99 protein-coding genes, 6 tRNA genes, 2 pseudogenes and 1 riboswitch (1 of these 108 only partly in view) are annotated in these 111,088 nt (G+C 65.7%); of the genes and pseudogenes, 48 read left to right on the forward strand and 59 right to left on the reverse strand.

All coding sequences use genetic code 11. The features are described from left to right. Positions 1 to 825: the 3' portion of a siroheme decarboxylase subunit beta gene (gene ahbB, locus C8E02_RS03115; RefSeq protein ID WP_170152085.1), read on the forward strand. 216 nt of this gene lie to the left of the window's left edge; the window shows 825 of its 1,041 coding nt (coding positions 217-1,041); its start codon lies off the left edge, out of view; the stop codon is at positions 823 to 825. A gap of 163 nt (positions 826 to 988) precedes the next feature. Next, entirely contained in the window at positions 989 to 2,389 is a 1,401-nt protein-coding gene (locus C8E02_RS03120) for a diguanylate cyclase domain-containing protein (RefSeq protein WP_120810073.1), read from the forward strand. 208 nt (positions 2,390 to 2,597) lie between these two features. Here C8E02_RS03120 and C8E02_RS03125 read toward each other — a convergent pair whose 3' ends face one another. Beyond that, positions 2,598 to 3,470, reverse strand: coding sequence for an EamA family transporter (locus C8E02_RS03125; RefSeq protein ID WP_120809609.1), 873 nt, complete (start codon positions 3,468 to 3,470; stop codon positions 2,598 to 2,600). A 179-nt stretch (positions 3,471 to 3,649) separates the two neighbouring features. On the opposite strand from C8E02_RS03125, the gene C8E02_RS03130 reads away from it, so the two are divergent. The 4 genes from C8E02_RS03130 (at position 3,650) to C8E02_RS03145 (ending at position 7,592) form a co-directional block, all read left to right on the forward strand. Continuing rightward, positions 3,650 to 3,856 (forward strand): hypothetical protein, encoded by a 207-nt coding sequence (locus C8E02_RS03130; protein WP_120810074.1) that lies wholly within the window; start codon positions 3,650 to 3,652, stop codon positions 3,854 to 3,856. A 98-nt stretch (positions 3,857 to 3,954) separates the two neighbouring features. Next, positions 3,955 to 5,166, forward strand: coding sequence for a heme d1 biosynthesis radical SAM protein NirJ (gene nirJ, locus C8E02_RS03135; protein ID WP_120809610.1), 1,212 nt, complete (start codon positions 3,955 to 3,957; stop codon positions 5,164 to 5,166). Continuing rightward, a complete protein-coding gene (locus tag C8E02_RS03140) occupies positions 5,163 to 6,710 on the forward strand; it encodes a nitrite reductase (protein ID WP_120809611.1) in 1,548 nt (515 codons plus the stop codon). The genes nirJ and C8E02_RS03140 overlap by 4 nt, the downstream gene beginning before the upstream one ends. Positions 6,711 to 6,911: 201 nt before the next feature. After that, complete coding sequence (locus tag C8E02_RS03145; RefSeq protein ID WP_047967256.1) at positions 6,912 to 7,592, forward strand: Crp/Fnr family transcriptional regulator; 681 nt, start codon at positions 6,912 to 6,914, stop codon at positions 7,590 to 7,592. A 105-nt stretch (positions 7,593 to 7,697) separates the two neighbouring features. Here C8E02_RS03145 and C8E02_RS03150 read toward each other — a convergent pair whose 3' ends face one another. Then, positions 7,698 to 8,900, reverse strand: coding sequence for an MFS transporter (locus C8E02_RS03150; protein WP_120810075.1), 1,203 nt, complete (start codon positions 8,898 to 8,900; stop codon positions 7,698 to 7,700). Between the two features lie 97 nt (positions 8,901 to 8,997). Between C8E02_RS03150 and C8E02_RS03155 the strand changes: the two genes are divergently transcribed. Further along, positions 8,998 to 9,891 carry a LysR family transcriptional regulator gene (locus C8E02_RS03155; RefSeq protein WP_211329148.1) on the forward strand — a complete coding sequence of 298 codons (894 nt, stop codon included), beginning with the start codon at positions 8,998 to 9,000 and terminating at the stop codon, positions 9,889 to 9,891. Positions 9,892 to 10,126: 235 nt separating this feature from the next. Here C8E02_RS03155 and C8E02_RS03160 read toward each other — a convergent pair whose 3' ends face one another. The 5 genes from C8E02_RS03160 to tauA all read right to left on the reverse strand — a co-directional run bounded on the left by C8E02_RS03160 (position 10,127) and on the right by tauA (position 14,802). Further along, complete coding sequence (locus C8E02_RS03160; RefSeq protein WP_120809613.1) at positions 10,127 to 11,125, reverse strand: sulfate ABC transporter substrate-binding protein; 999 nt, start codon at positions 11,123 to 11,125, stop codon at positions 10,127 to 10,129. Positions 11,126 to 11,316: 191 nt separating this feature from the next. Then, on the reverse strand, positions 11,317 to 12,150 hold the full coding sequence (gene tauD, locus C8E02_RS03165) for a taurine dioxygenase (RefSeq protein WP_047967260.1): 834 nt from the start codon (positions 12,148 to 12,150) through the stop codon (positions 11,317 to 11,319). A 13-nt stretch (positions 12,151 to 12,163) separates the two neighbouring features. After that, complete coding sequence (tauC, locus tag C8E02_RS03170) at positions 12,164 to 13,024, reverse strand: taurine ABC transporter permease TauC (RefSeq protein WP_120809614.1); 861 nt, start codon at positions 13,022 to 13,024, stop codon at positions 12,164 to 12,166. Beyond that, on the reverse strand, positions 13,024 to 13,806 hold the full coding sequence (gene tauB, locus C8E02_RS03175) for a taurine ABC transporter ATP-binding subunit (protein ID WP_120809615.1): 783 nt from the start codon (positions 13,804 to 13,806) through the stop codon (positions 13,024 to 13,026). Before tauB ends, tauC begins: the two co-directional genes overlap by 1 nt. A gap of 12 nt (positions 13,807 to 13,818) precedes the next feature. After that, complete coding sequence (gene tauA / locus C8E02_RS03180; RefSeq protein WP_120809616.1) at positions 13,819 to 14,802, reverse strand: taurine ABC transporter substrate-binding protein; 984 nt, start codon at positions 14,800 to 14,802, stop codon at positions 13,819 to 13,821. Between the two features lie 362 nt (positions 14,803 to 15,164). On the opposite strand from tauA, the gene C8E02_RS03185 reads away from it, so the two are divergent. Together C8E02_RS03185 and C8E02_RS03190 are read left to right on the forward strand one after the other, a co-directional pair. After that, entirely contained in the window at positions 15,165 to 16,001 is an 837-nt protein-coding gene (locus tag C8E02_RS03185; RefSeq protein WP_120809617.1) for an EAL domain-containing protein, read from the forward strand. Positions 16,002 to 16,123: 122 nt separating this feature from the next. Further along, entirely contained in the window at positions 16,124 to 16,759 is a 636-nt protein-coding gene (locus C8E02_RS03190; protein ID WP_120809618.1) for a peroxiredoxin, read from the forward strand. A gap of 131 nt (positions 16,760 to 16,890) precedes the next feature. On the opposite strand, the gene C8E02_RS03195 is transcribed toward C8E02_RS03190, so the two are convergent. Continuing rightward, on the reverse strand, positions 16,891 to 18,030 hold the full coding sequence (locus tag C8E02_RS03195) for an HD domain-containing phosphohydrolase (protein WP_211329149.1): 1,140 nt from the start codon (positions 18,028 to 18,030) through the stop codon (positions 16,891 to 16,893). A gap of 324 nt (positions 18,031 to 18,354) precedes the next feature. On the opposite strand from C8E02_RS03195, the gene ycaC reads away from it, so the two are divergent. Continuing rightward, entirely contained in the window at positions 18,355 to 18,981 is a 627-nt protein-coding gene (ycaC, locus tag C8E02_RS03200) for an isochorismate family cysteine hydrolase YcaC (protein WP_120809619.1), read from the forward strand. A gap of 74 nt (positions 18,982 to 19,055) precedes the next feature. Here the strand turns inward: ycaC and C8E02_RS03205 are convergent, their stop codons facing one another. The 6 genes and pseudogenes from C8E02_RS03205 to C8E02_RS03235 form a co-directional block, all read right to left on the reverse strand. Then, a complete protein-coding gene (locus C8E02_RS03205; protein ID WP_120809620.1) occupies positions 19,056 to 20,108 on the reverse strand; it encodes an NADP(H)-dependent aldo-keto reductase in 1,053 nt (350 codons plus the stop codon). Positions 20,109 to 20,281: 173 nt separating this feature from the next. Beyond that, positions 20,282 to 20,539, reverse strand: a pseudogene (locus tag C8E02_RS03215) (transposase); the annotation flags it as partial. A 247-nt stretch (positions 20,540 to 20,786) separates the two neighbouring features. Then, on the reverse strand, positions 20,787 to 22,589 hold the full coding sequence (locus C8E02_RS03220) for a family 2A encapsulin nanocompartment cargo protein cysteine desulfurase (protein ID WP_120809621.1): 1,803 nt from the start codon (positions 22,587 to 22,589) through the stop codon (positions 20,787 to 20,789). Next, entirely contained in the window at positions 22,564 to 23,496 is a 933-nt protein-coding gene (locus C8E02_RS03225; protein WP_120809622.1) for a family 2A encapsulin nanocompartment shell protein, read from the reverse strand. Before C8E02_RS03225 ends, C8E02_RS03220 begins: the two co-directional genes overlap by 26 nt. A gap of 46 nt (positions 23,497 to 23,542) precedes the next feature. Beyond that, positions 23,543 to 24,505 (reverse strand): serine O-acetyltransferase EpsC, encoded by a 963-nt coding sequence (gene epsC / locus C8E02_RS03230; RefSeq protein WP_120809623.1) that lies wholly within the window; start codon positions 24,503 to 24,505, stop codon positions 23,543 to 23,545. 27 nt (positions 24,506 to 24,532) lie between these two features. Then, on the reverse strand, positions 24,533 to 25,027 hold the full coding sequence (locus C8E02_RS03235) for a rhodanese-like domain-containing protein (protein ID WP_120809624.1): 495 nt from the start codon (positions 25,025 to 25,027) through the stop codon (positions 24,533 to 24,535). Between the two features lie 261 nt (positions 25,028 to 25,288). Between C8E02_RS03235 and C8E02_RS03240 the strand changes: the two genes are divergently transcribed. The 10 genes and pseudogenes from C8E02_RS03240 (at position 25,289) to C8E02_RS17345 (ending at position 33,632) form a co-directional block, all read left to right on the forward strand. Further along, positions 25,289 to 25,405 carry a homocysteine S-methyltransferase family protein gene (locus C8E02_RS03240; protein WP_211329150.1) on the forward strand — a complete coding sequence of 39 codons (117 nt, stop codon included), beginning with the start codon at positions 25,289 to 25,291 and terminating at the stop codon, positions 25,403 to 25,405. 188 nt (positions 25,406 to 25,593) lie between these two features. Next, positions 25,594 to 26,616: an isopenicillin N synthase family dioxygenase gene (locus C8E02_RS03245; protein WP_120809625.1), complete on the forward strand. Its 1,023-nt coding sequence runs from the start codon at positions 25,594 to 25,596 to the stop codon at positions 26,614 to 26,616. A gap of 32 nt (positions 26,617 to 26,648) precedes the next feature. Further along, positions 26,649 to 27,431, forward strand: a complete 783-nt coding sequence (locus C8E02_RS03250; protein ID WP_047967275.1) for a MetQ/NlpA family ABC transporter substrate-binding protein — start codon at positions 26,649 to 26,651, stop codon at positions 27,429 to 27,431. A 215-nt stretch (positions 27,432 to 27,646) separates the two neighbouring features. Then, positions 27,647 to 28,378, forward strand: a pseudogene (locus tag C8E02_RS03255) (methionine ABC transporter ATP-binding protein); the annotation flags it as partial. 57 nt (positions 28,379 to 28,435) lie between these two features. Further along, positions 28,436 to 28,657 carry an NIL domain-containing protein gene (locus C8E02_RS17815; RefSeq protein WP_425451957.1) on the forward strand — a complete coding sequence of 74 codons (222 nt, stop codon included), beginning with the start codon at positions 28,436 to 28,438 and terminating at the stop codon, positions 28,655 to 28,657. Further along, positions 28,657 to 29,334 (forward strand): methionine ABC transporter permease, encoded by a 678-nt coding sequence (locus C8E02_RS03260; RefSeq protein WP_120809627.1) that lies wholly within the window; start codon positions 28,657 to 28,659, stop codon positions 29,332 to 29,334. Before C8E02_RS17815 ends, C8E02_RS03260 begins: the two co-directional genes overlap by 1 nt. A 115-nt stretch (positions 29,335 to 29,449) precedes the next feature. Continuing rightward, positions 29,450 to 30,241, forward strand: a complete 792-nt coding sequence (locus C8E02_RS03265) for a MetQ/NlpA family ABC transporter substrate-binding protein (RefSeq protein WP_245961053.1) — start codon at positions 29,450 to 29,452, stop codon at positions 30,239 to 30,241. 308 nt (positions 30,242 to 30,549) lie between these two features. Beyond that, complete coding sequence (locus C8E02_RS03270) at positions 30,550 to 31,992, forward strand: pyridoxal-phosphate dependent enzyme (protein ID WP_245961054.1); 1,443 nt, start codon at positions 30,550 to 30,552, stop codon at positions 31,990 to 31,992. 76 nt (positions 31,993 to 32,068) lie between these two features. Beyond that, positions 32,069 to 33,217: a trans-sulfuration enzyme family protein gene (locus C8E02_RS03275; RefSeq protein WP_120809628.1), complete on the forward strand. Its 1,149-nt coding sequence runs from the start codon at positions 32,069 to 32,071 to the stop codon at positions 33,215 to 33,217. Positions 33,218 to 33,389: 172 nt separating this feature from the next. Next, a complete protein-coding gene (locus tag C8E02_RS17345) occupies positions 33,390 to 33,632 on the forward strand; it encodes a DUF2325 domain-containing protein (RefSeq protein WP_170152086.1) in 243 nt (80 codons plus the stop codon). A 33-nt stretch (positions 33,633 to 33,665) separates the two neighbouring features. Here C8E02_RS17345 and C8E02_RS03285 read toward each other — a convergent pair whose 3' ends face one another. From C8E02_RS03285 to C8E02_RS03295, 3 genes are all read right to left on the reverse strand, one after another. Next, positions 33,666 to 36,425, reverse strand: coding sequence for a sensor domain-containing protein (locus tag C8E02_RS03285; protein WP_170152087.1), 2,760 nt, complete (start codon positions 36,423 to 36,425; stop codon positions 33,666 to 33,668). Positions 36,426 to 36,799: 374 nt separating this feature from the next. Then, a complete protein-coding gene (locus tag C8E02_RS03290) occupies positions 36,800 to 37,273 on the reverse strand; it encodes a single-stranded DNA-binding protein (protein WP_047967281.1) in 474 nt (157 codons plus the stop codon). Between the two features lie 74 nt (positions 37,274 to 37,347). Further along, positions 37,348 to 38,709 (reverse strand): MFS transporter, encoded by a 1,362-nt coding sequence (locus C8E02_RS03295; protein ID WP_047967282.1) that lies wholly within the window; start codon positions 38,707 to 38,709, stop codon positions 37,348 to 37,350. A gap of 140 nt (positions 38,710 to 38,849) precedes the next feature. Here C8E02_RS03295 and uvrA point away from each other — a divergent pair, with 140 nt between their 5' ends. Further along, on the forward strand, positions 38,850 to 41,672 hold the full coding sequence (gene uvrA, locus C8E02_RS03300; protein ID WP_120809631.1) for an excinuclease ABC subunit UvrA: 2,823 nt from the start codon (positions 38,850 to 38,852) through the stop codon (positions 41,670 to 41,672). 42 nt (positions 41,673 to 41,714) lie between these two features. Continuing rightward, positions 41,715 to 42,152, forward strand: a complete 438-nt coding sequence (locus C8E02_RS03305; protein ID WP_047967284.1) for a VOC family protein — start codon at positions 41,715 to 41,717, stop codon at positions 42,150 to 42,152. 223 nt (positions 42,153 to 42,375) lie between these two features. Here C8E02_RS03305 and C8E02_RS03310 read toward each other — a convergent pair whose 3' ends face one another. Then, the gene (locus tag C8E02_RS03310; RefSeq protein ID WP_120809632.1) at positions 42,376 to 43,113 is read right to left on the reverse strand and encodes an EAL domain-containing protein; all 738 of its coding nucleotides are present in this window, start codon (positions 43,111 to 43,113) and stop codon (positions 42,376 to 42,378) included. 180 nt (positions 43,114 to 43,293) lie between these two features. Between C8E02_RS03310 and C8E02_RS03315 the strand changes: the two genes are divergently transcribed. After that, complete coding sequence (locus C8E02_RS03315; RefSeq protein WP_245961055.1) at positions 43,294 to 44,892, forward strand: methyl-accepting chemotaxis protein; 1,599 nt, start codon at positions 43,294 to 43,296, stop codon at positions 44,890 to 44,892. Between the two features lie 4 nt (positions 44,893 to 44,896). On the opposite strand, the gene C8E02_RS03320 is transcribed toward C8E02_RS03315, so the two are convergent. From C8E02_RS03320 to lptF, 4 genes are read right to left on the reverse strand one after another with little or no spacing between them, the layout of a single operon-like run. Beyond that, a complete protein-coding gene (locus C8E02_RS03320; protein WP_120809634.1) occupies positions 44,897 to 45,343 on the reverse strand; it encodes a MaoC family dehydratase in 447 nt (148 codons plus the stop codon). Positions 45,344 to 45,347: 4 nt separating this feature from the next. Further along, positions 45,348 to 47,921, reverse strand: a complete 2,574-nt coding sequence (locus C8E02_RS03325) for a [protein-PII] uridylyltransferase (RefSeq protein ID WP_120809635.1) — start codon at positions 47,919 to 47,921, stop codon at positions 45,348 to 45,350. Then, positions 47,918 to 48,991, reverse strand: coding sequence for an LPS export ABC transporter permease LptG (gene lptG / locus C8E02_RS03330; RefSeq protein WP_120809636.1), 1,074 nt, complete (start codon positions 48,989 to 48,991; stop codon positions 47,918 to 47,920). The genes C8E02_RS03325 and lptG overlap by 4 nt, the downstream gene beginning before the upstream one ends. Further along, a complete protein-coding gene (gene lptF / locus C8E02_RS03335; protein WP_120809637.1) occupies positions 48,992 to 50,098 on the reverse strand; it encodes an LPS export ABC transporter permease LptF in 1,107 nt (368 codons plus the stop codon). Positions 50,099 to 50,264: 166 nt separating this feature from the next. Between lptF and C8E02_RS03340 the strand changes: the two genes are divergently transcribed. The 5 genes from C8E02_RS03340 to C8E02_RS03360 all read left to right on the forward strand — a co-directional run bounded on the left by C8E02_RS03340 (position 50,265) and on the right by C8E02_RS03360 (position 55,401). Continuing rightward, entirely contained in the window at positions 50,265 to 51,827 is a 1,563-nt protein-coding gene (locus tag C8E02_RS03340) for a leucyl aminopeptidase (protein ID WP_047967291.1), read from the forward strand. Then, positions 51,814 to 52,245 (forward strand): DNA polymerase III subunit chi, encoded by a 432-nt coding sequence (locus C8E02_RS03345; protein ID WP_120809638.1) that lies wholly within the window; start codon positions 51,814 to 51,816, stop codon positions 52,243 to 52,245. The genes C8E02_RS03340 and C8E02_RS03345 overlap by 14 nt, the downstream gene beginning before the upstream one ends. Continuing rightward, positions 52,238 to 54,208 (forward strand): hypothetical protein, encoded by a 1,971-nt coding sequence (locus C8E02_RS03350; RefSeq protein ID WP_147424420.1) that lies wholly within the window; start codon positions 52,238 to 52,240, stop codon positions 54,206 to 54,208. Before C8E02_RS03345 ends, C8E02_RS03350 begins: the two co-directional genes overlap by 8 nt. Continuing rightward, positions 54,208 to 54,753, forward strand: coding sequence for a cob(I)yrinic acid a,c-diamide adenosyltransferase (locus tag C8E02_RS03355; RefSeq protein ID WP_047967294.1), 546 nt, complete (start codon positions 54,208 to 54,210; stop codon positions 54,751 to 54,753). Before C8E02_RS03350 ends, C8E02_RS03355 begins: the two co-directional genes overlap by 1 nt. Before the next feature lie 63 nt (positions 54,754 to 54,816). Further along, entirely contained in the window at positions 54,817 to 55,401 is a 585-nt protein-coding gene (locus C8E02_RS03360; protein ID WP_053068138.1) for a thermonuclease family protein, read from the forward strand. Position 55,402: 1 nt separating this feature from the next. On the opposite strand, the gene C8E02_RS03365 is transcribed toward C8E02_RS03360, so the two are convergent. Next, complete coding sequence (locus C8E02_RS03365) at positions 55,403 to 56,533, reverse strand: YbdK family carboxylate-amine ligase (protein WP_170152088.1); 1,131 nt, start codon at positions 56,531 to 56,533, stop codon at positions 55,403 to 55,405. An 84-nt stretch (positions 56,534 to 56,617) separates the two neighbouring features. On the opposite strand from C8E02_RS03365, the gene C8E02_RS03370 reads away from it, so the two are divergent. Next, positions 56,618 to 57,076 carry a MarR family winged helix-turn-helix transcriptional regulator gene (locus C8E02_RS03370; RefSeq protein WP_202902748.1) on the forward strand — a complete coding sequence of 153 codons (459 nt, stop codon included), beginning with the start codon at positions 56,618 to 56,620 and terminating at the stop codon, positions 57,074 to 57,076. Between the two features lie 115 nt (positions 57,077 to 57,191). Here C8E02_RS03370 and C8E02_RS03375 read toward each other — a convergent pair. From C8E02_RS03375 to C8E02_RS03400, 6 genes are all read right to left on the reverse strand, one after another. Then, positions 57,192 to 57,268 (reverse strand) — tRNA-Asp (locus tag C8E02_RS03375). A gap of 5 nt (positions 57,269 to 57,273) precedes the next feature. After that, positions 57,274 to 57,349: transfer RNA gene (locus C8E02_RS03380), tRNA-Val, on the reverse strand. A 30-nt stretch (positions 57,350 to 57,379) separates the two neighbouring features. Further along, positions 57,380 to 57,456, reverse strand: a tRNA-Asp gene (locus tag C8E02_RS03385). Positions 57,457 to 57,461: 5 nt separating this feature from the next. Then, a tRNA-Val gene (locus C8E02_RS03390) sits at positions 57,462 to 57,537 on the reverse strand. A 30-nt stretch (positions 57,538 to 57,567) separates the two neighbouring features. Next, positions 57,568 to 57,644, reverse strand: a tRNA-Asp gene (locus C8E02_RS03395). A gap of 5 nt (positions 57,645 to 57,649) precedes the next feature. Beyond that, positions 57,650 to 57,725 (reverse strand) — tRNA-Val (locus C8E02_RS03400). 219 nt (positions 57,726 to 57,944) lie between these two features. Between C8E02_RS03400 and C8E02_RS03405 the strand changes: the two genes are divergently transcribed. Together C8E02_RS03405 and tilS are read left to right on the forward strand one after the other, a co-directional pair. Further along, positions 57,945 to 58,910 (forward strand): acetyl-CoA carboxylase carboxyltransferase subunit alpha, encoded by a 966-nt coding sequence (locus C8E02_RS03405; RefSeq protein WP_047966384.1) that lies wholly within the window; start codon positions 57,945 to 57,947, stop codon positions 58,908 to 58,910. After that, the gene (gene tilS / locus C8E02_RS17720) at positions 58,882 to 60,228 is read left to right on the forward strand and encodes a tRNA lysidine(34) synthetase TilS (protein ID WP_120809641.1); all 1,347 of its coding nucleotides are present in this window, start codon (positions 58,882 to 58,884) and stop codon (positions 60,226 to 60,228) included. Before C8E02_RS03405 ends, tilS begins: the two co-directional genes overlap by 29 nt. 53 nt (positions 60,229 to 60,281) lie before the next feature. On the opposite strand, the gene C8E02_RS03415 is transcribed toward tilS, so the two are convergent. After that, on the reverse strand, positions 60,282 to 60,695 hold the full coding sequence (locus tag C8E02_RS03415) for a cytidine deaminase (protein ID WP_047966382.1): 414 nt from the start codon (positions 60,693 to 60,695) through the stop codon (positions 60,282 to 60,284). Positions 60,696 to 60,765: 70 nt separating this feature from the next. After that, positions 60,766 to 61,665 (reverse strand): LysR family transcriptional regulator ArgP, encoded by a 900-nt coding sequence (locus tag C8E02_RS03420; protein ID WP_120809642.1) that lies wholly within the window; start codon positions 61,663 to 61,665, stop codon positions 60,766 to 60,768. Between the two features lie 110 nt (positions 61,666 to 61,775). On the opposite strand from C8E02_RS03420, the gene C8E02_RS03425 reads away from it, so the two are divergent. Continuing rightward, entirely contained in the window at positions 61,776 to 62,393 is a 618-nt protein-coding gene (locus C8E02_RS03425; protein ID WP_120809643.1) for a LysE/ArgO family amino acid transporter, read from the forward strand. Positions 62,394 to 62,600: 207 nt separating this feature from the next. On the opposite strand, the gene C8E02_RS03430 is transcribed toward C8E02_RS03425, so the two are convergent. Then, a complete protein-coding gene (locus C8E02_RS03430; protein WP_211329151.1) occupies positions 62,601 to 62,975 on the reverse strand; it encodes a glycine zipper domain-containing protein in 375 nt (124 codons plus the stop codon). A 595-nt stretch (positions 62,976 to 63,570) separates the two neighbouring features. Here C8E02_RS03430 and C8E02_RS03435 point away from each other — a divergent pair. Then, entirely contained in the window at positions 63,571 to 64,044 is a 474-nt protein-coding gene (locus C8E02_RS03435) for an Lrp/AsnC family transcriptional regulator (protein ID WP_120810080.1), read from the forward strand. 177 nt (positions 64,045 to 64,221) lie between these two features. Further along, a complete protein-coding gene (locus tag C8E02_RS03440; RefSeq protein ID WP_120809644.1) occupies positions 64,222 to 64,578 on the forward strand; it encodes a cupin domain-containing protein in 357 nt (118 codons plus the stop codon). Between the two features lie 173 nt (positions 64,579 to 64,751). On the opposite strand, the gene C8E02_RS03445 is transcribed toward C8E02_RS03440, so the two are convergent. The 12 genes from C8E02_RS03445 to C8E02_RS03495 all read right to left on the reverse strand — a co-directional run bounded on the left by C8E02_RS03445 (position 64,752) and on the right by C8E02_RS03495 (position 77,406). After that, positions 64,752 to 65,678 carry a GGDEF domain-containing protein gene (locus tag C8E02_RS03445; protein ID WP_120809645.1) on the reverse strand — a complete coding sequence of 309 codons (927 nt, stop codon included), beginning with the start codon at positions 65,676 to 65,678 and terminating at the stop codon, positions 64,752 to 64,754. Positions 65,679 to 65,891: 213 nt separating this feature from the next. Then, on the reverse strand, positions 65,892 to 66,500 hold the full coding sequence (locus C8E02_RS03450; RefSeq protein WP_120809646.1) for a class I SAM-dependent methyltransferase: 609 nt from the start codon (positions 66,498 to 66,500) through the stop codon (positions 65,892 to 65,894). Positions 66,501 to 66,907: 407 nt separating this feature from the next. Next, positions 66,908 to 68,302 (reverse strand): hypothetical protein, encoded by a 1,395-nt coding sequence (locus tag C8E02_RS17120; protein ID WP_147424421.1) that lies wholly within the window; start codon positions 68,300 to 68,302, stop codon positions 66,908 to 66,910. A gap of 157 nt (positions 68,303 to 68,459) precedes the next feature. Next, complete coding sequence (locus C8E02_RS03455) at positions 68,460 to 69,950, reverse strand: cobyric acid synthase (protein WP_120809647.1); 1,491 nt, start codon at positions 69,948 to 69,950, stop codon at positions 68,460 to 68,462. Beyond that, positions 69,947 to 70,780 (reverse strand): ABC transporter substrate-binding protein, encoded by an 834-nt coding sequence (locus C8E02_RS03460; protein WP_120809648.1) that lies wholly within the window; start codon positions 70,778 to 70,780, stop codon positions 69,947 to 69,949. The genes C8E02_RS03455 and C8E02_RS03460 overlap by 4 nt, the downstream gene beginning before the upstream one ends. A gap of 25 nt (positions 70,781 to 70,805) precedes the next feature. Next, positions 70,806 to 71,663, reverse strand: coding sequence for a cobalamin-binding protein (locus tag C8E02_RS03465; protein ID WP_120809649.1), 858 nt, complete (start codon positions 71,661 to 71,663; stop codon positions 70,806 to 70,808). Continuing rightward, positions 71,660 to 72,673: a threonine-phosphate decarboxylase CobD gene (gene cobD / locus C8E02_RS03470; RefSeq protein WP_120809650.1), complete on the reverse strand. Its 1,014-nt coding sequence runs from the start codon at positions 72,671 to 72,673 to the stop codon at positions 71,660 to 71,662. Before cobD ends, C8E02_RS03465 begins: the two co-directional genes overlap by 4 nt. Continuing rightward, positions 72,670 to 73,569: an adenosylcobinamide-phosphate synthase CbiB gene (gene cbiB / locus C8E02_RS03475; protein WP_120810081.1), complete on the reverse strand. Its 900-nt coding sequence runs from the start codon at positions 73,567 to 73,569 to the stop codon at positions 72,670 to 72,672. The genes cobD and cbiB overlap by 4 nt, the downstream gene beginning before the upstream one ends. Next, positions 73,563 to 74,867: a cobyrinic acid a,c-diamide synthase CobB gene (locus C8E02_RS03480; protein WP_120809651.1), complete on the reverse strand. Its 1,305-nt coding sequence runs from the start codon at positions 74,865 to 74,867 to the stop codon at positions 73,563 to 73,565. The genes cbiB and C8E02_RS03480 overlap by 7 nt, the downstream gene beginning before the upstream one ends. A gap of 147 nt (positions 74,868 to 75,014) precedes the next feature. Continuing rightward, complete coding sequence (cobO, locus tag C8E02_RS03485) at positions 75,015 to 75,632, reverse strand: cob(I)yrinic acid a,c-diamide adenosyltransferase (RefSeq protein WP_120809652.1); 618 nt, start codon at positions 75,630 to 75,632, stop codon at positions 75,015 to 75,017. After that, the gene (locus C8E02_RS03490) at positions 75,629 to 76,378 is read right to left on the reverse strand and encodes an ABC transporter ATP-binding protein (RefSeq protein WP_120809653.1); all 750 of its coding nucleotides are present in this window, start codon (positions 76,376 to 76,378) and stop codon (positions 75,629 to 75,631) included. Before C8E02_RS03490 ends, cobO begins: the two co-directional genes overlap by 4 nt. Next, the gene (locus tag C8E02_RS03495; RefSeq protein WP_120810082.1) at positions 76,378 to 77,406 is read right to left on the reverse strand and encodes a FecCD family ABC transporter permease; all 1,029 of its coding nucleotides are present in this window, start codon (positions 77,404 to 77,406) and stop codon (positions 76,378 to 76,380) included. The genes C8E02_RS03490 and C8E02_RS03495 overlap by 1 nt, the downstream gene beginning before the upstream one ends. Positions 77,407 to 77,511: 105 nt before the next feature. Further along, positions 77,512 to 77,725: riboswitch (cobalamin riboswitch) on the reverse strand. 134 nt (positions 77,726 to 77,859) lie between these two features. Between C8E02_RS03495 and C8E02_RS03500 the strand changes: the two genes are divergently transcribed. From C8E02_RS03500 to C8E02_RS03510, 3 genes are all read left to right on the forward strand, one after another. Beyond that, positions 77,860 to 78,444: an RBBP9/YdeN family alpha/beta hydrolase gene (locus C8E02_RS03500; protein WP_120809654.1), complete on the forward strand. Its 585-nt coding sequence runs from the start codon at positions 77,860 to 77,862 to the stop codon at positions 78,442 to 78,444. Positions 78,445 to 78,565: 121 nt separating this feature from the next. Continuing rightward, the gene (locus C8E02_RS03505; protein WP_120809655.1) at positions 78,566 to 79,675 is read left to right on the forward strand and encodes a Card1-like endonuclease domain-containing protein; all 1,110 of its coding nucleotides are present in this window, start codon (positions 78,566 to 78,568) and stop codon (positions 79,673 to 79,675) included. A 198-nt stretch (positions 79,676 to 79,873) separates the two neighbouring features. Then, the gene (locus C8E02_RS03510; RefSeq protein ID WP_120809656.1) at positions 79,874 to 80,608 is read left to right on the forward strand and encodes a substrate-binding periplasmic protein; all 735 of its coding nucleotides are present in this window, start codon (positions 79,874 to 79,876) and stop codon (positions 80,606 to 80,608) included. A 59-nt stretch (positions 80,609 to 80,667) separates the two neighbouring features. On the opposite strand, the gene trpE is transcribed toward C8E02_RS03510, so the two are convergent. Beyond that, positions 80,668 to 82,131 (reverse strand): anthranilate synthase component I, encoded by a 1,464-nt coding sequence (gene trpE / locus C8E02_RS03515; RefSeq protein ID WP_120809657.1) that lies wholly within the window; start codon positions 82,129 to 82,131, stop codon positions 80,668 to 80,670. A 184-nt stretch (positions 82,132 to 82,315) separates the two neighbouring features. After that, complete coding sequence (locus tag C8E02_RS03520; RefSeq protein ID WP_120809658.1) at positions 82,316 to 83,011, reverse strand: phosphoglycolate phosphatase; 696 nt, start codon at positions 83,009 to 83,011, stop codon at positions 82,316 to 82,318. 193 nt (positions 83,012 to 83,204) lie between these two features. Here C8E02_RS03520 and C8E02_RS17350 point away from each other — a divergent pair, with 193 nt between their 5' ends. Further along, positions 83,205 to 84,386 (forward strand): hypothetical protein, encoded by a 1,182-nt coding sequence (locus C8E02_RS17350; RefSeq protein WP_170152090.1) that lies wholly within the window; start codon positions 83,205 to 83,207, stop codon positions 84,384 to 84,386. A gap of 330 nt (positions 84,387 to 84,716) precedes the next feature. Here the strand turns inward: C8E02_RS17350 and C8E02_RS03530 are convergent, their stop codons facing one another. Beyond that, a complete protein-coding gene (locus C8E02_RS03530; protein ID WP_120809659.1) occupies positions 84,717 to 85,445 on the reverse strand; it encodes an SDR family NAD(P)-dependent oxidoreductase in 729 nt (242 codons plus the stop codon). Then, positions 85,442 to 86,128 (reverse strand): ribulose-phosphate 3-epimerase, encoded by a 687-nt coding sequence (gene rpe / locus C8E02_RS03535; protein ID WP_120809660.1) that lies wholly within the window; start codon positions 86,126 to 86,128, stop codon positions 85,442 to 85,444. The genes C8E02_RS03530 and rpe overlap by 4 nt, the downstream gene beginning before the upstream one ends. 141 nt (positions 86,129 to 86,269) lie before the next feature. Between rpe and apaG the strand changes: the two genes are divergently transcribed. From apaG to C8E02_RS03550, 3 genes are all read left to right on the forward strand, one after another. Further along, entirely contained in the window at positions 86,270 to 86,647 is a 378-nt protein-coding gene (apaG, locus tag C8E02_RS03540; protein ID WP_120809661.1) for a Co2+/Mg2+ efflux protein ApaG, read from the forward strand. 47 nt (positions 86,648 to 86,694) lie between these two features. Next, positions 86,695 to 88,488: an ABCB family ABC transporter ATP-binding protein/permease gene (locus tag C8E02_RS03545; protein ID WP_120809662.1), complete on the forward strand. Its 1,794-nt coding sequence runs from the start codon at positions 86,695 to 86,697 to the stop codon at positions 88,486 to 88,488. A gap of 83 nt (positions 88,489 to 88,571) precedes the next feature. Continuing rightward, positions 88,572 to 89,336 (forward strand): substrate-binding periplasmic protein, encoded by a 765-nt coding sequence (locus tag C8E02_RS03550; protein WP_120809663.1) that lies wholly within the window; start codon positions 88,572 to 88,574, stop codon positions 89,334 to 89,336. An 83-nt stretch (positions 89,337 to 89,419) separates the two neighbouring features. On the opposite strand, the gene C8E02_RS03555 is transcribed toward C8E02_RS03550, so the two are convergent. From C8E02_RS03555 to C8E02_RS03575, 5 genes are all read right to left on the reverse strand, one after another. Then, positions 89,420 to 90,133: a 3'-5' exonuclease gene (locus C8E02_RS03555; protein ID WP_120809664.1), complete on the reverse strand. Its 714-nt coding sequence runs from the start codon at positions 90,131 to 90,133 to the stop codon at positions 89,420 to 89,422. Further along, entirely contained in the window at positions 90,130 to 92,031 is a 1,902-nt protein-coding gene (locus tag C8E02_RS03560; protein ID WP_120809665.1) for a DUF294 nucleotidyltransferase-like domain-containing protein, read from the reverse strand. The genes C8E02_RS03555 and C8E02_RS03560 overlap by 4 nt, the downstream gene beginning before the upstream one ends. A gap of 72 nt (positions 92,032 to 92,103) precedes the next feature. After that, a complete protein-coding gene (gene acs, locus C8E02_RS03565) occupies positions 92,104 to 94,065 on the reverse strand; it encodes an acetate--CoA ligase (protein WP_120809666.1) in 1,962 nt (653 codons plus the stop codon). A gap of 571 nt (positions 94,066 to 94,636) precedes the next feature. Next, positions 94,637 to 95,251, reverse strand: coding sequence for a UPF0149 family protein (locus C8E02_RS03570; RefSeq protein ID WP_047966352.1), 615 nt, complete (start codon positions 95,249 to 95,251; stop codon positions 94,637 to 94,639). Positions 95,252 to 95,467: 216 nt separating this feature from the next. Next, on the reverse strand, positions 95,468 to 95,881 hold the full coding sequence (locus C8E02_RS03575; RefSeq protein ID WP_120809667.1) for a hypothetical protein: 414 nt from the start codon (positions 95,879 to 95,881) through the stop codon (positions 95,468 to 95,470). 83 nt (positions 95,882 to 95,964) lie between these two features. Here C8E02_RS03575 and C8E02_RS03580 point away from each other — a divergent pair, with 83 nt between their 5' ends. Then, positions 95,965 to 96,894 (forward strand): pseudouridine synthase, encoded by a 930-nt coding sequence (locus C8E02_RS03580; RefSeq protein ID WP_120809668.1) that lies wholly within the window; start codon positions 95,965 to 95,967, stop codon positions 96,892 to 96,894. An 81-nt stretch (positions 96,895 to 96,975) separates the two neighbouring features. Here C8E02_RS03580 and C8E02_RS03585 read toward each other — a convergent pair whose 3' ends face one another. Then, positions 96,976 to 97,824 carry a 23S rRNA (adenine(2030)-N(6))-methyltransferase RlmJ gene (locus tag C8E02_RS03585; protein ID WP_120809669.1) on the reverse strand — a complete coding sequence of 283 codons (849 nt, stop codon included), beginning with the start codon at positions 97,822 to 97,824 and terminating at the stop codon, positions 96,976 to 96,978. A gap of 219 nt (positions 97,825 to 98,043) precedes the next feature. Between C8E02_RS03585 and C8E02_RS17125 the strand changes: the two genes are divergently transcribed. After that, positions 98,044 to 99,450 carry a pentapeptide repeat-containing protein gene (locus tag C8E02_RS17125; protein WP_147424422.1) on the forward strand — a complete coding sequence of 469 codons (1,407 nt, stop codon included), beginning with the start codon at positions 98,044 to 98,046 and terminating at the stop codon, positions 99,448 to 99,450. Positions 99,451 to 99,506: 56 nt separating this feature from the next. Here the strand turns inward: C8E02_RS17125 and C8E02_RS03595 are convergent, their stop codons facing one another. Continuing rightward, complete coding sequence (locus C8E02_RS03595; RefSeq protein WP_120809671.1) at positions 99,507 to 100,253, reverse strand: pseudouridine synthase; 747 nt, start codon at positions 100,251 to 100,253, stop codon at positions 99,507 to 99,509. A gap of 148 nt (positions 100,254 to 100,401) precedes the next feature. On the opposite strand from C8E02_RS03595, the gene C8E02_RS03600 reads away from it, so the two are divergent. Beyond that, positions 100,402 to 102,222, forward strand: coding sequence for a gamma-glutamyltransferase family protein (locus C8E02_RS03600; RefSeq protein WP_120809672.1), 1,821 nt, complete (start codon positions 100,402 to 100,404; stop codon positions 102,220 to 102,222). A gap of 260 nt (positions 102,223 to 102,482) precedes the next feature. Here C8E02_RS03600 and C8E02_RS03605 read toward each other — a convergent pair whose 3' ends face one another. Continuing rightward, positions 102,483 to 102,935: an Lrp/AsnC family transcriptional regulator gene (locus C8E02_RS03605; RefSeq protein WP_047966346.1), complete on the reverse strand. Its 453-nt coding sequence runs from the start codon at positions 102,933 to 102,935 to the stop codon at positions 102,483 to 102,485. A gap of 288 nt (positions 102,936 to 103,223) precedes the next feature. Here C8E02_RS03605 and C8E02_RS03610 point away from each other — a divergent pair, with 288 nt between their 5' ends. The 3 genes from C8E02_RS03610 to panB all read left to right on the forward strand — a co-directional run bounded on the left by C8E02_RS03610 (position 103,224) and on the right by panB (position 105,460). Continuing rightward, complete coding sequence (locus C8E02_RS03610) at positions 103,224 to 103,841, forward strand: LysE family translocator (RefSeq protein WP_120809673.1); 618 nt, start codon at positions 103,224 to 103,226, stop codon at positions 103,839 to 103,841. 130 nt (positions 103,842 to 103,971) lie between these two features. Continuing rightward, a complete protein-coding gene (locus C8E02_RS03615; protein WP_120809674.1) occupies positions 103,972 to 104,400 on the forward strand; it encodes a PaaI family thioesterase in 429 nt (142 codons plus the stop codon). 145 nt (positions 104,401 to 104,545) lie between these two features. Next, on the forward strand, positions 104,546 to 105,460 hold the full coding sequence (gene panB, locus C8E02_RS03620) for a 3-methyl-2-oxobutanoate hydroxymethyltransferase (protein WP_281268903.1): 915 nt from the start codon (positions 104,546 to 104,548) through the stop codon (positions 105,458 to 105,460). A gap of 121 nt (positions 105,461 to 105,581) precedes the next feature. On the opposite strand, the gene C8E02_RS03625 is transcribed toward panB, so the two are convergent. The 3 genes from C8E02_RS03625 to C8E02_RS03635 all read right to left on the reverse strand — a co-directional run bounded on the left by C8E02_RS03625 (position 105,582) and on the right by C8E02_RS03635 (position 109,594). Further along, positions 105,582 to 107,165: an ABC transporter substrate-binding protein gene (locus C8E02_RS03625; RefSeq protein ID WP_120809676.1), complete on the reverse strand. Its 1,584-nt coding sequence runs from the start codon at positions 107,163 to 107,165 to the stop codon at positions 105,582 to 105,584. A gap of 114 nt (positions 107,166 to 107,279) precedes the next feature. Continuing rightward, positions 107,280 to 108,380, reverse strand: a complete 1,101-nt coding sequence (locus C8E02_RS03630; RefSeq protein ID WP_120809677.1) for a GNAT family N-acetyltransferase — start codon at positions 108,378 to 108,380, stop codon at positions 107,280 to 107,282. Further along, positions 108,377 to 109,594 (reverse strand): BtaA family protein, encoded by a 1,218-nt coding sequence (locus C8E02_RS03635; RefSeq protein ID WP_170152091.1) that lies wholly within the window; start codon positions 109,592 to 109,594, stop codon positions 108,377 to 108,379. Before C8E02_RS03635 ends, C8E02_RS03630 begins: the two co-directional genes overlap by 4 nt. Positions 109,595 to 109,747: 153 nt before the next feature. Between C8E02_RS03635 and zigA the strand changes: the two genes are divergently transcribed. Then, positions 109,748 to 110,974 carry a zinc metallochaperone GTPase ZigA gene (gene zigA, locus C8E02_RS03640; RefSeq protein ID WP_120809679.1) on the forward strand — a complete coding sequence of 409 codons (1,227 nt, stop codon included), beginning with the start codon at positions 109,748 to 109,750 and terminating at the stop codon, positions 110,972 to 110,974. Positions 110,975 to 111,088: the final 114 nt, after the last annotated feature.

Raw genomic sequence — 111,088 nt, forward strand, 5'->3', positions numbered from 1 at the left:
GTGCTGACCCGTTTCGGCCCGATGTACCAGATCGAGCGCATGGGCGGTGCCTTCGTGCTGGCGGCGCTGGCGGTGCCGGAAGCGCGCTTCGACGCGGTGGCGGCGCAGGTGGGCGCGCTGCCGGCGGTGGCGCACAACTACCGCCGCGAGCACCACTTCAACATGTGGTTCGTACTGGCCACCGCCACCCCCGGCGGCATCGCCGACGCCATCATCGACATCGAGACCGCCACCGACCTGCGCGTATACGACTTCCCCAAGCTGCGCGAGTACTACGTCGGCATGCGGTTTACCGTCGGCGGCCAGGCACCGGTCGGCACGCTGCCGGATAGCACGCAGGGCAATCACGAGGTAGAGCTGGACGAGCGCGACCGGCAGCTGATCCGCGCCAGCCAGGGCGGGCTGCCGCTACTGCCGCAGCCGTACCGGCAATTGGGTGAAGCGCTGGCGATGACGGAAGACGAGGTCTGCCTGCGGCTGGGGCGCATGCTGCAAAACGGCGTCATCCGCCGCATCGGCGCGGTGCCCAATCACTACGCCATCGGCTACGCCGCCAACGGCATGGCGGTGTTCGATGTCGACGATGCGCAGATCGACGCGCTGGGCGAGCGGGTCGGCGGCCTGCCGTATGTCAGTCACTGCTACCGGCGCCTGCGCCGGCTGCCGCAGTGGCCGTACAGCCTGTTCGCGATGTGCCACGGCAGCAGCCGCGACGAGGTGATGCAGCAGGTGGCCGCCATCCGCCAGCTGCTGGGTACCGCCTGTCGCGGTCACGAGGTACTGTTCTCCACCCGCATGCTGAAAAAGAGCGGGCTGCGCATCTGAGTCCGCGCCACGCCGCGTGTCGCTGCGCTGCCGGGCATTTTTTTTGCCGGCGGCACTGGAAATTGTCACGGCTATCGCCAACACTTCAGCTAGCGGCAGTACAGATGCATGAACGGTTTGCAGGCACTGCCCGCCAATATCAATTGCCGGTATGCTTGCCGATATGGAAACCAACACCTGCGCGCCGCTGGGCAATATCATCGACCTGATGCTCGACGCCATCTGCGTGGTCGACGCCGAGGGCCGTTTCGTGTTCGTCAGCGCCGCCTGCGAACGCATTTTCGGCTACGCGCCGGAAGAGATGATCGGCAAGCCGATGATCGAGCTGGTGTTGCCGGAAGACCGGCCGCGCACGCTGCAGGCGGCCAACCAGATCATGGCCGGCCAGCCCAAGCCCCACTTCGAGAACCGCTACCTGCGCAAGGACGGGCAGGTGGTGCACATCATGTGGTCGGCGCGCTGGTCGGAGCGCGAGCAGGTGCGCGTGGCGGTGGCGCGCGACGTGACCGAACTGAAGCAGGCGGCCTCGATGCAGGCGGCGCTGTACGCCATCTCCGAGGCGGCGCACGCGGCGGAGGACATGCTGGCGCTGTTCCGGCGCATACACCACATCATCGGCGAGCTGCTGCCGGCGCAGAATTTCGCGGTGGCGCTGTACGACGCGGCGCGCGACCAGCTGAGCTTTCCCTACCACGCCGATGTGCAGGAGCCGACGCCGCTGCTGCGCAAGCCGGCCGCCGGCACGCTCTGCGCCGAGGTGATCCGTAGCGGCCAGCCGCTGTTGCTGACCCCGGAGACGCTGGCCGATTTTCCGGCGCACCTGCGCCAGATCGTTGGCCGCAAGTCGCTGTGCTGGCTGGGGGTGCCGCTCAATTCCTCCAAGGGCACCATCGGCGCGCTGGTGCTGAAAAGCTACTGCGGTGGCGTGCGCTACGGCGAAAAGGACAAGGAGCTGCTGCAGTTCGTCTCCAATCAGATCGCCACCGCCATCGAGCGTCACCAGCTGCACGCGCGGCTGCAGTACATGGCGCAGTACGACGAGCTGACCGGGCTGCCCAACCGCGGCCTGCTGTTCGACCGCCTGCACACTGCACTGGCGCGGGCGCGGCGCGAGCAGGGGCGGCTGGCGCTGCTGTATCTCGATCTCGACAAGTTCAAGCAGGTCAACGACACCCACGGCCACGCGGTGGGCGACCAGCTGCTGCACGCGGTGGCCAGGCGGCTGCAGCAGTGCGTGCGCGAGGCCGACACCGTGGCGCGCATCGGCGGCGACGAATTCGTGGTGCTGCTGGAAAGCCTGCAGCAGCCGGAACACGCGCTGCCGACCGCCGACAAGCTGCGCGGGGCACTGGACCAGCCGCTGACCATCGACGGCCACAGTCTGCGCATTCTGCCCAGCATCGGCATCGCGCTGTATCCGGAGCACGGCGACACCGCACAGGCGCTGCTGCGCCACGCCGACGATGCGATGTACCAGGTGAAGAAGGGCGGCGAGCCGTACCTGCCGTTACCGCAGGATCATTCCTTGCCCGGTGACGGCGGTTGTGCGCCGCAGCCGGCGTGAGCGTTACGGCGATGCCGCGCCGCGGCTTGAAGCCTGCGCTGGCCGCGCCTGTATGAAGGGCGCGGCGCAGTCCGCCGGCGACACGCCCGTGCTGAGCGCGCGGCGTTAGCGTCCGAATCCCGAATCCGGCTAGCGTAAACCGCACCGCCAGACAAAACGTTGGCCGCAAGCACCAAGTGCTTGCGGCCAACGTTTTCATGCAGCCCGCTCAGCTGGCGGCCGGGGCCGGCAGGCGCGACCGGCCCAGGCGGTTGATCCACAGCGAGGCCAGGATCACCGTGCCGCCCAGTGCCAGGCGCGGCAGGTCGGCGTCGCGGTTCCAGATCAGCACGTTGACCAGCAGGCCGGCCGGCACGTGCAGCTCGTTCATGATCGCCAGCGTGCCGGCGCTGACGCGGGTGCTGCCCTTCACCCACCAGTACATGCCCAGCGCGGTGGCGAACAGCCCCATGTACACCAGCACCCCCCACTGTATCGCGGTGTGCGGCAGACGCGCCGAGTTGCCGAAGATCAGGTACGACGGCAGCGCCAGCAACAGCGCACCGAGGAAGAAATGGCCGAAGAAGCGGTGCAGCGGCTGCGACACCGGATATTGCTGCAACAGGCGGCGGCACAGCACCTGGCCGGCGGCAAAAGTGAGGTTGGCCAGCTGCAGCAGCAGGAAGCCGGTCAGGTATTCGCCCTCCAGCGGCTGGAAGCGGATGATGATGCCGCCGCCGACCGCCACCGCGGCCGCCAGCAGCGCCCAGCGGTTGAAACGGCGCGCCAGTGCGTCGTCGAGCAGGGTGACGTAGATCGGCGTCAGCACCGTGAACAGCAGCACCTCCGGCACCGTCAGCACGCTGAAGCTGCGGTACAGACACAGGTAGGTGACGCCGAACTGCAGCGCGCCGGCCAGCCAGAAGCCGGCCACCAGCCGCGCCGGTAGCCCGCGCCAGACGGTCAACGGCAGGAACACCGCGGCGGCGATCAGCACGCGCAGCAGCACGGCGAAGTCGCTGTCGACCTTGCCGGCCAGGTATTCGCCGATCAGGCTGAAGGAAAACGCCCACAGGATGGTAACGATGATCAGGTGACGCATGGAGTGGCTTTGCAATGTCGGGACGGGTGGCGATGATAGGCGATGGCGCGCCGCTTGGGAACGGCGGGCGCCAGCGCGTGGCGCGGCAGGCACTACAATGAAGTAAGCGCCGCAGGGCGCGAAACGGTAACGGCCTGTCCGCCGCCATGCGGCAGGGGCAGGTCGCGGAGGGACGCATCATGACATCCTTACGCAAGCAGCGCGGCTGGTATAACGGCGCCTATTTATTCACCGCCATCTTCGTGCTGGTGCTGTTCATGTCGCAGCCGTGGTTGCCGCTGTTGCTGCTGGCGGCGCTGGCCGGCGCCGGCATCGTGATCGGCATCGCGCGCGGCGGCCACTACCTGAAACAGTGGCTGAACGAGCACCCGCTACACTGGCACTGAGCGGTATGGCCGGCCGGACCGGCAAGCCTTGACTGCGGTCAAGGAGCGCGGGCGGGACAAGTCCGACGATGACGCCATCGTCATTGCCGGAGGCTGTCATGCTGCGTCTCACCCACTACCTGCAAAGCCTGCTGCAACCCGCTCCCGTCGCACCGCCGCGCCAGCCTGGCGGCCCGGTGCTGATCTGGAACCTGATCCGCCGCTGCAACCTGACCTGCCAGCACTGCTACTCCATCTCCGCCGACAAGGACTTCGCCGGTGAACTGAGCACCGCCGAGGTGTTCACGGTGATGGACGACCTGAAGGCCTTCGGCGTGCCGGTGCTGATCCTGTCCGGCGGCGAGCCGCTGCTGCGCCCGGACATCTACGACATCGGCCGCCGCGCCAAGGAAATGGGCTTCTACGTCGGCCTGTCCAGCAACGGCACGCTGATCAATGCGGCCAACGTTGGCCGCATCGCCGAGGTCGGTTTCGACTATGTCGGCGTCAGCCTCGACGGCATCGGCGCCACCCACGACAAGTTCCGCCGTCTCGACGGCGGCTTCGCGCTGGCGCTGAACGGCATCCGCCTGGCGCGCGACGCCGGCATGAAGGTCGGCGTGCGCTACACCATGACCGAGGACAACGCCCACGACCTGCCGGCGCTGCTGCAGCTGGTGAGCGACGAAGGCATCGACAAGTTCTACTTCTCGCACCTCAACTACGCCGGACGCGGCAACAAGCACCGCGACAGCGACGCCCGCCACGCGCGCACGCGCTGGGCGATGGAGCTGCTGATCGAGTCCTGTCTCGCCCACCTGCGGGCCGGCACGGCGAAGGAATTCGTCACCGGCAACAACGACGCCGACGGCGTCTACCTGCTGCAGTGGGCGGCGCGGCACTACCCCGAGCAGCTGGACGCCTTGCGCCAGCGCCTGACGCAGTGGGGCGGCAACGCCAGCGGCGTCAACGTCGCCAATATCGACAACCTCGGCAATGTGCACCCGGACACCATGTGGTGGAAGGTGACGCTGGGCAATGTGCGCGAGCGGCCGTTTTCCGCGATCTGGCCGGACGTGTCGCATCCGCTGATGGCCGGCCTCAAGCAGCGGCCGCGGCCGGTGCACGGCCGCTGCGCCGCCTGTGCCCATCTGGCGATCTGCAACGGCAATACCCGGGTGCGGGCGTGGGAGTTGAGCGACGACTTCTGGGCCTCCGATCCGGCCTGCTATCTCAGCGACGCCGAGATCGGCGTGGCGGACGGTGCCTATCCGCTGCCGCAGCTGACGGCGTGGCAGCGCATCGTGCCGCAGGCGGAGGGCAGCCGATGAAACTCGCCTGCCTGTTACTGGCCGCCAGTGCCAGCCTGCCGCTGGCGGCCACTGCCGCCAATCCCGCCGATCTCTACCAGCAGCACTGTCTCAGCTGCCACGGCGCGCAACGCATGGGTGCGATGGCACCGGCTTTGCTGCCGCAGAGCCTGGAACGCATCAAACCGGCCGAGGTGCTGGCGGTGATCCGCGACGGCCGCGCCGCCACGCAGATGGCCGGTTTTGCCGGCACGCTGTCCGACGCCGACATCGGCGAGCTGGCCGCCTGGCTGGCCACCCCGCCGGCGGCGCCACCGGTGTGGCGCGAGGCGGACACCGCCGCGTCGCGCATTCAATATCTCGATCCGGCCAAGCTGCCGCCGCGGCCAGGCTTTGCGGCCAACGTTGATCCGCACAACCTGTTCGTGGTGGTGGAGGCCGGCGATCACCATGTCACGGTACTGGACGGCGACCGTTTCACGCCGCTGACCCGCTTCAAGAGCCGCTTCGCGCTGCACGGCGGGCCGAAGTTCTCGCCCGACGGCCGTTTTGTCTACTTTGCCAGCCGCGACGGTTGGGTGACGCAGTACGACCTGTACACGCTGCAGACGGTGGCCGAGATCCGCGTCGGGCTGAACACTCGCAACGTGGCGGTGTCCGGCGACGGGCGCTGGGTGCTAGCCGGCAACACCCTGCCGGAGACGCTGGTGCTGCTCGACGCCAACGGCCTGAAGCCGGTGAAGACCATCGAGGTAAAAGACCGCGCCGGCAAGGCGTCGCGGGTGTCGGCGGTGTACGACGCCGCGCCGCGGCAGAGCTTCGTGGTGGCGCTGAAGGACGCCGCCGAGCTGTGGGAAATCTCCTACAACCCGCAGGCCGACAAGATTTATCCCGGCCTGGTGCACGACTACCAGATGGGCGAGGGGCTGGCCGTGTCCGGTTTTCTGAATCCGCGGGTGACGCCGCTGTCCATGGTGCTGGACGACTTCTTTTTCGATAGCGGCTATCGCCACGTGATGGCGGCCTCGCGCGACGGCCAGGCGCAGGTGATCAACCTCGACGCGCGCAGCAAGGTGGCGACGCTGCCGCTGGATGGCATGCCGCACCTGGGCTCCGGCATCACCTTCGAGCAGGACGGCCATCACTACATGGCGACGCCGAACCTGAAGGGCGGCCGTGTGACGGTGATCGACATGGACCGCTGGCAGGTGGCGGCCAACATCGCCACGCCGGGGCCGGGTTTTTTCCTGCGCAGCCACGAAAACACACCCTACGCCTGGGTGGACGCGATGATGTCGCCACGCCGCGACACGCTGTCCATCATCGACAAGCGCACGCTGCAGGTAGTGCGCCAGCTGACGCTGCGGCCGGGCAAGACCAATGCCCACGTCGAATTCACCCGCGACGGCCGCTACGCGCTGGTCAGCATCATGGAAACGCCGGGCGAGCTGGTGGTGGTCGATGCGGCGACGTTCCGGGAGGTGGCGGCATTGCCGATGATGAAGCCGATCGGCAAGTACAACGTGTACAACAAGGTGACGCGGTCGGAAGGCACCAGCCATTAGCGCCGGCCAGGCCTGATTCAGCGACCACACCGGCCACGAACGGCTGACCATCCCGGCCAGGGTTGGCCGCAGGCGGCGGGGCACGACTAGCTCTTTCGGCTAGGGTGCCACCGCCTTTTGGCGCATGGTGGCGCGCACCGGCCGCGCGTAGCCTTGCAGCATCCCCCTACGCGCGGGTGCGACATCCGCAGGAAAACAGCAATGAACCAGATTGATATTCGGACCTTTTTGCAGCATCAGCCACTGTTCCAGCAGCTGTCCGAGGCGCAGCGCGAGGCGCTGGTGCCCGGCACCCGCGAGGTGCGCGGCCAGAAGGGGCAGGTGATCTTCCAGAAGGGCGATCCCTGTGACGGCATGTATCTGGTGGTGTACGGCAAGGTCAAGCTGGCGTTGACCGCGCAGAACGGCACCGAGAAGGTGATGGAAATCCTGCACCCGAGCCAGAGCTTTGCCGAGGCGGTGATGTTCCTGCGCCGGCCGTGTCCGGTGATGGCGCAGTTTGTCGAGGACGGCCTGCTGCTGCATGTCAGCGCCGAGGTGATCTTCGGCGCCATCGCGCAGGATCCGGCCTTTGCCCAGCGCATGCTGGCCGGGCTGTCGTTGCGCCTGCACAGCCTGGTGCGCGACGTGGAACGCTACTCGGTGGAGAGCGCGGTGCAACGCGTGGTCGGCTACCTGCTGCAGGTGGAAGACGACGCCAGCAGCGGCTCGGTGGTGCACCTGCCGGTCAACAAGAACCTGATCGCGTCCCGGCTGAACCTGACGCCGGAAACCTTCTCCCGCGTGCTGCACCAGCTGGCGGACGAGGGCCTGATCGAGGTGCGCGGCCGCGATATCGTGCTGAAGGACCTGGAGGCGCTGCGCGACTTCGGCTTTGCCTGAGCCGGCCGCACCGTCGTACCGAATTTGCGCTGGGCACACCGCCCCCGCCGTAGCGGCCGGGGCGGTGTTGGCATTGCGGCCAACCTTGCCGTGCCGTCGCCGGGTTCAGTGCCCGCGCAGTGACGACGCCAGCGGCCGCGGCCCGATGCCGGCGCGGCGATCCAGGTGTCCGGACCAGCTGGTCAGCCCCACCGCGCCCAGCACCACCAGCGCGCCGATCCACGGCGTGGCCAGCAAGCCCAGCTTGCTCACGATCAGGCCGCCGCCCCAGGCGCCGCCGGCGATGCCGACATTGAAGGCGGCGATGTTGAGCCCGGAGGCCACGTCCACCGCATGCGGCGTTTCGCGCTCCGCCTGCTGCACCACGTACACCTGCAGGCCGGCGACATTGCCGAACGCCACCGCACCCCAGGCCAGCACCGTCAGCAGCACCAGCCACGGCGAGCTGGCGGTAAAGGTCAGCACCAGCAGCACCAGCGCCAGCAGCAGGAAGATGACCTGCAGCGCGCGCACCGGCCCGTGCCGGTCGGCCAGCCGGCCGCCCCAGATATTGCCGAATGCCACCGACACGCCGTACACCAGCATGACCAGTCCGACACTGGACGGCGCGTAGCCGCTGACCTGCTGCAGGATCGGTGCGAGGTAGGTAAAGGCGATGAAGGAGCCGCCATAGCCCAGCGCCGTCATCGCGTACACCAGCAGCAGCCGTGGCCGGCCCAGCACCGCCAGCTGGGCGAGCAGGCCGCCGGCCGCCGGGGTGGTGATGTTGCGCGGGATCAGCAGCAGGCTGCCGACAAAGGCGATCACCCCCAGCAGCGACACCGCCAGAAAGGTGCTCTGCCAGCCAAAGTGCTGGCCGATCCAGGTACCCAGCGGCACGCCGCTGACCAGTGCCACGGTCAGGCCGGAGAACATCAGTGCAATCGCGCTGGCCGCCTTGTCCTTGGCCACCAGGCTGGTGGCGATGGTGGCGCCGATGGAGAAGAACACGCCGTGCGCCAGACCGGTCAGCACGCGGGCGGCCATCAGCGCCTGGTAGCCCGGCGCCTGCCACGCCACCAGGTTGCCGATGGTAAACAGCGCCATCAGTCCCAGCAGCAGTGGCTTGCGCGGCAGGCGGCTGCTCAGCGCGGTGAGCACCGGTGCGCCGATGGCCACCCCCAGCGCGTACAGGCTGACCAGCAGGCCGGCAGAAGGCAGCGATACCTGCAGGTTGGCGGCAATGGTCGGGATCAGCCCGACAATGACAAATTCGGTGGTGCCGATGGCAAAGGCGCTGAGCGTCAGCGCCCACAGGGCAAGAGGCATGATGTGCTCCGGTTGGTGGGTGTGCGGCGATTGTCTCCGCTTGCCAGCCACGGAAAAACCGTCTCTACTGCCAAATACTTTTGACTAGGAGTCAATAATGATTGCCACCGATGCGCTGATTGCCTTTGTCGCCATCATAGATGGCGGCTCCTTTTCCGCCGCCGCGGCCCGGTTGCAGCAGACGCCGTCCGGCATCAGCCGCACCTTGTCGCGGCTGGAGGCACAGCTGGGGGTGCGCCTGATCACGCGCACCACGCGCCGGCTGGAGCTGACCGAAGAAGGGCGCTGGCTGCTGGAGCGCGCCCGCGACATCCTGGCGCGCCTGGGTGACACCGAGGCCCGGCTGCAGGCCAGTGCCGCCGTACCGGCGGGCGTGGTGCGCGTCAATGCCGCCAGCCCGGTGTTGAACCACCTGCTGGCGCCGCTGGTGCCCGGTTTCCTGGCCGCCTACCCGCAGATCCGGCTGGAGCTGACCGGGGCGGAAGCGATTGTCGACCTGATCGAGGAGGGGGCCGATGTCGCCATCCGCGTCGGTGCGCTGGCGGATTCCACCCTCAACGCGCGCCTGCTCGGCAGCAGCCCGTTGCGGCTGGTGGCGGCGCCGGACTACCTGCAGCGCTGCGGCCAGCCGGCACAGGCCGCGGCGCTGGCGCAGCACCGCCTGCTCGGTTTCAGCAGTCCGGCGGCGCTGAATGTGTGGCCGCTGGCACAGGCGGGGCAGCACGGCTGGCCGGTCGAACCGGCGCTGAGCGCCAGCAGCGGCGAGACGCTGCGCCATCTGGCGCTGGCCGGCGCCGGCATTGCCTGTCTCGCCGATTTTCTGGTCGGCGACGACCTGCGTGCCGGCCGGCTGCAGTCGGTGCTGGCGGCCGAGGTGCTACCGTGGCGGCAGCAGGTCTGGGCGGTGTTCTACAAGCAGGGGCAGCTGGCACCGCGGGTGGCGTGCCTGGTCGACTATCTGGCCCGGCAGCTGCCGTTGCAGCGTAGCTAGGACGGTCAGCGCCGGCAGTGGTGTTACCGTGGGCAGGCCCGCCATGGCAGCTGCCGCGCGCGGCCCGCCGGGTTGCGGCCAACCTTGGTGCGAGACACGGCAGCTTCGCTGCGCCGGGAGGCCCGCTCGCGCTGCAGCGTGGCGGCAAGCCAGGCAGCAGCGCTGGGCCGCGATGTTGCCGGTGTAATGGGGCACGCGCCGGGCCGGGAACGGTGCCTGCTCCGGCGCGGCAACCTCAACGGCTGATGATCTGGTCGAAGATCGCGCCATCGTCAAAGTGGGTTTTCTGCGCGCGGGCCCAGCCGCCGAACACCCGGTCGATGGTGAACAGCTTCACCTTGCTGAACTGGGCGGCGTACTTGGCGGCCACCTTGGCGTCGCGCGGGCGGTAGTAGTTCTGCGCCGCCAGCTCCTGCCCCAGCGGGCTGTACAGGTAGCGCAGGTAGGCCTCCGCCACCTTGCGCGTGCCGCGCTTGTCGACCACCTTGTCCACCACGCTCACCGGCGGCTCGGCCAGGATCGACACCGACGGCACCACGATGTCGAACTTGTCCGGCCCCAGCTCCTTGCTGGCGAGGAAGGCCTCGTTTTCCCACGAGATCAGCACGTCGCCGATGCCGCGCTGCGAGAAGGTGACCAGCGAGCCGCGGGCGCCGGAATCCAGCACCTTCACGTTGCGGTAGATCTTCTGCACCAGTGCGCGGGCACTGGCATCGTTGCCGCCGGGCTGTTGCAGCGCGTAGCCCCACGCCGCCAGGTAGTTCCAGCGTGCGCCGCCGCCGGTTTTCGGATTGGGGGCGATGACCTCCACCCCGGGGCGGGCCAGGTCGTTCCAGTCGCGGATGGCTTTCGGGTTGCCCTTGCGCACCAGCAGCACGATGGTGGAGGTGTACGGCGTGCTGTTGTGTGGCAGGCGGCTTTGCCAGTTGGCCGGCACCAGTGCGCCGTTCTGGTGCAGTTCGTCGATGTCGTTGGACAGCGCCAGCGTCACCACGTCCGCCTCCAGCCCGTCGATCACCGAGCGCGCCTGCTTGCCGGAGCCGCCGTGCGACTGCTTGACGCTGACGGTTTCGCCGGTTTGCGCCTGCCAGTGCTTGGCGAAGGCGGCGTTGAACTCCTGGTACAGCTCGCGCGTCGGGTCGTAGGACACGTTGAGCAGGCTGACATCGGCCATGGCCGTTTGGCTCAGCAGGCTGGCAAACAGCAGCGCGCCGGCAAGTGGTTTCAGTTTCATGGGAGCACCCCGGAGTTGAATGTGACTGTCATTGTCCGGGGGCGGCCGGCGGCGGTGAACCAAGCAAAATTCACAAGCTAATCAGCGCTGGCGGCCGATGCCGGGGCGGACCCGTTGCGGCCAACGTTGTGGCGGTGACAACGCAACACAGGCCGCGCCCGCAGCCGGCCTGTGTTGTGCTGCGTGGCCGTTCAGAACGGCTTGTCGCCCAGAATGGTGGCGCGGTGCATGATGCGGTGCGCCGGGCGGTAGTCGTCCACCGCGTAGTGCTGGGTGACGCGGTTGTCCCAGAACGCGATGTCACCCGGCTGCCAGCGCCAGCGCACGCTGAACTCCGGCTTGGCAAAGTGGGCAAACAGAAACGCCAGCAGCGCGTCGCTCTCCGCCGGTGGCAGCTCGTTGATGCGGGTGGTGAAACCGTCGCTGACGAACAGCGCCTTGTCGCCACTGACCGGGTGGGTGCGGATCACCGGATGGTTGACCGGCGGCGTGCTGCGGCGGGTGGCCTCGTAATTGGCCAGCGCCTCCGGCGTGTGGCCGAAGCGCTCCAGCGGGAACGACTTGGTGAAGTCGTGCGTCGCGGTCAGCCCGTCCAGTAGCTGCTGCAGGCGCGGCGACAGTGCGGCGTAGGCGGCGGTGCCGCTGGCCCACAGCGTGTCACCGCCGTATTCCGGCAGCTGCCGTGCCACCAGCACCGAGCCCAGCGGCGGGGTGTCGATGAAGGTGACGTCGGTGTGCCAGATGGCGTTGTCGCGCAGGTCGTTCAGCGCGGTGTCCAGCACCATGATCTGCGGCGTGTCCGCGATCTTCGGGTACAGCGGGTGGATGTGCAGATCGCCGAACCAGGCGGCGAAATCGCGCTGCTGCTGCGGGCTGAGATCCTGATTCCGGAAAAACAGCACCTGGTGTTGCAGCAGCGCGGCGCTGAGCGCCTGTTGCCGTGCGCTGTCCAGCGGCTGCGCGAGGTCGATGCCGCTGACGATGGCGCCCAGTGCCGGGCTGAGGCGGGTGAAGTGCAGACTCATGACGGTAATCCTTTCAATGATGTTGGCCGTGCCACGGGGTAAGGCGCTGCTGCAGCTGGCGCAGGCCCAGCTCCAGCGCGAAGGCGACCAGCGCGATGACGATGATGCCGAGCACCACCACGTCGGTGACCAGGAACTGCGCGGCGGACTGGATCATGAAACCCAGCCCGCGGGTGGCGGCGATCAGCTCTGCCGCCACCAGGGTCGACCAGCCGGCGCCGAGGCCGATGCGCACGCCGGTGATGATCTCCGGCAGCGCGCCGGGCAGGATCACGTGGCGCAGCAGCTGCCAGCGGCTGGCGCCCAGCGACAGCGCCGCCTGTCGCCGCAGCTGGCTGACGCTGGTCACGCCGTGGGCGGTGGCGATCAGCACCGGCGCCAGGATGGCGAGAAAGATCAGCAGCACCTTGGACAATTCGCCGATGCCGAACCAGATCACGATCAGCGGCAGGTAGGCCAGCGGCGGCAGCGGGCGGTAGAACTCGATCACCGGATCGAGCAGGTGTCGCGCCAGCGGAAACACGCCGATGACGATGCCCAGCGGGATGCCGACGACGACCGCCGCCAGCAGCGCCAGCAGCATGCGTTGCAGGCTGGCCAGCAGGTGCTGCGGCAGGGTGGCGTCCATGTAGCCGCCGGCCAGCAGCTCGCCGAACCTGGCCAGCACCGCTTGCGGCGGTGGCAGGAACAGCGGCGCAATCAGCCCGCTGGCGGTGAGCGCCCACCACAACAGCAGCAGGCTGGCGATGCTGAGCGCGGCCCAGTGCGCCGCTTGCGGCTGCCAGCGGCGGCCGGCCGGCGCGGACGGGGCAGGCGGATTGCCGAAGTCGAGGGTGTCGGGCACCGCGATCAGGGCGGGTGGGGTGGTGGGCATCAGGCGGCCTCCTCGTGACCTTGCCGGAACAGGCTGTGCAGCAGCGATTCGCGCAGTGCGATGAACGCCGGATCGGACTTGATCGCGCGCACGTCCTCGCCGGCGCGGTAGCGCTGGTTAAAGGTTGGCCGCAAGCGCTGCACGATGCGCCCCGGCCCCGGCGACATCAGCACCAGCTCGGTGGCGAGGAACAACGCCTCCTCGATGTCGTGGGTGATCAGGAACACGCCGCGCTGCGACTGCTGCCACACACGCAGCAGCAACTGCTGCATCTGCTCGCGGGTGAACGCGTCCAGCGCGCCGAACGGCTCGTCCAGCAGCAGCACCTGCGAGCGGCTGGCCAGCGCGCGGGCGATGCCGACGCGCTGGCGCATGCCGCCGGACAGCTGCCAGGTGCGCTTGGAGGCGACATCGGCCAGCCCGACCAGGCGCAGGGTGTCGGCGACGATGCGCTCGCGCGCCGCCGCGTCCGCACCCTGCAGCCTGAGGCCGAAGGCGACGTTGTCGTGCACGTTCAGCCACGGCAGCAGCGCGTCGTGCTGGAACACCACCGCGCGCTCCACCCCCGGTGCCGTCACCGGCTGGCCGGCAAACAGCACCCGGCCCTGGCTGGGCGCGATGAAACCGGCCAGCACCCCCAGCAGCGTGCTCTTGCCGCAACCGGACGGCCCCAGCGCCACCAGCAGTTCGTCACGCGCGAGGCTCAGCGACACCTGATGCAGTGCCGGCTGCGACTGGCCGGGGTAGGTGACACCGAGCTTGTCGACTTGTAGCAGGCTCATGGTCGGCTCCGTCTAGCGCAGCGCGGCGTTGATGAACTGGTTGGTGACGTAGGGCGTGTAGCTCGGCTGCAGGCTGTCGACCTTGCCCTGCGATTTGAGGAAGGCGGCGGTATCGCCGACCGCCTTCACCAGCGGCTGTTGCAGCAGCTTGCTCTGCTCGGCCAGCGACGGGTAGATATTGCCCGGCAGCAGCGCGGTGACTTCCTCCGGCTTGCTGCCGGTGAGGCGGGCGATCTTCGCCACGTTGGCCGCATTGCTGGCGAAGCCTTTCGGGTCCTTGTTGTAGCGCTCGAACACCTTGCCGGTGACGCTCACGAACTGCTTGAGGAAATCCGGATTCCTGGCGGCGAAGTCCTGGCGCACGATCCACAGATCGTAGGTCGGCGCGCCCCATTTGCCGACTTCGGCCGAGCTGGTCAGCACCTTGCCGCTGGCGCGTACCTTGCCCAGTGCCGGCTCCCACACATAGGCGCCGTCGATGTCGCCACGCTGCCAGGCGGCGGCGATTTCTCTGGGGCGCAGGTTGAGGATGGTGACCTTGCCGGCATCCACTTTCCAGTGCTTGAGTGCCGCCAGCAGGCTGTAGTGGGTGGTGGATACGTACGGTACCGCGATCTTCTTGCCGACCAGATCGGCCGGCTTGCTGATGCCGCTGCCGTTGCGCACCACCAGCGCCTCGGATTCGCCGATCACGCCGGTGACCAGAAAGGTCTGGATCGGCAGGCCGCGGCTGGCGGCGGCGGCCAGCGGGCTGGAGCCGATATTGCCGATCGGCACGTCGCCGGAGGCGACCGCGGCGATCACCTCGGCGCCGCTCTCGAACTTGCGCCAGTTGATCTTCTTGCCGGTGGCTTTTTCGTAGTCGCCGTCGGCTTGCGCCACCTTGGACGGGTCGACGCCGGTCTGGAACGCGATGGTGACGCCGTCATCGGCAACGGCGGTGCCGGCAACAAAGGCCAGCGACACAAACAGGGAAACGAGGGCAGGGCGGGTCATGGCAATCTCCAGTGGTGTATCGTTTGCAATGACACCATTAAAAAGAGAAACCGGCGGACGGGGAAATAACAAAAGCCGCACCTTATATTCAGCACAGGCTGCGGTATTTATCGGTTAAATGAATAAGAGCCACTAACAAAACCCCTGATCCTGCGTTGCGCCTCCTTGCCGTACTAATTGTACTGTCTGCGTCGGCGCGCCTTGGTTCAGGTGCTCTGCGAGGTTTTGTTAGCGGCGCTAAGTCGGTAATTAAATGACGGATGGTGTTGTGAATAAAGCAGATGGCGATATCGGTTTTATCTATAAAGCGGCAGCGAATTGGCGGGTAAAGTGCGCTCTGCTATTACTAATGAATATTGGCCATGAAACGCTTCAAGCAGTCGAAGGGTTTTCCGGCGGGATTTAACCCGCAACAATTAAGCGGTTGTCAGCAACTGCTGGCCGCCTTGCCGTATCCCGCGCAATTGCACTGGAACGAGCGCGAGGTGTTTGCCTGCTTTGACGGCTGGTGGCTGACCAGCGAGTTCTTCCCGGTGGCCAGCTTCTACGACGCGGCCCCGCAGCGGGCGCACTACGCGGCGCGGCTGCGCATTCACGGCCGCTTCGGCCAGAACCTGCCGGCCAACTGGCTGTTCGCGCTGAACTACGGCGAAAGCAAGACCGTGTCGCTGCTGAAGCTGATCCGCGTGCTGCACCTGCTCAATCACCTGGGGTGCAACGATGTCGCACTGCCGCTGCGCATCGATCTCGATCCGCGCATCTGCCACGCCTTCAGCGACCGCATCATCGACTTCACCACGGCACTGCTGGCGCAGCTGGGGCTGGCCAGCCAGCAGGTGATGTTCCTGCTGTTCATCAACCAGCCCACCTCCGAGCTGGGGGTGGCGCTGGTGCGCCGCTACCGCGAGCAAGGCCATCTGGTGGGGCTGGGCGGCTTTGGCGACAGCGAGCACGACTTGTCGCGGCTGTGGCGGCTGGAGCCGGATTTTGTCTGCCTGTCGCCGCGCTTCATGCGCCGCGCCGTGATGTATCCGCAGGTGCGCGACCAGCTGCTGGCGCTGATGCCGCAGCTGGTGGCGCAGGGCTTCGCGCTGGGGGTGGAGGAAATCGTGTGCGACAACATGCTGGCCATGGCGCAGCAGATGCAGGCGCGTTATTACGCCGGGCAGCTGGTGTCGCAGCGGCTGGCGCCGGCCTGATATGCAATGCAGCGCGCGCCGGATAAGCAATGCACTTTTGCTTGGTTCCCTGGCGCCGGCCGGCTGCCTATAGTGGCCTCATCGCGTGATGACACGCAGCCACTCTTGCATCAGGAGCTTCTATGACACTGCGTCTTGGCGACATCGCCCCCGACTTTGAACAGGCGTCCAGCGACGGCAACATCCGTTTTCATGACTGGCTGGGTAACAGCTGGGGCGTGCTGTTTTCGCATCCGGCCGACTTTACCCCGGTGTGCACCACCGAGCTGGGACTGACCGCCAAGCTGAAGGACGAGTTTGCCCGCCGTAACGTGAAGGTGATCGCGCTGTCGGTCGACCCGGTGGCGTCGCATCTGGCGTGGATCGAGGACATCAACGACACGCAAGGCACCACGGTGAATTTCCCGATCCTTGCCGATGCCGACCGCAAGGTGTCCGAGCTGTACGACCTGATCCACCCCAACGCCAGCAGCACCCATACCGTGCGTTCGGTGTTCGTGATTGATCCGGCGAAGAAGATCCGCCTGACGCTGACCTATCCGGCCAGTACCGGCCGCAATTTCAACGAGCTGCTGCGGGTGATCGATTCGCTGCAGCTGACCGAATACCACAGCGTGGCGACGCCGGCCAATTGGCAGCAGGGCGACGAGGTGGTGATCGTGCCGTCGCTGCAGGATGAAGACCTGATCCGGCAGAAATTCCCCAAGGGTTATCGCGCGCTGCGACCCTATCTGCGCCTGACGCCGCAGCCGGGCTGATCCGTTTTTTTTTGTGGTGGCTTTACTTGTTGTCTCTGCGTTTTCTCCTCTTGGGCTTTTGTTGGCCGGGCTTGTCAGCCCGGCCGTTTTTTTGCCCGCTTGCCCGGCGACAGCGCCCGCTGCGCCACGGCTCAGGACACGGCGTCGATATCGGCGTAGCGCTCGTGGATCGCCATGATCTGGTCCCGGTGGTCGTGGAGCGCCTGCACGCAGTCGGCGTCCAGCTTGCCGGCCTGAACCATGCGGTCCAGCTCGGCCAGCGCATTGTTCGGTGACCAGACCGGCTTGTACGGCCGGATTGCCGTCAGTGCATCGAAGATGTCGGCCACGGTCACGATGCGGGCCTCCAGCGGGATGGCGTCCTGTCGCAGCTGCCGCGGATAGCCGGAGCCATCGAGGTATTCGTGATGGCAGTGCACGATGTTGCGCAGGATGGTGGAGTCCGGCAGGCGCTGGTGCGTACCGGTGCCCACGATGCGGTCGATGATCTGTATCCCCTTGTCGACATGGGTTTCCATGATGGCGCGCTCGGCCGGATCGAGCCGGCCCGGCTTGAGCAGCACCTTGTCGGGGATGCCGATCTTGCCGATATCGTGCAGCGACGAAAACAGGTACACGCACTCCACGAACTCGTCATTGCGGCCGTAGCGCGGCGCGACGGCCCTGGCAATCACGCGCGAGTAGCGTGCCATGCGCTCCAGGTGGGAGCCGGTTTCAAAATCGCGCACCTCGGCCAGCTCGCGGGCCACCCGCGTCGCTTCCAGTACCGAGCGCACGGCGGACAGCTCGCTCGCAATCGCCATGCTGATCAGGCTGGTATACAGCACCAGATCGCGCTGCACCTGCGGCTTGAAGGCCGCCGCCTGCATCGAATCGAAGAACACGAAACCGGCGAGGCTGCCGCCATCGTAGAAGGGCACCGTGAACGACGAGCGGTAACCCTGCTCGCGCAGCCAGGTGTTGTGCACGGTATCGGACTGCAGCGCGTGCTCGATGTTGTCGAGCACGCGGAATTCGCCGCTGGCGGCCAGGGCGCTCAGTGCGTGGCTGTCGGACAACTTGTATTCGTAACTGGTGATGGCCTTGCCCGCGCGGGTGCTGTTGATGAAGGTCTTGAGTACGTCGTCATTCTCGTCATACAGCGCACAGGCGATGCGATCGACCACCGGCACCGTTTCCAGCAGGCGGTCGTGCAACTCGTGGAGACGCTGGCTGAGCGTGTCGTCGTGAAGATTCAGGGCCATCATCAGGAACTGCGGGGTTACGGTCATCAAGACTGGCTTTCAAGGGTTAACGTCACAACAGGGCGGGGGTCAGCGCTACCTTAATACGCATCACGGCTGCAAGCCATCCCTAATCCATTCCAGCGTGGTTTTATCCGCGATCCGCCGCGTGCATGGTGACCGGTTACGGCGCGGCAGGCTGGCGATGGTGCCGCCGGCAGCGCAGACCCGCTGGCGGCCGCGACAGAGCCGACTATCCTGAACACAGACATTCCCCGCATCCGCCGGCCACAGGAGGCCGGCTGCTGCGCCGCGTGTTTTCCCACCGCGCCGGCCGCGTCCGGCGCATTTCGATGCCCGAAGGAGAATGCGATGACCACTCCCTACCAACGCCTGGACAAGGACAACGCTGCCGTGCTGCTGGTGGATCACCAGGCCGGCCTGCTGTCGCTGGTGCGCGATATCGACCCCGACAAGTTCAAGAACAACGTGCTGGCACTGGGCGATCTGGCCCGGTACTTCAAGCTGCCGACCATCCTGACCACCAGCTTCGAAAGCGGCCCCAACGGCCCGTTGGTGCCGGAGCTGAAGGCGCAGTTTCCGGATGCGCCGTACATTGCCCGTCCCGGCCAGATCAATGCCTGGGACAACGCCGACTTTGTGCAGGCGGTCAAGGCCACCGGCAAGCGGCAGCTGATCTTGGCCGGGGTGGTGACCGAAGTGTGCGTCGCCTTCCCGGCGCTGTCGGCGCTCGAGGAAGGCTACGAGGTGTTCGTGGTCACCGATGCCTCCGGCACCTTCAACGACATCACCCGCCAAGCCGCCTGGGTGCGCATGTCGCAGGCGGGCGCCCAGCTGATGACTTGGTTCGGCGTGGCCTGCGAGCTGCATCGTGACTGGCGCAACGACATCGAGGGCCTGGGCACGCTGTTCTCGAACCACATCCCGGACTACCGCAACCTGATCACCAGCTACACCACGCTGAGCGCCGGCAAGTAGGCCATACGACAAGGGCCACCTTGCGGTGGCCCTTGTCGTGCGTAGCGCGATCGCCGCCCCGCGCGCCGGATGGTTCAGGGCGCCGGGTTGGGAATCGCCTGCTGGATGGCGTCGATGGCGGCCAACGTTGCCGCATCCAGCGTCAGTTCGGCGCTGGCAATGTTTTCCTCCAGCTGCGCCAGTGTGGTGGCGCCGATGATGTTGCTGGTCACGAATGGCCGGCTGTTGACGTAGGCCAGCGCCAGCTGTGCCGGCGACAGCCCGCGCTCACGCGCCAGCGCCACGTAGCGCGCGGTGGCCGCCTCCGCCTGCGGGTTGGTGTAGCGGGTGAAGCGGTCGAACAGTGTCAGCCGCGCGCCCTGTGGCTGGGCGCCGTCCAGGTATTTGCCGGACAGCACGCCGAAGGCCAGCGGCGAGTAGGCCAGCAGCCCCACCTGTTCGCGGTGGCTGAATTCGGCCAGTCCCACTTCATAGCTGCGGTTGAGCAGGCTGTACGGGTTCTGGATGCTGGCCACGCGCGGCAGATCATGGCGCTCGGCCAGCGCCAGGAACTGCGCCAGACCCCACGGCGTTTCGTTGGAAACGCCGATGGCGCGCACCTTGCCGGCGGCGACGAAATCCTGCAGCACGCGCAGGGTTTCCTCGATGGCGACGCTGCCCGGTGCATCGTCCTGCCACGGGTAGCCCAGCTGGCCGAAGTAGTTGGTGCTGCGGTCCGGCCAGTGCAGCTGGTACAGGTCGACATGATCGGTCTGCAGCCGGCGCAGGCTGTCGTGCAGCGCCTGGGTCAGGTTGGCGCGGTCGAAGTGCACCTTGCCGTCGCGGATATGGCCGGGGCGTTTCGGGTCGCTGCTCGGCCCCGCCGCCTTGGTGGCCAGCACGATGCGCTCGCGGCGGCCGCCCTTGGCCAGCCAGCTGCCGATATGGCTTTCGGTAAGCCCCTGGGTGTCGGCCCTGGGGGGCACCGGGTACATCTCGGCGGTGTCGATCAGGTTGATGCCGCGCTCCAGCGCCAGATCCAGCTGGCTGTGGGCGTCGGCTTCACTGTTCTGTTCGCCCCAGGTCATGGTGCCTAGCGAGATCAGGCTGACGTGGATGCCGCTGCGGCCGAGTGGTCGGTATTCCATGATTAGGGTTGCCTTGTGGTTGGGGGGTGACGTTACGGTGCCACAGTGGCACGGCCGGGGCCAGCGCCTGGGCCGGGTCGATGCTGATGGCTTGCAGTGGCGAGTTTACCGCAGCCAGCGCCAGGGGGACTTCGGTGCAGGCCAGGATCAGCCGCGTGGCGCCGTCGGTATGGATGCAGACAACCCTGTTTCTTCTGTACCGGGATGCGCACCTGCAGGTCTTTCTGCCGGCGGGAAAGCGTGCTGAAGTCGGGAACGGCCCAGTCGAGTCCAACCAGGCGAAGCAGGCTTTCGACCATGCCTGTCGCTTGCAGCAGTGCCAGGCCAAAGAGGTATTTGATGGTGAGACAGAACTGAATGGCGGCATCGGCGAAGGTTGGCTGACGCCCACGCTTGTCAGTGGCGGGTGCCAACCCGTTCATGTCTTTATCGAGTCAGACGTACACAAGCGCCGATTTGTGCAACAAAGCCCATGGTGGCGACTCCTGTATTTGGAAACGCCATATTAATTGCCGCCGGTTTTTTATTTAAATAATATTAATTTCGAATCAATGCAGGATTATTCATTAGCAGATATTGATATTTGATTGTCAGGATTTATTGTCGGTGCCGGTCATTAAATAAAAAAGGTTGGCCGCAATCCCGTTGCGGCCAACCTTGGGTGCTACCCGGTCAAGTTCAGCGTTTGGCCAGTTGCTGCACCACCGCCACCAGCGTGTCGATCTCCTCGCAGGTGTTGTAGAACGCCAGCGATGGCCGCACCGTCGCCTCCAGCCCGAAACGGCGCAGGATCGGCTGCGCGCAGTGGTGGCCGGAGCGCACCGCGATGCCTTGCTGGTTCAGCGCGCGGCCGATTTCCTCGGTGCGGTAGCCGGGCAGCACGAAGGACAGCACGCTGGCCTTGTGCTCGGCGGTGCCGATCAGCCGCAGCCCCGGCACGCTCTGCAGGCCGCGGGTGGCGTAGACCAGCAGGTCGTGCTCGTAGCGGGCGATGTTGTCCAGACCGATGCGCTCCACGTAGTCGATGGCGGCGCCCAGCCCCACCGCGTCGGCGATGTTGCCGGTGCCGGCCTCGAACTTGTTCGGCGCCGGCTGGTACAGCGTCTTTTCGAAGGTAACGTCGGCGATCATGTTGCCGCCACCCTGCCACGGCGGCATCGCCTCCAGTAGCGCTGCCTTGCCGTACACCACGCCGATGCCGGTCGGCGCGAACACCTTGTGCCCGGAGAATACGAAGAAGTCCGCGTCCAGTGCCTGCACGTTGACGCGCAGGTGCGACACCGACTGCGCGCCGTCCACCAGCACCCGCGCCCCGGCGGCGTGCGCCAGCGCGATGACCTCGGCCACCGGGGTGACCGTGCCCAGCGCGTTGGACACCTGGGTGATGGCCACCAGCCTGGTGCGGCTGTTCAAGAGCTGACGGTACTCGTCGAGCAGGATCTGGCCGCTGTCATCCACCGGAATCACGCGGATGCGTGCGCCGACGCTGGCCGCCAGCTGCTGCCACGGCACGATGTTGGCGTGGTGCTCCAGGTTGGAGACGATGATCTCGTCACCGGCACCGACATTCTGCTGGCCCCAGGTATTGGCTACCAGGTTGATGGCTTCGGTGGCGCCACGCACAAAGATGATCTCGTCCGGGCTGCCGGCGCCGATGAAGCGTGCCACTTTCTGGCGGGCGGCTTCGTAGGCGTCGGTGGCGCGGGCGGCCAACTCGTGGGCGGCGCGGTGGATGTTGGAGTTCTCGTGCTGGTAGAAGGTCGCGATGCGGTCGATCACCGACTGCGGCTTATGCGTGGTGGCGGCGTTGTCCAGCCAGATCAGCGGCTTGCCGTTGACGCGCTCCGCCAGAATCGGGAAATCGCGGCGGATGGCGTTGACGTCAAAGCCGTGCTGGCGGCTGGCGACGTGGCGGTCGAAGTCCGGCGCCTTGTCCAGCTTCACTGCCGGTTCCAGGAAATAGAACTGGCTGCTGGCGGGTGCAGCAGCGGGCGCCGGTGCGGCAGGCTGCTGGCGGCTGTCGCCGGCCAGCAGTGCGCGCAGCACGTCCTCGCCGGGCAGGCCGAACGACTGCGCGGTGACGCGGTCGTCCACGCCGGGCAGCGGCGCGGCCGGGGTGGTGCCGGCCAGCTCGCCGTAGCGGCCGCCCTCGCTCACGAAGTAGTACGGTGACGAGGCCGGTGCGCCGCCTGCCGTCGGCGCCGACGGCTGCGCTGCGGCCAACAGTGGCACGTTGGCCGCATAGCCTTCCGGCACGGCATAGGCCGCCGGGTCGCGCAGGCCGCCACCGCCCGGGGCTGCCGGCGCGGCGGCCGGCAGCGGCTGGATCGCCGGCTGTGCCGCGCTGGCCGGCGGGGTCAGCGTGCTGCTGTCCGCCGGTATCTGGCCGGGCAGGCTGCTGAAGAAGGCGTTGGCCAGCCGCGCCAGCTCGCCGGCATCCGGCAGGCCGTCGGGCTTACTTGTAAGTGTCTGGATAGTCATGGTACTTGCCAATCTCCACGTCTTCGAGCACCGCCAGTGCGTCTTCGGTCAGCACCGCCAGCGAGCAATACAGCGAAATCAGGTAGGAGGCGATGGCGTTGCGGTTGATGCCCATGAAGCGCACCGACAGCCCCGGGCTCTGTTCGCCGGCCACGCCCGGTTGGTACAGGCCGACCACACCCTGGCGTTTGTCGCCGACGCGCAAGAGCAGGATCTTGGTCTTGCCGTTTTCGTCGATCGGCAGCTTGTCCGACGGGATGATGGGCACGCCGCGCCAGGTGATGAACTGCGAGCCGAACAGGCTGACGGTCGGCGGCGGTACGCCACGGCGGGTGCACTCGCGGCCGAAGGCGGCAATCGCCAGCGGGTGGGCGAGGAAGAAGCCCGGTTCTTTCCACACCTTGGTCAGCAGCTCGTCAAAGTCGTCCGGCGTCGGTGCGCCGGTGAGGGTGCTGAGGCGCTGGCTGTCGTCGACATTGGCCAGTAGACCGTATTCCGGGTTGTTGATCAGCTCGGATTCCTGGCGCTCCTTGATGGTCTCGATGGTCAGGCGCAGCTGTTCCTTGATCTGGTCGTGCGGGCTGCTGTACAGGTCGGAGACGCGGGTGTGCACGTCCAGCACGGTGGTGACGGTATTGAGGAACAGCTCGCGCGGCTGGTCTTCGTAGTCGACGAAGGTTTGTGGCAGCTCGGCTTCGTCGCGCTGCGAGCACGCGACCCGCATATTGCCCGCGTTTTTTACGCGGTTGAGGCGGAAGATGCCGGCCTCGACCGGCGTCCACTGCAGCAGGTGTACCAGCCAGCGCGGGCTGATGGTGGACAGTTGCGGGACGGTCTTGGTGGCGTTTGCCAGCTGGCGGGCGGCGTTGTCGCCCAGTGCCAGTTGGGCATCCTGATGTTCGGCCATGATGGTTCCTTAGTGTGGCGTTGGTTGCGGTAAAAAAGGGTGGCGGCTAGCGGGCGAGATGCTGCGTGCCGGTGATGTTCTGGCTGTTGGCCTGGGTAATGTGGCTGCCGGGCAGCACGTCGCGGGTGAGCCAGACATTGCCGCCGATGGTGGCGCCCTGGCCGATGGTGATGCGCCCCAGCAGGGTGGCGCCGGCGTAGATCACCACGTCGTCTTCCACGATCGGGTGGCGTGGCTGGCCTTTTTCCAGCTTGCCGTCGGCGTCGCTGTTAAAGCGTTTGGCACCCAGCGTCACCGCCTGGTACAGCCGCACCCGTTCGCCGATGACGGCGGTTTCGCCGATCACCACGCCGGTGCCGTGGTCGATGAAAAAGCCCTTGCCGATCTGCGCGCCGGGGTGGATGTCGATGCCGGTTTCCGAGTGTGCGATTTCGGCCAGAATGCGCGCCACCAGCGGCACGCCGGCGCGGTACAGGTAGTGCGCCAGACGGTGGTAGATGATGGCGGTGATGCCGGGGTAGCACAGCAGCACCTCGTCCACGCTGCGTGCCGCCGGATCGCCGAGGTAGGCGGCGTGCACGTCGGCATCCAGCACGCGGCGCAGCGCGGGCAGCGCGGTGGCCAGGCCCTTGGCAATCGCCACCGCCTGCGTTTCGCTGCGGCTATCGCTCAGCCCCTGCAGCCGCGCCGAGTAGCTCAGCTCCAGCTGCAGCTGCCTGACCAGCGCATCCAGTGCCTGCGCCAGGGTGTGGCCGACGTAAAAGTCTTCGCTGCTTTCGCTCAGCTCCGGCGGCCCCAGCCGCATCGGAAACAGCACGCCGCACAGCGCGTTGGCGATGTCGCGCAGCGCATCGCGCGCCGGGAACTCGCGCCCGCCCAGCTCGCGGGTGCGGCCGTGGGCCTGGCGCCAGGCCTGGCGTGCGCCGCGCAGCTCGCGCACGATGCTCTCGATGCCCCAGCTCTGTTGATGACTGGCCAGGTTCAGCCAGCTTTTGGCACGATCATTCATGTAAGCCGCTCCAGTAAAAGGGTCTTGCTAGTCTTGCTGCCACGGCAGGCGGTGGTGACGCCAGCCGCCGACATCGCCACGGCGGTTCTGCTCGTCCAGATCGCCTTCGAAGCCTTCCAGCACGTTGAATACCTGGCTGAAGCCGGCGCGGGTGGCCGCCTCGGCGGCGGCGGCGGAGCGCTTGCCGCTGCGGCACAGCAGCACGATCACGCTGTCCTTGCCGCCGGCCTTGTTTTCCAGCTCGCGCAGGAAGCGCGGGTTCCTGAGCAGCGCGGTACCGCTTTGCCACGCCACGTGCAGCGAACCGGGCACGTGGCCGACAAACTTGCGCTCTTCCACGGTGCGCACATCGACCAGCCGCGCGACGCCGGCCGCAAGCAGCGACCACGCTTCCTGCGGATACAGGCAGCCGGCGTAATCGAGTCCGGCGTCCTGCGCCCGCTCGCGGGCGGTGGCCAGCAGCAGCGCGGCATCCGTCGCGCTGGCGGCGGAGGGAATAAGGGGTGTTGGGTTCTCTGGCATGACAATTTCCTGGTGAGCCGTGTTGCCGGGGTGGAACCACTATACGGTTGCCGTTCGCGGCGACTAACCAAGAAAATCCGATTTGAATATCGGGTGGCCGGGTGCAATGCTTTGCCGGAAATCCGCATAGGAAAAGCCGCCAGCAAGGTGGCGGCTTTGGAGGGCGGCGGTGTCGATCCGCGCCGCACGGCCGTTCTAACAGCAGAGATGCGGCCAACGTGGTGACTCGCGCGCTGGCATCCACTGCAACCGGGCCTTTCCATGGGCAGACACGCACCATGGCTCGCGTTGTGGGTGGAGAAGGGTGCCAGCGTGGTCGGCGGTTGCTGCGGCATTACCCCGCAACACATCGCCGCGCTGGCGCAGGCCCTGCCGTAAGCGGGTGGGGGCGCCACGGCCGCCGGGGCGGCGGCGTGATCGTGGTGCCTGAAATTCCATGGGGTAATAACAAAACCATTTTTAATCGTTTTTGGTTTTGTGCGGCTTTGGCTAGATTGGGGTGGTTCGCAGGCCGTTTGCCTGCGCTGTGGCAAGCAGCACTGCCCGTTACCCGTCAGGAGCCTCCCATGTCGCAACCCCTGTCACTCAATCTGCCCTTGCTCACGCTGAGCGATCTGGACGGCAGTCCCGCCCGGCGCGGCGCCTTCCTGCGCGACTTGCGTGCCGCGGCGCGCGATGTCGGTTTCTTCTACCTGAACGGTCACGGCATTGCCGAGGCGCAGGCGGCGCGGGTGCTGGCCGCAGCGCGTGATTTCTTTGCCCTGCCGCAGGCGGACAAGCGCGCGGTGGACATGGTGCAGTCGCCGCATTTTCGCGGTTACACCGCCGCCGGCCACGAGATCACCCGCCAGCAGCCGGACTGGCGCGAGCAGTTCGACATCGGTGCCGAACGCCCGCCGCTGGCCGCGGCCAAGGTGGTGCCGGTGTGGGCGCGCTTGCAGGGGCCGAACCAGTGGCCGGCAGCGCTGCCGGCACTGCGCCCGGCCTTGCTGGCGTGGCAGGCGGAACTGACCGCGGTGTCGATCCGGCTGCTGCGGGCCTTTGCCGAGGCGCTGCAGCAGCCGGCCGACAGCTTCGACGACGCCTTTCTCGCCGCGCCGATCCAGCACCTGAAAATCATCCGCTACCCCGGCCAGGAGCAGACGCCGAGCGATCAGGGCGTCGGCGCGCACAAGGACAGCGGTTTCCTGACCCTGTTGCTGCAGGACCGCGAAGCCGGGCTGCAGGTGGAGACCGCCAGCGGCTGGGTCGATGCACCGCCGGTGGCCGGCACCTTCATCGTCAATATCGGCGAAGCGCTGGAGCTGGCCTCCAACGGCTATCTGCGCGCCACCGTGCACCGCGTGCTCAGCCCGGCGGCGGGGCGCGAGCGGCTGTCGGTGGCGTTTTTCCTCGGCCCGGGGCTGGATGCCACGGTGCCGCTGCTGCCGCTGACGCCGGAGCTGGCGCGCGAGGCGCCCGGCCCGGCGACCGATCCGGCCAACCCGCTGTTCTACGAAACCGGTTTCAACATGCTCAAGGGCCGCCTGCGCTCGCACCCGGAGGTGGCGCGCCGCCACTACGCCGACGTGCTGGCCGCCAGCGCCTGAACCTCTCTGTGCCACTACCCGAAGGAAACACCATGAAACACCGTTCGCTGTTGTCCGCCACCGCCGTGGCGCTGCTGTTTGCCGTGTCGGCCCACGCCGAGGTCCTCACCATCGGTGCCGAGGCGGTGCCGCACGCCGAGATTCTCGACCAGGTCAAGGCCCGGCTGGCCAAGGACGGCGTGGAGCTGAAGGTCCGCGTGTTCACCAACGGCCTGCAGGAAAACTTTGCCGTCGCCAGCAAGGAAATCGACGCCAACTACTTCCAGCACCAGCCCTTCCTCGACGGCTTCAACAAGAGCAAGGGCACCTCGCTGGTGACGGTGGCGGCGATCCATGTCGAGCCGTTCGGCGCCTACTCGCGCAAGTACCGCAAGCTGGCCGAGCTGCCGGATGGTGCGGTGGTCGGCATTCCCAATGATCCGTCCAACGCCGCGCGCGCCCTGTTGCTGCTGCAGAAGCAGGGCCTGATCACGCTGAAGGACCCGGGCAATATCCTGGCCACCGCCCGCGACGTGATTGCCAACCCGAAAAAGCTGCAGCTGAAGGAGCTGGAGGCGGCGACGCTGCCGCGGCTGCTGACGCAGCTGGATCTGGCGCTGATCAATACCAACTACGCGCTGCAGGCCGGGCTGAAGCCGACGCAAGACGCGCTGTTCATCGAGGACAAGCGCTCGCCGTACGCCAACATCCTGGTGTCGCGCGCCGACAACCGGCAAAGCCCGGCACTGAAGAAACTGGTTGCCGCGCTGACCACGCCGGAGGTGCGCCAGTTTATCGAGCAGAAATACCAGGGCGCGGTGGTGCCGGTGTTCTGAGCCGCAGCGCGGCAGGCATCACCCCGGGCGCTGCCGCATGGCAGCGCCTGTTTTTTTGCCTTGGCGGTCGCGGTTTTGATATCACAAAAAGTAATGAAAAAATCAATTTATATCGTTTTTGGTTTTTAAGTGGGCGCACTACACTGGCCTCCTGCCAGCGCAAAAGGCGCGGCCGAACACTGAAACACCCACGCCGGGTCTGCGAGAAAGCCACCATGATTCAAGTACGAGACCTGACCAAACACTACAGCCACCACGGCCGCCGCGTTGCCGCCCTGGAGCTGGTCAGCCTGCGCATCGACGCAGGCAGCATCTTCGGCATCATCGGCCGCTCCGGTGCCGGCAAGAGCACGCTGATCCGCTGCCTGAACCTGCTGGAGCGCCCGGACAGCGGCGAGGTGCGCATCGGCGACGACGCGCTGACCGCCTACAGCGAACGCCAGCTGCAACAGCGCCGCCAGCGTATCGGCATGGTGTTCCAGCACTTCAACCTGCTGCGCTCGCGCACGGTGGCGGCCAACGTCCGCTTTCCGCTGGAGCTGGCCGGCGAGCTGGACGCCGCGCAGATGGATGCGCGGGTGGACGAGCTGCTGGCGCTGGTCGGGCTGCAGGATCACCAGCACAAGCGCCCGGCGCAGCTGTCCGGCGGCCAGAAGCAGCGTGTCGGCATTGCCCGCGCACTGGCCAACCATCCCGATGTGCTGCTGTGCGACGAGGCGACCTCGGCGCTGGACCCGGAAACCACCGATTCGATCCTGGCGCTCTTGGCCGACATCAACCGCCAGCTGCGGCTGACCATCGTGCTGATTACCCACGACATGCGCGTCATCCGCCAGCTGTGCGACGAGGTGGCAGTGCTCGATCACGGCCGCGTGGTGGAGCAGGGGCGGGTGATCGACGTGTTGCTGCAGCCGCAGCACGCGGTGACGCAGAGCCTGCTGGCGGAGACCGGTTTCGGCCAGGGCGCGCTGCAGGGGCAGTGGCGCGAGCGCATCAGCACGCCGGTGCTGAAGCTGACCTTTGTCGGCGAGCCGGCGCTGCAGCCGGTGCTGGACAAGGTTGGCCGCGAGACCGGCCTGCGCGTCAACCTGCTGGCCGGCACGCTGTCGGAAATCAAGGCCACGCCGTTTGGCCAGCTGCTGGCCGGGGTGGTGGCCAGCGATGTCGCGGTGTCGGCATTGCCGGACATTTTTGCCCGCGAGGGTGTGCGTTGCGAGGTGCTGTGATGACGGATTTTGACTGGAACCTGTTACTGAGCATGGACTGGCCGGAGATCGGCGCCGCCACGCTGGATACGCTGACCATGCTGGGGGTGTCGCTGCTGGCGACGGTGGCGCTGGGGCTGCCGCTGGGCGTGTTGCTGTACGTCACCGCCCCCGGCCAGCTGCGCGCACGGCCGCGGCTGTACGCGGTGCTGTCCTTCTTGGTGAACGTGCTGCGCTCGCTGCCGTTCGTGATCCTGCTGATCGTGCTGATTCCGCTGACGCTGCTGCTGGTCGGCACCTCCATCGGCGTCGCCGGTGCCATCGTGCCGCTGGTGGTGGGCGCGGTGCCGTTCTTCGGCCGGCTGGTGGAAAACGTGTTGCGCGAGGTCGATCGCGGCGTGATCGAGGCCAGCCAGGCGATGGGCGCACGCCTGCCGCAGATCGTGCTCAAGGTGCTGCTGCCGGAGGCGCTGCCCGGCCTGATCGGCGCGGCGACGGTGACCGCGGTGGCGCTGGTCGGCTACACCGCGATGTCCGGTGTCATCGGCGGCGGCGGGCTAGGCGACCTCGCGGTGCGCTACGGCTACCAGCGCTTCCAGACCGAGGTGATGGTCGTCACCGTGGCGCTGCTGCTGGTGCTGGTCCAGCTGCTGCAATCCGCCGGTGACCGCCTGGTGCGCCGTTGTCGCTTTGACTGACGCTTTCTGATTTCTCCGCGGCCCTGGCGCCGCAACCCTTTCCCATGCTGTGCCCCTGCATGCCCTGGCCCATCCGGCCCGGGCAGGGGGAAGCCTTACTCTCGAAAAGGAAACCATGATGACTCGCCTGACCAAACTTGCTCTTGCTTTCAGCCTTGCCGGTTTCACCTTTGCCGCCCAGGCGCAGAACGTGAAGCTGACCGTGGCCGCCTCGCCGGTGCCGCACGCCGAGCTGCTGGATGCGCTGAAACCGACTCTCGCCAAACAGGGCGTGGATCTGGACGTGAAGGTGTTCAACGACTACGTGCTGCCCAACACCCAGGTGCAGGAAAAGCAGCTGGACGCCAACTTCTTCCAGCACATCCCGTATCTGGACAAGTTCAACAAGGACCGCGGCACCAATCTGGTGGTGGCCAGCAAACCGGTGCACATCGAGCCGTTTGCCGCCTACTCGCTGAAGGTGAAACGGGTGGCCGAGCTAAAGGACGGCGCCACGGTGGCGATTCCCAATGACCCGACCAACGCCGGCCGCGCCTTGCTGCTGCTGGACCAGGGCGGCGTGATCAAGCTGAAGGACCGCAAGAACATCTACCCGACCACCAAGGACATTGCGGCCAACCCCAAGCATCTGAAGATCAAGGAACTGGAAGCCGCCACCCTGCCGCGGGTGCTGAACCAGGTGGATCTGGCGCTGATCAACGCCAATTACGCGCTGGAAGCCAAGCTCAATCCGAAGAAGGACGGCCTGTTCACCGAGACCACCTCGCCGTACGCCAACCTGCTGGTGGCGCGTCCGGACAACAAGGACAGCGCCGCGGTGAAGAAACTGGCGGCCGCGCTGAACAGCCCGGAAGCGAAGCGCTTCATTGAAAGCAAGTACCAGGGCGCGGTGGTGCCGGCGTTCTGAGCCGGGCCGGAGGCCTGACCCCGTGGCGCCGCGGTTGCCGGCACCACTGCCAGTGACAAGGAGCAAGCATGTCTGCCATCCCGCATCCGCCGTCAGCGGCCACGGCCCCGACTGCCGGGCGTACTGCCTACACTCAAGCCCCTGGTGTGCTGTTCGGTACGCGCCCCTTGCCCGAGCTGGCACGGCTCAGCGCGCTGCCCTGCCTGCGCCTGTGTTGAGCCGCCACCCCCGTTGTCCCATGCCGACCGCGCCCGCCCATGAGGCGCGGCGGCACCACTGAATGCCGGAATGTAACCCAAGGAAATACCATGACTGTCTCTTCCCCGGTGCTGGCACCCGCCGCACCGTCCGTGGCACCGCCGCCGCGCAGCATCCTGCCACCGCGCAGCCGTGGCGTGCTGGAGATGATCGGCAACACCCCGCTGCTGCGGGTGCGCCATCTCGATACCGGCCCCTGCGAGCTGTACCTGAAGCTGGAAAACCAGAACCCGGCCGGCTCGATCAAGGACCGCGTCGCGCTGTCGATGATCGAAGCCGCCGAACGTGACGGCAAGCTGGCGCCCGGCGGCACCATCATCGAAGCCACCGCCGGCAATACCGGCCTTGGCCTCGCGCTGGTCGCCTCGCAAAAGGGCTACCGCCTGATCCTGGTGGTGCCGGACAAGATGAGCCGCGAAAAGGTGCTGCACCTGCAGGCGCTGGGCGCGCAGGTGATCCTGACCCGCTCCGATGTCGGCAAGGGCGATCCGGACTACTACCAGGACCGCGCCGCACGGCTGGCCGCCACCATCCCCGGCGCCTTCTACATCGACCAGTTCAACAATGCCGCCAACCCGCTGGCGCACGAAACCGGCACCGGGCCGGAAATCTGGGCGCAGCTGGACGGCAAGGTGGACGCGGTGGTGGTCGGCGTCGGCTCCAGCGGCACGCTCAGCGGACTGACGCGCTTTTTTGGCCGGGTGTCGCCGCACACCGAGTTCGTGCTCGCCGATCCGCAAGGCTCGATCCTGGCCGACCACATCGAACACGGCCATCACGGCGCCGCCGGCAGCTGGCTGGTGGAGGGCATCGGCGAGGACTTCATCCCGCCGCTGGCCGACTTCAGCAAGGTTGGCCGCAGCTACCGTATCAGCGACCGGCAAAGCTTTGACAGCGCGCGCGAGCTGCTGCGCCACGAGGGCATCCTCGGCGGCTCGTCCACCGGCACGCTGCTGGCCGCCGCGCTGCAGTACTGCCGCGCGCAGACCACGCCGAAGCGGGTGGTGACCTTCGTCTGCGACAGTGGCAACAAGTACCTGTCCAAGATGTACAACGACTTCTGGCTGTTCGACCAGGGCCTGCACCAGCCGCCGCAGGTGGGCAACATCACCGACCTGATCGCGCGCCGCCACGATCACGGCCACAGCGTGGTGTGCCACCCGGACGAGCCGCTGACCGTGGTCTACCAGCGCATGCGGCTGCACGACGTGTCGCAGCTGCCGGTGATCGACGGCGAGCGCGTGATCGGCCTGATCGACGAATGGGATTTGCTGATGTCGGTGCACGGCGAGCCGGAAAACTTCCACCAGCCGGTGTTCACCGCGATGAGCAGCAATGTCGAGACCATCTCGCCGCGCGCCTCGCTGCAGGACCTGCTGCTGGTGTTCAACAACGGCCATATCGCGGTGGTGATCGAGCGCGAGCGCTACCTCGGCCTGATCACGCAGAGCGACCTGCTGACCTACTGGCGCCAGCGCGTCGGCGCCGCCTGAGCCAACCCTCTTGATCCGCAACGCATGGCGGCCGCTGCCGCCGCGCGTTGCGGCCAACCTTTTGCAAGGACACAACATGAGCACCGATTTCCACACCCTGTCCGTGACCGCCGGCCTGCACGATGACCCGTTCGGCGCGGTGATCCCGCCGATCTACGCCACCTCCACCTACCGCCAGCACGCACCGGGCGAGCACAGCGGCTACGAGTACTCGCGCAGCCAGAACCCGACGCGCGAGGCGCTGGAGCGCGCCGTCGCCGAACTGGAAGGCGGCGTGCGCGGCTACGCCTTCGGCTCCGGCCTTGCCGCCATCGCCACCGTGCTCGACCTGCTGCCGGCCGGCAGCCACATCGTCGCCATCGACGACCTGTACGGCGGCTCGGTGCGGCTGTTCGACCGCGTGCGCAGCCAGTCGGCCGGGCTGTCCATCAGCTATGTGCCGTCCGACGACCCGGCGGCGCTGGAGGCGGCCATCCGGCCTAATACCCGCATGCTGTGGGTGGAGACGCCGTCCAACCCGCTGAACCGGCTGGCTGACCTCGCGCAACTGGCCGACATCGCCCGCCGCCACCAGCTGCTGGCGGTGGCCGACAACACCTTTGCCTCGCCGGTGATCCAGCAGCCGCTGGGCTACGGTTTCGACATCGTGCTGCACTCGGCCACCAAGTACCTGAACGGCCACTCCGACGTGATCGCCGGGGTGGCGGTGGTGTCGAAAGACCGGCCGCAGCTGGCCGAACAGCTGGCCTTCCTGCACAACGCCACCGGCGCCATTCTGGACCCGTTCTCCAGCTTCCTGGTGCTGCGCGGCATCCGCACTCTGGCGCTGCGCGTCGAGCAGCACAGCCGCAATGCGCAGGCCATCGCGCAGTGGCTGGAAAGCCATCCGCGCGTGACGCGGGTGCTGTATCCGGGGCTGGCGAGCCATCCGCAGCACGCGCTGGCCAAACAGCAGATGCGCCACTTCGGCGGCATCGTGTCCTTCTATCTCGATGGCGGCGCGGCGGAGGTAAAGGCGGTGCTGGGCAGGAGCCGGCTGTTCACGCTGGCGGAGAGCCTGGGCGGGGTGGAGAGCCTGGTGTGCGTGCCGGTGGCGATGACGCACGCCTCGGTGCCGGCCGAACGCCGCGCGCTGCTGGGCATCAGCGACAACCTGATCCGCTTGTCGGTCGGCATCGAGTCGGCGGAGGCGCTGATCGCCGATCTGGCACAGGCGCTGGCGTAGGCGTTTTGCCGCGCGGATGACACCCCGGCCCTGCGCCGGGGTTTTTCATGGCGTTTGCCGCTGCCGGAATATGGACTGCAGCGGCGCGGCGATAAGCTGTTGCGATTTTCTTGGTTCTGCTGCGGCCGCGCGCCGGATAAGGTGGGCGAAACGGTGTGGAGGAGGGCCAGCGATGCGGGCGATGATCATCGGCGGTGACAAGGTGGAAACCACGCGGCGGGCGCTGCAGGCCTCGGGCTATGCGGACGTGCTGCACTGGAGCGGGCGCAAGAGCGGCGACCTGAAGCGGGAGTTCCCGGCGCGGGTGGCGCACATGGTGATCATCCTGGACTACGTCAATCACAACCTGGCGAAACGGATGCGCCTGATCGCGCGCGAGCGGCAGATCAGCGTCGCCTACGTTGGCCGCAAGTAACGGGCCGACGGCTGGGCGGTGCGTGGCCCGGCATCAGGGCAGCGTGGTCGAGTGCTGTTGCGCGCGCTCCAGCACCAACTGGGCAAAGGTCTGGGCCGGCACAGGCGGGCTGATGATGTAGCCCTGGATGATGTCGCAGCCGTTGTCGCGCAGGAAGGCCAGCTGCTCCTCGCGCTCGACGCCTTCGGCGATGACGGTCAGGCGCAGGCTGTGCGCCATCGCGATGACGGCCTGGGAAATGGCGATGTCGTCTTCGTCGTGCGGCAGGCCGTCGACGAAGGACTTGTCCAGCTTCAGGCAGTCGATGGGGAATTGCTTGAGATAGCTGAGCGAGGAGTAGCCAGTGCCGAAGTCGTCGACGTCGATGTGCAGGATGCCCTTGTTACGGATCTGCATCAGCACGTCGACCGCGCATTGCGGGTCGTGCATCAGGATGCTCTCGGTCACTTCCAGCTCCAGAAAGCGCGGCTCGACACCGGTTTCTTCGAGAATGTCGGCAATGGCGGTGGCCAGGTTGCTGCGCTGCAGTTGCCGACCGGAGAGATTGACGGCGATGACCAGTGGCGGCAGCGCGGTCGTCGTTTGCCAGTGGCGGATCTGCTGACACACCGCGTGCAGCACCCAGCTGCCGACCTGCTCGATCAGGCCGGTTTCCTCCAGGATGGGGATGAATTCGCCGGGAGAAACCAGCCCCCGCTGCGGGTGTCTCCAGCGTAGCAGCGCCTCGGCGCCGATGATGCGGCCGTCGGCCAGATTGAGCTTGGGCTGGTAGTAGACCTCGAACTCGCCACGTGCCAGCGCGCGACGCAGGCCGTTTTCCATTTCCAGCCGGTCGGAGGCGAGGGTATTCATCTCGCTGGTGAAGAAGCGGTAGCCGTTGCCGCCGTCTTCCTTGGCCCGGTACATCGCGGTGTCCGCGTACTTGATCAGGTGGCTGCTGTTGTCGCTGTCCGACGGGAAAATGGTGATGCCGATGCTGGGGGTGACAAAGGTCTCCTGGTGGTCGAGGTGGAACGGCGCCGCGAACATCTCGATGATCTTGCTGGCCACGCCGGCGGCGTCCTCGGCCTTGTTGATCTGCTCCAGAATGATGGTGAATTCGTCGCCACCGAGGCGCGCCACGGTATCCACGTCGCGCACGCAGGCCAGCAGCCTTGCCGCGGTGTCACACAGCAGCTGGTCGCCCAGGTCGTGGCCCAGCGTGTCGTTGATGGTCTTGAAGCGGTCGAGGTCGATGAACATCAGTGCCACCAGCCCCTTGCTCCTTTCCAGCCGGGTCAGCGCCTGCTGGAGGCGGTCATGGAACAGCGCCCGGTTGGGCAGGCGGGTCAGGGAGTCGTAGTGGGCCAGATCCTGCAGGCGCTCCTCGGCCTGTCGCCGCTCCATCGCGATGTGGACCAGGTGGGCGGCGACCCACATCAGTTCGCGGTCGTGCGGCTGCTGTTTTGACGGGGTGCGGTAGTGCGCCACGATCAGCCCCAGCAGGGAGCGGTCAGACGAGCGCACGGCCACGGCAAAGCAGGCGTGCACGCCGTGGCTGGCCATCAGCTTGCAGTAGTCCGACCAGATCGGCTGGCTGCCGATATTCTCGATCACGCCGCTGTACTCGTCCGACAGGCCGTGTTTCGGTACGTTCTCCAGTTGCGTGATGGCGGCGAAGACCTTGCCCAGCACCACCTGTTCGTGATGGATGAGGCGCTCGACCACATTGCTAGGCAGGCTGCGGCCGGAGACACAGGCCAGCTCGGCACCTTCGCTGTCCTTGCGGAACAGGATGGTGCAAAACATCTCGCCGGACAGGACTTCCACGTGGTCGGCCAGCACGCCCAGCGCGGCTTTCAAAGGTTGGCCGCAAACCACCATCTCCAGCACTTCGTTTTCGATGGCCAGCAGCGCTTCCGCCTGCTTGCGGTCGCTGATGTCGCGGAAGCTGGTCACCCGCCCGACCACCCGTCCATTGACGAACTGGGGCTGCGAGTTCCACTCGAAGTGGCGCCCGTCGCGCAGCTCGAGCGTGCTGCCCTGGTTGACGTCGATGTGCTTGTTCAGGTCCTTGATCGTGGCGGCAAAAGCGGTCGGGTCCCGCAGCTTGTTGCTCAGCTCGGCCAGGGTTTCGTTGTTGTTGGCGTAGAGGCTGTCCGATTGATGCAGGTGCCACATGTCACGGAAGCGCTTGTTGGCCACCACCTCCCGCCCGTAGACATCGGTGACGAAAATGCCGTCGGCGGTGGATTCCAGCGTGGCGGAGAAAATGGATAGCGATTTGGCCAGCTTCTCCTCGGTCACCTTGCGGATGGTGATTTCCTGCAGGGTGCGGCGAAAGACGCGCATCGGCAGGTCGCGCAGTGTGACGAAGGTGATGATGCCGAGTATCAGTCCCGGAATGAACATCAACAGGCTGTACAGCAGCAGCGGGCGGAGGGAGCGGCTTAGCGTCAGTTGGGCGCTATCGTCGGCATTCAGCTCAAGGGTGCTTGTCCGGTTCAGGTGCGGAGGCGGCGGTTCCTGGTTTTTCTCGGCCAGCAGTTGCTGGTTTTCACCGGTGATGCGGATGCTGATTTTATCGGGTAGCCAGTCCAGTGCCGCCAGCACCGCTTGAGGAGTATGAAAGGTACCCCATGCTGCGCCTGCGGTTGAGTCCGGTTGCTTGATATTGCTGTAGACACCGACCTGTAATGCGGACTCCAGGCGGGCCGCCTCGCTCTGGTAGCCAACGATGAAAAAAATGAGCGGCACCAGCAGGGTGACCAGTGTACCGCCGCCCCAGGCCAGGCGGGCGATCAGGATCGGCATTTCGGGGGGGAGGTCCTGAAGGTCGGGAGATGGCTCGGATTTCATAATTTTGGAGAAAATCCTCGTTATGCTTTGCTTTGCTTCGAGACAGTCATTGCTGCATCTTCAAAATGCAGCGGCCTCCTGCTTGATTAACCGCCCCAACTCAACCTAACAATAGGCTAAATCCTCCGGGTGGCTTGTCATGTTTTCTTTTGGATTTTTGAAAGTACAGCCTTTATCTCATAGATAAAGCGTATCGCCTGATGCTCATCCGGCTGACATTGCAGCTGTGTGCGGAGAGTCGCCGGCTTGTCAGGGACGAAAGCAAAGCCCCGCTAAATCAGGAATTTAACGGGGCTTTGCTGGTTTACTGCTTTTGTATCAGGTGTAAATCAGAACGGGATGTCATCGTCCATGTCGTCCATTTTCGGGGCCGGTTTCGGCTCCATGCGACGTGGTGCCGCCGGGGCGGCGGCGGGGGCCGCGGCCGGGGCGTCATAGCGCTGGGCGCCACCGCCGTAGCTGTAGTCTTCGTCCGCGCCGCCCATGCCGCCGTCACGCTTGCCGCCTTGCAGGCTGATCTCATTGACGCGCACGTCCGGCGACAGGCGCTTCTGGCCTTCCTTGTCCTGCCATTCGCGCAGTGTCAGCTGGCCGTAGACGGTGACTTGCTGGCCCTTGCCGAGGTAGTTCTTCAGCGATTCGCCGCGCTTGCCCCACACCTGGCAGGTAAACCAGTTGGTGGTCTTGCGCTCGCCAAAGCCGATATCGCTGGCAACACGGAAGCTGAGCACGGCTTCGCCGCTCGGGGTGTAACGCAGTTCGGCGTCGGCGGCCAGGCGGCCATCAAAAGTAATGCTGTTCATTGGGGCTCCGTTTCATTTCAGTTCAAGGAGGTATTCGGCGCCGTCACGGGCTGAGGTGACGGCGGTGCGGCGGCTCAGTATGTTGCCTGGATCAGCTGTTTGACCGCGGCTTCGTCCCAGTCTTGCTGGGAGACCTTCAGGTAGGCCACCCGTTCGCCGAGCAACACCACCACTTCGCTGACGCCGCGCTGGCTGGCCAGCTGCCGCGACAGGGTATCGGCATCGCCCTGCCATTGCTCGCCGATGTGGAACATCTGGCTCTTCACCGCCTTGGGCGGCGTCATGGTCAGCGACAGCAGCAGCCAGGCCAGCATCAGCACGCTGGTGAAGGCAAACACGCCCAGCGCGCCGTGGTGGCTGTACAGCCAGCCGCCGGCAACGGCACCGGCAAACAGGCCGAAAGATTGGGCGGTATTATACACGCCGATCGCGGTTCCCTTGGCATCGGCAGGGGCAATTTTCGAGATCAGCGACGGCAGGGTGGCTTCCAGGATGTTGAAGGCGACGAAGTACAGTGCCAGCCACAGCACGATCAGCCAGAAGCTGGACAGCGCCAGCGCCATGCCGATCTGCGCGGTGGTCATCAGCGCCACGGCGGCGACGAATACCTGCTTCAGCTTGGCCTTTTTCTCGCCGTAGATGATCGCCGGCACCATCAGCACGAAGCCGGCAACCACCACCGGCAGGTACACCAGCCAGTGCTGCGACTTGTCGAGGCCGCCGGTGCTGGTCAGCGCGAACGGGATGGTGACGAACATCGCCATCTGCGCCGCGTGCAGCGCGAAGATGCCGAAGTTCAGTCGCTGCAGTTCGCGGTTGCGCAGCACTGCCGGCAGCCGCGCGGTGTTGGTGCCGGTGTCGGAGTGGAAGCTGGAGTGCACCGGGTCGGGAATGATGCGCCACACGCCCAGCAGCGCCAGCAGCGACAGCACGCCGGTGAGCACGAAGATGCCGTCCACGCCGATATAGCGTGCCAGCAGCGGCCCCAGCACCAGGCTGACGGCAAAGGTGGTGCCGATGCTCATGCCGATGATGGCCATGGCGCGGGTGCGCACTTCTTCGCGGGTGAGGTCGGCGAGCAGGGCGGTGATCACCGCCGAGATGGCGCCGGAGCCCTGGATGATGCGGCCCACGGTCAGCATCATGATGTCGTCGGCGCTGGCGGCGATGAAGCTGCCGGCGGCGAACAGCAGCAGGCCGCCGTAGATGATCTTCTTGCGGCCAACCTTGTCGGAGAGCATGCCCAGCGGCAGTTGCAGCAGCGCCTGCACCAGGCCGTAGCTGCCCAGCGCGATGCCGATCAGAGTGTGGTTGTCGGCGCCGCGCAGGGTTTCGGCGTAGAGGGCAAAGACGGGGAGGATAAGGAACATGCCCAGCATGCGCAGGGCGTAGATTCCGGCCAGGCCAAGGCTGGCGCGTAGCTCAAGTGCAGTCATCGGTACGGGTGTTGGAGGGCGTCGTCACAGTGGGCGGGCAGCGGCAGCGGTTTTCTCTGTCAGGAAATCCATCGTGCTATGGAGCGGCTGCGCGCAAGTCCGGTATAGTAGCAGGTTCCCCGACCGACGGTGAGACAGGCATGGATTCCATCCGCATTCGCGGCGCACGTACGCACAATCTGAAGAACATCAATCTTGACCTGCCACGCCACCAGCTGGTGGTGATTACCGGCTTGTCCGGCTCCGGCAAGTCGTCGCTGGCCTTCGACACGCTGTATGCCGAGGGGCAGCGCCGTTACGTCGAGAGCCTGTCGGCCTACGCGCGGCAGTTCCTGCAGCTGATGGAAAAGCCCGATGTCGACCTGATCGAGGGCCTGAGCCCGGCGATCTCCATCGAGCAGAAGGCCACCAGCCACAACCCGCGCTCCACCGTGGGCACCGTCACCGAAATCCACGACTACCTGCGCCTGCTGTACGCCCGCGTCGGCGATCCGCACTGCCCGGAGCACGACGTGGCGCTGGCGTCGCAGACGGTGAGCCAGATGGTCGACCACGTGCTGGCACTGCCGGAAGAGACGCGGATCATGATCCTGGCGCCGGTCATCGTTGGCCGCAAGGGCGAGAACGTCGAGCTGTTCGAGGATCTGCGCGCGCAGGGCTTCGTGCGCGTGCGCGTCGACGGCGAAGTGTACGAGCTGGACGCGGTGCCGAAGCTGGACAAGAACAAGAAGCACTCGGTGGAGGTGGTGATCGACCGCGTCAAGGTGCGCGCCGACATGCAGCAGCGGCTGGCGGAAAGCTTCGAGACCGCGTTGCGCCACGCCGAAGGCCGCGCCATCGCGGTGGAAATGGATAGCGGCAAGGAGCACTGGTTCTCCGCCAAGTTTGCCTGCCCGGTGTGCAGCTACAGCCTGCCGGAGCTGGAGCCGCGCCTGTTCTCGTTCAACAATCCGATGGGCGCCTGCCCCAAGTGCGACGGCCTCGGCGAGATCACCTATTTCGACCCGTCGCGGGTGGTGGCGCATCCGGAACTGACCCTGGCCGCCGGCGCGATCAAGGGCTGGGACAAGCGCAACCAGTTCTACTTCCAGATGCTGCTGGCGCTGGCCGAGCACTACGGCTTCTCGCTGGAGACCGCATTCGAGGACCTGTCGGACGAGGTGCAGAAGGTGGTGCTGCACGGCTCCGGACGCGAGGAAATCGAGTTCACCTACGTCTCCGAGCGCGGCACCAAATTCCAGCGCGCGCACGCCTTCGAGGGCATCATCCCCAACCTGGAACGCCGCTATCGCGAGACCGATTCCAGCACCGTGCGCGAGGAGCTGGCCAAGTACCAGAACAACCAGTGCTGCCCGAGCTGCGGCGGTTCGCGCCTGCGGCTGGAGGCGCGCCATATCTATATCGGCCGCAAGACGCTGCACCAGATCAACCAGATGGCGCTGAAGGATGCCTCGGCCTTCTTCAGCGGGCTGCAGTTCTCCGGCCAGAAGCAGGCGGTGGCGGAAAAGATCGTCAAGGAAATCAGCGACCGCGTGTCCTTCCTGAATAACGTCGGCCTCGACTACCTGTGCCTGGCGCGCTCTGCGGATACGTTGTCCGGCGGTGAGGCGCAGCGCATCCGCTTGGCCAGCCAGATCGGCTCCGGCCTGACCGGCGTGATGTACGTGCTGGACGAGCCGTCGATCGGCCTGCACCAGCGCGACAACGACCGCCTGCTGGCGACGTTGCGACGGCTGCGTGACCTGGGCAACAGCGTGATCGTGGTCGAGCACGACGAAGACGCCATCCGCGCCGCCGACTACCTGGTCGACATGGGGCCGGGCGCCGGCGAGCACGGTGGCGAGGTGCTGGTAGCTGGCACGCCGGCCGAGGTCGCCGCCAGCGAGAAATCGGTGACTGGCGCCTACCTGTCTGGCCGTCGCGGCATCGCGGTGCCGGCCAGCCGGCGCGAGGTCAACCCCGAGCGCCTGTTGTGTCTGGCCGGTGTCAGCGGCAACAACCTGAAGGACGTGACGCTGCAGCTGCCGCTGGGCATGCTGGTGTGCGTCACCGGTGTGTCCGGTTCCGGCAAGTCGACGCTGATCAACGACACGTTGTACAAGATCGCCGCCCGCGATCTCAACGGTGCCAGCGAGCAGCCGTCGCCGTACCGCGACATCAGCGGCCTGGAGCAGCTGGACAAGGTGATCAACGTTGACCAGAGCCCGATCGGGCGCACGCCGCGCTCCAACCCGGCCACCTATACCGGCCTGTTCACCCCGATCCGCGAGCTGTTTGCCGGCGTGCCGCTGTCGCGCGAGCGCGGCTACGGTCCGGGCCGTTTCAGCTTCAACGTCAAGGGCGGCCGCTGCGAGGCGTGCCAGGGTGACGGCGTGATCAAGGTGGAAATGCACTTCCTGCCGGACGTGTACGTGCCGTGCGATGTCTGCCACAGCAAGCGTTACAACCGCGAGACGCTGGAAGTGCAGTACAAGGGCAAGAGCATCCACGAAGTGCTGGAGATGACGGTGGAGCAGGCGCTGGAGTTTTTCAGCGCGGTGCCGACGGTGGCGCGCAAGCTGCAGACGCTGATGGATGTCGGTCTCGGCTACATCCGCCTGGGGCAGAGCGCCACCACGCTGTCCGGTGGCGAGGCGCAGCGGGTGAAACTGGGGCTGGAATTGTCCAAGCGCGACACCGGCCGCACCTTGTATATTCTGGATGAACCGACCACCGGCCTGCATTTTCACGACATCGAGCTATTGCTGAGTGTGTTGTACCGCTTGCGCGAGAACGGTAATACTGTGGTGGTGATCGAGCATAATCTGGACGTAATCAAAACTGCGGACTGGCTGATCGACCTGGGGCCGGAAGGCGGCGCCGGCGGCGGCCAGATCATTGCCTGCGGCACGCCGGAGCAGGTGGCGGCCAACCCGGCCAGCCACACCGGGCACTATCTGGCGCCCTTGCTGAAAAAACCGTAACTGATCATAACGACAACATGAATTTATTATTTTGGGGTACGCATGCTGACGCTGGCCAAGATTGACCATCTGCACATCAAGGTAAATGACACTGCCAAGGCGCTGGACTGGTACCAGCGGGTGCTGGGCATGGTGCCGGATGTGCGCTACAAGCATCTGCAGGACGGGCCGCACGGGGTGTTGATGCTGACCAACCCCAGCGCCAGTGTGCGCCTGGCGTTGAGCCAAGACGAGGCGGCGATCGTGGCGGCCGGGGCGGTGGCGTTTGGCGTCAGCGGTCACGATTTTATGGAGTGGCTGGACCGGCTGGCGGTGGAGCGGGTGGTGAGCCGCGACGGGCAGACCATCGCCCGCGACTCGGTGCACGACCACGGTTTCTTCTGCTCGGTGTCGTTCGTCGATCCGTTCGGCAATCCCTACGAAATCGTCAGCTACGATCACACCTGGCTGGCGGGCAAGCTCAAGCTGAAACGCGCCTGAGGCAGTTGTTTTCGGGGGTGCTCCTTTGCCCAAGGTTGGCCGCAATGCGGCCAACCTTGGGCAAACTGTTTTAGAGCATGTTCACGATCTGCTGCGACTTGATCTCAACGGGGCGATACCGCGTTGAAAACGGCTTCGGAATGCTCATTGACCCCATGTCAACTCCGCTTCCTCAACCGTTTTCGCCTTGTCTAGCTCTAGCTCGCGAGATCGTGGGCACGCTCTACAGCGCGTTCCGGCTGATGAACTCGGGGCGGAACAGGTAGCCCTGCACGAAGTCGACGCCCAGCGCCTGTGCCTGGCGCAGGTCGGCCTCGCTTTCGATGCCTTCCAGTACCGTCTGCTTGCCCTCGGCGCGGGCAAACGCCAGCAGCATCTGCAGCATGCGCAATTGCCGCGGTTGCTGTAGCTGGCGCAGCCACTGGCGGTCGAACTTGTAGATGTCCACCGTACACAGGATCGGAATCGACACCATCGTCGCCGGCCCGCCGATGTCGTCCAGCGCGGTGCGGATGCCGCGCTGCGCCAGCAGTTCCGCCAGCAGCATACTGTGATCCGCTTCCTGCACATTGGTGTTTTCGATCAGCTCGATCACGGTGCGCTGCGGCTGGCACAGCAGGTCGAGCAGCGGGTGTTCCGGTGTCGCCAGCGACAGGCCGGCGACGGCGTGCGGATCGAGGTTGAGGAACAGCAGGCCGTCGCGTGGCGCGTGCTCGATCTGCCAGCGCTTGCTCATCAATTCGACCTGCACCAGCGTGACCGGCGAATCGTGCAGCGTGTCGAACACCGCCTGCGGTGGCAGCGGCTGGCGCGTTGCACTATAAAACCTTGCCAGCGCCTCGTAGCCCACCGTCTGCAGGCTGTTGGTCGCCTTGATCGGCTGGTATTCGGCACCGATGCGTTGCCGTTCGATGACCTCCAGTAGCAGCTCGGTCGGGATGGGGTTGCGCGCTTGATTCATTTGATAATCATTTGTATTTATACTTTCCGAACTGTACCGCGTGCCACCGCGTTTGCAAAGCTGGCCGGAAGAGGTATTTTCAATCGCGCCTGCCGATGTTTGTATAGGCTTGATTAGAAATGTTTGATAATCTTGCACGATTGGCGCACACATCAATAAGACACGATTATGAAAATAAATATGCCAGTGACAGCCAACGAGCTGTTTCTCGATCCCCTGCGCCCGATTGTTACCAAGACCGATCTCAAGGGCGCCATCACCTACGCCAACCGCGCGTTCATCGACATCAGCGGTTTTAGCGAAGCCGAACTGCTGGGCAAGAACCACAATATCGTGCGTCATCCGGACATGCCGGCGGAGGCTTTTGCCGACCTGTGGGACACGGTCAAGCAGGGCAAACCGTGGGGCGGACTGGTGAAAAACCGCGCCAAGAACGGTGACTTTTACTGGGTGGAGGCGCATGTCACGCCGATCACCGAAATGGGCAAGATCGTCGGCTATGTCTCGGTGCGTAGCACGCCCAACCGCGCCGAAGTCAGTGCCGCCGAAGCGCTGTACCAGAAGGTGCGCGATAAGCAGGCCACCCTGCCATCCACGCTGAAGCAGCTGTCCAAGCGCCGCGATAGCGGCAAGATCGGCTTCGTGCTGACCGGCCTGTTCAGTTCCGGCCTGGTCGCCGCCGGCTGTGTGCCGGGCTGGAGCGACGGCACGAGGCTGCTGGTCAGCCTGCTGTCGCTGGGCGCGCTGGCGGCCGCCTCGGTGTGGTGGCGCTACTCCGAGTGGCGCGTGATGCAGCGCCTGCACCAGGGCTTCCTCAATCTGGCGGAAGGCCAGCTGGAGTCACCGCTGCAGACCCGTCTCGGCGGCCAGCTCGGCGCGATGATGGACAGCCTGGAAGGGCTGCGCCTGCACATGCGCGCGATGGTGGCGGATTCGCTCAGTGCCGGCGGTCGTACCTACGAGCAGTCGCACGCCCTCAGCCAGGAAATGGGCGGGTTGGTAGCGCGTGCCGAAGAACAGGGCAAGGGCCTGCAGCAGATCAGCATCAGCATGGAGCAGATCAGCAGTTCGATCGGTCATGTTGCCTCGATGGCGCAAGACAGCGTGCAGGGCGCTCAGGAAACGCGCAATGCCGCGACCGAGGGCCAGCAGGTGATGCAGCGTGCGGCCGAGGCCGCCACCCAGGCGGTGGTGGTGGTCAACCGCTCCAAGGAAGAACTGGCGGCGCTGGACAAGTCGATGACCGAAATCGGCGCCATGACCAACCTGATCCACGGCATTGCCGAACAGACCAATCTGCTGGCGCTGAACGCGGCGATCGAGGCGGCGCGTGCCGGCGAAACCGGGCGCGGCTTTGCCGTGGTGGCCGACGAGGTGCGCAAGCTGGCCGAGCGTACCGCGACGGCGACCGACGCCATCGGCGATGTGGTACAGCAGATCGTGCAGATTACCGACAAGGTGACGCTGAACATGGACCGTTCGGTGGAAGAGGTCGATCACGTCAGCGCGGAGATCCGCGCCTCGGCGTCGCAGCTGGACGTGTTGCTGGACATCGCCGACCGTGCCCACGACTTTGCCGGCAAGCTGTCGAGCCAGGTCGCCAGCGACTCCTCCACCGTGCATCAGGTGGCGGCGTCGGTGGAACAGCTGGCGGTACTGGGCGAGCAGAACATCGACACCGCCAACAACGTGCTGCACAGCGCGCAGGCGCTGGAGGTGGCGGCCGGCGATCTGGAGCGGCTGACGCTGCACTACCGCAAGTGGCAGAAGCCCAGCTAAAGCCTTAGCTGTCCCTGCGCTGCACCCAAATCGCCGTTTCCAGCTGGACGGCGATTTCTTCATGCTGGTTGCGCGTCGTCCACTGCAGGGTGACGATGCCGAATTGCGGCTGCTTGGCGGAGGCACGCTGCGCCAGCACCTCGATCTCGGTTTGCAGCGTGTCGCCGGCGCGGGTTGGTCGCGGCCAGCGCATATTGTCGACCTTCATGCCGACCAGGCCGCCCGCGACCTGGCTCAGCTCGCTGGCCACCACCAGCCGCATGGTCAGGCTGGCAACATGCCAGCCGCTGGCGGCGAGGCCGTTAAACACACTGTCTTCGGCCGCGACCTCGTCCAGATGGAAAAACTGCGGATCAAAGCTGCCGGCGAAGTCGCGGATCTCGTCCAGCGTCAGGGTGTGACTGGCAGTGTGGAAGCGGCGGCCGGGGGTAAGGTCTTCAAAGTGCAGCATGGTGTCAGATCCGTAGTGCGTTGATCAGGTCGTTTTCCAGCGCCAGCAGCAGCTTGTCGTCGTGGCTGGACGGCAGCGACAACAGGAAGGAGTCTTCCACCCGCCCGCCCAGGGTCATGATCTTGGCGGCGTCGACGTTGACGTGATAGTCGGACAGCACCTTGGCGATCTTGGCCAGCAGGCCGGGACGGTCACCGCTGACGATGGACAGCACGTAGTGGCGCTGCTTGTCGTCGGCGCGGATCAGCACCTGCGGCTGGATCGGGAAGTGCTTCAGGTGGCGGCTGAGGCGGCCGGGCGGTGGCATGCGGATCGGCTCCTGCCGTTGCAGGTTGGCTGCCAGTTCGAATTCGATGAAGTTGATCAGGTCGCGGTAGTCGCCGTCGTGGTGTTCCGGCAGGAACACGTGGAAGGTGTCCAGCGCGTAGCCGTGGCGGGTGGTGTGAATCTTGGCGTCGGCGATGCTGTAGTTGGCGGCACCGAGGAAGGCGCAGATGCGCACGAACAGGTCGGGCTGGTCGGCGGCGTAGACGATCAGCTCGATGCCTTCCTTGTCCTCCGACAGCCGCGCACGCACGATCGGGGTTTGGGTGTCCACGCTGCGGTTCAGCACCCGTGCATGCCAGGCGATCTCGCGCGCCTCGTGGCGCAGGAAGTAGATGCTGTCGACGTGCTGCCACAGCGTCTGCTCGACGCCGTCCGGGATTGCATTCAGGCGCAGGATGGCCTGCGCCGCCTTCTTGCGTTCGGCCAGCTCCAGGTCGAGGTCGACTTCGCCGCCTTGCTGCAGCTTGCGCCGCGTGGCCTGGAACAGGTCTTCCAGCAGTTTGGCCTTCCACGCGTTCCACACCTTGGGGCTGGTGCCGCGGATGTCGGCGACGGTGAGGATGTATAGCGCTACCAGATGGCGCAGGTCGCCAACGTTGGCCGCAAACTCCTGCACCACCTGCGGGTCGCAGATGTCCTGCTTCTGCGCCACGCTGGACATGGTCAGGTGTTGTGCCACCAGCCATTCCGCCAGCGCGGTGTCGGCGGCGGACATGCCATGCGCCTCGCAGAACTGGCGGATGTCGGCCATGCCCAGCTGCGAGTGGTCGCCGCCGCGGCCCTTGGCGATGTCGTGAAACAGGCCGGCGATGTACAGCACTTCCGGGCGCTCGAATTCGTCGATCAGGCGGCTAAGCAGCGGGTATTCGTGGTTGAAGGCCGGCACCGCGAAGCGGCGCAGGTTGCGCACCACCATCAGGATGTGTTCGTCGACGGTGTAGACGTGGAACAGGTCGTGCTGCATCTGGCCGATGATCTTGCCGAACGCCGGCAGGTACTTGCCCAGCACGCCGTACAGGTTCATGCGGCGCAGGGTGCGGGTCAGGCCGACCGGCTCCTTGAAGAACTGCATGAACAGCGCGCGGTTGTGCGGATCGCGGCGAAAGCGCTCGTTGATCTGGCGCCGCGCGTGCCACAGCGCGCGCAGGGTGCGTGGCGCCATGCCGCGCAGGCCGTGGCGCTGGATGTGCAGGAAGGCACTGAGGATGGTCGACGGCTGCTTCTCGAAGATGTCCGGATCGCGGATGCCGAGCATGCAGTTGACACTGTAGAAGTGCTCGTCGAGGTCCTGGGTCAGTCGCGGCACGGTGCAGACGTAGCGTGCGCGCAGGTTGGGCAGCAGGATGCCGTTGAGCTGGCTGACGTTCTTCGAGGCCTTGTAGAAGGTCTGCATCAGCTGTTCACTGGCGCGGCGGGCATCGTCGTCGCTGAGGCCGGACATGGTGGCGACGGTGTTCTGCAGGTCGAAGATCAGCCGGTCCTCGCGGCGTTTGGCGGCCAGGTGCAGGTCGATGCGGATGCGTTCCAGCTGGCGTTCGCTGTATTTGAGCAGCCGCGCCTCGGAGGCGGTGAGGATGTCGTTGCTGATCAGGCTGTCCCAGGTCTGGCCGACACCGATGGCCTTGCTGATCCACAGGATGGTGTGCAGGTCGCGCAGGCCGCCCGGGCTTTCCTTGATGTTCGGCTCCAGGTTGCTGCCGAGGCCGTAGTGCTTGCTGTGGCGCTGCTGCTGTTCCAGCAGCTTGCCTTCCAGGAACGGCAGCGGGTCACGGTTGCGCTCGACCGCGCTGTTGAGCTGGTGGAACAGGGTGATGTTGCCGGCCAGCATGCGGTTTTCCAGCAGCGTGGTGGCGACGGTGATGTCCTTGGCCGCTTCCTGCAGGCATTCGTTGATGGTGCGCACACTGTGGCCGACATCGAGGCCGATGTCCCACATCGCGCCGATGAAGTCTTCCACGAAGCTGCTGAGGCTGTCGCAGGTGGCCGAGGGCAGCAGCAGCAGCAGATCGATGTCGGAATGCGGAAACAGCTGGCCGCGGCCGTAGCCGCCCACCGCCACCAGCGCCGCGCGCTGCCCCAGCCCCAGTACGTCCCAGGCGGAGCGGATCACGCCGTCGACCAGTGCACTGTGTGCCTGCAGGTAGGCACGGCCGTTGCGGTCGGCGGTATAGCGTGCGGCCAACGTGGCGCGGCCGTCCTGCAGGGTTTTGCGCCAGCGCTGACAGAGCTGCTGTTGTGCGGTTGCCGTCATCGTTTTTCCAGTCGGAGTATGGCCCAGCCCCCTGCGATCAAGAACAGCGTGGTGGGGATGGTGGCCGAAAGTAGCGGGTTCCAGTCGTACAGCAGGCCGAGATGGCCGAACAGCCGGTTACAGAAGTGGAAGGCGATGCCGATGCTGATGCCGGTGAACAGCTTGACGCCGAGATCGTTTTGACGGCGCTGTGCCGGGGTGAACGCCAGCGCCACCAGCGCCATCGAAATACAGGCCAGCGGGTAGAACAGCTTGCTCCATAGTGCGATCTCGTAGCGCTGGGTCTTCTGGTGGTTGTTCTGCAGGTGTTCGATATAGGTCAGCAGGTCCAGCGCCGACATCTGTTCCGGCACCACCAGCAGCACCGACAGGATGTCCGGCTGCAGCACCGACTGCCACTGGCGGCCGGGCTGGCGCGAGGTGCTGACATGGTCGGCGTGCAGCGTGGACGAACGCACGCCTTCCAGTTGCCAGTTGCCTTCGCCCTGGTAGGTGGCACGCTCGGCGAACTCGCTGCGGATCAGCCGGTACTCGTCATCGTAGCTGTAGATGCGGATGCCGAGCAGGGTGTTGTCCGGCAGCATCTCGCGCACGTTGATCATATTGTTGTCGTCCTTCACCCACAGCCCGGAGCGGAACTCCTGCGCGATCAGCGAGCGCGTCGACTGCAGCTTCAGCCGCTCCGCCATCTGTTCCGACTGCGGCGAGATGAACTCGCCCAGCGCCAGCGCCGACAGCGCCATGATCAGGCCGAAGATCAGCTTGAAGCGGGCGATCTGTCCCAGCGAGACGCCGAAGGTGCGGATGGCGGTGTACTCGGCGCTGCCGGACAGCTGCGACATCGCCACCAGTGCGCCGATCAGCACCGCCAGCGGCATCAGCTCGTAGGCGTGGCCGGGGATCTGCAGCGCGACATAGGCCAGCATGGTGCTGGTCTGGTAGTTGCCTTTGCCCAGATCCGGCACTTCACGAATGATGTCGAAAAAACCGTACAGGCCCAGCAGGCAGGCGAGGGTGAACAGGGTTGCGCCGAAAAAGCGCGCCATCATGTAGTTGCGTACGGTCTTCATTTACGGGGTCTTTCGCAGCCAGCCGCGCAGCACCGGCAGCAGCGAGCCGGCAGGACGGTTGCGGTAGTGGAGCAGTGCCAGTGCCAGCAGCAGGATCAGCAGGTGCGCCGGCAGAATGGCCAGCGCGCTCGGCAGCTTGTCGCTGGCAATCCAGTTGCGCAGCAGCCAGAGCAGGTTCTGGTAGGCAAGATAGGCGCCCAGCGCGAACACCAGATTGTAGGCGTGGCCGGAACGCGGGTTGTAGTAGCTCAGCGGCAGGGCCAGCAGGGCCAGCAGCAGCGTGCACAGCGGTAGCGACAGGCGCCAGGCCAGCTCGGCGCGGTCCTTCGGATCGTCGCTGCCGAACAGCTGCAAGGTTGGCCGCGAGCTGCTGTCCACTTCCGGCACCGCGGTGCGGACATTGTCACTGATCTTGATGCGGTAGCTGTCGAACTCTACCACCTCGAAGGCGCCGCTGCCGGGCTCGCCGACATAGCGGCGGCCGTTGAGCAGGGTCAGCGTGCGGTTACCGAGTTCATCCCGGCCCAGCTGGCCCTCCTTGGCGAATACCGACGACACCTCGCCATCGGCGATGTTCTGCACGAACACGTTGCGGGTGGCGCCGGTGGCAACGGAGTAGCTCTCGATGAAGTAGACGCGGTCATTGCTGCGTGACTCCTTGAATACGCCCGGTGCCAGCGCGGTCATCTCCTCGCGCTGCTTCAGGATCTCGGCGTACTCGCGGCTGCGCTGCTGTGCCCACGGCTCGACCACCAGCGTGCCGATGGCCACCAGCAGGCTCAGCGGCAGCGCATAGCGCATTACCGGGCCGACCCAGTCGGACAGCGACTTGCCGCTGGCCAGCCACACCGCCATCTCGTGCTCGCGCCACATGCGGGTGAACACCACCATCACGCTGACGAACACGGTCAGGATCATCAGCACCGGAAAGAAGCCGAGCGTCCAGAAGCCGATCAGCGCCGCCACCGCCTCGTTGGCGATGCGCCCTTGTGCCGCGCGGCCGAGCAGATTGATGGATTGGGTGGTCAGCAAAATCGCCAACAAAATGAAAAAAACGCCGATACTGGTATAAGTCAGTTCGCGCGTGAGGCTTTTCTTAAAAAGCATAAAAGCGGGCCTGTTTTTGACAATGCGTCAAAAGGGTAGTGATAATTAGAAATATTAGCCGAAGAGGCTTTCGGTCAAAAATCAAGGTGGGCCAGTTGATTCAAGCCAAGCCAAAAGCTTGACGGGATGCGCCTTGATGATCCCAACACACATTGGAGAGCTATCAATGGAGTTTAACATTAAAAGCGGAAGCCCGGAAAAACAGCGCGTCGCCTGCGTTGTGGTCGGTGTCTACGAAACCCGCAAGCTGTCCTTTGCCGCTGATCTGCTCGATCGCATTTCCAACGGCTTCCTGACCGATGTCCTCAAGCGTGGCGACATGGACGGCAAGCTTGGCTCCACCCTGCTGCTGCACTCGGTGGCGCACACGCTGTGTGACCGCGTGATGCTGGTCGGCCTCGGCAAGGAGCGCGACTTCCGCGCCAAGGAATACCGCGAGGCGATCCGTGCCTCGGTCAAGGCGCTGGCCTCGACCCAGGCTAACGAGATCGTCAGCTATCTGTCGGAATTGCACGTCAAGAAGCACGATGTGGAGTGGATGGTGGAGCAAGCCACCGTCGCCACCGTCGATGCCTTCTACCGTTTCGACCAGTTCAAATCCCGCCAGGACGAAGCGCGCGAACCGCGTAAATTCACCTTCGCCGTGCCACGCCGCAGCGATCTCGCCGACGGCGAGCGCGGCCTGCAGCGCGGCCAGGCCATTGCCGCCGGCATGAAGCTGACCAAGGATCTGGCCAATACCCCGGGCAACCACTGCACGCCGAGCTATCTGGCACAAACGGCGCAAACGTTGGCCGCAGACTTCGGCTGCGAGGTCGAGGTGCTCGGCCCGGACGAAATCGCCGCCCTGAAAATGGATTCCTTCCTCGCCGTGGCGCGTGGCAGCGACGAGCCAGCGCGCTTCATCGTGCTGAAGCACTTCGGCGCCCGCGACCGTGCCGAGCGGCCGGTGGTGCTGATCGGCAAGGGCATTACCTTTGATTCTGGCGGCATTTCGCTGAAGCCGGGCGAAGGCATGGACGAAATGAAGTACGACATGGGCGGTGCCGCCTCGGTGCTGGGTACCTTCCGCGCCGCCGTGGAGATGAAGCTGCCACTCAACATCGTGGCGCTGATCCCGACCTGCGAAAACATGCCGTCCGGCCGCGCGCTGAAGCCGGGCGACATCGTACGCTCGATGTCCGGGCAGACCATCGAAGTGCTCAACACCGACGCCGAAGGCCGCCTGATCCTGTGCGACGCGCTGACCTATGCCGAGCGCCTGAATCCGGCGACGGTGGTGGACGTGGCGACGCTGACCGGCGCTTGCGTGGTGGCGCTGGGCAATATCGCCACCGGCCTGTTCAGCAATCAGGACGGTCTGGCCAAGGAGCTGATCGCCGCCGGCGAGGAAGTTGGCGATCGCGCCTGGCACATGCCGCTGTGGGACGACTATCAGGAACTGCTGAAGAGCCCGTTTGCCGACATGGCCAATATCGGCGGCCGCGCCGGTGGCAGCATCACCGCCGCCTGCTTCCTGTCGCGCTTTGCCAAGGCCTACGACTGGGCGCACCTGGACATCGCCGGCACCGCGTGGCGCGGCGGCAAGGACAAGGGGGCCACCGGCCGTCCGGTGCCGCTGTTGGTACAGTTCCTGCAAGATCGTGCGGATATCGCCTTGGGCAATGTCGTGCGCCGTGGTCGTCCACGTCGCGAATTGTCCGAAGTGGTTGAAGATGACGCGGATTGATTTTTACACCGACGTCGCCGCCTTGTACCCGTTTGCGTGCCGGGCGGCGCGTACCGTTTACCGCAAGGGTGAGCGGATGCTGATCGTGCTGCCGGATGAGGCGGCGTTGCGCGGCTTCAGTGCGCAACTGTGGGCTTACGGCGACACCGAATTCATCCCGCATTGCGCGGCGAGCGATGTGCTGGCGGCGGAAACACCGGTGCTGCTGGCGACGGATTTTGTCGCCGACGCCGAGGGGCTGGTGCTGCTCAACCTGTCGCCGGCTTTTCCCGATACGCCGCAACGCTTTCCGCGCATTCTGGAGGTGGTCGGCAGCGACGATGCCTCCAAGGCGACCGCCAGACAGCGCTATCGCCGTTATCTGGATAGCGGTTTCGAAATCCATCACCACAATATGAGTGATGCCCGCCATGACTGAGCCACAAGCCCCGGTGCCGGACTGGGATTCCCTGCCGGTGCTGACCGAAATCGTCGACACCCCGGAACCGGCGGTGGAGTTGCCGCCGCAGGCCGAGGTGCCGGTGCTGGTCGATTTTGACATTCCCGATTTTGATTTCAGCGCCGAAATGGCGCAGCTGGCCGACGCGCTGCCGGACAACGAGCTGAGCTTTCCGCCCGACCTGACGCTGGACGAGGTACTGTCCGCTGGCGAGCAGTCGCCGGATGCGGCTATCAGCGGGGACGGCGCGCTGGACGCCGAGGCGCTGATCGGGCGCCTGCCGTCGCTGGATCTGGATGTGCCGCTGCCGGACGACATGGACCTGGGTGAGGTGCTGCCCGGCTTTGCCATGCCGGAGGTGGCTGCCGATGCCGCGCCGGTTATGGCGGATGAAACAGCGCCAGTGGCACTGTGGCCGATGGGCACGGCTGATGCGGTGCTGGCTGAGGTAGAGGCTGAGGCAGCACCGTCGCCGGCGGAGATGCCGCTGGAGGCGGATGTGGCAGAAACGTTGGCCGCAGAGCCCTTATCTGGTGATGAGGTATCGCTGCCGGCAGTGGGGACACCCAGTGACGAAGAGGTGGTTGCTGCCGGCGTGGCGGAGCCGAGTCTGGCGGATGTAGACAATGCCCCGCTGCTGGACACCGTGGACGCCGAGCTGACTGCCGCCACCGCTGCAGCGGGCTTGGCGGCGTGGCTGGATCAGGCGGCTCAGCTGGCGCCGGTCGATGCCGCGTTGCAAGTGGATGCACAGGCTGAGATGGTGGCTGAGACGTCAACTGCGCCATGGGAAGCGCCGCCGCCGGATGCAGAGCTGGTCGCTGCTGAAGTGGATATGCATGCTGAGGCGGCAGAATCGTCGTCGGTGCTAACGATGGTGCCCGAACCCGAAGCGCCGCCGGCCGCCGAACTTGACGAGGTGCTGCCAGATCACGCGACGGCACCTGCCGAAGCGAACATTAACGAGATCGCGGTGCCGCTACTGGCTCCTGAAGTGGAGGCGGTCGCCGTGGCGCCGGAAGTCACGGCCAGCGACGAGGTGATGGCCGGCGCCGATGCGTCGCCGCTGGGCGAGGTGGTGGCCGAGACGCCTCTTCCAGCCGCGGGTCCTGTCGCGGAGGAAGCTGTCGTCACGATGGAACCGCCGCTGCTGGCTGATGAGGCGGCGGCGCCACTTGCCGCCGATGCCGTGGTGTCTGCGACGGTGGCGGATGAAGAACCGGTAGCCAGCGACGAATTTGCCTTTGATCTTGCTGCGGCAGAAGGTGTGGCACCGGCCGGTGTGGCGGCCGCCTACGTCACGGCACTGGATGCGGCGCCAGCTCCGGCCGAGGGTGACGCGGCGGCGCGTGGCTACCCGCTGGGCGAGAGCATCTCGTTGGACAGTTTGCCGACCGGGGTGCTGGGTGGTGGTCTGGGTCTGGCGGCCAGTCTGGTGGCCGAGCTGGATGGTGGTGACGGCAATGACATGATGCCGGATCGTGAAGTGGAGCTGGCCTGGGCGCGTGATCTGGGGGCGGAGCCGCCCTTCGACCTGACGCCGCAGGATGCGATCCTGCCGGTACACCAGGTGCTGACTGCACCGTCACCGGCGGCAGAGGTGCCAGCGGCGACAGGGTTGGCCGCAGCGGCGATGCAGCTGTCGGGGGTGAGGGAGGTGAGCCAGCCGCTGGCGGTGGCGCCGGAGGCGGCGGCCAGCGAGGCGCTGTCGTCGCTGACCTCGGAGGCGCTGATAGACGCACTGTACGCACGCGTGCTGCCGCGCATGAAGGTGGAGCTGACGCTGTGGATGCAGGACGCGCTGGAAATGCAGGCCAAGCAGCTGATGTCCGGCGTCATGCAGCACCTGAAGGAAGATTTTGACATGATGCTGGCCGAAGCGTTGCGCGAGTCGCTGCGCGAGGCCTTACGCGAGGCGCAAGCCGGACAGGGAGAACGATAATGGGACACCGCTTGTCGCGGATTGTGACCCGCACCGGGGACGATGGCACCACCGGGCTGGGTGATGGCAGCCGTTTGTCCAAGAGCGCGCCGCGGGTGATGGCGCTGGGCGAGGTCGACGAGCTGAACTGCATCGTCGGCCTGCTGCGCTGCGAAGCCTTGCCAGCGGAGGTGGATGCCTTTCTCGCGGAGGTGCAGCACGATCTGTTCGATCTCGGCTCGGAGCTGGCGGTGCCGGGCTACGAGGCGCTGCACGAGTCGCAGTTGGCGATGCTGGAGCAGCAGGCCGAGCAATGGAATGCACAGCTGCCGATGCTGAAGGAGTTCATCCTGCCGGGTGGCTGCCGTGCCGCCGCGGTGGCGCATCAGGGGCGGGCGGTATGCCGTCGCGCCGAGCGGGCGCTGGTGCTGCTGGCCGACACGCTGCGCGGTTTGCCGCGACAGTATCTCAACCGCTTGTCGGACGTGCTGTTCATCCTGGCGCGCTACCTGAACCAGCAGGCGCAGGTGGCCGATGTGTTGTGGCAGCCGCGCCGCAAGGACTGACACCGGCTGTTGCCAGCGGGCGGCCGTGACGGCCGCCTTTTTTATTTGATTGATGGAGTAGGCATGAAAGTACAGGCGCAACATCTGCGTGCATTGACGACCTTGTTTTCCGGTGCCTCGCCGTTGCGCAAGGTTGCGGCCGGCGTGCTGTTGCTGGGTGCGCTGGCCGGCGCGATCTGGCCGAGTACCGCTTCGCGCGCTGACGCCGGGCAGATCGAGGGCGTGGTGGTGGGGGTGGCCGATGGTGACACCATCACGGTGCTGGACGACAGCCGGCAGCAGCACAAGGTGCGTTTTGCCTTTATCGACGCGCCGGAGAAGGCGCAACCGTTCGGGACCAAGGCCAAGCAGGTGCTGTCCGACAAGCTGTACCGCCAGCAGGTGCGGGTCGAGGTGCTGGAGCAGGACCGTTATGGCCGCAACGTTGGCCGCATCTGGCTGGGTGATGAGGATGTCAACCTTGGCCAGTTGCGCGCCGGTTATGCCTGGCACTACCAGCAGTACGCGCGCAAGGGGCAGTCGGCGCAGGAGTTCCGTCTCTATGAACAAACGCAGCAAGCCGCGCAGCAGCAGCGGCAGGGCTTGTGGTACGACGCCGCGCCGGTGCCGCCGTGGGATTTCCGGCGTCAGCGCCGCGCTGGGCAGTGATCTAGCTGTTTGCCGGCTGCCACAGGTTGGCCGCCTCGTGCACGAGCTGAGGGGCGCTGAGGCTGTTATTGGCGTGTTCGCGCAGCAGGCTGTAGTCGCCGTGGCGGTGGTGGGCGCGTAGCGCCAGTTGCTCCAGGCAATCCCGCGCATGCGGATCGGCGGCGTAAGGCTGCAGTTGTTGCAGCAGGTCGAGGATGGCCTGGCTGAGCGGGATGCGCTTGCCGCTGCGCACATCGTGGATATCGGCAGACAGGCCGAAGCGGGCAGCCTGGAAGCGATTGAAACCGTAGACGCAGTACAGCGCGGCACGACCGGGTTGCGGCGGTCGCTCCGTCAGCAGGTAGCGCGCCAGCGTCTGCACCAGCGCCGCCAGTGCCACGCTGTGCGGGATGTCCAGCGGGGTATCGAAAATGCGGACCTCGACGGTGCCGTACTCCGGCTTGGGGCGGATGTCCCAGTACAGGTCTTTCAGGCTGCCGATGATGCCGGCGTGTTCCAGCTCCGCCGCGTGGCCCTGGAACTCCTGCCAGCTGCGCACGAATTGCGGCAGATGGCCGCTGCTGGGAAAGACGCTGACCACATTGCTGCGTGCCGAGGCAAAGCCGCTGTCTTCGCCTTGTATGTAGGGCGAAGAGGCGGACAGGGCCAGCAAGTGCGGAATGTAGTAGCTCAGCGCATGGGTCAGCCAGATCGCGGTATCGCCATCCGGGCAGCCGACGTGCACGTGTTGGCCGAAAACGGTGAATTGCCGTGCCAGATACCCGTAGTGTTCGGCGAAGTGCTGGTAGCGCGGAAAGTCGGAGATCTGGCGCTCGCGCCAGTCCTGGAACGGGTGGGTGCCGCCGCCGCAGGGGCGGACGCCAAGCGGGGCGGCCGCGGCGCACAATTGCGCGCCCAGTTGCAGCATTTCGGCTTCCAGTGTGGCGCTGCCGTTATGGATGCCACTATTGAGTTCCAGCATCGAACGGGTGACTTCCTGTTTGAAGTGCCTGGCCGTTGTACTTTGGTGTAGCGTATGTAATATTTCGTCGGCGCGTGGTGCAAGGTCGAGCGTTTGTTTGTCGACCAGCTGGATTTCCAGCTCCATGCCCAGTGTGGCGGCAGTGCTGGGTTGGTATTCTGTGCTTGGCATGCGGTTCTCCTTCATCTATTTTATTTTGCACAAAAACAAATGTCCTGTTCCAGTGAGCCGCCAGTGGCCGACAAAGTTCCCGTGATGGCGTTGGATGTCCTGCAACGCTTTCGTGTTGTTTTCCGCTCCGCACAGCAGCACTCCGCCAATATCGAGGCGCAGCTGGGGGTGTCCGGGGCGCAGGCCTGGGTGCTGGCCGAATTGCACGAAGCGGGGCCGTTGCGTGCCGGGGAGCTGGCCGCACGGCTGGCGATCAAGCCGGCCACACTCAGCAATATGCTGGGCCGGTTGGTTGCCGCCGGGCTGGTGACACGGGTGCGCAGCGAGCAGGATTTGCGCGTGGTGCAGGTGGCGCTGAGCGAGCAGGGGGCGGAGCTGATCGGCAAGGTGGCGGTGGCGCCGCGCGGCTGGTTGCCGGAAGCACTGGCGCGGCTCAGTGGCGGCCAGTTGCGGCAGCTGGCCGACGGGCTGGATGACCTGCTGGCGGTGATGGGGGTGTCGGACCGGCAGGCGGCGAACAAGCCGTTGCCGTTTACCGAGTAGGGCGGGCTGCCCCGTGTCATGTTTGGCGCGGGGTGGCGCCGAATGAGTGATGTCCTGTTGCCGGAAGGCAAAACAAAAACCCCATTCATGCGTGCATGAATGGGGTTTGTCTGGTTGGCGGAGCGGACGGGACTCGAACCCGCGACCCCCGGCGTGACAGGCCGGTATTCTAACCAACTGAACTACCGCTCCAACCTTGGTGGGCGTTGACGGAGTCGAACCGCCGACATTCTGCTTGTAAGGCAGACGCTCTACCAACTGAGCTAAACGCCCGAAACTTGTTTCGGTAAACCTAAATTGTGTTGGCGGAGCGGACGGGACTCGAACCCGCGACCCCCGGCGTGACAGGCCGGTATTCTAACCAACTGAACTACCGCTCCAACCTTGGTGGGCGTTGACGGAGTCGAACCGCCGACATTCTGCTTGTAAGGCAGACGCTCTACCAACTGAGCTAAACGCCCGAAACTTGTTTCGGTAAACCTAAATTGTGTTGGCGGAGCGGACGGGACTCGAACCCGCGACCCCCGGCGTGACAGGCCGGTATTCTAACCAACTGAACTACCGCTCCAACCTTGGTGGGCGTTGACGGAGTCGAACCGCCGACATTCTGCTTGTAAGGCAGACGCTCTACCAACTGAGCTAAACGCCCGAAATCTTGTCTGCTGTGACGCTGTATTTGCTGCGTCGTTCAGCGAGGAGGCGAATTAAAACACAGCTTGGCCGGGGCTGCAATAGGGTGCCTGCAAAATTTGAATGAATAGCCGTTTTTACATATCTAAGGACAAGTGCATTTTGTCGGACAGGGTGGTGCTCATCGCTTCGGCCTCATGCTATCATTGCTGGATTACCCCGAATCGGAAATGTATCAATGAAGCCGACCTTTCTCGATTTTGAGCAGCCGATTGCCGAGCTCGAGAACAAGATAGAAGAACTCCGTTTTGTTCAGGATGACTCCGTGCTGGATATCTCGGAAGAGATCTCTCGCCTGCAGAAGAAAAGCCAAGAGCTCACCAAGACGCTCTACAGCAAGTTGACACCATCCCAGATCGCCATTGTGGCGCGGCATCCGCAGCGTCCTTATACGCTGGATTACGTCGACGGTCTGTTTACCGATTTCCAGGAAATGCGCGGCGACCGCTCGTTTGCTGATGATCCTGCCATTGTTGGCGGTCTGGCCCGTTTCAACGGCCAGCCGGTAATGGTGATCGGTCACCAGAAGGGCCGCGACACCAAGGAAAAGATCGCCCGTAACTTCGGCATGCCGCGTCCGGAAGGCTATCGCAAGGCGCTGCGCCTGATGCGGACCGCCGAGAAATTCGGTCTGCCGGTGATGACCTTTGTCGACACCCCGGGTGCCTATCCCGGCATCGGTGCCGAAGAGCGCGGCCAGTCCGAGGCCATCGGCCGCAACCTGTACGAGATGGCGCGCCTGAAGGTGCCGGTCATCGTCACCGTGATCGGTGAGGGCGGTTCCGGCGGTGCGCTGGCGATTGCGGTTGGCGACTACGTCAACATGCTGCAGTACTCCACCTATTCGGTAATCTCGCCAGAAGGCTGCGCCTCCATCCTGTGGAAGACCGCAGAGCGTGCCGGCGATGCCGCCGAAGCGCTGGGCATTACCGCACCGCGCCTGAAGTCGCTGGGCCTGATCGACCGCGTGGTGAACGAGCCGCTGGGCGGCGCCCACCGCGATCATGCCGCGATGATGACGGCACTGAAGCGCGTGCTGCAGGAGCAGTTGAAGGAAGCCGGCTCCCGTGGCCTGGACGAATTGCTGAAAACCCGCTTTGACAGACTGATGAGCTATGGCCGCTTCAAGGAAGACGCCGCCTGACCTGCTCGACACGCTGATCCAACACTGGCCGGACGCTTTGTCCGGCCAGTGTCGTTTGGAGCTGGCGTTGTCGGGCGGCATGGATTCGGTGGTACTGCTGGATTTGCTGTGTCGCTGGCGTGACGAGCGCGGCGGGCCGGCATTTTCGGCACTGCACGTGCATCACGGTCTCAGCGCGCAGGCCGATGACTGGGTGCGCGCGTGCGAGGATTGGTGCCGTGCGCGCCAGGTGCCGCTGCGTGTGGTGCGAGTGGCGGTGTTGGCCGGTGGCGGCGACAGCCTGGAGGCCGAGGCGCGCAAGGCGCGCTATCAGGCCTTTGCCGAGGGTGGTGCCAAGGTGATCGCGCTGGCGCATCACGCCGATGACCAGAGTGAAACGGTGCTGCTGCAGGTGCTGCGTGGCGGCGGCCCGCGGGCGCTGGCGGCGATGCCGCTGCTGCGCGAGCACCAGGGCCAGCAATTGTGGCGCCCCTTGCTCAAGGTTGGCCGCACCTCGCTGGCGGCCTATGCCGTGGCACGCCAATTACAGTGGGTGGAGGACGACAGCAATGCCGATACCGACCACTTCCTGCGCAATTTCCTGCGCCACGAGGTGATGGGCCGGCTGCGGCAGCGCACGCCGGCGCTGGACAAGCAGCTGGCGCGGCTGGCGCAGCGCATGGCCGATGCCGCCGAGATGGTCGATGCCCTGGCAGCGATGGACCTGGCGCAGGTGCAGCGCGGCCGCGAGCTGGATTTGCCGGCGCTGCTGGCGCTGTCGGATGCCCGCCAGCGCCACGTGGTGCTGGCGTGGCTGGCGCAGCTGGGGCTGGCGTTGCCGAGTCCGGAGTCGCTGTACAGCTGGCTGGCGCAGGTTCGCAGCGCCGCGGCCGCCACGCAGCCCTTGCTGGAGTACCAGTCGCTGGTGCTGCTGCGTTACCGGCAGCGGCTGCTGGCCTTGCCGCGGGTGGCGCCGCAGCCGTGGCCGCTGTGCTGTGCCGTTGGCGAGACGCTGCGCTTGCCGCACGGCGAATTGCAGTGGCGGCGCGTGCAGGGCGGCCTGCCGGACGACTGGCATGGCCGGCTGCTGGATGTGCTGCCGCGCACTGGCGGCCAGAAATTGCCGCTTAAGGTTGGCCGCAAGCCGGTGAAGACGGTGTTTCAGGAGGCCGGCGTGCCGCCGCAGCTGCGGCTGGACTGGCCGTTGCTGGAAGACGACGCCGGCGAACTGCTGGCGGTGCCGTCGCTGGGGGTGTCGGTGCTGCACGCGGCGGCCGGAGAGGGCTGGTGGCCGCAGTGGCTGCCGCTGGCGATCGTCAGCCGGCCGGCGAACGACTGAGCACCACCGTCACATGACACAGCGCCAGCAGCGATGCTGGCGCTGTTGTTTTGTCAGCCGGCGTCGCGCAGGTTTTTCGGGCCGAAGGCGCCCGGCAGCAGCTGCGACAGCGTGGTGTCGATGATGTCCGGGCCGTTGCAGATGGCGCGTACCGCCATGTCGGGGCCGAACTCGTTCAGCACCTGGCGGCAGGCGCCGCAGGGCGGGGTCGGTACGTCGGTGGGGGTGTAGATGCACACCGCCAGCACTTCTTCCATGCCATCGGCGCGGGCGCTGAAGATGGCGGTGCGCTCGGCGCAGTTGGTCATGCCGAAGGAGGCGTTCTCCACATTGCAGCCGCGCACGATCTTGCCGTCGGCGGTCAGAATCGCCGCGCCCACGGCAAAGCGGCTGTACGGCACATAGGCGTGGCGTGCGGCGGCACGGGCCTCGCGGGCCAGGGTGTCCCAGTCGATGGCGTTGGTCATTGGGCGTTCCTTTGTTGGCGGGGGAGGTGATCGTCCTCTTGCCGCCAGTACTTGTCAATGCGCGGCCTTGTCAGACTGCGTCCTGGCGCAGCCAACGTTGGCCGCAGGCCGTCAGCGTGTCCGCCAGCTGCCGCGCCAGCACCGATTCCACCCGCCAGTGATGCCAGTACAGTGCCAGATCGACCGGCTGCGCCGGCAGCAGGTCGACCAGCGCACCGCTGGCCAGCGCCTCGCCCACCATCATTTCCGGTAGCAGGCTGTAGGCGTGGCCGGCGAGGGTGATGTCGACGAAGGCGTGCGGCGCCGGCAGGGTAAAACTGGGAAATGGCTGCGTGAAGCCGAAATGCTGCGCCAGATACTCGCCGTGCAGGTCGTCCTTGCCGCTGAACAGCACCGCCGGCGCCCGCGCCAGCGTGGCGGCGTTGAGGCCGTCGCTGAAATAGCGGGCGCGGTACTGCGGCGTGGCCAGGCAGCGGTAGCGCATGGTGCCGAGGTAACGGCATTCGCCGCCCTGGAACGCCTGCGCGCGGGTGCTGACGCAGCCGATGACATGGCCCTGCTGCATCAGCGTCTGGGTGTGGTCCTGATCGTCGACCACCACGTCCAGCAGCAGCCGCTGCGTGCGCAGCACCGCGTCGATGGCGGGCAGGAACCAGGTGGCGAGGCTGTCGGCATTGACGCCGACCGCCAGTGTGGTGAACGCCTGCGCGTTGTCGTCCGGGCGCAGCGTCTGCAGCAGCTCGCTTTCCATCAGCGCCAGCTGGCGGTAGTGCTGCAGCAGCCGTCGCCCGGCGGCGGTCGGCTGTGGCGGCGTTACCCGCAGCAGCACCGGCTGGCCGAGGCTGTCCTCCAGCTGGCGGATGCGCTGCGACACCGCCGATTGCGTCACGCACAGCTGCTGCGCCGCCTTGTCGAAACCGCCGCAATCGACCACCACGGCCAGGGTGTGCAGTTGTTTGCTGTCCAGCATCAGGCTCGCCTTCTTTTATCAGTTTTATTAATGTAACCATAGAAACATTAGTTTTACTGCTTTTTGTGGGCTGCGTATGCTGGTCGTGACTGAAACGGGAGACTACCAAGATGAGCTTGAATGTGTATTTGTCGGCACTGGCGCTATCGGCCAGCCAGATTGTCGGTATCGGCCCGCAGAATGCGTTCGTGATCCGGCAGGGCATCGGCCGCCAGCATGTGCTGCCTATCGTGCTGATCTGCATCGTGTGCGACGTGCTGCTGATCGCCGCCGGGGTGCTGGGCATGGGGCGGCTGGTGGCGGCGCTGCCGGGCTTTGTCGGGGTGGTGACCTGGGCCGGGGCGGCGTTTCTGCTGTGGCTGTCGTTCAAGGCGTTTCGTGCCGCGTGGCAACCGGGGCGGCTCGACGCCAGCGGCGGCATCGAGCGCGACCGCAAGAAGGTGATCCGCACCATCCTGCTGGTGACGCTGCTCAATCCCTATGTCTGGCTTGATACCGTGGTGCTGATCGGCAGCGTGTCGTCGGTGTACGGCACCGACAATGCCGGCGTGTTCCTGCTCGGCTGCATCACCTCGTCGGTGCTGTGGTTCGTGCTGGTCGGCTTTGGCGCCGGCCGGCTGGCGCCGTGGTTCGAGAAGCCGGCCAGCTGGCGGCTGCTGGACGTGGCGATCGGCTGCATCATGCTGCTGACCGCCATCATGCTGGTGCGTAATTACGGGCTGGGCTGAGACGCGCTTCACGCGCGGCTGCGTTGCGATGGCCGCACCACGCTCGTTGACCCCATATCAACGGCGCGGTTCTGGCCAACGCCGTTGGTCGGGCGTTGGCTCGCCAGCGCGTGACCCGCTTCCGGACGCGGCGGGCAAGAAAAACCCTGCCGGGACGATGGGGGCATCCGGGCAGGGGTGCGCTGACACGCGGACGTGTCGCGGCGATCAATCGTCCCTGTCGTGGTGGCCGCGGTGATAACCGTGGTGATGGCCGTGGTATTTACGGTGATGCTTGAACTTGTGATAGCGGGCCGGGCGGTAGGCACGCTCGTAAACGTAGACCGGCTGGGCGACTGGCCGCACGACGACCCGCTCCCGTTCCCGGTACCGTTCCGGCCGGGTCAGGATCACGCCGGTGGCTGCACCGATGGCACCGCCGACGACGGCCCCGTCTCGGCCGCCGACCGAATGGCCGATGGCGGCACCGGCTGCGCCACCGACGGCGCCACCGATAACATGGTCAAGATCACCGGCATGAGCGGTGGCGGCACCAGTTGCCAGCACGAAGGCCAGACCGGTCATGATGAGTGATTTGCGCATGGTGGTTCTCCTGTTGCATTACGTGATTGCAGTGTAAGCAGCGGCAGAAATCCGTGGTCGGCGGTTTTGTATCGACTATGTGACGCTTTGTGACAGGGCGGCGGTCGCGGGGAATGCCGGCGGCCAAGCCTGTCGCGCAATGGCCGGTCTCCCTGCTCCCGCTCGATGCGGGGCTCCTGCCTCTGTCGCTCGCCTTGTCACGCTGCACCTCGCCAGAAACCGTCACCAAAAGACGTGCGGCCAACCTTCTATGCAAAAGGTTGGCCGCAGCCTGCCGCCGGATTCCGCGCCGGCGGCGTGTACTGTCCCTGGGCATTGCCCTTGGTCGCCGTTGCCAGTTGTCGCCGTCTGACGGAGGGTGTCCGTGTGGTGGCGCTTGCCGCCGGGTAGGTGGCCTGTCTGCAGTACCGGCAGGGTGGTGTTGCCGGGGTGGCTGGCGGCTTGTGGCGGCCAGGCTGCACTGGGGTGAACCATGCTCAAACTGTAACCCGCGCGCCGCGGAACAGGCTTTCGAATGCGCCATTACAAAGCGCTATCTTGTGCAGGATATTTTTGCTATTTTCATTTTTCGGAAGAATGTTTCTCAAGGATGAAAATGTTGGAAAACAATCGTGTTATCAGTGCGCAAGACCGGAAGATTCTCCACGAGCTGCAGCAGAATGCCCGCCTCAGCAATGCCGAGCTGGCCGAGCGCGTCGGCATGTCGCCGTCGGCGTGCTGGAACCACACCCGGCAACTGGAAAACGACGGCTACATCCAGGGCTACGTCGCGCTGATCAACCAGCAGAAGATGGGCTTGCCGGACACGGTGATGATCGAGGTCACCCTCAACGCGCACGAGGAGGGCACGCTGGCGCGCTTCGGCGAGGAGCTGGCGGCGCTGCCGGAAGTGCTGGAGGCGCACTTGGTCTCCGGCGAGTACGACTACCTGATCAAGGTCGCCGTCGACGGCACCGCCGGTTACGAACGCTTTCTGCGCGAGAGGCTGTACAAGATTTCCGGCATCCGCCACAGCCGTTCGCACTTCACGCTACGCTGCATGAAGAGCGTGCCGTCGGTACAAGTGTGAGCGTTGCGGCCAACCGTGCTCGCCAGTAGTGGCGCCCGCAAACCGGCCGCCGCGCGTGCACGGCGGGCGACTGGAGTCCGCGCCGCGTATCTGCTTGAATAGCGCCTTTGCGCCAGACCGGTGCGCCCTATGCGGCGCCGCGCCGGCTTTGGCATTACCCCATCACGGAGCAAGCACATGATCGTCAGAGTGGACGGGCAGCACCTCAGCGCCCAGATCGACTATCCCAATCCGCAACGGCTGGTGAGCGGCAACCCGCAGCGCCGCACCTGGCCCGCGTACGAAAGCGGCGACGGCGTGTGCGCCGCCGGCATCTGGGCCTGCGAGCCAGGTGCCTGGCGCATCGCCTTTGCCGACAACAAGGAAGAGTTCTTCTGCATCCGGCACGGCCGGGTGCAGCTAATCGCCGAAAACGGTCACGCCGAAGCCTTCGGCCCGGGTGAGGCCGCAGTGATCCCGGCCGGATTCCGCGGCGTGTTCGAGGTGGTAGAGGCGGTGGAGAAGTACTACGTGATCGTGACGCGGCCGGGCTGAGCGCCTGTTCACCGTCGGCAGCGGCTGCTCCCGATGGGGTGGTATGGCAGTTAAGACTGCGCTGTGCCAGCGGTAAATGCCACGGCCTCGGCTGTTTTTGCCGTGTGTCGTGCGAGTGTGAGAGATCGTGAATGCGAGAACGCCGGCGGCCAGGGTTGGCCGCAGCGCGGCGCTCAGCTCAGGCTGACGATGGTATTGCGCCCGGTCAGGCGGGCCTTGGCCAGCGCCGCTTCCAGCCGGATCTGCAGCTGGCGGGCATTCTGGTCGGTTTCGTGCCAGGTGCTCAGGCCGATGCAGGTGCTGGTCTCGCAATTGGCACCATCCGGCCAGAAGGTAAAGCTGCCCAGCCGTTGCTGCAGCCGTTTGGCGACCTTGACCGCATCCAGCAGCGTGGTCTGCCGCAGCAGCATCACCAGCGTGCCGTTTTCGTGGCGGCCGACCAGATCGCCGTCGCGGCTGCTCTGCACGCACAGATAGCTCACCATGCGGCGGAAATGGGCGCGATTGTAGGCGCCCAGCGGCTCCCGGTTGCGGATCGGCACCACCTCGGCGTGGATCTGCAGTGCCGCCAGCGGATCGTGGTAGCGGCGCGCGTGGCCGACCTCGATGCCGGTGCGCTCCAGCAGCTGGCCCGCGGACAGCACGCCGCTGATGTAGTCGTCCGGATCCTCCGCCATGCCCTCGTCGCTGGCCGGCATCAGCTGGCGCACGCGCTCGAACAGCTCGTCCTTCTTCTTCAGCAGCTCGTTCATCAGCATGTGCTGGCTGTGATCGGAAAAAGTGAAGATCAGCGTCGGGTACGACCAGGCCACCACCCGCGCCGACAGCAGTACCGGGAAGCAGCGGCCGCGCGCCGAACACAGCTCGCCTTCGAGGTTGTAGACCAGATCCTGGCGCTGGATGTTGCGCAGGATGTCATCCAGCGACGGCTTGCTGACAAAACGCGCCAGCGGCTGGCCCAGCAGCTCCGACAGCGGCAGTCCGAGCTGGATCGACGCCAGCTGGTTGGCGGCCATCACCGTCATGTCGGCGCTGTCCGCCATGATGAAGGCACCTTGCAAGGTGTCGATCATGTACTGGAAATTCAGCTCGTCCGGCATAGACTTCTCCCCGTGCCATCGCTTGCCTGCCGGCCACACGCGGGGGGCACCCCATAAAATGGCCGGCTGATTCTTAACATTAGTACATGGTGTGCATCGTGGCGTGCCGCTTGCCACGCGGCGGCATGATATTACCGGGGCATGGCGCGGACGCGGCGGCGGGGCCGGCAGGGGAAGGGCAACGGGGCTGCGGCCAGGGTTGGCCGCAACGAATTACGGCTTGCGCGCCACCACCTGCAGCACGCTGGCGCGGCCGGTGTGGTAGCTGCCCTCGACCACCTCGCGCTCCAGCTCGACAAAGTGCAGCAGCTCCAGCCCCGCCAGCTCGCCGCGCACGATCTCGGCCTCCAGCAGCATGTCCGCATCCTTCGGCCCGCCGGTGCCGAACGCCAGCTGGCGGGGGGTGTAGCCTTCCATGATCAGCAGTCCGCCCGGCTTCAGCGCGGCCATCGCGCGCGTCATCACCGTGCGGCGCAAGGCCGACGGCAGGTGGCAGAACACCGACACCACCGCATCAAACTGCGCCATGCCCGGCTCGAAACGCGCCAGATCGGCCAGCACCGCGGTGATGTCCACCCCGGCCGCCGCCGCACGCGCCAGCACCTTGGCCAGCCCCTCGTGCGAGGCATCCACCGCCGTCAGCGCATGGCCCAGTTTGGCCAGAAACAGCGCGTTGCGGCCTTCGCCTTCGCCCAGACTCAGCACACGGCTACCCGGCGCCAGGCGCGGCGCCTGTTCGCGCAGAAAATCATTCGGCGCCTCGCCGTAGATGAATTCGCTTACGGCAAAACGGGTATTCCAGAAATCGGCGGTATCGCTCATCGGGGTTCCTTGGTGATGGTGGGGCATGGTGGCGTTACGGTAGCGGGGCGGGGGAGGAGAAGCAAGGCTTGCGGCCAACCTTGTCGTGACGAAGCGTTCTGGTTTTTGCCACGGAAGCACTCGGAAGGCACGGACAAAGGCAAAGCGGCATGCGCTCGGAAAACACGAAAGCAAAAGGTACAAGGTTGGCCGCAGGCACGTCGGGTTACGCTGCGCTAACCCGACCGAGCTAAAGTCGGAGGGCGGATGGCGAGCGGGGGTTTGGGAAAATGGTGCGTCGCCCCTTCGGGTGACAGCACCGTACGAGTAGACGTTTGACTCGCCTTACGGCCTTCAAGGCATGGCGGGTTGGCTATCGATCAACATCATAAATTCTCGGATGTGCCTAGGCTTATCCGGGCTACTTGCTAGAACAACCTTTTCTTGAGGTCTGAAAATGCATTCAGTCCGCCCCGCCAGTCACTTCCTGTCTTGGGAAGGGTAAATGGATAACGCTTGTCATCCTGAAAAAGTAGTTTGTGATGCTTCCCATCTTCATGGATCACGAATCCACAAGTTTCAAACTCGGCCCGAACAGATCCGTTCATTGATGTGTACTGACGTAGCGCTTCCTTTAGTCGATCAAGAATTTCATCGCGATCACCAGGGTTTTCATTAAGGCTGATTAGGTTCGTAAGAATGTCATATCTGCGCGAATGGGGTTCTGCAGAACCTTTTGCAGCTTTTAGAGCATCTACAATCAAACCAATTTGCTCCCCTTGATATAAGTCATTTTCTAGTGTTTCAAGATTTATTGAGTTATGACCATCTCTGTGGGAGGTGCGCATTTCATGTTTGCTGTATCTAACACGGGCAAGCTCGGATTCAAGGCGTTTTATTTCTTCATCTTTTGCTGAAATTTCTTTATCAAAATGCTTGATGTAATCATCAATATTGCCAGAGCCAGAGGCGCGGAGCGCCTCAAGCTTTTGTCGAGAAGTCATTTCCTGTAGGTGTGACCAAGTGCATTCACGACGTAAACGTTGATAAAGTAAGGAAAATCTAATTTTCCTAACGATAGCTGCCTGTAGTGAGCTAATTGAATCATACTGGTTAGGGAGATAGATCCATTTTCCGATTCCATCAGGCCAGTAAATGGCTACTGCGCCGCCGTATACATTTTCACCATAAACGTGGCGTGTGATTTGGGATGAGAATTTTCGGTTTGGTTCTGCGACAACATGAGCCATTCCTGAAAGCCACTTGGCAAGCTGGATTGGATCTATGATGAGTTCTTCTGCGTGATTACGACTGATGTAAACCACGGGCATTACGCTTCCTGTACCAGCGCAGATGATCTTTGCTGCGAAATCGGTATCAGAGGTTGATAGAAATATTGGATTGTCAGTAACTGGCAAGTCACCATCATGACCACCTGCAAACGTACTTATCAACAGTTTGACTATGTATGGGCGCTTTCCTTGCTCTAGGCGCTCAACGGGAAGCTCTGAATCTACACTTAGTTGAACACTTACCCAAAAGCTATTATTTGATTTATGACCAATTACGTCAGTGATCCAACGAACTTCATCATTGTCTGTCTTCTCATAACGAACACCGCCAGTAGATGTGGTTGCAGATTCAAAAAGCGCGAAACGGACAGATTCATGTTCATCTCCAAAGGATCCTTCATGGACATCGTAGGGAATTGAGTTGGCAAGTTTTGTGTGTGGGCTTTTGATGATCCAAGTTCGGCAACAATCCATAAAGGCAGACATTTTAGTTGTTACGGCAATTGGAAACTGAGTCTTAAAAGTCAACATTGCAGAAAGTCCCCCAAAGCACTAGTGTGCAAAATTGATGCATTCGTAATGTATTGCTGATTAGCCCTGCGTCGACCGAGCAAATATGAAGATCAGCCAAACTGTAGCCCAGTTAATCACGCGGCCAACGTTGGGCTTCACTTCGTTCAGCGCCAACCTACCATGTGGCGATGCGGTGTTTCCGCCGCAATGCACAGTTGCACATCCCCGCCAACCTCAAATACAACCCCTCACTCGCCTCAGCCAGCCTCACAATGCTCGCCTCGCGCAGCGCAGCCAAGTCTACCCCCGTGGCATTGTCCATGCCAGCCCAATGCAATAGCGTTTGACATGCATCAGGATGGTCGAACAGTCCGTGCAGGTAGCTGCCCATGATCTGGCCATCGGGGCTGACGGCGCCGTCGACGCTGCCGTCGTCGAGCATGAATACCGGCCGTTCGCAGTCCGGGCCACTACTCACACCCATGTGGATTTCGTAGCCGCTCACCACGGCGTCGGCGTTGGCGAAGCGGCCTTCGCGGCGGGTGAGGGTCTTGGCGGCGGCAAGCAGGGTATCGATGGCGAGGTAGCCTAAGCCCGCGCTGCTGCCGGGCTGGCCTTCCACCCCCAGCGGGTCGTGGATGTGGCGGCCCAGCATCTGGTAGCCGCCGCAGATGCCGAGCAGCTTGCCGCCGTAGCGCAGGTGGCGCTGCAGGTATTCAGGCCAACCTTGCGCCTGCAGAAACGCGATATCGGCGCGGGTGTTCTTGCTGCCGGGCAGGATCACCAGGTCAGCCGGCGGCTTCGGCGCGTCGGGGCCGACGAAGTGCAGGTTGACGCCGGGGTGGGCTCGCAGCGCGTCGAAGTCGGTGTGGTTGCTGATGCGCGGCAGCACCGGCACCACGATGTTGAAGTCGCCTTTCTGCTGCTGCGTCTGCACCGCGTCCTCGGCGTCCAGCATCAGGCCGTGCAGGTAGGGCAGCACCGCCAGCACCGGCTTGCCGGTCTTGGCTTCCAGCCAGTCGAGGCCGCCTTGCAGCAGGCTGATGTCGCCGCGGAAGCGGTTGATGACGAAGCCGATGACGCGGTCGCGTTCGCTCTGGCTCAGGCAGTCCAGCGTGCCGGTGAGGTGGGAGAACACGCCGCCGCGGTCGATGTCGGCGACGAGGATTACCGGGCAGTCCACCGCCTCGGCAAAGCCCATGTTGGCGATATCGCGCTCGCGCAGGTTGATCTCGGCCGGGCTGCCGGCGCCTTCCACCATCACCGCGTCGTACTGCTGCTGCAGGCGGCTGTAGGATTCGAGCACCGCCTGCATCGCGGTGGTCTTGTACTGGTGGTAGTCGCGCGCGTTCATGTCGGCGCGCACCTGGCCGTGGATGATGACCTGCGCACCGGTGTCGGAGCTGGGCTTGAGCAGCACCGGGTTCATGTCGCTGTGCGGCGCCACACGCGCGGCGACGGCCTGCAAGGCCTGCGCGCGGCCGATCTCGCCGCCGTCAACGGTGACGGCGCTGTTGAGCGCCATGTTCTGCGGTTTGAACGGCGCCACGCGCAGGCCACGGTCGGCCAGCAACCGGCACAGCGCGGCGACCACGGTGCTCTTGCCGGCGTCCGAGGTGCAGCCTTGCACCATCAGCGTCGGCCAGGGCCAGCGCGGGGCGCTCATGCCAGCGCTCCGGCGGCGCGGTCGGCGTGCCACTGCCGGATCAGCGCCTGCAGTTGCGGCAGGCCGCGGGTGAGCAGCGTCGGGCCGGGGGCGAGGATGTCGGCGGACTTGATCTCGATGATGTGGCCGCGTTCGAAGTTGCGCACCGCCGGTACGTCTTGCCAGCCTTCGCGCTCGACTACTGTCTCGGGGCGGAAGCGCTTGCCGCACCAGCTGCCGATGATCAGGTCCGGCGCGCGCGCGGCCACCTCGCGGTGGTCGGCCAGAATGCGTTCTTTCGCGCGCTTGTGCACGGCCAGTTCGGCAAAGGCATCGCGGCCACCGGCAAGGGCTATCAGCTCGCCGACCCAGCCGATGCCGGTGATGATCGGGTCGTTCCACTCTTCGAAGTACACCAGCGGCCGAGGCAGGCCGGCGGCATCGTTGGCCGCAGCTTCGGCGCGTGCGGCGTCCATTGTCGCCTGCAGGCTTGCGGCCAACGTTTGCGCCGTTGCCTCCTTGCCGGTGAGGCTACCCAGCACCCGCACCATGCGCAGCACGCCGGCGAGGTCGTGGTGGTTGAAATGCTGGATATCGACGCCGGCGGCGGCCACGTCCTTGAGGATGTCGCTCTGCAGGCTGGAGAAGGCCACCACCAGATCAGGCTCGACGGCGAGGATCTTCTCCAGCTTGCCGCTGGAAAAGCCGCTGATCTTCGGCTTGTCCTGGCGCGCCTCGGACGGGTAGACGGTAAAGCCGGAGATGCCGGCGATCAGATCCTGCGCACCGAGCAGGTACAGCGTTTCGACGGCTTCGGTGCACAGGCAGGCAATGCGTTGGTAGTGGCTCATGGTGGTTCCGGAAGGCGGTAGCGGGTTAGCGGCGGGCGAGGTCGAGCTTGGCGCACAGCTGGCGCGTGCCATCGATCATGCGCGGGGTCGGGCGGTTGAGCAGGTCGCCGTTGACCTGGTGCAGCTGGCGGTTTTGCACCGCGGCGATGCCGGGCATACGCTGCCAGCGCTTGAGCAGGTCGTCGTTGTGGCGCATGGCGGCGGACAGGATCACCTGCGGGTTGGCGGCGATCACCGCCTCGTCGGTGACCACCGGCGCAGTGACCGGCAGGCTGGCGAACACGTTGCGGCCGCCGCACAGCGCGATGGCGTCGCTGACGATGTGCTGGCCGTTGAGGGTATACAGCGGCTTGTCCCACACCTGGTAGAACACGCTGAGCTTGCTCTTGCCCTGTTGCTGCTGGCGCAGCACGGCCAGATCCTGCTCGAAGCGGCGCGCCGCCTGTTCCGCCTGTGCGCTGCTGCCCAGCAGCTGGCCGATGCGGCGCAGGTTGGACGGGATGTCGGCAAAGCGCTTCGGCTGGCTGTAGAACAGTGGGATGCCGAGCTGGCGCAGCGGCTCCAGCTGCCGCGCCGACGGGCCGTGCAGCCACACCAAGAGCAGGTCCGGCTTGGCGGCGACGATGCGTTCCAGGTCGATGGCGCGGAAGCTGCCGGCCTTGGGCAGCGCTTTGGCGGCCGCCGGGTAGTCGCTGTTGTCGTCGACGGCGATCAGGCGCGCGCCGCCACCGGCGGCAAAGGCCAGCTCGGTGACGTGCGGCGCCAGGCTGATCACGCGCTGCGCCGGGGCGGGCAGGCTGACGCGGCTGCCCTGGTCGTCGATGACGCTGACCGGGGCGGCCAGGGCCGGCAGGCAGGCCAGCAGCGGGAGGAGTCGTTTCATGCGGAGGTGTCCTTGTCACGGAAGCTGGCCAGTGCGGCGGCCAGCCGTTGCCAGTGGGTCTCGTCGGCCGGCAGGCCGAGGCGGAAGCGCGGCGCCGGCTCGGTAAACAGCCGGCACCAGATGTGTTGCGTTGCCAGATGCCGCTGCAGCGCGGCGGCGGGCGCGTACTCGCCGCCGGCGAACAGGTCGCAGCCGGCGTGCGGCAGCCGCTGCGCGGCCAGCAGTGCGGCCAACCTTGCGCGGCGAGCGGCGAGATCGGCCCGCGCCTGCTGCTGCCAGGCGCCATCACGCAGCGCGGCGGTGGCGAGGTGCTGCACCGCGCCGGGAATGGTCCACGGCCCCAGCTCCTCGTCCAGCTGCTGCAGGATGGCGGCCTCGGCGGCGACAAAGCCGAGGCGCAGGCCGGCAAGGCCGAAGAACTTGCCCGGCGAGCGCAGCACGATCAGGCCGGGCAGCCGGCCGGCGTGGGCGGTGACCGACAGCGCCGGAGTGACATCGGCAAACGCCTCGTCCACCAGCAGCCAGCCGCCGCGCGCGGCCTGTTGCTCCGCCCACCGCAGCACGCTGGCCGCCGGGTAGGCGTGGCCGGACGGGTTGTCCGGATTGCACAGGATCAGCACGTCGACGTGGCCGGCCTGTGCGCCGATGTCGGCATGGGCATGGCGGCTGACGGCATGACCGTGCCGCGCCCAGCGCCAGCCGTGTTCGCCGTAGCTGGGGTGGGCGACGGCAACGCGGCCGGACGCCCGCAGTCGCGGCAGCGCCTGGATCGCCGCCTGGCTGCCCGCGACGGGCAACAGCTTGGCCGCACCGTAGTAGGCGCAGGCGGCGGCAATGAAGGCAGCGTCCGGCTGCGGCAGTGTGTGCCACAGCGCGCTCGGGAAGGCCGGCACCGGGTAGGGCCGCGGGTTGAGCGCGGCGGACAGGTCGATCCAGTCGGCAGGCTCGCCGCCGTAAGTGGCGATGGCGGCGTGCAGGTTGCCGCCGTGCACGGGTTTGAGCGTATTCATAGGGGAAGCGCCAGCAGCAGCCACAGCAGCAGCGCCCGGTCCAGCAGCCGCGCGGCACGGGCGATGTCGGCGGCGGCGGGCGTGGCGCCGTCACCCAGGCTTGGCCGCATCTCCAGCTGGCCATGATAAGTGGCGGCACCGCCCAGCCGCACGCCCAGCGCGCCGGCGCCGGCGGCCATCACCGGGCCGGCGTTGGGGCTGTCCCACTGTGGCGCCTGTTGGCGCCAGCAGCGCAGCGCGAGGCGGGTGTTGCCGGCCAGCGCGTAGGCCAGCGCGGTTAGCCGTGCCGGCACGAAGCCGAGCGCGTCGTCGGCGCGGGCGGCGACCTTGCCGAAGCGCTCGAAACGCGGGTTGCGGTAGCCCCACATCGCGTCGAGGGTGTTGGCGAGGCGGAACGCCAGCGCGGCCGGCGCACCGCCGACGGCAAACCAGAACAGTGCGCCGAACACCGCGTCGTGGCCGTTCTCCAGCAGCGATTCGGCGGCGGCGCGGGTAACGGCGGCCTCGTCGGCGTCGCGCAGGTCGCGGCTGACGATGCGTCCGGCCAGCGCGCGCGCCTGCGGCAGGTCGCCGGAGAGCAGCGCCGCGCCGATGGGGCGGGTGTGCTCCAGCAGGCTCTGCCGGCCGAGGGTGAAGTACAGCACCGCCACGCTGAGGGCGGCGGCGACCAGCGCCGGCAGTTGTGCCAGCAGCCAGGCCAGGGCCAGTGGCAGCGGCAGCACCAGCAGCAGCCAGGCAAGCAGGCCGCGCAGCAGGCGCTTGCGGCCAACGTTGAGTGTTTTTTCCAGCAGCTTGGCCGCATTACCGAAGCCGACCAGCGGGTGATAGCGGCGCGGCTCGCCCAGCAGGCGGTCGAGCAGCAGCGCCGCCGCCATCGGCGCGGCGACACTTAGCATGGCGCTGCGCCGCATGGCGGCAGGAACAGCGCGGCGGCGGCGGCCGGATTGCTGGCGAAGTAGGCGTGGAAGTACGAGGCCTGCACGCTGCCGTGACGGTAGACCGCTTCGCCGCCGCTACGGCCGTCCTTGCGCTGGCAGTGGGCCAGCGGTTCCAGCGGCGTGTCGAAACTGGAGTAGTGGAAGGTGTGGCCGCGCAATTCGCCGGCGGCGTGCGGCCAGGCCTGGCTGCCCAGCGCTGCCAGTTTCTTGCCCATGCGCACGCTGCCGGGTAACACGCCGGCCATCGCGTGGTGGTGGCCGTCGGTGTCGGTGAGGCTTTCCGTCAGCGCCATCATGCCGCCGCATTCCGCCCACAGCGGCGTGTCGGCGGCGACGGCGTGCTTGAGACTGGCTTGCCAGCCAAGGTTGGCCGCAAGGGTGTCGGCGTGCAGTTCCGGATAGCCGCCGGGCAGCCAGACGGCGTCGGCACCGGCCGGGATGGCCTCGTCGGCCAGCGGCGAGAAGAAGGCGAGTGTCGCGCCCATGGCCGCCAGCGTGCGCAAGTTGGCGGCATAGATGAAGGCGAACGCGGCGTCGCGGGCGATGGCGATGCGGCGGCCGGCCAGCAGTGGTGGCAAGGCCGGCTGCGCCTGTGGTGCCGGTGCAAACGCCGGCAGCGACGCCAGTACCGCGTCGTCCAGGTGCAGCGCGTCGGCCAGTGCATCCAGCCGCGCGGCCAGATCCGGTAGCTCGGACGGCAGGTGCAGGCCGAGGTGGCGCTCCGGCAGCGACTCGGCCTGCCGTGGCAGGTGGCCGACCACCGGCAGCTCCGTCGTGCCACAGGCGCGGATCATGTCGGCGTGGCCGGGGCTGGCGACGCGGTTGGCCAGCATCCCCGCCCACGGCAGCCGGCCATGATCGCGCAAGCCGCGGGCGATGGCCAGCGCGGTGCCGACCATCGCCGAGCAGTCCAGTACCGCCAGCACCGGCACGCCGAAGTGGCGGGCCAGGTCGGCGCTGGACGGCTGGCCGTCGTACAAGCCCATCACGCCCTCGATCAGCAGGTAGTCGCACTCCCGCGCCGCCTCGGCCAGCAGCGCGTGGCACTGCGCCTCGGTGCACATCCACAGGTCCAGCACGTCGACGCCGCTACCGCTGGCGGCGGCCAGCAGCATCGGGTCGATGAAATCGGGGCCGGTCTTGAACACGCGCACCCGCTGGCCGGCGCGCGAGAGCTTGCGGGCGAGGGCGGCGGTGACGGTGGTCTTGCCCTGGCCGGAGGCGATGGCGGAGAGGAGAAGGGCTTTGCAGCTCATGGGCTCGCTTTCATTTCGAGGGGCGGGGCCGGTCACGCATGGGTGTGCCGTTGCCGGCGCGATGGCGATGGCCGGCAAGGTTGGCCGCAATGCGCTTGCGGCCAACCTTGCGCCGGAACCGGGCCGGCGTGATGGTGTGTCGGGGTGTTACCACTCGATGCCGGGCTGTGCGGCGATGCCGGCGGCAAACGCGTGCTTGACCAGCGTCATCTCGGTGACGGTGTCGGCGGCGTCGATGATGGCCTGCGGCGCGCCGCGGCCGGTGACGATCACGTGCTGGCCTGGCGGGCGGGCGATGATGTCGTCGAGCACGTCTTCCACATCCAGATACTTGTATTTCAGCGCGATGTTCAGCTCGTCGAGCAGCACGAGACCGATGGCCGGGTCTTGCAGCATCTGGCGCGCTATTTCCCAGGCTTCGCCGGCGCGGGCGACGTCGCGCTCGCGGTCCTGCGTGTTCCAGGTGTAGCCCTCGCCCATGGCGTGGAACTGCACCTTGTCGGGGAAGCGACGCAGGAAGCGCTCTTCACCGGTGGACATCGCGCCCTTGATGAACTGCACCACGCCGACCTGCATCTCGTGGCCGAGGCCGCGCATCACCATGCCGAAGCCGCTGGAGCTTTTGCCCTTGCCGTTGCCGCAGTTGACGATGAACACGCCGCGGTGTTCGCTGGCGGCGGCGATCTTGGCGTCCATGATTTCTTTTTTGCGCGCCATGCGTGCGTTGTGGCGCTCGGTGCGGCCCTGGTCTTCGGTGTGGCTCATGATGGGTGTCCGGGTAAAAAGCAGGGGTGGCCTGCGTGGTGGAGTCGGGTTAGCGGATAGCCGAGCACGGCGGCGAGGTGTTCGGCGTTAAGTTCGGCCAGCGGGTACTGGCGGTGCTGGCCGTATTTGTCGAGCAGCAGCGCATGGCTGGCGCAGGCCGGGGCCAGCTGCAGGTCGTGGCTGACCAGTAGCACCGCCTTGCCCTGCGCGCACCAGCGGCCGATCTGCTGCTGCAGCGCGGCCTGGTGGGCGAGGTCGAGCGAATTGGACGGCTCGTCGAGCAGGATCAGCGGCGCATCCTGCGCCATCACGCTGGCCAGCGCCACGCGCTGGCGCTCGCCGCCGGACAAGGCCTGCAGTGGCCGTGCCGCCAGGCGGCCAAGGTCGAAGGCGTCCAGCGCGGCGGCGACGCGTTGCGGGTTGTCGCCGGCGTCCGGCCAGGCAAAGCGCGCGGCGGCGACGGCATCCTGCACCGCGTAATCAAAGGCGTCGTGGCTGGCCTGCGGCAGCATGGCGAGGCGTTGTGCGCGCTGGCGCGGCGTCAGCTGCGGCAAAGGTTGGCCGCACAGGCGGATGTGGCCGCCGTCGGCGCGGCGCAGCGCCGCCAGCGTGGCCAGCAGCGTGCTTTTGCCGCAGCCGTTGCGGCCGGCGATCCACCAGCATTCGCCGGCGCGGACCTGCCAGGTGAGCGGCTGCAGCAGCGTGCGGCGGCCCTGACGGAGGGTGAGCTGGTCACAGTGCAGCATCAGGCTAGCCTCCGGCGGGTGCGTTGCAGCTGCCAGAACAGCACCGGCACGCCCAGGAGCGCGGTCAGCACACCGACCGGCAGCTGCATCGGTGCGACGACGGTGCGCGCCAGGGTGTCGGCCAGCACCAGCAGCGCGGCGCCACTGAGCACGGCGGCGGGGATCAGCCGGCGCAGGTCCGGGCCACACAGCAGGCGGCAGGCGTGCGGCACCATCAGGCCAATGAAACCGATGCTGCCGCCCTGGCTGACGGCGCTGGCGGTCAGCACCGCGGCCAGCACCAGCAGCAGGCGGCGCAACATGGCCACCGGCACACCCAGCGTCAGCGCGTGGTCGCCGTGCAGCGCCAGCAGGTTGATCGCCGGTGCCTGCCACCACGCCAGCAGCGCGGCCGGCAGCAGGGCCAGCCACGGCCACGGCCGCAGCGGCGTGCCGGCGATGTCGCCGACCAGCCAGAACACCATGCCGCGCAATTGCGCGTCCGGCGCGATGGTGAGCAGCAGCGAAATCAGCGCGCCGCAGGCGGCGGACAGCAGCACGCCGGTGAGCAGCAGCAGCACCGTGCCGCTGCTGCGCGCGAAATCGCGGCGCGCCAGCAGGAACAGCAGCGCCGACAGCGTCAACGCGCCGGCGACCGCGGCGCTGTCTACCTGCCACAGCGCCAGCCCCAGCCACAGCGCCAGCAGCGCGCCGACCGAGGCGCCACCGGAGACGCCCATCACGTAAGGATCGGCCAGCGGATTACGCAGCAGCGACTGCATCAGCACGCCGGCCAGTGCCAGCGAGGCGCCGGTGACCCAGGCGGTCAGCGCCCGTTCCAGTCGCAGGCTAAGCAGGGTGTCGGCCAGTTGGCTGCCGTGGCCGCTGGCGGCCAGCCACAGTTCGCCGGCGCCAAGCGCGATGGAGCCGCTGCTGCAGGCGAGCAGCAGGCTGCCGCCGCTGAGCAGCGCCAGCAGTGTCAACAGGGGCAGGGTGGGTAAGCGCAGGGCGCCGCGCAACGGGCGGTCCAGCGTCAGGCTGTGGGACATGGGCGCGATATCGGAATCGCGGAAGGGGCAGGCGTCAGGCGCACGGATCAGCAATCTGACCGGATGCCGCCCTCCGCAGCATGTGTCGGGACGCACTGACTGGCAGTGCGCGCGTTCGCCGTGGCCGGTATCCGGGCTGGTTTCGCCGTCTGCCCGCCTTCCCGTGATGACTCACAGTGGCGATGGGCAGGGCAGTCGTGGCGGCAGGGCCGGCAGACCTTAAAGAAACGCACCGTTGCGGGGGCAGCACAGGGGTCACCTGTTTCCCGTTTAACTTGCCGGCGTGCGCCGGCGAAGCACCAAGGCAGGCGGCGATTTTAGCAGATCGGCAGCCCATGCTGCCGGCTTTTATATTTTCAAAAAGAATAACAAAACAAAAAATAATTATTTTTGGAAATATAAGGACGCGGTTATGGTGACGGCAGAATCTTTCCATACCTTGGGGGCAGCAGCATGGCACACGATTTTTCCGGCTTCGACTACATCATCCAGCCGGGCTGGAACAATTCCGGCCCCGAGCACTGGCAGAGCCACTGGCAGCAAACGTTGGCCGCAACGCGGGTGGCCAACCACGACTGGCAGACGCCGCAGCTGGACGACTGGCTGGCTGCGCTGGACGCGGCGGTGGCGGCCGCCACGCAGCCGGTGATCGTGATCGCGCACAGCCTGGGTTGCGCCACGGTCGCGCATTACGCGGCGCGTTACGGCAACAAGCTTGCCGGTGCGCTGCTGGTGGCGCCGGCCGATGTCGAGCGCGCCAGCGCTCCGGCCGCACTGCAGCCGTTCGCGCCGCTGCCGGAGCTGGCGCTGCCGTTCCCGGCGCGGGTGGTGGCCAGCGACAGCGATCCGTTCAGCCTGCCGCTGCGCAGCGCGCGGATGGCGGCGCTGTGGCAAAGCCCGCTGCACTGGCTGCGCGACGCCGGCCATATCAATGTCGCGTCCGGTCATACACAGTGGCAGGACGGGCTGGCGCAGCTGGCGGCGCTGGTGGCCGATATCCGCCAGCAGGCGCAGCCGCGCGCCGCGGCGTGCGCCTGAGCCGGCGCCAAGCTTGGCGGCCAAGCGCTTGTACTGACGCGCGCGGCGCGGCAATGGACGTGGCATTTGCGGCGGGCTTGGGCATAGAATTCAGTCATGCCCTGTCCCGCTGGAGCGCGTCATGCACCTGTTGGCCTTTGTTGACCATGTCGTCAGCGACATCATTACCCCGGCGCTGGACCCGCGTTTTGACATCGACCGGGTGACGCTGCTGTGCCACCGCGCCCACCTTGATCTCGCCTTCGACATCCTCGGCGTCTGCCAAAAGCTGCACCTGACCGCGGCGGTGGAAACGCTGCCGGCGGACAGCCAGCCGCTGGCGCTCCGGCAGCGGCTGCAGGAGCTGGTGCAGGGCGGTGTCTGTTTCAATATCAGCGCCGCGTCGCCGGTACAGGCGGCGCTGGCCTACGATCTGGCGCGCGAACACCGGCTGCCGCTGATGGCGGTGGAGCACGACAACGACCGCCTGATCTGGCTGCTCGGCGGCGAGAGCAGCCGCCTGCACAGCGGCACCGAAATCGCCGAAGGGCTGTCGCTGGAGGCCTATTTCGCGCTCTACGGCAGCCGCATCCTCGCCATCCACTACCGGCTGGAGCGGCGCAGCCCGCGCCACGAGCAGTTGGCGCGCGATCTGGCCGAACACGCCGCACTGCGCCCGAAGTCGCTGTCGCTACTCAACCGGCTGTGCAACGACCTGGACGAGCAGCAATTCAGCCAGCACCCGCTGTCCAGCGGCGAACACGTGCTGTACGACTGGCTGCTGGCCAGCGGCATGGTGGAGTTCCGCGATAGCGGCCACATGCGCTGCCTCGATCCGCGGGCGCGCTTCTTTCTTGCCGGCGGCTGGCTGGAGGTGTGGCTGCTGTCGCAGGTGGCCGAGCTGGCGCAGATCCTGCCGATCAGCGATGCCGCCGTCGGCGTCAAGATCAGCCATCACAATGTCGAGAACGAATACGATGTGGCGATCCTGTGCAACAACCACCTGTACCTGATCGAGTGCAAGACCGCCGCCCCCACCAGCTTCCAGCAGCGCGGCGTGGGGCTGGAAAACCTGTTCAAGCTCAACAGCGTCGCCGGCCTGGGCGGCCTGCACGCCAAGGCGATGCTGGCCAGCCTGTACGTGCCGACCGAAAGCGAGGTCGGCCGCGCCGAATCGCAGCGCATCACGCTGCTGGCCGGGCCGCAGCTGCGCCAGGCGCGCGAGTACCTGCGCGAGTGGCTGATGAGCTGAGCGTGGCCAGGGGCCGCCCTGTCGCATTCGCGGCCGCGCACGGTCCGCGGCCGGCGTCCATCGACGGCTACAGCGGTACCGGCGGTGGCAACCGTGCCACAGTGGCAAAATATGTCATCGTGTTTGTGAGAAAAAGAATTTTTTGTGAAAGGCTTTCTGCTATCTTTGCCGCCGATCCCATTTCCCCGAACGGTTGCCATGCGCCTGATCCTGATGCTGCTGCTGGCCGCGGCCAATCTTGCCGGCGCCGACAGCCTGCTGCTTGCCACCGAACACTTTCCGCCGTACCAGATCGAGCGCGAGCAGCGCGTCAGCGGTTTTGTCGCCGACAAGGTGATCGCGATGCTGCGCCAGGCCAATCTGCCGTACCGGCTGCGCGCCTATCCGTGGCAGCGCGCCTACAACACGGTGCTGGCGACGCCGCAATCCTGCCTGTTCTCGGTCACGCGCACGCCGGAGCGCGAGGCGTCGTTCCAGTGGATCGGGCCGCTGACGCACAGCGAGTGGACGCTGTACGCGCTGCGCGGCCGCTTCATTTCGTTTCGCAGTCTCGATGAGGTGCGCGACCTGCGCATCGGTACCTATTACGGCGACGTGCGCGACAGCTACCTGCGCCAGCACGATATGAAGGTCGATGCCGCGCCGCAGGACCGCGACAACATCGACAAGCTGCTGCAGCGCCGCATCGACCTGTGGGCCAGCGACCGCTTCACCGCCAACGGCCTGCTGCTGCAACGGCAGCTGGACACGCGCATCGAGCCGGTGCTGGCCTTCAACCGTGTCGACTTGTACCTGGCCTGCAACCGCAAGCTGGACGGCGGCGTGGTGAAACAACTGCAACAGGCGCTGCACATGCTCAAGCGCGACGGCAACTGGCGCGGCATCGAGCAGCGCTACGCCCGCTGGCCGGACATGCCGCAACACCAGCACTGAAACGCATTGCGGCCAACCTTGATACAAGGTTGGCCGCAATGTTTTTCAGCGGGTGGGGCTCAGGCGTCGAGGCCGCTTTGCACCAGCTCGGCGGCACGGATCACCGCGCGCGCCTTGTTCTGCGTTTCCAGCCACTCCGATTCCGGGACCGAGTCCGCCACCACGCCGGCGCCGGATTGCACGTACAGCACCTCGTTCTTGATCACTGCGGTACGGATCGCGATCGCCAGGTCCATGTCGCCGGTAAAGCCGAGGTAGCCGACGGCGCCGCCGTACACGCCGCGCTTGGTCGGCTCGAACTCGTCGATGATCTCCATCGCGCGCACCTTGGGCGCGCCGGACAGGGTGCCGGCGGGGAAGGTGGCCTTGAGGATGTCGATGTTGGACACCTGCGGCTGCACCTTGCCCTCGACGCTGGACACGATGTGCATCACGTGCGAGTAGCGTTCGATGATCATGTTTTCGGTGATCGCCACGCTGCCGGTGTCGGCGACGCGGCCGACGTCGTTGCGGCCGAGGTCCATCAGCATCACGTGCTCGGCGATTTCCTTCGGATCGGCCAGCAGGTCTTCCGCCAGCGCCAGATCCTCTTCACGCGTCTTGCCGCGCGGGCGGGTGCCGGCGATCGGGCGCACGGTGACGGTGTCGTTCTCGCGGCGCACCAGGATTTCCGGCGAGGCGCCGACGACGTGGAAATCGTCGAAGTGGTAGAAGAACATGTACGGCGACGGGTTCAGGCTGCGCAGCGCGCGGTACAGCGCCAGCGGCGATTCGGCGAACGGCATGCTCAGCCGCTGCGCCAGCACCACCTGCATGATGTCGCCGTCGAGGATGTAGTTCTTGGCGTCGCTGACCGCCTGCTTGAACGCTTCCTCGCCGTATTCCGACACCGCCTCGGTGGCGACCGACGGCAGCGACAATGGAATCGCCACCGGCTCGCGCAGCTTGTTACGCAACTGGCCGAGGCGAGCGTTGGCTTTTTGCAGCGCGTTCGGCACCGCCGGATCGGCGTACACCACCAAGTAGAGCTTGCCGGACAGGTTGTCGACCACTGCCAGTTCTTCCGACAGCATCAGCAGGATGTCGGGGGTACCGACCGGGTCCGGCTTTTGCGTGGCGGCCAACCTTTTCTCGACGTAGCGCACGGTGTCGTAGCCGAAGTAGCCGACCAGGCCGCCGGTGAAGCGCGGCAGCCCGGCGATGGGCGGGGTGTGAAAGCGCTGGCTGAAGGCCTCGATGAAGGCGAGCGGGTCGCCTTCGTGGCGCTCAATCACCTTGTCGCCGTATTCCACCTGAACGCTTAAGCCCTGCACCCGCAGCCGGGTGGTGGCCGGCAGGCCGATGAAGGAGTAGCGGCCCGAGCGCTCGCCGCCGACCACCGATTCCAGCAGGTAGGAATAGGGCTGGTTGGCCAGCTTCAGGTATACCGACAGCGGGGTGTCGAGGTCGGCGAACAGTTCGAGGGTGACGGGGATGCGGTTGTAACCGGCGCTGGCCAGTTCGGCGAATTGTTGCGGTGTCATGGTCGTTCCAGGGTGTCAGGTCAAAAGGAGCGGGGCGGGGCGGCGTTTAGCGTCGCCATCGCCAACTGGCACGATCGGGCTGGAATCTCATGATGCAGGCTTTATCAAGTGTGGATGCGGAAACGGAACGGCTATTCTTACGCAAAAACGCCTGCGCCGTACAGAGGCAGCAGGCGTGGTGCCCTTATACGCGCAGGTTTTGCGGCAGTTCGGCGGATTTTTTCAGCAGCGCGAACAGCTCGACCAGGCTGTCGATCACCAGATCGGCGTGCAGGTTGGCCGCATCGCGGTAGCCATAGCTGACCGCCACCGGCAGCGCGCCGGCGGCGCGGGCGCACAGCACGTCGTTTTCCGAGTCGCCGACCATCACGATCTGCTGCGGGGTGATGCCCAGCACCTCGGCGACATGCCGCAGCGGCAGCGGCGACGGTTTTTTCTCGGGCAGGCTGTCGCCGCCGAGGATCAGGCTGAAGGCGCTGTCGATGCCCAGTTGCGCCAGCAGCGGCAACGCCAGCCGTTCCGACTTGTTGGTGACCACCACCAGCGGCAGGCCGAAGCCGTGCAGCAGGTTGAGGCCCTCGGCGACGCCGGGGTACATCTTGGTGTGTACGGTCAGGTGGCGGTAGTAGTGCTGGATGAAGAAGGTGAAGCCTCGTTCCCACAGCGCCGTGTCGGCCTGGCCGTCGCGGCTGTCGGTCAGTGCTCGGTGCACCAGGCTGGCGACGCCGTCGCCGACGTGGGACTGGATGCGTTCGGCGGCCAGCGGGGCGAGGCCGAGTTCGGCGCGCATGGCGTTGGCGCTGGCGGCGAGGTCGGCGATGGAGTCAACCAGAGTGCCGTCGAGGTCAAAGGCGACGGCCTTGATGTGTGTCAGATTCATGGTCAGCGTGGGGCGGGGCGGTAGCGTGACGGCGGGCGGCACGGGTTGAAGATGGCGCCAATTATACCGGAAGCCCGGTGCGCCACCGCCATGTGTTGCTTGCAGCGGAAATGACAAATCAGTAGCATGCCCGGTTTTGCCGCGCGGTGGCGCTTGCGCCGGCGTGGCTGGCTGTTTCTATCGAAAGGACATCATGAAACCTCGTGCACTGGCTGTTGCCGTGACGCTATCCGGCCTGCTGCTGGGCGGCTGCGCCTCGCCGCTGGCCAACAAGACCGCCGATGCGGCGGCGATCCACACCATCGAACAGAACGCGCGGCTGGCGCGCTACAACTTCGATGGCGAAGTGCGCGTCAAGGCGATCCGCCTGCCGGGCAAGGTGGAAAGCCTGGTGGAGGGCGACGTGATCGGCGAAGTGGCCAAGTCGTTCAGCCTGGAGTTGCGCGGCGCGGTGGACATGAGCAAGAGCCGTGTCGAGATGACGCCGACCTTCCGCTTCAGCCGGCCGAACGCCGAAACCTGGCTGCGCCTGCCGATGTTGGCCGAGCTGAACACGCTGACGCTGTGGGTGGACGCCTCGGTACTGGATCTGGCGATCCCGGTGCTGCGCGGCGAGCACAAGGGCAAGTACGTGATGTTCCAGGCGCCGCAGGACAAGGTGAAGAAGCTGCCGATAGACGCGGTGCTGGCGGAGTTGCCGCAGGTGGCGAAGAACATCTACGCCGCCGTCGATAGCAAGGCCTATACCTTCCAGCCGCTGGACGAGGCGGCGCGCCAGGCCGGCGCCAGCTATCGCATCCGCCTGACGCTGGACCCGCTGGCCGAGGCGAAAATGAGCAAGCAGGCGGTGCAGGAGCTGTTGCAGCTGGCGCGCCGTCATGCCGGTGAGCACCAGAAGGAAGTGGAGGAGTTCGCCACCGCCGTCGGCCCGCTGCTGGACGCGTCGCAGGAAGAGCTGCAGACCAGCTCGCAGACCGACCTGCTGGTCAGCCGCAGCGGCAAGCTGCTGGGCATCAGCGAGCTGCGCGAGTTCTCGGTGCCGAAAGAGAAGGAGCTGGCGGTGACGGTGGCGTCCACGGTGCGCCTGAGCAACCACGACCAGCCGGTGTTCAGCATGCAACCGACGGTGAACAATGTGGTCAGTTTCACCGAGTTGCAGCCGCCGTCGTGGCTGGGCGGCAAGCGCCCGGCCGATGACGAGGAAGAAGCGGTAGACGCTGACGACGAGGCGCCGCTGGACGAGGCCGCGCTGGCGGCGGAAGCGACCGAGGAAGCCGCTGCCGCAGCACCGGCCGTCAAAAAACCGGCGAAGGCCGCCAAAGCGGCCAAGCCGGTGGCGAAGCGCAAACCGAAACCGGTCGCCCGCGCCCAGTAACACGGCAACAGCAAAACAGCCCGTCACCATGGTGACGGGCTGTTTTGCATTGCGGCCAACCTGGTGTGCCATGACGGCGTAGCGCCGCAAAGAACCTGTTCAATGTCTGCTGCGCTTCGGCGATACGGCGTTAAAAACGCCTTCGGAATGCTCATTTACTGCTTGTAAATTCCGCTTCCTCAGTCGTTTTTGCCTTGTCTCGCTCTAGCTCGCGAGACCTTGAACAGGTTCTAAGAAAACCTCGCAGGGCACCTGGGCCGAGGTGCGCCGACGCAGACAGGACACTTAGTACGGCGGCGCAACGCAGGATCAGGGTGGTGTTGGCGGCGCCTACAGCTGGCGGATGTCCAGCACCGGCACACTGCCGAACGCGGCGCTGTGCAGGTAGGTGACAATCGCTGCCGCGGCGGCGGCGGGCGAAGTCAGCTGGCCGTCGGCCTTCAGTGCGTCAAAGCGTGGTTTGTGCGGGAACTGCGCCGGATCGGCGGCGCGGATCTCGCCCTGCATGCCGGTATCGATCACGCCGGGATACAGCGACACCGCCAGCAGCGGCCTGGCAGCGCCTTGCTGCTCGGCGGCCAGGGTGCGGGTGAAGTGGTCGACGCCGGCCTTGCTGGCGCAGTACACGCTCCAGCCAGGGTAGGGGTTGGCAGCGGCGCCGGAGGAGATGTTCAGCACCCGGCGGACGCCATCGTGGCCGGCGCTGCGCGCGACAAAGGCGTCGCACAGCAGCAGCGGCGCGGTCAGGTTCAGCGCGATCGCCTGTTCCGCCGCGCCGGGCGGATAGGCGCCGACCTGCGCGATCGGCTGCACCGTGCCGGCATTGTTGATCAGCGTCAGGCTGTCGCAGTCACCCAGCGCCGCCAGCGCCCGTTCCAGCAGCAGCGGCAGCAGGCTGCTGTCGGCCAGGTCGGCGTCCAGCGTGATCAGCTGCGGGTGTTCCGGCAGCGCACTGCAGTCGCGCGCGACGGCGACCACGCGGCTCCCGTCACGCAACAGCTGCGCGGTGAGCGCCGCGCCCAGCCCGCGCGAGGCGCCGGTGACGACGTAGCCGTTCACTTGCGGCCAACCTTGGCCAGTTCGGCGCGCATCGCGTCGATGGTGGCCTTGTAGTCCGGGGTGCCGTAGATGGCGCTGCCGGCGACAAAGGTGTCGGCACCGGCGGCGGCGATCTCGGCGATGTTGTCGACCTTCACGCCGCCGTCCACCTCCAGCCAGATCTCTCCGCCATGCTTGGCGGTGTACTCGTCGATGCGCTGGCGCACTGCGCGCACCTTGTCCAGCGTCTGCGGGATGAAGCGCTGGCCGCCGAAGCCGGGGTTGACCGACATCAGCAGGATCATGTCCAGCTTGTCCATCACGTGGTCGAGGTGCGACAGCGAGGTGGCCGGGTTCAGCACCAGGCCGGCCTTGCAACCGGCGTCCTTGATCAGGCCGAGGGTGCGGTCGATGTGGTGCGACGCTTCCGGATGGAAGGTGATGATGTCGGCGCCGGCCTTGGCGAAGCTGGCGGCAAGGGCGTCGACCGGGGTCACCATCAGGTGCACGTCGATCGGGGCGGTGGTGTGCGGACGGATCGCCTCGCAGACCAGCGGGCCGATGGTCAGGTTCGGCACGTAGTGGTTGTCCATCACGTCGAAGTGGATGATGTCGGCGCCGGCGGCGATCACGTCGCGGACTTCCTCGCCCAGACGGGCGAAATCGGCGGACAACAGGGACGGGGCAATACGGAATTGGCTCATGGCTTTGTACGGGGCGGGGCTGGAAATGCCCGCCATTGTACGACATTGCTCCGCCGGACGGCGACGCGTGCGGCGGATCGGCGCTACAATCAGGCTTTGCTGCCGGGCGTGTTGCCCTGCACCATGCCGGAACCGCCACCCATGAACGACGACTACCAGATCACGGTCGAGGCCGAAGCCTTCTACCAGCAGCAATACTCCAACGCCGAAGCCGGCCAGTACGTGTTTGCCTATCGCATCACGCTGCGCAATACCGGGCGCCACCCGGCCAAGCTGCTGTCGCGGCACTGGATCATCACCGACGCCAACAACGAGCAGCAGGAAGTGCGCGGCATGGGCGTGGTCGGCGAGCATCCGCACCTGCAGCCGGGCGAGAGCTACAGCTATACCAGCGGCTCCACGCTGCGCACCCCCTACGGCAGCATGCACGGCAGCTACCAGATGCAGGCCGACGATGGTACCCGCTTCGAGGCGCCGATTCCGGAATTCCACCTGATCGCGCCGCGCACCCTGCACTGAGACACCGTCACCCCTGTACCTACCCTGTATCGACCAAGAGCAGCCGAATGCGACCAGCCGCCCATAGCAATACCCCGCCCCCGACCGACCGGGATGACCTGAAAACGCTGAAAACCCTGCTGCCCTACCTGTGGAGCTTCAAGTGGCGGGTGCTGTTCGCGCTGTCCTGCCTGGTGTCGGCCAAGATCGCCGGCGTGATCACGCCGCTGTTCCTCAAGGACATCGTCGACCAGCTGTCGATCCCGGCGACCTTGCTGGCGGTACCGGTGCTGGCCCTGGTCGGTTACGGTTTCGCGCGACTGGTGTCCAGCGTGCTGGGCGAATTGCGCGACGCGATCTTTGCGCGGGTGATCCAGGGCGCGGTGCGCTCGGTGGCTCGCTCGGTGTTCGCGCACCTGTTCCGGCTGTCGCTGCGCTTCCACCTGGAACGCCAAACCGGCGGCATGAGCCGCGACATCGAGCGCGGCACCAAGGGCATCGGCTTCCTGCTCAACTTCACCGTGTTCAACATCCTGCCGACGCTGGTGGAGATCGCGCTGGTGCTGGGCATCCTGCTGTACCGCTACAACGTGTGGTTCGCAGTGGTGACGCTGTCCACCATCGCCATCTACATCGCCTTCACGCTGACCATCACCGAGTGGCGCACCGTGTTCCGCCGCACCATGAACGACCTCGATTCCAAGGCCAACAGCAAGGCGGTGGACGCGCTGATCAACTACGAGACGGTGAAGTACTTCGGCAACGAACGCTACGAGACCGAACGCTACGACGGCAATCTGGCGTCGTGGGAGCGCTCCGCGATCAAGAACCAGGTGTCGCTGTCGATGCTCAACGCCGGCCAGGGCGTGATCATCGCCACCGGCGTGACGCTGATCATGTGGCTGGCGGCGCGCGGCGTGGTCAGCGGCGAGATGACCGTCGGCGACGTGGTGCTGGTGGCCACCTTCATCACCCAGCTGTGGGCGCCGCTGCACTTCCTCGGCTTTGTCTACCGCGAGATCAAGCACTCGCTGGCCGACATGGAACGCATGTTCACGTTGCTGAACGTCGGCGCCGAGGTCGATGACCATCCCGCCGCGCAAACGTTGGCCGCCAAGCAGGTGGCAATCCGCTTCGACAGTATCGGCTTCGGTTACGACGCCAAGCGCCAGATCCTGCACGATGTCAGCTTCGACATCCCCGCCGGTCACACCGTGGCGGTGGTCGGTGCCAGCGGCGCCGGCAAGTCGACGCTGTCGCGGCTGCTGTTCCGCTTTTACGATGTCGGCAGCGGCGCGATCCGCTTCAACGGCACCGACATCCGCGAGCTGACGCAGGACAGCCTGCGCGCGCACATCGGCATCGTGCCGCAGGACACGGTGCTGTTCAACGACAGCATCTACTACAACATCGCCTACGGCCGCCCCGGCGCCAGTCGCGAGGAGGTGATCGAGGCGGCGAAATCGGCGCACATCCACGACTTCGTGATGAGCCTGCCGGACGGCTACGACACCACCGTCGGCGAGCGCGGCCTGAAGCTGTCCGGCGGCGAGAAGCAGCGGGTGGCGATTGCGCGCACCCTCCTGAAAAACCCGCCGGTGCTGATCTTCGACGAGGCCACCAGCGCGCTGGATTCGCGCACCGAAAAGGCGATCCAGACCGAGCTGTTCGACATCGCGGCCAACCGCACCACGCTGATCATCGCGCACCGGCTGTCCACCATCGCCGATGCCGACACCATCATCGTGATGGAGGGCGGCCGCATCATCGAGCGCGGCCATCACCGCCAGCTGCTGACCGCCGGCGGTCGTTACGCCGAAATGTGGCGCCTGCAGCAGGAAAGCGAGCTGGTGGAAGGCTGAGCACGCCGCTTGGCGGGCCGGTGATGAGCAAGTGTTGTATAATACGATCGGTATAAAAAACTCAAACAATCCAGGCTATTGTCATGAATCGATTGCGGATGGCGGTATGGATGTTGCTGGCCGGGGCACCCGCCCTGGCCGTGGCCAAGAGTTCGACACCGGTCGAGCTGCTGTTCGCCGCCGAGGACGACTGGTATCCCTATTCCGGCGTCCGCGATGGCCAGGCGGCCGGCCTGACCATCGACATCATGCGCGCCATCTACCAGCAAAAAGGCGTGGTGGTGCGCTTCCAGCCGCTGTCCTACAGCCGCTGCATGGAAGTGGCGCGCACGGCCCGCTATGCCGGCTGCTTCACCACCTCGCGCAACGACTTCTACGAGCCTTACTACCGCTACGCGCAGCTGCCGCTGCTGGAAGGCCAGATCAGCATCTACAGCCGCAGCAACCGCCCGGAGCGCGATCTCGACATGAAATCGCTGGAAGGGCAGGAAGTCGGCGTGGTGCTCAGCTACGGCTACGGCAAGGAGTTCGACGCCAATGCCGCGATCCGCAAGGAGTACTCCACGCGCGAGGTCAACGCCTTCCGCAAGCTGAAGGCGGGGCGCATCCCCTACGTGGTGGCGTGGGAGGGCACCGTCAACCACATGCTGCGGCAGAACCCCGATCTGCGCGGCTGGGTGCGGCCGGTGGGCAAGCTGGCGCCGGGGCCGGTGTACGTGTCGTTCTCCAGGGCGCACCCCGATGTCGAGCGTCTGGTCAGCCGCTTTGACGAAGGCATGGCGCAGCTGCGCAAAAGCGGCCAGTTGCGGCAGCTGGAAAGCCGCTGGCAGACCAAGAGCGACAACTAGGGGCTGTTGATGCCTGTTTCATCGCGGCGACCGGTTTTGCCCGGTGGCTGCGCACAAAAAACAGCCTGTCGCAGGATTATTCCCTACCAGCTGTTGCGGCGGCGCAGGCTCTCGCTGGCGGCCAGCGCCTGCGGCGTGTCGATGCCGCGTTCCGCCGCCCGTTGCAGTGCCACCTGCAGCAATTGTGCTGTCGCCAGACAGTCCGAGATTGCGTTGTGGCGCTGGAAGTTCTCGATGCCGAAAGTGTCCAGCCACTCGTCCAGCGCCACCGTGTTGCAGTAGCGGTCCGGAAACAGCGCCGGCATCAGCCACGCCAGATCCAGCCACTTCGGCTGATAGCGGATGCCCAGAAAGCGGCGCATCGCCTGCGCGATCATCGCCTGGTCGAAATAGGCGTGGTAGGCCACCAGCGGCGTGTGGCGGCTGTATTCCAGAAAGCGCAGCAGCGCCTCCGCCGGCTCCAGCCCTTCGCGCTGTTCCGAGCCGCTGATGCCGTGGATCAGGATGTTCTCGGTGGAGGACACCGTGTCTTGGCGCAGCACCGCCTCGAAGGCGTCCATGGGGTTGATCACGCCGCGATCCAGTGCCACCGCTCCGATGGAGATCAGGTGGTCGCGGCGTATCTGCAGGCCGCTGGCCTCGACATCGACCACCAGATAGCGCGTGCTGCGGCTGTCCTGCTGCCAGTCGTGTGCCGGCAGCGCCTGCCAGCGCTGCAGCCGCTCAAGCTGCTCGTCGCTGAGCTGCGGCTTGCTGTCAGGGCGGAAACGGTCCAGCCAGCCGCTCAGCCAGTTCATAGTTGGTACATCACCTTCAGTTTCTGCTGCAGTTTGCGTGCCTGGCGGAACGATTCCTTCAGGATGCGGCGGTCGAGCGGGTTCAGCTTGTCCGGCTGGATCAGGTTGTCGCCGGGGCGGCCGTGCTCGTCTTCCAGGTGCTGGTGGCGCAGGCGCAGCATCTGAATGAAGTTGAAGGCGTCGATGATGGCGGCGGTTTCTTCCGGCGCCGAGCCGGTCTGTTTCGCCGCGCGCTCCAGGCGCTTGATGGTGCTGCTGGCGGCGATGCCCTTGGCCAGCGCCAGCACCCGCGCGGCGTCGACGAACAGGCGCGCCGCCGATTTTTTCAGGTCGATGTAGCCGCCCTGGCCGTGGTATTCCTCGGTGCTGAAGTCGCGCAGCAGACCCAGCGGCGGCGCCACCGCCAGCGCGTTGCCGGCCAGCATGCGCTGGAACACGCTGTTGTCCTGACTCAGCGCGAGCAGGCGCTTGTGCAGCTGGTTGGCGAGATAGCGCTTGCCGTACAGCGGGCGGAAATCGAAGAAGATCGACGCGTTGAGCAGCGCCACCGGGTCCGGGGCGCGGATCCAGCGCGCGAACTTCTCCTGCCACTCCTCCAGCGTCAGGCACCACTCCGGGTTGCCGGCCATGATGTTGCCCTTGCACAGCGGGAAGCCGCAACGATCGAGGTCGGCGTTCACGTCGCGAGCAAAATCCAGCAGCCGCATGCTGAGCTGGTCCTTGTCCATCGCCTCTGGGCACAGGTAGATGATGCCGTTATCCTGATCGGTGCTGAAGGTCTGCTCCTCGCGTCCCTCGGAACCGAACGACAGCCACGCCCAGTCGACACCGTACAGGTCGTGCTGCTGCAGGTTCAGCTCGATCACGCGGCGGGTGATGCCGTCGTTGAGTGCGGAGATGAATTGCGTCAGCTGCTCGGCGCCGACGCCCTGGCCCAGCATGTTCATGGTGAACTGGCGCAGGTCGCGGCCAACCTGTTGCAGGGTGGTGATGTCGGCGGCGGTTTCCACCGCGTAGCGCAGCTGGCGCAGGCCGACGCGCTGCATGGCAAACAGGTCACGCTCCGAAATCACGCCCAGCACCAGATTGTCGTCGTCGACCGCCAGCACGTGGCGGATGCCGTGCATCGCCATCGCCAGCGCCGCGTCGTAGGCGGTGGCATCCTGCGGCAGGGTGTGCGGCTTGCGCGACATCACCTGCGAGATCGGGCAATCCAGCGCCAGCTTCGGCAATACCACCCGTTTCAGCACGTCGGACTGGGTGAAGATGCCTTGTGCGACACCGCTCTCGCTGACGATGACGATGGAACCGACACCGGTTTCGCCCATCAGCGTCAGCACCGCTTCTAGCGGGTCGTCGGCGCGGGCGGTGACCGGAGGCCGCTTGCACAGCTCGTGCAGCTTGGTCGCCATCGACTGCTGTTCCAGCGCCCGTTGCGAGAACTGCGCCTGCATCTGCTTGCGCGACTGGCTGAGCAGGGTGGAGATGTGGCTGGCGCAGAAGCGGTTGAACACCGGGCTGATCAGCAGCAGCTGCTGGAAGTCCTGGTTGTCCAGCTGGTAGCAGAACACGTCATCCACGGCGCTGTAGGTGCAGATGGTGGCGCGCTGGCCGCTGGCGGCGCCGATCGGGAAACACTCGCCGCTGCTGATGATGACGTTGCCGGAGGCGCTCTCGCCGTCCTCGCGCGACAGCACCTTGCCGCGCTGCACCACGAAGAAGTGCGGCGGCGGCCCCATGTCCGGGGTCAGGATCAGGCTGTCTTTCGGATAGTAGGCGAGCTTGGCGTGCTGGCCGAGGAAGGCCAGCGCCGCGTCTTCCATGCGGTCGAACGGCGAATGCTTGCGCAGGAATTCAACGGTGGCGCTGACCAGTGTCACGTTGGCGGTACGGCTCATGAGACGGTTCCCGTCTGGCGTAAAAACGCCCCGGCAGGGCCGGGGCGACTTCAGTTGCGCAGGGTGCGAGGTTTACTGCGGTTCTTGCAGCTGTTGCAGGATCTGCGGGTTTTCCAGCGTCGACACGTCCTGGGTGATTTCCTCGCCCTTGGCGATCGAGCGCAGCAGGCGGCGCATGATCTTGCCGGAGCGGGTCTTCGGCAGGTTCTCGCCGAAGCGGATGTCGTCCGGCTGCGCGATCTTGCCGATCTCGTGCGCTACCCAGGCCTTCAGCTCGGCGGCGACTTTCTTCGCCTCTTCGCCGACCGGGCGCTCGCCCTTCAGTACCACGAAGGCCACCACCGCTTCGCCCTTCACCTCGTGCGGTTTGCCGACCACCGCGGCTTCTGCCACCAGTGGGTTGGCCACCAGCGCCGATTCGATTTCCATGGTACCCAGACGGTGACCGGACACGTTCAGCACGTCATCGACGCGGCCCATGATCCAGAAGTAGCCGTCCTGGTCGCGGTTGGCGGAGTCACCGGCGAGGTAGTACTGGCCGTTGAACTCTTCCGGGAAGTAGGTCTTCTTGAAGCGGTCGGCGTCGTTCCAGATGGTGCGTACCAGCGACGGGAACGGCTTCTTGATCACCAGGAAACCGCCCTTGCCGGCATCCACCGGGCCGCCGGCTTCATCGACGATGTCGGCGATGATGCCTGGCAGCGGCAGGGTGCACGACCCCGGCTTGGTGGCCACCGCGCCCGGCATCGGCGCGATCATGTGGCTGCCGGTCTCGGTCTGCCACCAGGTGTCGACGATAGGGCAACGGCCGCCGCCAACCACTTCGTGGTACCACATCCACGCTTCCGGGTTGATCGGCTCGCCGACGGTGCCGAGCAGGCGCAGGCTGGACAGGTCGTACTGTTTCGGCAGATCGGCACCGAGCTTGATCAGCGAGCGGATCGCGGTCGGTGCGGTGTAGAAGATGCTGACCTTGTGGGCTTCGATCATGCGCCAGAAGCGGGCGGCATCCGGGTAGGTCGGCACGCCTTCAAAGATGATCTGGGTGGCGCCGAAGGCCAGCGGGCCGTAGGCGACATAGCTGTGGCCGGTGATCCAGCCCACGTCGGCGGTGCACCAGAACACGTCGTCGTCCTTCGCGTCGAAGGTCCAGCGGTAGCTGTTCAGTGCGCCGAGCAGGTAGCCGGCGCTGCTGTGCTGGATGCCCTTCGGTTTGCCGGTGGAGCCGGAGGTGTACAGGATGAACAGTGGGTCTTCCGCGTTCATGGTCACCGGCGGGCAGTCGGTGGACTGGCTGGCGGTCAGCTCGTGCCACCAGATGTCGCGCTCGCCCCAGGCCACCTGGCCGTTGGTGCGCTGCAGGACCACCACTTTTTCCACCGATTCGCAGCCGCCCAGGGTCAGCGCCTCGTCGACGGTGGCCTTCAGCGGGATCTGCTTGCCGCCGCGCACGCTTTCGTTGGCGGTGATCACGATCTTGGCGCCGGCATCCTGGATGCGGTCGCGCACGGCGCCGGCGGAGAAGCCGCCGAACACCACCGAGTGGATGGCGCCGATACGGGCGCAGGCCTGCATCGCCACCACCGCGTCGGCCACCATCGGCATGTACACCACCACGCGGTCGCCCTTGGCGACGCCCAGCGATTTCAGGCCGTTGGCGAAGCGCGACACGCGCTCGTGCAGCTGCTGGTAGGTGATGTTTTCGACGCTGCCGTCATCGGCTTCGAAGATGATCGCGGTCTTGTTGGCCTTGGTGGCCAGGTGACGGTCGATGCAGTTGTAGGAAACGTTCAGCTCGCCATCGGCAAACCACTTGAAGAACGGCGCATTGCTGTCGTCCAGCACGGTGGTGAACGGCTTGCTCCAGGTCAGCAGCTCGCGTGCCAGATTGCCCCAGAAGCCGGCGTAGTCCGCTTCGGCAAGTGCGGCTTGGGCGTTGTAGGCGTCCATGCCGGACAGGGTGGCCTTGGCACGGAAAGCGTCGGAAGGAGGGAAGCTGCGGGTTTCTTTGAGCACGGATTCGATTGCTGACATCGTTGGTTTCCTTTTGCTTTGCAGAGTGAGGTCGAGCGGGTGAGGCTGTTTGTTCGACGCGTCGGGTCAGTCGTAATTTGTTATGGCGTACTTGTTATGGCCCTGAAAACAGTGTGGGCTTGTCATGGCTTCAGAATGTACGAAAGCGGGCGGCGGCTGACCAATCGCAAATTCTGATAGCAAAAATCAACCCGAGCGATGCTGCACTGCAAAAAACGATATTTATCAGTGGTTTGCGTTAGAGTTTTTGCTATTTTTCCGTTGCTGGTGCGGTGTGAAAATAGTGTGCGGCAGGGGCGGACGGGCTGTTGTTTTTGTGGGTGGCTGGCGCGGCGCGGTGGCGAACGTGCCGCTAACGGGGCGGCTGCGGGGCGAAAAGGGCGGTGCCGGAGCAAGGTTGGCCGCAAGACGGTGCGGCGGCCGTCACGGTGATGGCTGGTGACGGGGCGCAGCCGGCCGGCGCGGGGCGATGATGCGCTGCAGCGGTGGCCGGTGTGTGGCCGCGACGGGACGCAATGAAAACGGCCGCCGCGGCGAATGCCGGGCGGCCTGGATGGTGCAGCGGACGTGCTCAGTCGTCGTTGGCGTCGCTTTCGGCGTCTTCCATTTCCTGGCGCAGGGCGGCGAAGAAGCGGTAGATCTGCGCCACCGAGGTCGAGATCTCGCCCAGCCATTCCGCCTTCTGTTCGGCGCTGGCGCCGTCGAGGAAGGGGCGCATTTCCGGATCGGGATGGTGCTCGAACGCCAGCGCCATGATCGGTGCCAGTGCGCCGGCGGCCTCGGCATCGTCAAACAGCAGCGTCCAGTCGTCGTACAGGATCTGCATGCCTTCGCTGAAGCCCTCGGCCCAGTCGTTGCCGTGCACCACGCCGTGCTCGTCGGCGTCCAGCCACGGGTAGAAGTCTTCGCCGTTGGCCAGCGTGCGCGCGATTTCCAGCCAGTGGCCCATCACCTGCGCCACGAACTTCTCCAGCACCTTGGGCGAGGCGAAGGCGGCCTCGTCGTCGAAGGCGGCGCCGAGAATGGTCGGCAGGCAGTCGGCCGGCTTGATCGCCTCCGGCCCGGCGTGCAGCGCCGCGAAAAAGCCGTCCAGCTTTTCCAGCGACATCGCGCCCTGTGGTGCCAGCCGGCTCAGGGTTTCGCCCAGGCGCTGGTAGTCTTGTTCGGTCATCGGTTTGAATTTCATGGTCTGGCCTTGGCGGTAAGCGATAGGGGCGGCGTGCGGCCAACGTTGGCCGCAGCACAGCGTTCAGGGCGTGCTCACGATCTCGCACGCTCACGCGAGACAAGGCGAAAACGGCAGGGGAAGCGGCGTTTAACTAGAGATAAACCAGCATGCCGAAGCCGTTTTCAACGCTGTATCGCCCTGTGAGATCAGTTGCAGCAGATCGTGAACAGGTTCTCAGGGCGGCAGCGGCCGGCCCGGCTTGGTGGACAGGTGATAGTGCTCCATCAGCACCTGGTGCGCCTGTTCGGCGACGCTGCGCAGCGTTTCGCCGCGCGGGTGGTCGGCGAACTGCAGGCTGTCGTCCAGGCTGCGCAGCGCGCGGCGCGCGGCGGTGCACAGATCGACGGCGATGGCGTAGTCGGTGAGGCTCAGCACGCGGCCGTTGCGGATCTTGCGGAAATAGACGCCACTCATCTGCGCGTATTTCTCGGCCAGCGGCTGCGCGGCGAGGCCGTCGTCGGCCAGCAGGCTGTCCAGCAGCGCCCACACCGCGTTGACGGTGACATCGGCGCGCGCCAGGCGCTTGGCCAGCTGTGCGTTTTCTTCCTTGTTCGGCTTGGCGGCGGCCGGTTTCTTCTTTACAGCCATGTTTCTGCGCTTTCGCGATGCGGTGAAGCCGGCATTTTAACGCGCCTGCTGCCAACTGGCGCGTGTGGCCTTACAATCGCGCGATGAATCAACGTGTTTCTCCCATTCCCGAGCGCGCCGGCGTGGCGCCGAGCTTCCTGCAACTGCCGGCCGGCAACTGGCCGGACCTGCTCAGCTTCCTGATTGCGCACTTCGCGCACATCCCCGCTGCGGTGTGGCGCGCGCGGCTGCAAAACGGCGAGGTGTTCGATCACCTGGGCCGGCCGCACCGCCTCGACAGCCCGTATCCGGCCAACCGCCGCATCTGGTACTACCGCGAGGTGCCGGACGAGGTGGCGGTGCCGTTTGCGGCCACGGTGCTGTACCGCGACGCGCGCTTGCTGGTGGCCGACAAGCCGCACTTCCTCGCCTGCATTCCCGGTGGCCGCCACCTGCGCGAGACACTGCTCGGCCGCCTGCGCCGCGAGCTGGACTTGCCGCAGCTGACGCCGATCCACCGCCTCGACCGCGAAACCGCCGGTGTGATGCTGTTCTGCATCGACCCCGCGCACCGCGCCGCCTATCAGGGGTTGTTCCAGACGCGCGAGGTTCGCAAGACCTACGAGGCGATCGCGCCGTGGCGCGACGACCTGGCCCTGCCGCTTACGCACCGCAGCCGCTTGCTGGAGCGCGACGACTGCTTCCGCATGCACGAGGTGGCCGGTGAGGCCAACAGCGAGACGCGTGTCGAGCTGATCGCCCGCGCCGGTGCGCTGGCACACTACCGGCTGTCGCCGCTGACCGGGCGCAAGCACCAGCTGCGCGCGCACCTGACCGCGCTGGGCATCCCCATCGTCAACGACCCGTGGTATCCGGCGCTGCTGCCGGACAAGGCGGCGGACGACTTCAGCCAGCCGCTGCAATTGCTGGCACGCAGCATTGCCTTTACCGATCCGGTGAGCGGCGAGGCGTGCCAGTTCCACAGCGAACGCCGCCTGCTGCTGGCACCGGAGCCGGGCGACTGCCAAACCTGACCGTAGTCACGCCCGCTGCAAAAGGTTGGCCGCAAGCAAATGGCCCTGCGTGTGCAGGGCCATTTTTTACATCGGGTGGGCTTAGCTGTTCTCGCGGTATTCCATGCTATGCCAGGCGCCCTTGTCCACCGCCAGTGCCGCGGTCAGCCACGGCAGGGTGTCGTTCAGCGTCGCTGGCAGCGTCCATGGCGGGTTGACGATGAACATGCCACTGCCGTGCATGCCGAAGCCTTCCTTCGACGGCGTGCGCACCGTCAGCGTCACGTCCAGCCAGCTCTGGCACGGCAGCGCCTTCAGCTGCGCCACCATGTCCTTGATCTCCGGCCGCTGCAGCAGCGGGTACCAGATGGCGTAAGTGCCGGTGGCGAAGCGCTTCAGCGATTCCTGCATCGCGTTCACCACCCGCTGGTAGTCGCCCTTGTCCTCGTACGGCGGGTCAATCAGCACCAGCGCGCGGCGCGGTGGCGGCGGCAGGATGGATTTCAGCGCCTCGAAGCCGTTGTTTTTCTCGACCTTGATGCGGCGGCCGGCATCGGCGAAGCACTCGCCCAGCAGCTGGAAATCGCTGGGGTGCAGCTCGAAGAGGCGCAGCTTCTCGCTGCGGTTCATGGTCTCGGCGGCGAACCACGGCGAGCCGGGGTAGTGGCGCAGCTCGCCGTCCGGGTTGATGCTGCGCACCACCTCCAGATAGCGCGCCACCGCCGGCGGCAGATCGTCGCGCTGCCACAGCCGCGCCACGCCATCGACGTATTCGGCGGTCTTGGTGGCGTAGCCCTCGGTCAGGCTGTAGGCACCGGCACCGGCGTGGGTGTCGATGTACCAGAACGGCTTATCCTTCTGGCCGAGGTAGTCGATGATCTGCACCTGGATCAGGTGTTTCAGCACGTCGGCGTGGTTGCCGGCGTGAAAGGCGTGGCGATAGCTAAGCATGGCGGTCGTTCGGACAAAATAGCCGCACATTGTAGCGCAATTCGCCGCCCGTCCCGCGGCCTTGCGGCCAGGGGTGGCCGCAATTGTGCAGTCAGTCGCTGTCCGCGCCGGCATCGCCCAGCCACGCCGCCGGCAGCAACAGGGTAGCTCTGCCTGCAGGTAAACACTTGTCTGTACAATGCCGAGTGCATTTACAAGCTCCTAGCCAGATCGCCCACCATGAACGATACCGTCAAGCCCGAATTGCCCTCCATAGTTGAACGGTTTGCTACGCTTCCGCCCGAAGTGCAGGCACTGTTTGACAACACTGAAAATGGTATGCCTTTCAACATCAGCAAATCCGGTTGCCTGGTGTTGGTCAAATTAGGCAAGGAGGCGTGGAATGCTTGGCGGGAAATATTTCCGGTGACGGGGATGTTTCCCCATTTTACTAACCACGCCGATTTTTCTGGTCTGGATTTTCGAGGTGATCCGGTTGATTTTTCGGGCTACGTGTTTGGGGATGGTGCCGATTTTCGAGGAGCGCAGTGGGGTTTTGGTGCTAATTTCAAAGGTGCATCGTGGGGCCGATTTGCCAACTTCAGTGGGGCACAGTGGGGAGATTTTGCCAACCTAAATGGTGCGCAGTGGGGCGACGCGGGTAATTTCAGCTGTGCAAGGTGGGGTGCGTTTGCCGGTTTTGTCGCGGCACAGTGGGGTGCTGGAGCCTGTTTCTATGGCGCCGAGTGGGGTAAGGGTGCAAATTTCCAAGGTACAAATTGGGCGACGAGCCGCACCATCTACCTAGATGATGAACACTATCAGTCAGCAAAAGCATGGGCGGAGGCTAGAGGGCTGGCACCCGATACATTCCTGGCGATCAGTTTTGCTGGGGCGCATTTTGCTGGTGAAGCCGATTTTTCCAACCGTAAATTTACCGGCAAAACCGACTTCGGCTGCCTGCCTGAAGGTTACTCAAGAAGACGGGTGCAACGTGATGAGGCTGGGCTAGCGAAATTTGACGGGAACTGCGAGTTGCTTTGGGAGAATGACCCTGAACCGCGCCGATATGTCATGTTCGACGCGGCACCCAAATTTCACGGCTGTGAGTTGCACCAGGACACGACATTTGATGGTGCGAGATTTCCGCCGGCCAGCGGTAGCGACGAAGCGGCCCGCGCCTATCGCACACTGAAGCTGGCTTTCAGCAAACAGCAAGCGCACCGAGAGGAGCAACGCTTCTTCAAACTGGAAATGAAGGAGGAGGCAAAGCGGGCTGGTGCTGCCAAATTCATGTACTTGTTGTACGAAAAGAGCAGCGATTTTGGTTTCAACCTATGGCGTCCTTTAGCGTTGTTCGCCGTGGCCTGGATTGCCTTCGCTTTCACATATGGTTACTACGGCATATCAACCCATGATTTGACCATCTGTGGGTCACTGGATGCTAGTTGTAAGGTGCAATGGTCGTGGCTGGAGTTCAGCTTAGCGCAGTCTTTACCGCTGACCGGCTTTGACAAGCTGCATTCGATAGCTACGTTAAAAAATAATAACGTGCCCGTGCTCGTGCTGGCATTGCACAAAGTCATTTCGCTAGCCTGCCTCTTTCTTGCTGGCCTTGCGCTGCGCAATCTGTTCCGCCTCAAATAAAGGTTGGCCGCAAGCTTGTAATGGCGTGCGGCCAACCTTTGTCATTCAGTAGAGCATTACGCTTCTGTCAGCCACGCAGCCGGCAGCACCTCGGCCCAGCCCAGCTCGTGCACCAGCCGCGCAAAGTCGCCGCTCAGCGGTGCGGTGATGGTCAGTGCCTCGCCGCTGTGCGGATGGCGGATGCTTAGCTCTACCGCGTGCAGCAGCATGCGGCCAACGTTGAATTGCTGCTGGAAGAAGCGGTTGTGCACGCCCTTGCCGTGGGTGGCGTCGCCAATGATCGGGTGTGCGATGTGTTTCAGGTGGCGGCGCAGCTGGTGGCGGCGGCCGGTTTCCGGCATCAGCTGCAGCAGCGCGTAGCGGCTTTGCGGATAGCGGTCTACGGCGTAGGGCAGGGTGCAGCGCGCCAGCGTGCGGTAGCGGGTGAAGGCCGGCTGCGCGTTCAGCTGCGCGTTGCCGTGCACGTATTCGCGCTCGTCCGGCTGGCGGGTGATGGCGTGGTCGATGTCGCCGCTGTCGGCCGGATGGCCGCGCACCACGGCGAGATAGGTCTTGGCCGGCTGCTTGGCGGCAAAGTCCTGGTTGAGCAGTCGCGCGCTGTCGCTGTCCAGCGCGAACAGCAGCACGCCGCTGGTGCCGCGATCCAGCCGGTGCACCGGAAACACCTGCTGCCCGATCTGGTCGCGCAGCAATTGCACCGCGAAGCGGGTTTCGCGGCGGTCGATCTCGCTGCGGTGCACCAAGAGGCCGGACGGCTTGTCGATGGCGATCAGGTGCTGGTCACGATAGAGGATGGTGAGCATGGGCGGGGCCGGCGGCAAAAGCGCGCATTTTAACAGCGCCGCCGCGGCCACGCCGCGTCGATTGGCCGCCACGCCGTGCACGCCGGTTTTCCATTTGGCATGGCATGTGCTATGGCTATAGTTCCCGCCGCCTGACAAGGACCCCACCATGAGCGCCCGCCTGTCCACCGTTGCCCTGTCGCTGCTACTGGCCGCCTGTGCCGCCACGCCGCCATCGTTCACCTACAGCCCGCTGCCACCGCAGCCGGAAGCCGCCTCCGGCTATCAGGACAAGCCGGGCTGGGCCACCAGACAGTACGCGGTGGCCGCCGCCAATCCGCTGGCCACCGACGCCGGTCGTCAGGTGCTGGCCGCCGGCGGCAGTGCACTGGATGCCGCCATCGCGGTGCAGATGGTGCTGGGGCTGGTGGAGCCGCAAAGCAGCGGCATCGGCGGCGGCGCCTTCCTGCTGTACTACGACGGCAAGCAGGTCAGCGCCTGGGACGGCCGTGAAACCGCACCGGCCGCCGCCGATGAGACGCTGTTCCTCGGTGCCGACGGCAAACCGCTGGCGTTCAACGACGCGGTGGTCGGTGGCCGCTCGGTTGGCGTGCCCGGCGTGGTGGCGATGCTGGAGCAGGCGCACCGCGAGCAGGGCAAGCTGCCGTGGACGGACCTGTTCCAGCCGGCCATCCGCCTCGCCGAACAGGGTTTCGCCATCAGCCCGCGGCTGCATACCCTGCTGAAGTCCGACGCCTTCCTGAAGCAGGACCCGGTGGCCGCCGCCTACTTCTATCAGGCCAGCGGCGAGCCGTACCCGGTCGGCCACCTGCTGCGCAACAAGCCCTACGCCGACGTGCTGCGGCAGATCGCCGCTGCGGGCAGCAAGGCGCTGCTGCAGGGCGCGGTGGCCGAGGCCATCGTCGCCAAGGTGCAGGGCCATGCGGCCAACCCCGGCAAGCTGACGCTGGCCGATCTCGCCAGCTACCGGCCGAAGAAGCGTGACGCGCTGTGTAGCGACTACCGCGCCGCCAGCCGCGACTACCGCCTGTGCGGTTTTCCGCCGCCCAGCAGCGGCGCCATCGCCATCGGCCAGATCCTCGGCATCCTGAACCACACGCCGGCCGCCGGCCTGCCGTTGCAGCAGGGCGCGGACGGCAAGCCGCTGCCGTCGCCGCAGTGGCTGCACTTGTACAGCGAGGCGTCACGACTGGCGTTTGCCGATCGCGCCAAGTACGTCGGCGATCCGGACTTCGTGCAGCCGCCCGGCGGCAGCTGGCACACCATGCTGGCGCCCGGCTATCTGGCGGCGCGCGCGAAGCTGATCGGCGACAACAGCATGAAGACTGCACAGCCTGGTCAGCCCGGCGCCATGCCGCTGGCGCTAGGCATAGCCGCGGCGCAGCCGGAATACGGCACCAGCCACATCAGCATCGTCGATGCCGACGGCCACGCGCTGAGCATGACCACCACCATCGAGGCGCAGTTCGGCGCGCGGCAGATGGTGAATCCGTCCGGTAACGGCGTTGGCGGCTTCCTGCTCAACAACGAGCTGACCGATTTCAACTTCGCCCCCAACGACGCCAGCGGCCTGCCCACCGCCAACCGCGTGCAGCCGGGCAAGCGCCCGCGCAGCTCGATGAGTCCGACGCTGGTGTTCGACAAGGCCAGCGGCCAGCTGCTGATCAGCGGCGGCAGCCCCGGTGGCGCGCTGATCATCCACTACACCGCCAAGACGCTGTACGGCATGCTCAACTGGGGACTGAACGCGCAGCAGGCGATCAACCTGCCCAACTTCGGTGCTACCGGCGCGCCGACGCTGCTGGAAGAAAAGCGCTTCTCGGCTGACACCGTGCAGTGGCTGCAGGCGCACGGCCATGAGGTGCGCGAAACCGATATGACCAGCGGCCTGCAGGCCATCGGCCGCACGGGCAGCGGCTACTTTGGCGGCGCCGACCCGCGCCGCGAAGGCGTGGTGATGGGGGAGTAGGGCGCAATCCGCTACAAATACAGACACGCGGCCAACCCTGGCAAGGTTGGCCGCGTGTTTTTTTAGGCTATTTCAGGCGCTTGAAAACGGCGGGGGAAGATTCGTAGCCTGGATAAGGCGACGCCGCATCCGGGGAATATCGTCCATATGGTGGTGAATTATCGTGGGGATACCCGGATGCGCCGATCAGCCGGCGGCCTTCGCCGCTTCCGACCGCACGGCCACAATGCGAGCGCATTGCCCGGCCTGTAGCGCAGGGATCATAGCGGCAGCGGACGGTCCTGAATGACATTCTTCATGACCAGGGTGGAGGTCAGGCGCTGCACGCTGGGCAGGCTGGAAAGGCGTTCATCGTACAGCTGCTGGAAAGCGGGCAGGTCGCGGGTCATGACGTGGAGCAGATAGTCGGGGTCACCGAACAGCCGCTGGGCCTGGATAACCTGCGGAATGGCGAGCAGTGACGCCTCGAAGGTCTGCACCGCGTGGTGATCTCCGTCGCGCAGCGTCACAAAAACGAGGGCGGAAAAATTCAGGCCCAGGTTTGCGGGGTCGAGGTGGGCACGGTAGCCCTTGATCGCCCCGGACTGCTCCAGTGCGCGCACTCGGCGATGGCAGGGCGAGACGCTCAGCCCGATGCGGTCGGCCAACTCGGTGACGGAAAGCCGCCCGTCGGACTGGAGTTCGGCAAGGATCTTGCAATCAATCTTGTCCATTTAGAAAAATTTTCCAAAAACTGCAGATGCATCACAAAAACTTGAGAGCACATTCTAACTTCCAGGGAATATTATTTCCAACAGCAACACGAACTTGGAAACATCTACCTCGCCAAGGTGGCGGAAGGTAGGCGATATGCCTCTGGAGGAGTACGGAATGAAAACACAGCGCGGTCGGCGGCAGCCGGCGGAGACGGATTCGGCTATCGCCGGCCTGGCGTGGTCTGCCAGCCCGGCAGCAATCGAGCCACGGGCCACAGCCCGGCGGCGGTGTGCGGGAGCCGCAGCATGAGCTATGGCATTTTTGCGGCTTTCTGGGCGGTGTCGATCCTGTTTGTCATCACCCCCGGTGTGGACTGGGCGTATGCGATCTCCGCCGGCATGCGAGGGCGGGTGGTGGTGCCGGCGGTCGCCGGCCTGCTCATCGGCCACCTGCTGGCGACACTGGTGGTGGCGGCCGGCGTGGGCGCCCTGGTGGCCGGCCACCCGCTGACCCTGACCGCGCTCACCGTCGTCGGCGCCGGCTATCTGCTGTGGGTTGGCATCGGCATGCTGCGCCATCCCTCCGTGCCCAGCGCCGCCGAGATCGCGGAATCCGGTTCATGGGCGCGCTGGACCGTGAAAGGCGTTTGCGTGAGCGGTTTGAATCCCAAGGTATTCCTGCTGTTCCTGGCCTTGCTTCCCCAGTTTACGGACCGCAGCGCGTCGTGGTCGGTGCCGCTGCAGATCGTTGCGCTGGGGCTGGTTCACATCGTCAGTTGCGGCGTGGTCTATCTGCTGGTCGGCTTTGGCGCCGGGGCGGTACTGCAGACCCGCCCGCGGGCGGCGCTGCTCGTCAGCCGCCTGTCCGGTGCCGCGATGATCGTCATCGCCACGCTGCTGTTTGCCGAGCAGCTCATGCGCTGAGCCGATGCCGGGAAAAATGCGCCACGACACGGCCGGCGACCGGCCGGTATTCCGCCAATGACAAATACAAGCAGGTACAAGGCTGCTAAATTGCATGGCAGCCTCCAACCCTTGCCAAGGTGCCCGCAACATGAATGATCTCCACGAAAGAATTGCTGCCAGTTTCCGCGACCAGGGCCTGATGGCGACGCTGGGCGCTACGCTCGCCCATGTCGCCGATGGGGAAGTCCACATCGCCCTGCCTTTTTCCCGCGCGCTGTCGCAACAGCACGGTTATGTGCATGCGGGCGCCATCACCAGCATCGTGGATAGCGCGTGCGGTTATGCCGCGCTGACCAAGGCGGCAGCGGGGTACGAAGTGGTCACCGCCGAATTCAAGATCAACCTGCTCCGGCCCGCACTCGGTGAGCGTTTCGTGGCCATCGGTACGGTCCAGAATGCCGGCAAGCTGCTCACCGTCTGCACCGGCGAAGTGCGTGCCTACCCCGACGGCTGCACCGCGTACAAAGTGGTGGCGCTGATGCAGGCCACCATCGCCAACGTCCGTGCTCAAGACTGATCCGGCCGGCGGGCTGCTGGTGCCTGTCAGCGTGTCAGCCGTTGCGCGGCTTCAGCATCAATTATTTTATTTGGCGGCCGGCAGGCTGCATGACCTACACGGCATGACCTGCGGACGGTTTGCCATGCGCTAAGGAGCTTTCAAGATGCCAGACCATATGCCCCGACCAACCCTCGGCGGCCAGACCGACAGTGCGAATCACGCGACGCCCCCTTACGGCCAACCTCAGGGCCCTGCGGGGCGCAAGCGCAAGCCAGTGACCACCCGGCAGATCGCCGAGATGCGGGCCAATGGCGAAAAAATCGCGGTGCTGACCGCCTATGACGCCACCTTTGCCGCCGCCGCCGATTTTGCGGGGGTCGACTGCATCATGGTTGGCGACTCGCTGGGCATGGTGTGTCAAGGCAGAAGCAGTACCGTCGGCGTGTCGCTGGAGAGCATGCTGTATCACACCCAGTGTGTCGCCCAGGGGCTTGTTCGTGCCGAAGGAAGCGCGCTGCTGATTGCCGATCTTCCCTTTGGCAGCTACCAGCACTCGCGTGACCAGGCGATTGGCTCCGCCATTCAGCTGATGCAGGCCGGTGCGCAGATGGTCAAGCTTGAAGGCGGCGGCTGGACCACCGATGTGGTGGCGTTTCTGGTCGAGCGGGGTATTCCAGTCTGTGGCCATCTGGGGCTGACGCCGCAAACCGTGTCGGCACAGGGCGGCTATCGTGTCCAGGGGCGCGAGGAGGCGGCGGCGGAACGGATCCGGACCGAGGCCGCGGCGCTGGACGCCGCCGGGGCGGCGATGATGGTGCTGGAAATGATTCCCGCCCGGCTTGCCGCAACCATTTCCGGTGAGATGAAGTCCTGCGCCACCATCGGCATCGGAGCCGGCAACGGCACTGCCGGCCAGGTGTTGGTGATGCATGACATGCTTGGCCTCAATCTTGGGCGCATGGCGAAGTTCGTGCGGAACTTCCTGCGCGAGGCTGATGATGTGCACGCTGCTTTCGCGGCATACGTCGCGGCCGTCAAAGACGGCTCGTTTCCGGATAACCGGCAGCATGCCTGGTGACGACTGGCATGTGCGCGACTGAGGTACGGGCCTGCCGCTTTTGAAGGGCGCCCCATAAAGTCATGCGGCCAACCTTGTCACCAAGGTTGGCCGCAGTTGTTTCAGGCGTCAGCCAAAACGCTTACTTCAGCACCACCTTGCTGAAATCCACGCGCCCGAACGGGCTGACCTGGTAACCGCTGACCTTGTTGCTGGTGATCACTGCGGCGGTCGGGTGGGCCAGTGGCAGCCACAGCGCCTGTTCCTTGATGATCTGCTGCGCGCGGGCGTAGTTGGCGGCGCGCAGTTTCGGGCTGGCGTCGCGGCGGGCGTCGGTGATCAGCTTGTCCAGCTTCGGGTCGCAGTAGCGGGCGAAGTTGGTGCCGGATTGCACCGCGGCGCAGCTGAATTGCGGGGTGAGGAAGTTGTCGGCGTCGCCGTTGTCGCCGGCCCAGCCCATGAACAGCAGATCATGCTCGCCGGCCTTGCCGCGCTTGATCAGCTCGCCCCATTCGATGACCTTGATCTCGGCGCGGATGCCGATTTTGGCAAGATCGGCCTGCAGCAGTTCGGCGCCGGCTTTCGGGTTCGGGTTCAGCGTGCTGCCGGTGGGGCGGATCCAGATGCTGGTATCAAAGCCGTTGGGGTGGCCGGCGTCGGCCAGCAGTTTCTTGGCGCGGACGATGTCCTGCGGGTAGTCCTTGATCGCCTTGTTGTAGCCGAAGGTGGAGGGCGGGAACGGGTTGCTGGCGGCGATGGCGCTGCCGCCGAACACCGCTTTCAGGTAGCTGGCCTTGTCGAAGGCGAGGTTCACCGCCTGGCGCACGCGCTTGTCGTCAAACGGCTTGTGCTGGCTGTTGAGCGCGACGAAGCCGGTCATGAACGCCGGGGTGGTCAGTACGCGCAGGCGGCTGTCGGCGCTGGCTTCCTGCACGTCCTGCGGTTTCGGGCCGATGGCGATCTGGCATTCGCCGGCTTTCAGCTTCTGCACACGCACATTGCTGTCGGGGGTGATGGCGTAGGTCAGCCGTTCTGCCGCCGGCTTGCCGCCGAAGTAGGCGGGGTTGGCCGCATAGCGCACCGCGCTGTCCTTGGCAAAGCCCTGCAGCTGGAACGGGCCGGTGCCGACCGGCTGGCTGTTCAGCAGCTCCGGGGTGCCGGCGCGCGCCAGTTGCGCCGCGTATTCGGCGGAGTAGATCGAGGCAAAGCCCATCGACAGCGTCGGCAGCAGGGTGGCGTCCGGCTGGTTCAGCTCGAAGCGCACGGTGCGGGCATCGACGCGCACCACCGCCTTGATCAGCTTGTCGAGCTGGAAGGATTTGGCGTGCGGGTAGCCGGTGGGAGCGGTCTTGTGCCACGGGTGGTTGCTGTCCAGCATGCGCTGGAAGCTGAACACCACGTCGTCGGCATCCAGCGCGCGGGTGGGGTTGAACCAGGCGGTGCGGTGGAAGGCGACCTTGTCACGCAGGGTGAAGGTGATGGACAGGCCGTCCGGCGCCACCGTCCAGCGTGTGGCCAGTGACGGCACCAGCTTGCCCTGGCGGGCGTCGTATTCCACCAGCCGGTTGAACAGCACGTCGGCGCTGGCGTTGGTGGTGGTCAGCGAGTTGTAGCGCACCACGTCGAAGCCTTCCGGGCTGGCGTCGGTGCAGACGGTGAGCGGTTTGGCCAGCGCGGTGGCGGACAGGGCGAGCAGGGACAAGGGCAGCAGGGTGCGCAATTGCATGGTGGGTTCCTTTGTACATAACGGTCATGCCAATGGCGCAGCATAACGTCATTGGCATGAGTTATGCCAATGCTTGTTTCAGCTAAGCAAAGTCACAAACCGCCACCACCATGCTCAGCCGTGACGGCTGAGGATCGGCCCGGCCATGCGCTGCAGGATGCCGGCCAGCGTGCTCAGCGCCAGCCGTTGCCGCCCCGGCAGGTGGGCGCTGAACACCGCGCTGTATTCCAGCGCCGGCACGCCGCCGCGATGCTGCTTGAAGGCGCCGGCACCGGAGCTGTAGTGCAGGCGCAGGCCGCGTGCCTGTGCCTCGCGCAGCAGCAGCGCCATCAGCCGCCGGTACAGCCCCAGCTCCGGCGGCAGCGTGGTGTCGTAGCCCAGCAGCGGCGTGGTCAGCCAGCCATAGCGCTGATACAGGCCGATGACGCCGACGATGCGGCCGTCCAGGCGCAGCGCATGCAGCTCCAGGAAGCGTTTGTCGAGGCACAGCGCGAAGAAGGCATCGGTGAAATCCGGGTTCAGCACCGAGTGCTTGTCGATGAACAACGCGCGGAAGCAGCGCCGCAACGCCGGCAGCTCGTCCGCGGTCAGCGTGTCCGGGCCGCCCAGCTGCAGATCGGGCTGTGCCAGCAGCTTCTGGTCGCGCTTGACGTTGGGGCTTTGCCACACCGCCGGGTCTTGCGGATCGCAGGTGTAGATCTGCCGCGCCGGCAGCAGCGTCCAGCCCTGTGCGGCCAACCTTTGCGCGAGGCCGGGGTTGACCGCATCGCTGACATTGCGCAGCAGCAGCGGACTGTCGCAGTGGCGCGTCATCACCGACTCGGTCAGCAGCGACAGGTCGCTGTCCTGCCACTGCGGGTGCAGGTTGGTGGAGATCAGCCAGTTGTTGATTACCGCCGCCTCGTCCAGCCGCGCGGCGGTAATCAGGCCGGACAGCGGCAGGCCGGCGACCTGCGCCAGTGTGCCCAGCGAGCGGCTCTTGCGCTGCGCTTCGTCCTGCGCGTAGCGCAGCCACGCCGAGCGCGCGCTGGCGACGTAGCTGTCCTGCGCGCTGAAGGTGTGCAGCCGGGTGACCGGGATCGGCGGATTGCCGGCGTCGCTGCAGCACACGTCGCAGGCGGCATTGCGCACCCAGTGCTGGCCGCCGTTGAGTCGGGCCTGGCTCAGCCAGCTGGCGTGGCCGTCCAGCAGCAGCGCGGGTTCGAGTAGGGTCATGTTTGCTTGATATAGAGGTGGACGCCGCCGTAGATGGCGGCGCGGTCGCGACGGTGCAGCTCGCGGTTGTGGTCGGGGTCGGTGTGCCACGCGGCGCGCACCTGCGGCGCCAGCCGTGTTTCCAGCGGCGAGGCGCTGCCGCCGGTGCGGAACACCACCCGCGCGCCGCGGGCGGCGGTGCGGGTCACTTCGCGCCACAGCGCATTGAGCTGGTCGTCGTCCATCCAGTCCTGTGCATCGAGGAGCAGGTAGGCGTCCAGCGAGTGCGACGGGCGGTTGACGAGGAAATCGGTCAGCGAGCAGTGGTGGCTGTAGAGGCGCTGGCTGTGCTCGCGGATGGCGGCGTAGTGCTGTTGCTGCAGGTACATCGGCAGCGCGCTCTGGCGGCCGGTATCGTAGCGGCGGGCAAATGCCTGCTGCGCGTACGGGTTGTCCGCCAGCGGAAAATCGCAGGCCAGGCGGCGCATGCGTTCGCGGAACAGCGCCGGCAGATCGCCGTTGGCGTCGTGCAGCAATGCGGCGAACTGCGCCGGCGGAATGCCCATGCTGTACAGCATCGCCGGACGGCGGGCGAGGAAGCGCAGCAGCGGGTGGTCGAACAGTGGCGCCAGATGGCGATCGAACAGCGCCTGCTGCTCGTCAAGGTTGGCCGCGGTGGCCAGCCGCGACAGGTTCCCGCCCAGCAGCCGCCCCAGGCCGTGCGCGACGCCGATGAAGCGCCCCAGCAGGCCGTGACGGTAGGCGTGGCGCGCGAACAGGCTGTAGCGCGGCCGGCCGCGCCAGTCGGTTTGTTCCCAGTACGCGCGCGCGGCAGGCGGCAGTTGCGGCGCCAGATGCTGGCGGTAGCGCTGCAGGTTGGCCGCATCGTCGGCGCCGCCGAGAAAGGCCAGCAGCGCCGGGTAGTCCGGCAGGGCCTGGAACGCAGCGCGCTTCAGTGCCAGCATCGCCAGATGGCTGGCGTTGAGGTCTACCGCGTGCACCTCCTGCGGCGCGCAGGCGAGGTAGGCCAGCGCATTGCAGCCGCCGGAGGAGATGGTCAGCACCCGCGCGCCGGGCTGCAGCGCCAGCGCGTCGATGTCGACCAGCGGGTCTTCCCAGATCTGCGCGTAGACCAGCTGGCTGAACCAGCGCGCGAACAGCCGGTCGCCCAGCGCGCGGGTGCCGGTGCTGCGGCTGTTGTGGACCGCCTTGTTGACCAGGGTATGGGTATGCATATCGCCTCCGGGGTTGTGCATCCCGGCATTGTGGCGGCGTCGGGTGGCAGGCGTGTGACGGACAAATGTCAGTAACGTGACGCGAGCCGTAGGCTTGGTAGATGTGTTATAACGTAACTTTATTGATTGTTACGTTATAACGAAAGGAATGCTGTGTCCCAGCCATCAGACCATCGCCTGCCCGTCACCGTGCTGTCCGGCTTTCTCGGCGCCGGCAAGACCACCTTGCTCAACCACATCCTGCACAACCGCGACGGCCGCCGCGTGGCGGTGATCGTCAACGACATGTCCGAGGTCAACATCGACGCGCAGCTGGTACGCGACGGCGGCGCCGCGCTCAGCCGTGCCGAGGAAAAACTGGTGGAGATGAGCAACGGCTGCATTTGCTGCACGCTGCGCGAGGACCTGCTGGTCGAGATCCGCCAGCTGGCCGCCGCCGGCCGTTTCGACTACCTGCTGATCGAATCCACCGGCATCGCCGAGCCGCTGCCGGTGGCGGAGACCTTTACCTTCCGTGACGACAACGGCGCCAGCCTGGCCGACATCGCGCGGCTGGACACCATGGTGACGGTGGTGGACGGCTTCAACTTCCTGCGCGACTACGGCTCGCGCGACAGCCTGGCGCAGCGCGGCGAGCAGGCCGGCGCGGACGACGAGCGCACGGTGGTGGACCTGCTGGTGGAGCAGGTGGAGTTCTGCGACGTGATCGTGCTCAACAAGACCGACCTGATGAGCGCCGCCGACATCCGCCACCTGCAGGCCATCCTGGCCACGCTTAACCCACGCGCGCGCATCGTCAGCAGCCACTTTGGCCGCGTGCCGCTGGCGGCGGTACTGGATACCGGGCTGTTCGATTTTGACGCCGCCGCCGAGGCGCCGGGTTGGCTGCAGGAGTTGCGCGGCGAGCACGTGCCGGAAACCGAGGCCTACGGCATCGGCAGCTTTGTCTACCGTGCGCGCCAGCCGTTTCATCCGCAGCGCCTCTACCACTGGCTGCAGCAAGCGTGGCCGGGCGTGGTGCGCTCCAAGGGCCACTTCTGGCTGGCGACGCGGCCGCTGCTGGTTGGCAGCTGGTCGCAGGCCGGTGCCATGTCGCGCCACGGTCTGGGTGGGTTGTGGTGGGACGCGGTCGATCGCGAAGACTGGCCGGACGACGCGGAGAGCCGCGCGCTGATCGCCAGCCGCTGGCAGGAACCGTGGGGCGACCGCCAGCAGGAGCTGGTGCTGATCGGCATCGACATGGACGTGGCGGCGCTGACGGCGGCCTTCGATGCCTGCCTGCTCAGCGACGCCGAACTGGCCGCCGGCGCGCAAAGCTGGGCCGGCCTGGCGGACCCGTTTGAACCGTGGGACGACGCCGGCCAGGCACAAGTGGGTTGAGCGGGGAGGCGGCCAGCGCGCGCCATCCCGCGGCAGGCTGGCGCCGCCTTGCGGCCAACCTTGGTGCGCTTGCCGCTGTGGCGTGATCGCCTGCCCCAGATCAAGTCGCCGCGC

The organism is Vogesella indigofera (genome assembly GCF_003633895.1).
Classification (GTDB): domain Bacteria; phylum Pseudomonadota; class Gammaproteobacteria; order Burkholderiales; family Chromobacteriaceae; genus Vogesella; species Vogesella indigofera.

What these genes read in the sequence shown, in the direction of transcription:
- C8E02_RS03190 (WP_120809618.1), top strand. Translation starts at nt 16,124, where the DNA reads ATGACACTGCGTCTTGGCGACATCGCCCCCGACTTTGAACAGGCGTCC.
- C8E02_RS03120 (WP_120810073.1), top strand. Translation starts at nt 989, where the DNA reads ATGGAAACCAACACCTGCGCGCCGCTGGGCAATATCATCGACCTGATG.
- C8E02_RS03315 (WP_245961055.1), top strand. Translation starts at nt 43,294, where the DNA reads ATGCCAGTGACAGCCAACGAGCTGTTTCTCGATCCCCTGCGCCCGATT.
- C8E02_RS03140 (WP_120809611.1), top strand. Translation starts at nt 5,163, where the DNA reads ATGAAACTCGCCTGCCTGTTACTGGCCGCCAGTGCCAGCCTGCCGCTG.
- C8E02_RS03225 (WP_120809622.1), bottom strand. Translation starts at nt 23,496, where the DNA reads ATGGCCGAACATCAGGATGCCCAACTGGCACTGGGCGACAACGCCGCC.
- C8E02_RS03340 (WP_047967291.1), top strand. Translation starts at nt 50,265, where the DNA reads ATGGAGTTTAACATTAAAAGCGGAAGCCCGGAAAAACAGCGCGTCGCC.
- C8E02_RS03595 (WP_120809671.1), bottom strand. Translation starts at nt 100,253, where the DNA reads ATGCTCACCATCCTCTATCGTGACCAGCACCTGATCGCCATCGACAAG.
- lptF (WP_120809637.1), bottom strand. Translation starts at nt 50,098, where the DNA reads ATGCTTTTTAAGAAAAGCCTCACGCGCGAACTGACTTATACCAGTATC.
- uvrA (WP_120809631.1), top strand. Translation starts at nt 38,850, where the DNA reads ATGGATTCCATCCGCATTCGCGGCGCACGTACGCACAATCTGAAGAAC.
- C8E02_RS03310 (WP_120809632.1), bottom strand. Translation starts at nt 43,113, where the DNA reads ATGAATCAAGCGCGCAACCCCATCCCGACCGAGCTGCTACTGGAGGTC.
- C8E02_RS03500 (WP_120809654.1), top strand. Translation starts at nt 77,860, where the DNA reads ATGGCACACGATTTTTCCGGCTTCGACTACATCATCCAGCCGGGCTGG.
- C8E02_RS03415 (WP_047966382.1), bottom strand. Translation starts at nt 60,695, where the DNA reads ATGACCAACGCCATCGACTGGGACACCCTGGCCCGCGAGGCCCGTGCC.
- C8E02_RS03435 (WP_120810080.1), top strand. Translation starts at nt 63,571, where the DNA reads ATGTTGGAAAACAATCGTGTTATCAGTGCGCAAGACCGGAAGATTCTC.
- trpE (WP_120809657.1), bottom strand. Translation starts at nt 82,131, where the DNA reads ATGACACCGCAACAATTCGCCGAACTGGCCAGCGCCGGTTACAACCGC.
- C8E02_RS03195 (WP_211329149.1), bottom strand. Translation starts at nt 18,030, where the DNA reads ATGACCGTAACCCCGCAGTTCCTGATGATGGCCCTGAATCTTCACGAC.
- C8E02_RS03360 (WP_053068138.1), top strand. Translation starts at nt 54,817, where the DNA reads ATGAAAGTACAGGCGCAACATCTGCGTGCATTGACGACCTTGTTTTCC.
- C8E02_RS03155 (WP_211329148.1), top strand. Translation starts at nt 8,998, where the DNA reads ATGATTGCCACCGATGCGCTGATTGCCTTTGTCGCCATCATAGATGGC.
- C8E02_RS03545 (WP_120809662.1), top strand. Translation starts at nt 86,695, where the DNA reads ATGCGACCAGCCGCCCATAGCAATACCCCGCCCCCGACCGACCGGGAT.
- C8E02_RS03420 (WP_120809642.1), bottom strand. Translation starts at nt 61,665, where the DNA reads ATGCTGGACAGCAAACAACTGCACACCCTGGCCGTGGTGGTCGATTGC.
- C8E02_RS03265 (WP_245961053.1), top strand. Translation starts at nt 29,450, where the DNA reads ATGATGACTCGCCTGACCAAACTTGCTCTTGCTTTCAGCCTTGCCGGT.
- C8E02_RS03615 (WP_120809674.1), top strand. Translation starts at nt 103,972, where the DNA reads ATGAATGATCTCCACGAAAGAATTGCTGCCAGTTTCCGCGACCAGGGC.
- C8E02_RS03600 (WP_120809672.1), top strand. Translation starts at nt 100,402, where the DNA reads ATGAGCGCCCGCCTGTCCACCGTTGCCCTGTCGCTGCTACTGGCCGCC.
- epsC (WP_120809623.1), bottom strand. Translation starts at nt 24,505, where the DNA reads ATGAATGATCGTGCCAAAAGCTGGCTGAACCTGGCCAGTCATCAACAG.
- C8E02_RS03220 (WP_120809621.1), bottom strand. Translation starts at nt 22,589, where the DNA reads ATGACTATCCAGACACTTACAAGTAAGCCCGACGGCCTGCCGGATGCC.
- C8E02_RS03460 (WP_120809648.1), bottom strand. Translation starts at nt 70,780, where the DNA reads ATGAGCCACTACCAACGCATTGCCTGCCTGTGCACCGAAGCCGTCGAA.
- tauB (WP_120809615.1), bottom strand. Translation starts at nt 13,806, where the DNA reads ATGAGCCTGCTACAAGTCGACAAGCTCGGTGTCACCTACCCCGGCCAG.
- C8E02_RS03325 (WP_120809635.1), bottom strand. Translation starts at nt 47,921, where the DNA reads ATGACGGCAACCGCACAACAGCAGCTCTGTCAGCGCTGGCGCAAAACC.
- C8E02_RS03560 (WP_120809665.1), bottom strand. Translation starts at nt 92,031, where the DNA reads ATGAGCCGTACCGCCAACGTGACACTGGTCAGCGCCACCGTTGAATTC.
- C8E02_RS03605 (WP_047966346.1), bottom strand. Translation starts at nt 102,935, where the DNA reads ATGGACAAGATTGATTGCAAGATCCTTGCCGAACTCCAGTCCGACGGG.
- C8E02_RS03440 (WP_120809644.1), top strand. Translation starts at nt 64,222, where the DNA reads ATGATCGTCAGAGTGGACGGGCAGCACCTCAGCGCCCAGATCGACTAT.
- C8E02_RS03350 (WP_147424420.1), top strand. Translation starts at nt 52,238, where the DNA reads ATGACTGAGCCACAAGCCCCGGTGCCGGACTGGGATTCCCTGCCGGTG.
- C8E02_RS03245 (WP_120809625.1), top strand. Translation starts at nt 25,594, where the DNA reads ATGTCGCAACCCCTGTCACTCAATCTGCCCTTGCTCACGCTGAGCGAT.
- C8E02_RS03145 (WP_047967256.1), top strand. Translation starts at nt 6,912, where the DNA reads ATGAACCAGATTGATATTCGGACCTTTTTGCAGCATCAGCCACTGTTC.
- C8E02_RS03610 (WP_120809673.1), top strand. Translation starts at nt 103,224, where the DNA reads ATGAGCTATGGCATTTTTGCGGCTTTCTGGGCGGTGTCGATCCTGTTT.
- C8E02_RS03260 (WP_120809627.1), top strand. Translation starts at nt 28,657, where the DNA reads ATGACGGATTTTGACTGGAACCTGTTACTGAGCATGGACTGGCCGGAG.
- panB (WP_281268903.1), top strand. Translation starts at nt 104,546, where the DNA reads ATGCCAGACCATATGCCCCGACCAACCCTCGGCGGCCAGACCGACAGT.
- tilS (WP_120809641.1), top strand. Translation starts at nt 58,882, where the DNA reads ATGGCCGCTTCAAGGAAGACGCCGCCTGACCTGCTCGACACGCTGATC.
- C8E02_RS03160 (WP_120809613.1), bottom strand. Translation starts at nt 11,125, where the DNA reads ATGAAACTGAAACCACTTGCCGGCGCGCTGCTGTTTGCCAGCCTGCTG.
- acs (WP_120809666.1), bottom strand. Translation starts at nt 94,065, where the DNA reads ATGTCAGCAATCGAATCCGTGCTCAAAGAAACCCGCAGCTTCCCTCCT.
- C8E02_RS03480 (WP_120809651.1), bottom strand. Translation starts at nt 74,867, where the DNA reads ATGAGCTGCAAAGCCCTTCTCCTCTCCGCCATCGCCTCCGGCCAGGGC.
- C8E02_RS03285 (WP_170152087.1), bottom strand. Translation starts at nt 36,425, where the DNA reads ATGCCGATCCTGATCGCCCGCCTGGCCTGGGGCGGCGGTACACTGGTC.
- C8E02_RS03495 (WP_120810082.1), bottom strand. Translation starts at nt 77,406, where the DNA reads ATGTCCCACAGCCTGACGCTGGACCGCCCGTTGCGCGGCGCCCTGCGC.
- C8E02_RS03305 (WP_047967284.1), top strand. Translation starts at nt 41,715, where the DNA reads ATGCTGACGCTGGCCAAGATTGACCATCTGCACATCAAGGTAAATGAC.
- C8E02_RS03585 (WP_120809669.1), bottom strand. Translation starts at nt 97,824, where the DNA reads ATGCTTAGCTATCGCCACGCCTTTCACGCCGGCAACCACGCCGACGTG.
- C8E02_RS03365 (WP_170152088.1), bottom strand. Translation starts at nt 56,533, where the DNA reads ATGCCAAGCACAGAATACCAACCCAGCACTGCCGCCACACTGGGCATG.
- C8E02_RS03125 (WP_120809609.1), bottom strand. Translation starts at nt 3,470, where the DNA reads ATGCGTCACCTGATCATCGTTACCATCCTGTGGGCGTTTTCCTTCAGC.
- C8E02_RS03185 (WP_120809617.1), top strand. Translation starts at nt 15,165, where the DNA reads ATGAAACGCTTCAAGCAGTCGAAGGGTTTTCCGGCGGGATTTAACCCG.
- C8E02_RS17350 (WP_170152090.1), top strand. Translation starts at nt 83,205, where the DNA reads ATGAAACCTCGTGCACTGGCTGTTGCCGTGACGCTATCCGGCCTGCTG.
- C8E02_RS03445 (WP_120809645.1), bottom strand. Translation starts at nt 65,678, where the DNA reads ATGCCGGACGAGCTGAATTTCCAGTACATGATCGACACCTTGCAAGGT.
- C8E02_RS03570 (WP_047966352.1), bottom strand. Translation starts at nt 95,251, where the DNA reads ATGAAATTCAAACCGATGACCGAACAAGACTACCAGCGCCTGGGCGAA.
- C8E02_RS03520 (WP_120809658.1), bottom strand. Translation starts at nt 83,011, where the DNA reads ATGAATCTGACACACATCAAGGCCGTCGCCTTTGACCTCGACGGCACT.
- C8E02_RS03625 (WP_120809676.1), bottom strand. Translation starts at nt 107,165, where the DNA reads ATGCAATTGCGCACCCTGCTGCCCTTGTCCCTGCTCGCCCTGTCCGCC.
- C8E02_RS03275 (WP_120809628.1), top strand. Translation starts at nt 32,069, where the DNA reads ATGAGCACCGATTTCCACACCCTGTCCGTGACCGCCGGCCTGCACGAT.
- C8E02_RS03150 (WP_120810075.1), bottom strand. Translation starts at nt 8,900, where the DNA reads ATGCCTCTTGCCCTGTGGGCGCTGACGCTCAGCGCCTTTGCCATCGGC.
- C8E02_RS03465 (WP_120809649.1), bottom strand. Translation starts at nt 71,663, where the DNA reads ATGAAACGACTCCTCCCGCTGCTGGCCTGCCTGCCGGCCCTGGCCGCC.
- C8E02_RS03550 (WP_120809663.1), top strand. Translation starts at nt 88,572, where the DNA reads ATGAATCGATTGCGGATGGCGGTATGGATGTTGCTGGCCGGGGCACCC.
- C8E02_RS03250 (WP_047967275.1), top strand. Translation starts at nt 26,649, where the DNA reads ATGAAACACCGTTCGCTGTTGTCCGCCACCGCCGTGGCGCTGCTGTTT.
- C8E02_RS03430 (WP_211329151.1), bottom strand. Translation starts at nt 62,975, where the DNA reads ATGCGCAAATCACTCATCATGACCGGTCTGGCCTTCGTGCTGGCAACT.
- C8E02_RS17120 (WP_147424421.1), bottom strand. Translation starts at nt 68,302, where the DNA reads ATGTTGACTTTTAAGACTCAGTTTCCAATTGCCGTAACAACTAAAATG.
- C8E02_RS03130 (WP_120810074.1), top strand. Translation starts at nt 3,650, where the DNA reads ATGACATCCTTACGCAAGCAGCGCGGCTGGTATAACGGCGCCTATTTA.
- C8E02_RS03295 (WP_047967282.1), bottom strand. Translation starts at nt 38,709, where the DNA reads ATGACTGCACTTGAGCTACGCGCCAGCCTTGGCCTGGCCGGAATCTAC.
- C8E02_RS03575 (WP_120809667.1), bottom strand. Translation starts at nt 95,881, where the DNA reads ATGGCTGTAAAGAAGAAACCGGCCGCCGCCAAGCCGAACAAGGAAGAA.
- tauD (WP_047967260.1), bottom strand. Translation starts at nt 12,150, where the DNA reads ATGAGTCTGCACTTCACCCGCCTCAGCCCGGCACTGGGCGCCATCGTC.
- cobD (WP_120809650.1), bottom strand. Translation starts at nt 72,673, where the DNA reads ATGAATACGCTCAAACCCGTGCACGGCGGCAACCTGCACGCCGCCATC.
- tauA (WP_120809616.1), bottom strand. Translation starts at nt 14,802, where the DNA reads ATGACCCGCCCTGCCCTCGTTTCCCTGTTTGTGTCGCTGGCCTTTGTT.
- C8E02_RS03320 (WP_120809634.1), bottom strand. Translation starts at nt 45,343, where the DNA reads ATGCTGCACTTTGAAGACCTTACCCCCGGCCGCCGCTTCCACACTGCC.
- tauC (WP_120809614.1), bottom strand. Translation starts at nt 13,024, where the DNA reads ATGCCCACCACCCCACCCGCCCTGATCGCGGTGCCCGACACCCTCGAC.
- C8E02_RS03425 (WP_120809643.1), top strand. Translation starts at nt 61,776, where the DNA reads ATGAGCTTGAATGTGTATTTGTCGGCACTGGCGCTATCGGCCAGCCAG.
- C8E02_RS03405 (WP_047966384.1), top strand. Translation starts at nt 57,945, where the DNA reads ATGAAGCCGACCTTTCTCGATTTTGAGCAGCCGATTGCCGAGCTCGAG.
- C8E02_RS03510 (WP_120809656.1), top strand. Translation starts at nt 79,874, where the DNA reads ATGCGCCTGATCCTGATGCTGCTGCTGGCCGCGGCCAATCTTGCCGGC.
- C8E02_RS03455 (WP_120809647.1), bottom strand. Translation starts at nt 69,950, where the DNA reads ATGAGCGCCCCGCGCTGGCCCTGGCCGACGCTGATGGTGCAAGGCTGC.
- C8E02_RS03290 (WP_047967281.1), bottom strand. Translation starts at nt 37,273, where the DNA reads ATGAACAGCATTACTTTTGATGGCCGCCTGGCCGCCGACGCCGAACTG.
- C8E02_RS03355 (WP_047967294.1), top strand. Translation starts at nt 54,208, where the DNA reads ATGGGACACCGCTTGTCGCGGATTGTGACCCGCACCGGGGACGATGGC.
- C8E02_RS03555 (WP_120809664.1), bottom strand. Translation starts at nt 90,133, where the DNA reads ATGAACTGGCTGAGCGGCTGGCTGGACCGTTTCCGCCCTGACAGCAAG.
- lptG (WP_120809636.1), bottom strand. Translation starts at nt 48,991, where the DNA reads ATGAAGACCGTACGCAACTACATGATGGCGCGCTTTTTCGGCGCAACC.
- C8E02_RS03580 (WP_120809668.1), top strand. Translation starts at nt 95,965, where the DNA reads ATGAATCAACGTGTTTCTCCCATTCCCGAGCGCGCCGGCGTGGCGCCG.
- rpe (WP_120809660.1), bottom strand. Translation starts at nt 86,128, where the DNA reads ATGAGCCAATTCCGTATTGCCCCGTCCCTGTTGTCCGCCGATTTCGCC.
- C8E02_RS03205 (WP_120809620.1), bottom strand. Translation starts at nt 20,108, where the DNA reads ATGGAATACCGACCACTCGGCCGCAGCGGCATCCACGTCAGCCTGATC.
- C8E02_RS03630 (WP_120809677.1), bottom strand. Translation starts at nt 108,380, where the DNA reads ATGACCCTACTCGAACCCGCGCTGCTGCTGGACGGCCACGCCAGCTGG.
- C8E02_RS03345 (WP_120809638.1), top strand. Translation starts at nt 51,814, where the DNA reads ATGACGCGGATTGATTTTTACACCGACGTCGCCGCCTTGTACCCGTTT.
- C8E02_RS03450 (WP_120809646.1), bottom strand. Translation starts at nt 66,500, where the DNA reads ATGAGCGATACCGCCGATTTCTGGAATACCCGTTTTGCCGTAAGCGAA.
- cobO (WP_120809652.1), bottom strand. Translation starts at nt 75,632, where the DNA reads ATGAGCCACACCGAAGACCAGGGCCGCACCGAGCGCCACAACGCACGC.
- cbiB (WP_120810081.1), bottom strand. Translation starts at nt 73,569, where the DNA reads ATGCTAAGTGTCGCCGCGCCGATGGCGGCGGCGCTGCTGCTCGACCGC.
- C8E02_RS03240 (WP_211329150.1), top strand. Translation starts at nt 25,289, where the DNA reads ATGGGCAGACACGCACCATGGCTCGCGTTGTGGGTGGAGAAGGGTGCC.
- C8E02_RS03505 (WP_120809655.1), top strand. Translation starts at nt 78,566, where the DNA reads ATGCACCTGTTGGCCTTTGTTGACCATGTCGTCAGCGACATCATTACC.
- C8E02_RS03635 (WP_170152091.1), bottom strand. Translation starts at nt 109,594, where the DNA reads ATGCATACCCATACCCTGGTCAACAAGGCGGTCCACAACAGCCGCAGC.
- nirJ (WP_120809610.1), top strand. Translation starts at nt 3,955, where the DNA reads ATGCTGCGTCTCACCCACTACCTGCAAAGCCTGCTGCAACCCGCTCCC.
- apaG (WP_120809661.1), top strand. Translation starts at nt 86,270, where the DNA reads ATGAACGACGACTACCAGATCACGGTCGAGGCCGAAGCCTTCTACCAG.
- C8E02_RS03370 (WP_202902748.1), top strand. Translation starts at nt 56,618, where the DNA reads ATGGCGTTGGATGTCCTGCAACGCTTTCGTGTTGTTTTCCGCTCCGCA.
- C8E02_RS03235 (WP_120809624.1), bottom strand. Translation starts at nt 25,027, where the DNA reads ATGCCAGAGAACCCAACACCCCTTATTCCCTCCGCCGCCAGCGCGACG.
- C8E02_RS17345 (WP_170152086.1), top strand. Translation starts at nt 33,390, where the DNA reads ATGCGGGCGATGATCATCGGCGGTGACAAGGTGGAAACCACGCGGCGG.
- ycaC (WP_120809619.1), top strand. Translation starts at nt 18,355, where the DNA reads ATGACCACTCCCTACCAACGCCTGGACAAGGACAACGCTGCCGTGCTG.
- C8E02_RS03270 (WP_245961054.1), top strand. Translation starts at nt 30,550, where the DNA reads ATGACTGTCTCTTCCCCGGTGCTGGCACCCGCCGCACCGTCCGTGGCA.
- C8E02_RS03490 (WP_120809653.1), bottom strand. Translation starts at nt 76,378, where the DNA reads ATGCTGCACTGTGACCAGCTCACCCTCCGTCAGGGCCGCCGCACGCTG.
- C8E02_RS17125 (WP_147424422.1), top strand. Translation starts at nt 98,044, where the DNA reads ATGAACGATACCGTCAAGCCCGAATTGCCCTCCATAGTTGAACGGTTT.